This is a genomic window from Enterococcus sp. M190262 (genome assembly GCF_005843965.1).
Taxonomy (GTDB): domain Bacteria; phylum Bacillota; class Bacilli; order Lactobacillales; family Enterococcaceae; genus Enterococcus_D; species Enterococcus_D gallinarum.
This window is the reverse complement of the sequence record NZ_CP040461.1, coordinates 3,101,715-3,217,057: the sequence shown is the minus strand read 5'-3', so window position 1 is coordinate 3,217,057 and position 115,343 is coordinate 3,101,715. Positions and strand designations below refer to the sequence as shown.

Annotated in this window: 106 protein-coding genes and 1 pseudogene (2 of these 107 cut by a window edge); 76 read left to right on the top strand and 31 right to left on the bottom strand. The window is 39.8% G+C overall.

Annotated features, from left to right (window positions below; translation table 11 throughout):
• Both FE005_RS15185 and FE005_RS15180 read right to left on the bottom strand, forming a co-directional pair.
• Positions 1 to 769, bottom strand: partial view of an L-lactate dehydrogenase gene (locus tag FE005_RS15185; protein WP_138372140.1) — the 5' portion only. Its footprint begins 164 nt before the window's first position; only the first 769 of its 933 coding nucleotides appear in the window; its start codon is at positions 767 to 769; its stop codon lies beyond the left edge, outside the window.
• A 159-nt stretch (positions 770 to 928) separates the two neighbouring features.
• Complete coding sequence (locus tag FE005_RS15180; RefSeq protein WP_175413565.1) at positions 929 to 2,398, bottom strand: helix-turn-helix domain-containing protein; 1,470 nt, start codon at positions 2,396 to 2,398, stop codon at positions 929 to 931.
• A 731-nt stretch (positions 2,399 to 3,129) separates the two neighbouring features.
• Between FE005_RS15180 and FE005_RS15175 the strand changes: the two genes are divergently transcribed.
• The 35 genes from FE005_RS15175 (at position 3,130) to FE005_RS15005 (ending at position 37,394) form a co-directional block, all read left to right on the top strand.
• Positions 3,130 to 3,993: a hypothetical protein gene (locus FE005_RS15175; RefSeq protein ID WP_138372139.1), complete on the top strand. Its 864-nt coding sequence runs from the start codon at positions 3,130 to 3,132 to the stop codon at positions 3,991 to 3,993.
• 27 nt (positions 3,994 to 4,020) lie between these two features.
• Entirely contained in the window at positions 4,021 to 4,953 is a 933-nt protein-coding gene (locus tag FE005_RS15170; RefSeq protein WP_029486612.1) for an LCP family protein, read from the top strand.
• A gap of 15 nt (positions 4,954 to 4,968) precedes the next feature.
• On the top strand, positions 4,969 to 5,748 hold the full coding sequence (locus FE005_RS15165) for a YveK family protein (RefSeq protein WP_138372138.1): 780 nt from the start codon (positions 4,969 to 4,971) through the stop codon (positions 5,746 to 5,748).
• A gap of 11 nt (positions 5,749 to 5,759) precedes the next feature.
• The gene (locus FE005_RS15160; protein WP_138372137.1) at positions 5,760 to 6,464 is read left to right on the top strand and encodes a CpsD/CapB family tyrosine-protein kinase; all 705 of its coding nucleotides are present in this window, start codon (positions 5,760 to 5,762) and stop codon (positions 6,462 to 6,464) included.
• Positions 6,465 to 6,484: 20 nt separating this feature from the next.
• Positions 6,485 to 7,249 carry a tyrosine-protein phosphatase gene (locus FE005_RS15155; protein WP_138372136.1) on the top strand — a complete coding sequence of 255 codons (765 nt, stop codon included), beginning with the start codon at positions 6,485 to 6,487 and terminating at the stop codon, positions 7,247 to 7,249.
• Positions 7,250 to 7,261: 12 nt separating this feature from the next.
• Positions 7,262 to 9,079, top strand: coding sequence for a nucleoside-diphosphate sugar epimerase/dehydratase (locus FE005_RS15150; protein ID WP_138372135.1), 1,818 nt, complete (start codon positions 7,262 to 7,264; stop codon positions 9,077 to 9,079).
• A gap of 11 nt (positions 9,080 to 9,090) precedes the next feature.
• Positions 9,091 to 9,705, top strand: a complete 615-nt coding sequence (locus FE005_RS15145; RefSeq protein ID WP_138372134.1) for a sugar transferase — start codon at positions 9,091 to 9,093, stop codon at positions 9,703 to 9,705.
• Complete coding sequence (locus FE005_RS15140) at positions 9,702 to 10,568, top strand: NAD-dependent epimerase/dehydratase family protein (RefSeq protein WP_138372133.1); 867 nt, start codon at positions 9,702 to 9,704, stop codon at positions 10,566 to 10,568. Before FE005_RS15145 ends, FE005_RS15140 begins: the two co-directional genes overlap by 4 nt.
• Positions 10,565 to 11,791 carry a glycosyltransferase family 4 protein gene (locus FE005_RS15135; protein ID WP_138372132.1) on the top strand — a complete coding sequence of 409 codons (1,227 nt, stop codon included), beginning with the start codon at positions 10,565 to 10,567 and terminating at the stop codon, positions 11,789 to 11,791. Before FE005_RS15140 ends, FE005_RS15135 begins: the two co-directional genes overlap by 4 nt.
• Positions 11,791 to 12,813, top strand: a complete 1,023-nt coding sequence (locus FE005_RS15130) for a polysaccharide biosynthesis protein (protein WP_138372131.1) — start codon at positions 11,791 to 11,793, stop codon at positions 12,811 to 12,813. The genes FE005_RS15135 and FE005_RS15130 overlap by 1 nt, the downstream gene beginning before the upstream one ends.
• On the top strand, positions 12,810 to 13,919 hold the full coding sequence (locus FE005_RS15125) for a capsular polysaccharide biosynthesis protein CapF (RefSeq protein WP_138372230.1): 1,110 nt from the start codon (positions 12,810 to 12,812) through the stop codon (positions 13,917 to 13,919). The genes FE005_RS15130 and FE005_RS15125 overlap by 4 nt, the downstream gene beginning before the upstream one ends.
• 2 nt (positions 13,920 to 13,921) lie before the next feature.
• Entirely contained in the window at positions 13,922 to 15,046 is a 1,125-nt protein-coding gene (gene wecB, locus FE005_RS15120) for a non-hydrolyzing UDP-N-acetylglucosamine 2-epimerase (RefSeq protein WP_138372130.1), read from the top strand.
• On the top strand, positions 15,043 to 16,236 hold the full coding sequence (locus FE005_RS15115) for a glycosyltransferase (protein ID WP_138372129.1): 1,194 nt from the start codon (positions 15,043 to 15,045) through the stop codon (positions 16,234 to 16,236). Before wecB ends, FE005_RS15115 begins: the two co-directional genes overlap by 4 nt.
• On the top strand, positions 16,229 to 17,188 hold the full coding sequence (locus FE005_RS15110) for a polysaccharide pyruvyl transferase family protein (RefSeq protein WP_138372128.1): 960 nt from the start codon (positions 16,229 to 16,231) through the stop codon (positions 17,186 to 17,188). Before FE005_RS15115 ends, FE005_RS15110 begins: the two co-directional genes overlap by 8 nt.
• Before the next feature lie 346 nt (positions 17,189 to 17,534).
• Entirely contained in the window at positions 17,535 to 18,563 is a 1,029-nt protein-coding gene (locus FE005_RS15105) for a hypothetical protein (protein ID WP_142434520.1), read from the top strand.
• Positions 18,556 to 19,737, top strand: coding sequence for a glycosyltransferase family 4 protein (locus FE005_RS15100; protein ID WP_138372126.1), 1,182 nt, complete (start codon positions 18,556 to 18,558; stop codon positions 19,735 to 19,737). The genes FE005_RS15105 and FE005_RS15100 overlap by 8 nt, the downstream gene beginning before the upstream one ends.
• Entirely contained in the window at positions 19,730 to 21,241 is a 1,512-nt protein-coding gene (locus FE005_RS15095; protein WP_138372125.1) for a hypothetical protein, read from the top strand. Before FE005_RS15100 ends, FE005_RS15095 begins: the two co-directional genes overlap by 8 nt.
• 1,623 nt (positions 21,242 to 22,864) lie before the next feature.
• Positions 22,865 to 23,626 (top strand): PTS sugar transporter subunit IIC, encoded by a 762-nt coding sequence (locus FE005_RS15090; RefSeq protein WP_138372124.1) that lies wholly within the window; start codon positions 22,865 to 22,867, stop codon positions 23,624 to 23,626.
• The gene (locus FE005_RS15085; protein WP_138372123.1) at positions 23,627 to 24,484 is read left to right on the top strand and encodes a PTS system mannose/fructose/sorbose family transporter subunit IID; all 858 of its coding nucleotides are present in this window, start codon (positions 23,627 to 23,629) and stop codon (positions 24,482 to 24,484) included. It begins immediately after the preceding gene.
• A 21-nt stretch (positions 24,485 to 24,505) separates the two neighbouring features.
• Positions 24,506 to 24,976 (top strand): PTS sugar transporter subunit IIB, encoded by a 471-nt coding sequence (locus FE005_RS15080; RefSeq protein ID WP_138372122.1) that lies wholly within the window; start codon positions 24,506 to 24,508, stop codon positions 24,974 to 24,976.
• 12 nt (positions 24,977 to 24,988) lie between these two features.
• Positions 24,989 to 25,978: a D-isomer specific 2-hydroxyacid dehydrogenase family protein gene (locus FE005_RS15075; protein ID WP_138372121.1), complete on the top strand. Its 990-nt coding sequence runs from the start codon at positions 24,989 to 24,991 to the stop codon at positions 25,976 to 25,978.
• Positions 25,975 to 26,376 (top strand): PTS sugar transporter subunit IIA, encoded by a 402-nt coding sequence (locus FE005_RS15070; RefSeq protein ID WP_138372120.1) that lies wholly within the window; start codon positions 25,975 to 25,977, stop codon positions 26,374 to 26,376. The genes FE005_RS15075 and FE005_RS15070 overlap by 4 nt, the downstream gene beginning before the upstream one ends.
• A gap of 19 nt (positions 26,377 to 26,395) precedes the next feature.
• A complete protein-coding gene (locus tag FE005_RS15065; RefSeq protein ID WP_138372229.1) occupies positions 26,396 to 26,668 on the top strand; it encodes a UxaA family hydrolase in 273 nt (90 codons plus the stop codon).
• Positions 26,668 to 27,843, top strand: a complete 1,176-nt coding sequence (locus tag FE005_RS15060) for a UxaA family hydrolase (RefSeq protein ID WP_138372119.1) — start codon at positions 26,668 to 26,670, stop codon at positions 27,841 to 27,843. Before FE005_RS15065 ends, FE005_RS15060 begins: the two co-directional genes overlap by 1 nt.
• A gap of 496 nt (positions 27,844 to 28,339) precedes the next feature.
• A complete protein-coding gene (locus tag FE005_RS15055) occupies positions 28,340 to 29,182 on the top strand; it encodes an acyltransferase domain-containing protein (protein WP_138372118.1) in 843 nt (280 codons plus the stop codon).
• A 315-nt stretch (positions 29,183 to 29,497) separates the two neighbouring features.
• Positions 29,498 to 29,959 (top strand): hypothetical protein, encoded by a 462-nt coding sequence (locus FE005_RS15050; RefSeq protein WP_034704255.1) that lies wholly within the window; start codon positions 29,498 to 29,500, stop codon positions 29,957 to 29,959.
• A 4-nt stretch (positions 29,960 to 29,963) separates the two neighbouring features.
• Complete coding sequence (locus FE005_RS15045) at positions 29,964 to 30,680, top strand: GntR family transcriptional regulator (RefSeq protein WP_034704258.1); 717 nt, start codon at positions 29,964 to 29,966, stop codon at positions 30,678 to 30,680.
• Between the two features lie 134 nt (positions 30,681 to 30,814).
• Entirely contained in the window at positions 30,815 to 31,234 is a 420-nt protein-coding gene (locus tag FE005_RS15040; RefSeq protein WP_138372116.1) for a PTS sugar transporter subunit IIA, read from the top strand.
• A 14-nt stretch (positions 31,235 to 31,248) separates the two neighbouring features.
• Positions 31,249 to 31,719, top strand: coding sequence for a PTS sugar transporter subunit IIB (locus FE005_RS15035; protein WP_138372115.1), 471 nt, complete (start codon positions 31,249 to 31,251; stop codon positions 31,717 to 31,719).
• A gap of 18 nt (positions 31,720 to 31,737) precedes the next feature.
• Positions 31,738 to 32,520 (top strand): PTS sugar transporter subunit IIC, encoded by a 783-nt coding sequence (locus FE005_RS15030; RefSeq protein ID WP_034704263.1) that lies wholly within the window; start codon positions 31,738 to 31,740, stop codon positions 32,518 to 32,520.
• On the top strand, positions 32,510 to 33,319 hold the full coding sequence (locus FE005_RS15025) for a PTS system mannose/fructose/sorbose family transporter subunit IID (protein ID WP_003126076.1): 810 nt from the start codon (positions 32,510 to 32,512) through the stop codon (positions 33,317 to 33,319). The genes FE005_RS15030 and FE005_RS15025 overlap by 11 nt, the downstream gene beginning before the upstream one ends.
• A gap of 16 nt (positions 33,320 to 33,335) precedes the next feature.
• Positions 33,336 to 34,337, top strand: coding sequence for an SIS domain-containing protein (locus FE005_RS15020; protein ID WP_138372114.1), 1,002 nt, complete (start codon positions 33,336 to 33,338; stop codon positions 34,335 to 34,337).
• Between the two features lie 2 nt (positions 34,338 to 34,339).
• Positions 34,340 to 35,068, top strand: a complete 729-nt coding sequence (locus FE005_RS15015) for a hypothetical protein (protein WP_138372113.1) — start codon at positions 34,340 to 34,342, stop codon at positions 35,066 to 35,068.
• Between the two features lie 45 nt (positions 35,069 to 35,113).
• Positions 35,114 to 35,755: an HAD family phosphatase gene (locus tag FE005_RS15010; RefSeq protein ID WP_254696989.1), complete on the top strand. Its 642-nt coding sequence runs from the start codon at positions 35,114 to 35,116 to the stop codon at positions 35,753 to 35,755.
• A 274-nt stretch (positions 35,756 to 36,029) separates the two neighbouring features.
• Positions 36,030 to 37,394 (top strand): peptidoglycan DD-metalloendopeptidase family protein, encoded by a 1,365-nt coding sequence (locus tag FE005_RS15005; protein WP_138372111.1) that lies wholly within the window; start codon positions 36,030 to 36,032, stop codon positions 37,392 to 37,394.
• 221 nt (positions 37,395 to 37,615) lie between these two features.
• On the opposite strand, the gene FE005_RS17155 is transcribed toward FE005_RS15005, so the two are convergent.
• Together FE005_RS17155 and FE005_RS15000 are read right to left on the bottom strand one after the other, a co-directional pair.
• Complete coding sequence (locus tag FE005_RS17155) at positions 37,616 to 37,747, bottom strand: hypothetical protein (RefSeq protein ID WP_255200713.1); 132 nt, start codon at positions 37,745 to 37,747, stop codon at positions 37,616 to 37,618.
• A 228-nt stretch (positions 37,748 to 37,975) separates the two neighbouring features.
• Positions 37,976 to 38,752 (bottom strand): hypothetical protein, encoded by a 777-nt coding sequence (locus FE005_RS15000; RefSeq protein WP_138372110.1) that lies wholly within the window; start codon positions 38,750 to 38,752, stop codon positions 37,976 to 37,978.
• A gap of 168 nt (positions 38,753 to 38,920) precedes the next feature.
• Here FE005_RS15000 and FE005_RS14995 point away from each other — a divergent pair, with 168 nt between their 5' ends.
• The 3 genes from FE005_RS14995 (at position 38,921) to FE005_RS14985 (ending at position 41,557) form a co-directional block, all read left to right on the top strand.
• Positions 38,921 to 39,406: a sigma-70 family RNA polymerase sigma factor gene (locus FE005_RS14995; protein WP_254696988.1), complete on the top strand. Its 486-nt coding sequence runs from the start codon at positions 38,921 to 38,923 to the stop codon at positions 39,404 to 39,406.
• A gap of 535 nt (positions 39,407 to 39,941) precedes the next feature.
• The gene (locus FE005_RS14990) at positions 39,942 to 40,763 is read left to right on the top strand and encodes an ABC transporter ATP-binding protein (RefSeq protein ID WP_138372108.1); all 822 of its coding nucleotides are present in this window, start codon (positions 39,942 to 39,944) and stop codon (positions 40,761 to 40,763) included.
• Positions 40,760 to 41,557, top strand: a complete 798-nt coding sequence (locus tag FE005_RS14985) for an ABC transporter permease subunit (protein WP_138372107.1) — start codon at positions 40,760 to 40,762, stop codon at positions 41,555 to 41,557. Before FE005_RS14990 ends, FE005_RS14985 begins: the two co-directional genes overlap by 4 nt.
• A gap of 90 nt (positions 41,558 to 41,647) precedes the next feature.
• Here FE005_RS14985 and add read toward each other — a convergent pair whose 3' ends face one another.
• Positions 41,648 to 42,670 carry an adenosine deaminase gene (gene add / locus FE005_RS14980; protein ID WP_138372106.1) on the bottom strand — a complete coding sequence of 341 codons (1,023 nt, stop codon included), beginning with the start codon at positions 42,668 to 42,670 and terminating at the stop codon, positions 41,648 to 41,650.
• 337 nt (positions 42,671 to 43,007) lie between these two features.
• Between add and FE005_RS14975 the strand changes: the two genes are divergently transcribed.
• The 5 genes and pseudogenes from FE005_RS14975 to FE005_RS14950 all read left to right on the top strand — a co-directional run bounded on the left by FE005_RS14975 (position 43,008) and on the right by FE005_RS14950 (position 53,643).
• Complete coding sequence (locus tag FE005_RS14975; RefSeq protein ID WP_138372105.1) at positions 43,008 to 43,514, top strand: hypothetical protein; 507 nt, start codon at positions 43,008 to 43,010, stop codon at positions 43,512 to 43,514.
• On the top strand, positions 43,498 to 44,844 hold the full coding sequence (gene celB / locus FE005_RS14970; RefSeq protein ID WP_138372104.1) for a PTS cellobiose transporter subunit IIC: 1,347 nt from the start codon (positions 43,498 to 43,500) through the stop codon (positions 44,842 to 44,844). The genes FE005_RS14975 and celB overlap by 17 nt, the downstream gene beginning before the upstream one ends.
• Positions 44,845 to 44,997: 153 nt before the next feature.
• On the top strand, positions 44,998 to 45,729 hold the full coding sequence (locus tag FE005_RS14965) for a GntR family transcriptional regulator (RefSeq protein ID WP_138372103.1): 732 nt from the start codon (positions 44,998 to 45,000) through the stop codon (positions 45,727 to 45,729).
• A gap of 698 nt (positions 45,730 to 46,427) precedes the next feature.
• Positions 46,428 to 52,685, top strand: a complete 6,258-nt coding sequence (locus FE005_RS14960; protein ID WP_254696987.1) for an Ig-like domain-containing protein — start codon at positions 46,428 to 46,430, stop codon at positions 52,683 to 52,685.
• Positions 52,686 to 53,021: 336 nt separating this feature from the next.
• Positions 53,022 to 53,643: pseudogene (locus FE005_RS14950) on the top strand (demethylmenaquinone methyltransferase).
• A gap of 173 nt (positions 53,644 to 53,816) precedes the next feature.
• Here the strand turns inward: FE005_RS14950 and FE005_RS14945 are convergent.
• The 5 genes from FE005_RS14945 to FE005_RS14925 form a co-directional block, all read right to left on the bottom strand.
• A complete protein-coding gene (locus tag FE005_RS14945) occupies positions 53,817 to 55,625 on the bottom strand; it encodes an FtsX-like permease family protein (RefSeq protein WP_138372101.1) in 1,809 nt (602 codons plus the stop codon).
• A gap of 12 nt (positions 55,626 to 55,637) precedes the next feature.
• Positions 55,638 to 56,390 carry an ABC transporter ATP-binding protein gene (locus FE005_RS14940; protein WP_138372100.1) on the bottom strand — a complete coding sequence of 251 codons (753 nt, stop codon included), beginning with the start codon at positions 56,388 to 56,390 and terminating at the stop codon, positions 55,638 to 55,640.
• A 7-nt stretch (positions 56,391 to 56,397) separates the two neighbouring features.
• On the bottom strand, positions 56,398 to 56,763 hold the full coding sequence (locus tag FE005_RS14935; RefSeq protein WP_138372099.1) for a YxeA family protein: 366 nt from the start codon (positions 56,761 to 56,763) through the stop codon (positions 56,398 to 56,400).
• A gap of 242 nt (positions 56,764 to 57,005) precedes the next feature.
• Positions 57,006 to 57,353, bottom strand: coding sequence for a hypothetical protein (locus FE005_RS14930; RefSeq protein WP_138372098.1), 348 nt, complete (start codon positions 57,351 to 57,353; stop codon positions 57,006 to 57,008).
• Complete coding sequence (locus tag FE005_RS14925) at positions 57,350 to 58,651, bottom strand: DUF1576 domain-containing protein (RefSeq protein WP_138372097.1); 1,302 nt, start codon at positions 58,649 to 58,651, stop codon at positions 57,350 to 57,352. The genes FE005_RS14930 and FE005_RS14925 overlap by 4 nt, the downstream gene beginning before the upstream one ends.
• A 508-nt stretch (positions 58,652 to 59,159) precedes the next feature.
• Between FE005_RS14925 and FE005_RS14920 the strand changes: the two genes are divergently transcribed.
• Positions 59,160 to 60,947, top strand: a complete 1,788-nt coding sequence (locus FE005_RS14920) for an oligopeptide ABC transporter substrate-binding protein (protein ID WP_138372096.1) — start codon at positions 59,160 to 59,162, stop codon at positions 60,945 to 60,947.
• A gap of 234 nt (positions 60,948 to 61,181) precedes the next feature.
• Here FE005_RS14920 and FE005_RS14915 read toward each other — a convergent pair whose 3' ends face one another.
• Positions 61,182 to 62,357, bottom strand: a complete 1,176-nt coding sequence (locus FE005_RS14915) for an AraC family transcriptional regulator (protein ID WP_138372095.1) — start codon at positions 62,355 to 62,357, stop codon at positions 61,182 to 61,184.
• Positions 62,358 to 62,543: 186 nt separating this feature from the next.
• Between FE005_RS14915 and FE005_RS14910 the strand changes: the two genes are divergently transcribed.
• The 7 genes from FE005_RS14910 to FE005_RS14880 all read left to right on the top strand — a co-directional run bounded on the left by FE005_RS14910 (position 62,544) and on the right by FE005_RS14880 (position 72,146).
• Positions 62,544 to 64,745: a glycoside hydrolase family 3 N-terminal domain-containing protein gene (locus FE005_RS14910; protein WP_138372228.1), complete on the top strand. Its 2,202-nt coding sequence runs from the start codon at positions 62,544 to 62,546 to the stop codon at positions 64,743 to 64,745.
• Positions 64,746 to 64,764: 19 nt separating this feature from the next.
• The gene (locus FE005_RS14905) at positions 64,765 to 66,111 is read left to right on the top strand and encodes a PTS sugar transporter subunit IIC (RefSeq protein WP_138372094.1); all 1,347 of its coding nucleotides are present in this window, start codon (positions 64,765 to 64,767) and stop codon (positions 66,109 to 66,111) included.
• Positions 66,112 to 66,149: 38 nt separating this feature from the next.
• Positions 66,150 to 67,031: an ROK family protein gene (locus tag FE005_RS14900; RefSeq protein WP_138372093.1), complete on the top strand. Its 882-nt coding sequence runs from the start codon at positions 66,150 to 66,152 to the stop codon at positions 67,029 to 67,031.
• A 4-nt stretch (positions 67,032 to 67,035) separates the two neighbouring features.
• Positions 67,036 to 68,400, top strand: a complete 1,365-nt coding sequence (locus tag FE005_RS14895) for a glycoside hydrolase family 1 protein (protein WP_138372092.1) — start codon at positions 67,036 to 67,038, stop codon at positions 68,398 to 68,400.
• 3 nt (positions 68,401 to 68,403) lie between these two features.
• A complete protein-coding gene (locus FE005_RS14890; RefSeq protein WP_138372091.1) occupies positions 68,404 to 69,384 on the top strand; it encodes an alpha/beta hydrolase in 981 nt (326 codons plus the stop codon).
• Entirely contained in the window at positions 69,381 to 71,081 is a 1,701-nt protein-coding gene (locus tag FE005_RS14885; protein ID WP_138372090.1) for a DUF4091 domain-containing protein, read from the top strand. The genes FE005_RS14890 and FE005_RS14885 overlap by 4 nt, the downstream gene beginning before the upstream one ends.
• A 177-nt stretch (positions 71,082 to 71,258) precedes the next feature.
• Complete coding sequence (locus tag FE005_RS14880) at positions 71,259 to 72,146, top strand: SDR family oxidoreductase (RefSeq protein ID WP_003126107.1); 888 nt, start codon at positions 71,259 to 71,261, stop codon at positions 72,144 to 72,146.
• Between the two features lie 136 nt (positions 72,147 to 72,282).
• On the opposite strand, the gene FE005_RS14875 is transcribed toward FE005_RS14880, so the two are convergent.
• A complete protein-coding gene (locus FE005_RS14875; RefSeq protein ID WP_103299607.1) occupies positions 72,283 to 73,803 on the bottom strand; it encodes a helix-turn-helix domain-containing protein in 1,521 nt (506 codons plus the stop codon).
• A gap of 216 nt (positions 73,804 to 74,019) precedes the next feature.
• Here FE005_RS14875 and FE005_RS14870 point away from each other — a divergent pair, with 216 nt between their 5' ends.
• Genes FE005_RS14870 through FE005_RS14860 form a run of 3 tightly spaced genes read left to right on the top strand, consistent with a single transcriptional unit; the run spans position 74,020 to position 77,800 of the window.
• Positions 74,020 to 74,595, top strand: a complete 576-nt coding sequence (locus FE005_RS14870; RefSeq protein ID WP_081131666.1) for a WxL domain-containing protein — start codon at positions 74,020 to 74,022, stop codon at positions 74,593 to 74,595.
• A gap of 14 nt (positions 74,596 to 74,609) precedes the next feature.
• Positions 74,610 to 75,632, top strand: a complete 1,023-nt coding sequence (locus tag FE005_RS14865; RefSeq protein WP_103299609.1) for a DUF916 and DUF3324 domain-containing protein — start codon at positions 74,610 to 74,612, stop codon at positions 75,630 to 75,632.
• Between the two features lie 5 nt (positions 75,633 to 75,637).
• Complete coding sequence (locus FE005_RS14860) at positions 75,638 to 77,800, top strand: L-type lectin-domain containing protein (RefSeq protein WP_175413562.1); 2,163 nt, start codon at positions 75,638 to 75,640, stop codon at positions 77,798 to 77,800.
• Positions 77,801 to 77,871: 71 nt separating this feature from the next.
• Here the strand turns inward: FE005_RS14860 and FE005_RS14855 are convergent, their stop codons facing one another.
• Positions 77,872 to 78,048, bottom strand: coding sequence for a hypothetical protein (locus FE005_RS14855; RefSeq protein ID WP_005471055.1), 177 nt, complete (start codon positions 78,046 to 78,048; stop codon positions 77,872 to 77,874).
• Positions 78,049 to 78,381: 333 nt separating this feature from the next.
• Between FE005_RS14855 and FE005_RS14850 the strand changes: the two genes are divergently transcribed.
• The 3 genes from FE005_RS14850 to FE005_RS14840 all read left to right on the top strand — a co-directional run bounded on the left by FE005_RS14850 (position 78,382) and on the right by FE005_RS14840 (position 81,587).
• Positions 78,382 to 80,214: a heavy metal translocating P-type ATPase gene (locus FE005_RS14850; protein ID WP_138372088.1), complete on the top strand. Its 1,833-nt coding sequence runs from the start codon at positions 78,382 to 78,384 to the stop codon at positions 80,212 to 80,214.
• A 356-nt stretch (positions 80,215 to 80,570) separates the two neighbouring features.
• A complete protein-coding gene (locus FE005_RS14845) occupies positions 80,571 to 80,960 on the top strand; it encodes a hypothetical protein (RefSeq protein WP_003126117.1) in 390 nt (129 codons plus the stop codon).
• A gap of 249 nt (positions 80,961 to 81,209) precedes the next feature.
• A complete protein-coding gene (locus tag FE005_RS14840) occupies positions 81,210 to 81,587 on the top strand; it encodes a hypothetical protein (RefSeq protein WP_021149994.1) in 378 nt (125 codons plus the stop codon).
• A gap of 109 nt (positions 81,588 to 81,696) precedes the next feature.
• Here FE005_RS14840 and FE005_RS14835 read toward each other — a convergent pair whose 3' ends face one another.
• Both FE005_RS14835 and FE005_RS14830 read right to left on the bottom strand, forming a co-directional pair.
• A complete protein-coding gene (locus FE005_RS14835; RefSeq protein ID WP_003126119.1) occupies positions 81,697 to 82,128 on the bottom strand; it encodes a MarR family winged helix-turn-helix transcriptional regulator in 432 nt (143 codons plus the stop codon).
• A gap of 57 nt (positions 82,129 to 82,185) precedes the next feature.
• Positions 82,186 to 82,596: an Ohr family peroxiredoxin gene (locus tag FE005_RS14830; protein ID WP_138372087.1), complete on the bottom strand. Its 411-nt coding sequence runs from the start codon at positions 82,594 to 82,596 to the stop codon at positions 82,186 to 82,188.
• 234 nt (positions 82,597 to 82,830) lie between these two features.
• On the opposite strand from FE005_RS14830, the gene FE005_RS14825 reads away from it, so the two are divergent.
• Positions 82,831 to 83,043, top strand: coding sequence for a hypothetical protein (locus tag FE005_RS14825; RefSeq protein ID WP_060814083.1), 213 nt, complete (start codon positions 82,831 to 82,833; stop codon positions 83,041 to 83,043).
• Positions 83,040 to 83,996 carry an SPFH domain-containing protein gene (locus FE005_RS14820; protein WP_060814082.1) on the top strand — a complete coding sequence of 319 codons (957 nt, stop codon included), beginning with the start codon at positions 83,040 to 83,042 and terminating at the stop codon, positions 83,994 to 83,996. Before FE005_RS14825 ends, FE005_RS14820 begins: the two co-directional genes overlap by 4 nt.
• Positions 83,997 to 84,142: 146 nt before the next feature.
• On the opposite strand, the gene mprF is transcribed toward FE005_RS14820, so the two are convergent.
• Entirely contained in the window at positions 84,143 to 86,689 is a 2,547-nt protein-coding gene (mprF, locus tag FE005_RS14815) for a bifunctional lysylphosphatidylglycerol flippase/synthetase MprF (protein WP_138372086.1), read from the bottom strand.
• A gap of 1 nt (position 86,690) precedes the next feature.
• Positions 86,691 to 87,416: an alpha/beta fold hydrolase gene (locus FE005_RS14810; RefSeq protein WP_003126124.1), complete on the bottom strand. Its 726-nt coding sequence runs from the start codon at positions 87,414 to 87,416 to the stop codon at positions 86,691 to 86,693.
• A gap of 706 nt (positions 87,417 to 88,122) precedes the next feature.
• Here FE005_RS14810 and FE005_RS14805 point away from each other — a divergent pair.
• Both FE005_RS14805 and FE005_RS16880 read left to right on the top strand, forming a co-directional pair.
• Complete coding sequence (locus FE005_RS14805; RefSeq protein ID WP_021149989.1) at positions 88,123 to 88,992, top strand: cation diffusion facilitator family transporter; 870 nt, start codon at positions 88,123 to 88,125, stop codon at positions 88,990 to 88,992.
• Positions 88,993 to 89,144: 152 nt separating this feature from the next.
• Positions 89,145 to 89,309, top strand: a complete 165-nt coding sequence (locus FE005_RS16880; RefSeq protein ID WP_003126127.1) for a hypothetical protein — start codon at positions 89,145 to 89,147, stop codon at positions 89,307 to 89,309.
• Positions 89,310 to 89,562: 253 nt separating this feature from the next.
• On the opposite strand, the gene FE005_RS14800 is transcribed toward FE005_RS16880, so the two are convergent.
• Entirely contained in the window at positions 89,563 to 89,883 is a 321-nt protein-coding gene (locus FE005_RS14800) for a multidrug efflux SMR transporter (protein ID WP_138372085.1), read from the bottom strand.
• Between the two features lie 439 nt (positions 89,884 to 90,322).
• Between FE005_RS14800 and FE005_RS14795 the strand changes: the two genes are divergently transcribed.
• The 8 genes from FE005_RS14795 to FE005_RS14760 all read left to right on the top strand — a co-directional run bounded on the left by FE005_RS14795 (position 90,323) and on the right by FE005_RS14760 (position 97,839).
• The gene (locus FE005_RS14795; RefSeq protein WP_081131658.1) at positions 90,323 to 90,814 is read left to right on the top strand and encodes a GNAT family N-acetyltransferase; all 492 of its coding nucleotides are present in this window, start codon (positions 90,323 to 90,325) and stop codon (positions 90,812 to 90,814) included.
• A 135-nt stretch (positions 90,815 to 90,949) separates the two neighbouring features.
• On the top strand, positions 90,950 to 92,248 hold the full coding sequence (locus FE005_RS14790; RefSeq protein ID WP_138372084.1) for a PTS sugar transporter subunit IIC: 1,299 nt from the start codon (positions 90,950 to 90,952) through the stop codon (positions 92,246 to 92,248).
• Positions 92,249 to 92,519: 271 nt separating this feature from the next.
• Positions 92,520 to 92,771, top strand: a complete 252-nt coding sequence (locus FE005_RS14785) for a hypothetical protein (RefSeq protein ID WP_230320987.1) — start codon at positions 92,520 to 92,522, stop codon at positions 92,769 to 92,771.
• Positions 92,768 to 93,862 carry a DUF871 domain-containing protein gene (locus tag FE005_RS14780; protein ID WP_138372082.1) on the top strand — a complete coding sequence of 365 codons (1,095 nt, stop codon included), beginning with the start codon at positions 92,768 to 92,770 and terminating at the stop codon, positions 93,860 to 93,862. Before FE005_RS14785 ends, FE005_RS14780 begins: the two co-directional genes overlap by 4 nt.
• 1 nt (position 93,863) lies before the next feature.
• On the top strand, positions 93,864 to 94,979 hold the full coding sequence (locus FE005_RS14775; RefSeq protein WP_103299626.1) for an amidohydrolase/deacetylase family metallohydrolase: 1,116 nt from the start codon (positions 93,864 to 93,866) through the stop codon (positions 94,977 to 94,979).
• Positions 94,960 to 96,072, top strand: a complete 1,113-nt coding sequence (locus FE005_RS14770; RefSeq protein ID WP_103299628.1) for a DgaE family pyridoxal phosphate-dependent ammonia lyase — start codon at positions 94,960 to 94,962, stop codon at positions 96,070 to 96,072. The genes FE005_RS14775 and FE005_RS14770 overlap by 20 nt, the downstream gene beginning before the upstream one ends.
• Positions 96,069 to 96,809, top strand: a complete 741-nt coding sequence (locus tag FE005_RS14765) for a KDGP aldolase family protein (RefSeq protein WP_138372081.1) — start codon at positions 96,069 to 96,071, stop codon at positions 96,807 to 96,809. Before FE005_RS14770 ends, FE005_RS14765 begins: the two co-directional genes overlap by 4 nt.
• A 16-nt stretch (positions 96,810 to 96,825) precedes the next feature.
• Positions 96,826 to 97,839, top strand: a complete 1,014-nt coding sequence (locus FE005_RS14760; RefSeq protein ID WP_138372080.1) for a sugar kinase — start codon at positions 96,826 to 96,828, stop codon at positions 97,837 to 97,839.
• 194 nt (positions 97,840 to 98,033) lie between these two features.
• Here FE005_RS14760 and FE005_RS14755 read toward each other — a convergent pair whose 3' ends face one another.
• From FE005_RS14755 to FE005_RS14725, 7 genes are all read right to left on the bottom strand, one after another.
• Positions 98,034 to 98,612 carry a TMEM175 family protein gene (locus FE005_RS14755; protein WP_081131650.1) on the bottom strand — a complete coding sequence of 193 codons (579 nt, stop codon included), beginning with the start codon at positions 98,610 to 98,612 and terminating at the stop codon, positions 98,034 to 98,036.
• Positions 98,613 to 98,813: 201 nt separating this feature from the next.
• Positions 98,814 to 99,062: a hypothetical protein gene (locus tag FE005_RS14750; RefSeq protein ID WP_005471087.1), complete on the bottom strand. Its 249-nt coding sequence runs from the start codon at positions 99,060 to 99,062 to the stop codon at positions 98,814 to 98,816.
• Positions 99,063 to 99,108: 46 nt separating this feature from the next.
• Positions 99,109 to 99,657: a TetR/AcrR family transcriptional regulator gene (locus FE005_RS14745; protein ID WP_005471088.1), complete on the bottom strand. Its 549-nt coding sequence runs from the start codon at positions 99,655 to 99,657 to the stop codon at positions 99,109 to 99,111.
• Positions 99,647 to 100,537, bottom strand: coding sequence for a phytoene/squalene synthase family protein (locus tag FE005_RS14740; protein WP_138372079.1), 891 nt, complete (start codon positions 100,535 to 100,537; stop codon positions 99,647 to 99,649). Before FE005_RS14740 ends, FE005_RS14745 begins: the two co-directional genes overlap by 11 nt.
• On the bottom strand, positions 100,527 to 102,014 hold the full coding sequence (locus FE005_RS14735; protein ID WP_138372078.1) for an NAD(P)/FAD-dependent oxidoreductase: 1,488 nt from the start codon (positions 102,012 to 102,014) through the stop codon (positions 100,527 to 100,529). Before FE005_RS14735 ends, FE005_RS14740 begins: the two co-directional genes overlap by 11 nt.
• A gap of 34 nt (positions 102,015 to 102,048) precedes the next feature.
• Positions 102,049 to 102,738, bottom strand: coding sequence for an ABC transporter ATP-binding protein (locus FE005_RS14730; RefSeq protein ID WP_138372077.1), 690 nt, complete (start codon positions 102,736 to 102,738; stop codon positions 102,049 to 102,051).
• A gap of 10 nt (positions 102,739 to 102,748) precedes the next feature.
• Positions 102,749 to 103,813, bottom strand: a complete 1,065-nt coding sequence (locus FE005_RS14725) for an ABC transporter permease (RefSeq protein ID WP_103299638.1) — start codon at positions 103,811 to 103,813, stop codon at positions 102,749 to 102,751.
• Positions 103,814 to 104,123: 310 nt separating this feature from the next.
• On the opposite strand from FE005_RS14725, the gene FE005_RS14720 reads away from it, so the two are divergent.
• Positions 104,124 to 104,570: a DUF305 domain-containing protein gene (locus tag FE005_RS14720; RefSeq protein ID WP_003126146.1), complete on the top strand. Its 447-nt coding sequence runs from the start codon at positions 104,124 to 104,126 to the stop codon at positions 104,568 to 104,570.
• A 22-nt stretch (positions 104,571 to 104,592) separates the two neighbouring features.
• On the opposite strand, the gene FE005_RS14715 is transcribed toward FE005_RS14720, so the two are convergent.
• Both FE005_RS14715 and FE005_RS14710 read right to left on the bottom strand, forming a co-directional pair.
• On the bottom strand, positions 104,593 to 105,234 hold the full coding sequence (locus FE005_RS14715; protein ID WP_138372076.1) for an HD domain-containing protein: 642 nt from the start codon (positions 105,232 to 105,234) through the stop codon (positions 104,593 to 104,595).
• A gap of 160 nt (positions 105,235 to 105,394) precedes the next feature.
• Positions 105,395 to 107,008: an ABC transporter ATP-binding protein gene (locus tag FE005_RS14710; protein ID WP_138372075.1), complete on the bottom strand. Its 1,614-nt coding sequence runs from the start codon at positions 107,006 to 107,008 to the stop codon at positions 105,395 to 105,397.
• A 101-nt stretch (positions 107,009 to 107,109) separates the two neighbouring features.
• On the opposite strand from FE005_RS14710, the gene FE005_RS14705 reads away from it, so the two are divergent.
• The 5 genes from FE005_RS14705 to FE005_RS14685 all read left to right on the top strand — a co-directional run bounded on the left by FE005_RS14705 (position 107,110) and on the right by FE005_RS14685 (position 110,955).
• Complete coding sequence (locus tag FE005_RS14705; RefSeq protein ID WP_103299642.1) at positions 107,110 to 108,012, top strand: Rgg/GadR/MutR family transcriptional regulator; 903 nt, start codon at positions 107,110 to 107,112, stop codon at positions 108,010 to 108,012.
• Between the two features lie 67 nt (positions 108,013 to 108,079).
• On the top strand, positions 108,080 to 109,060 hold the full coding sequence (locus FE005_RS14700) for an aldo/keto reductase (RefSeq protein WP_021149965.1): 981 nt from the start codon (positions 108,080 to 108,082) through the stop codon (positions 109,058 to 109,060).
• 42 nt (positions 109,061 to 109,102) lie between these two features.
• Complete coding sequence (locus FE005_RS14695; RefSeq protein ID WP_003126151.1) at positions 109,103 to 109,495, top strand: MerR family transcriptional regulator; 393 nt, start codon at positions 109,103 to 109,105, stop codon at positions 109,493 to 109,495.
• A 145-nt stretch (positions 109,496 to 109,640) separates the two neighbouring features.
• On the top strand, positions 109,641 to 109,997 hold the full coding sequence (locus FE005_RS14690) for a hypothetical protein (RefSeq protein ID WP_138372074.1): 357 nt from the start codon (positions 109,641 to 109,643) through the stop codon (positions 109,995 to 109,997).
• A 316-nt stretch (positions 109,998 to 110,313) separates the two neighbouring features.
• Positions 110,314 to 110,955 carry a YitT family protein gene (locus FE005_RS14685; protein ID WP_138372073.1) on the top strand — a complete coding sequence of 214 codons (642 nt, stop codon included), beginning with the start codon at positions 110,314 to 110,316 and terminating at the stop codon, positions 110,953 to 110,955.
• A gap of 163 nt (positions 110,956 to 111,118) precedes the next feature.
• Here the strand turns inward: FE005_RS14685 and FE005_RS14680 are convergent, their stop codons facing one another.
• Genes FE005_RS14680 through FE005_RS14665 form a run of 4 tightly spaced genes read right to left on the bottom strand, consistent with a single transcriptional unit; the run spans position 111,119 to position 114,196 of the window.
• A complete protein-coding gene (locus FE005_RS14680) occupies positions 111,119 to 111,883 on the bottom strand; it encodes an ABC transporter permease subunit (RefSeq protein WP_003126156.1) in 765 nt (254 codons plus the stop codon).
• Positions 111,880 to 112,788: an ABC transporter ATP-binding protein gene (locus FE005_RS14675; protein ID WP_081131643.1), complete on the bottom strand. Its 909-nt coding sequence runs from the start codon at positions 112,786 to 112,788 to the stop codon at positions 111,880 to 111,882. Before FE005_RS14675 ends, FE005_RS14680 begins: the two co-directional genes overlap by 4 nt.
• Positions 112,785 to 113,006 (bottom strand): PLD nuclease N-terminal domain-containing protein, encoded by a 222-nt coding sequence (locus FE005_RS14670; protein ID WP_003126159.1) that lies wholly within the window; start codon positions 113,004 to 113,006, stop codon positions 112,785 to 112,787. Before FE005_RS14670 ends, FE005_RS14675 begins: the two co-directional genes overlap by 4 nt.
• Positions 113,003 to 114,196, bottom strand: coding sequence for a helix-turn-helix domain-containing protein (locus FE005_RS14665; protein ID WP_138372072.1), 1,194 nt, complete (start codon positions 114,194 to 114,196; stop codon positions 113,003 to 113,005). The genes FE005_RS14670 and FE005_RS14665 overlap by 4 nt, the downstream gene beginning before the upstream one ends.
• Before the next feature lie 184 nt (positions 114,197 to 114,380).
• Here FE005_RS14665 and FE005_RS14660 point away from each other — a divergent pair, with 184 nt between their 5' ends.
• On the top strand, positions 114,381 to 115,343 hold the 5' portion of the coding sequence (locus FE005_RS14660) for a glycerate kinase (RefSeq protein WP_138372071.1). 198 nt of this gene lie beyond the right edge of the window; the window shows 963 of its 1,161 coding nt (coding positions 1-963); its start codon is at positions 114,381 to 114,383; the stop codon falls past the right edge of the window.

Sequence of the window (115,343 nt, the reverse complement as noted above, 5' to 3'; positions counted from 1 at the left end):
CTAAGTGTACAGAAACCGGCAGTACTGCATGTTCATCTTTTAAAATACTGCGGGTGATCCTAGCCAGCGAGATTGCTATCCCATAATGTGTCGAACCTTTGGCAGCAATGATGTCATAAGCGGCATTTTTCACTTTTTCTGCAATCAGGCTGAGATCCTGCTCCGAAAAATTTGGGTGTTTTTCCAACCACTCGTGAACACTTAAGCCACCAATATTGCCATGGGACCAGACTGGAAATTGGGTGTCACCATGTTCCCCTAAGACGTAAATCTGAATATCCCGTGGATCAATGGTCAACTGCTCGCCAATCGCATTACGTAAGCGCGCACTATCGAGAGAAGTCCCAGAGCCAATCACTTTGTGAGAGGGAAAGCCAGTGATTTTTTTGACATAGTGAGTCAAAACATCTACTGGATTACTAGCAATCAAGAAGATCCCTTGAAAACCGCTAGCAATAACAGATTTCACGATCTTTTTCATGATCTGAGCATTCTTTTTCGTCAAATCCAGTCGTGTTTCATGGGGCAGCTGTGCTGCACCAGCGGTGATCACTACAAGATCTGCATCTCGACAATCCTCATAATCAGCAACATATAGTGTTTTGGGACCAACATATGCCAAGCCATGATTTAAATCCTGAATGTCACCCGCTGCTTTTGCCTTATCTAAATCAATAATACCAATTTCATTGCCAATTCCTTGAGCGACTAATGCAAAACTGTAACTCGAACCTACATCCCCATTTCCGATCAGAATGATTTTCTCCATGAAAGATCCTCCCAAATTTGATTCGACTTAAATACACCTAAACTGTACCAAAGAACCAGAAAAAAGAGTATTGATACGTTCTCAGGGGCGTTGTTGTCTTATGATTAGGGAAGCAATAGACGCTTAAGAGCACTTCCCCTGTCATAGTCGGAAGTGCTCTTAAGCATTCATATGAGGATTGAGACATTTGGCTAGCTTATTCCAGTCATTTTTGTCAGGGAAAGTTTTAAAAATCAAACAATCAATGTCATTAGCATAATCGGAAACATATTCTGTGTAATTTGTTACCACGAGATCAATGTGATTCATCATTAAATAATCAGGTGACAATTCATTTGAATCAGGAAAGAAAAAGTTTTTTGAGCTATGCAAGTAATGCATCGATTTGCTTTTTAAATACTGACAGAGAATATATGAGCCTTCAAATAAGAAAGCAACATTTTTTTTGGTATGCCAATAAAGCGATTTGATAGATTCCAAATAGATCGTCAGACTGGCGCTTAAATGGGATAAACTCTTTTTATTCCAAGTAGCAACAGCTAATGGATTTTCTGTGAGAAAATTCCGACATTTTTGATAAGACTCAGGAAACAAGCGCTGGGCATAAAGATTGACATCGGCAATATTATGATTCAACAAAGGGGAGAGCAACTGCTTGATTTTGGCTACGGTAAAGAAAGATTCGATCAAGATATGATCGCGGGAGGAATTTTTGGTTTCAGGAATACAGGTAGCTACAAAATCACTGGCCAGCTGAGTGATTTCTGCCCACTGATTGTATTTTTGGCAGAAGACTTCCTCACCAGCAACGTCACTAATCGAACGCCGGCTCCAAACCAACAGAAAGAGATAGAGAATCTCTTCTTGGGGTAGTCTTTGTTGGTAGTGTTCAAAGATATGCTGATTGATTTCCGCAAATTCTTTGAAATCTTCTTTAGTTGAAAACAATTTGCTGATTTTTTTTGGTAGTTTCACTGTGTGTCCCCCGCAATAGCGCTCAAGGGTTATGTACAAATAATAATTGAGCTCTCCAAATGAGCAGGCTTGCTTGTTGGTTCGCTGGCAGTCAGAAAAAGCTTTGACGGTGATGTCGTGAATCGCAATAGGGGGAAAGATCGTGTGTGCCGTGATTTCTGATTCATAATAAAAATCATGAAAAAATTTACGGATATCCATTTCATCGCCAATGAATGTGATCGGGTTATAGTCCAGCTGCAAGTGGTAGTCGCGAAGAACAGGTTGTACTTTTCTCAAGTAACGAAGAACCGTACTCTCAGAGATATGATATCTTTCTGCCCATTCTGAAGAACGCATTTCTTCATGCTGAAAAATACTCTCGACAATATGAAAAAGAATCTCGTCAGTAATCAGTGCTCGTTTCGCTGCGAGGTACTTCGCCGGGTTCAATACGGTGAAAATATAGCCCTTGTGGGACGAATCGATATGGAGGGCATCCTTGAAATGGGACTTCATGTCTGTGATATCAGTCACAATCGTTCGCGTTGTACTTGAGGAAGCCTTTGCCAGTGCACGAGTAGAGCAAAGCGGCTCTAACTCAAATAAGTCGAGAATGCGCATCCAACGGATCGTTGCAGTATTCGTAACGAATTTCATCTGAAGCTCTCTCACTGGTTTGCTCCTTTCATTTTCCAATTAAAGAATTGAATCTGTCTATAGCTATCTTAATGAAGTTAGAATCGCAATAACAAATCACGTATTTCATCAAACGGTGAAAAAATTGACATGAATTGCCAATAAACCATTCTTTTGCAGTCATTTATTGGCAAAAAAAACCAGATGAAAAAGAACAGACACCTACCCATTTCAAAGAATAGAATATTGAAAAATAATTTAGTTTATCAGAACAGATCAAAGCGAGCACTTAAAAATAGAAAATTAAATGAGTAAAAAATGGTTTTTTCAACTATTTAAATTATTTAATTACTAGATTGAAAAAAGACTTGAAAAAAAGTGCTCACACTCAAGATTCCTTTAAGAAACAAAATCGTGATTTTTCTCGCTGTTCATGATGTTGCGCTTTTTACAAGGGAAACACCCTAATGAATGGCTAACGAAAGATGAAAAAGAGAATGAAATTCTTTTAATGGAAAAATTGATCGTCAGAAATTAAATAACAAAATATATAGTTTTTAATGTTTTTTTATATAAAAGAAATCGCTGTTTTATTCAAGTTAAATCACAATTTTTGCAAAAACATTGTTCTTAATGATGTAAAAACTTGGTAAATTACCTTTATTTAATTTCAATTTTCTCTTATAATTAACTAGAATTGAGCAAATTTGCTTTTCTTGATTGAAAAGATAAATTTATAAAGCACAAATAATTTAGGGAGTGTGTTCATGGGAAAGCCGTTACTTAAGACTTTGACCGTTGTGGCAGTCGGTGTTGGATCCGTTGCCATCTGTTTGGTTGGATATCGCCAGAACAATCAGCGACAATACCAGCAGCGGGTAGAATATGCGCAAACTGCGATCGCCAGTGAGACCGACAGTATTGCATCATTGAAGAAGGAGGTCGCAAGCCTTTATCTCAATGAGGATCGAACATTCTTAAAAGCGGGCATCACCGCTGATGATATCAGCCAGCTCGTCGGAAAGTTGTCCATGATCAAAGTATCTGGTGAAGAATACGGCATCGAAGAGAATGCATTGCCGGCAGATGCAAAAAAGATCCAAAAGCAGAAACAAGCCATTGACGATGAATTGAAGGATATCGAAGCAAAGCAAAAAATCCAAGAAGCAACCGATAAGCTCTTCACGAAAGGCGTCTCCAACTGGCAGAAAGCCGAAAATGACGTCATCATCAAAAAAGATCTGAAAGAGACTGACGTTGGCAGCATTCGTGAAAACTTGAATTTTTTTGAGGATGACAAATGGACAGCGTTAGTGAAAGAATACCTTGGTTTTGCAGATGCTCAACTTGATCGCGTGACAAAACTGCAAAAAGAATTTGATCGTATGCTTAAAGACGATAAAGTGACGGATGCAGTGACCTACGAGAACTACTTATCAGCCGTTGACAGCATCAGCAAAATTCGCAATAAAGACTTGAAAGAAAAATATACCAAGCTTGCAGAAACCGTTGCTTCACAAATGGGCTATGTTGGTTACTACAGCAATACAACAGATACGGCAACGACTGATGATGGCTATTCAGATAGTATGACGGATAGTTCAGAAACAGATTCAGAATCCTATTACTGATAGGAAGAGCCAACTGGAGGAATAATTATGTCAAAAGGAAAAAAGATTTTTTTGATTATTTTTGGAATCGTTGCTGTACTCGTGATCGGTGTGGTAGGAATCGGCGCCAAGTTATACATGGATCTATCTGGTTCGATCCAAAAGACCTATGAATCAGTGGAGCGTTCACAAGATGAAAAGAAACGGGAAAATCCTGTTGATTTAAAAAAACAAGAGTCCTTTTCAGTTCTATTGATGGGGATCGATACTGGGGACTTGGGACGTGTCGATCAAGGCCGTTCAGATACGATGATGGTAGCGACGGTTAGTCCAGAAGATCAACAAACAACGATCGTTAGTATTGCTCGGGATACTTATGTGGACATTGTCGGTCATGGTACGAAAGACAAAATCAATCATGCCTATGCATTTGGTGGTCCTGCAATGTCGATGGATACCGTGCAAAAATATTTAGATATTCCCGTTGATCATTACATCTCAATCAATATGGCCGGTCTGAAAGAATTGGTGGATGCCGTGGGAGGCATTGAGGTCAATAACGACCTGACTTTTAGTCAAGACAATTATGATTTCACGATTGGAAAGATCACTCTAGATGGCGATCAAGCATTGGCGTATTCCCGAATGCGGCATGAAGATCCCAATGGCGATTATGGCCGTCAAGAACGACAACGCAAAATCGTTGAGGGAATTGCTAAGAAAGTGTTGAGCTTTGATGGCGTCAGCAAATACCAAGATATCTTGAGTGCTGTCGAAAGCAATATGAAGACAGATATGAGTTTTGATAATATGCGGACGATTGCATTGGATTATCGGGATGCTTTCAAAACGATCAAACAAGATCAACTTAAAGGGGAAGGCTTCATGCAAGATGGCATTTCCTACCAACGGGTTAGTGAGGAAGAACTGAATCGAGTTCAAACAGAACTGAAAGAACAATTAAATCTAGAGAATGAATAAGAAAGTGGAGAAGAAATGGAAGAAACAATTAGCTTAAAAGAGATATTTGAAGTCTTGCGAAAACACTTGGCTTCAATCATTATTGCCATGTTTGCCGGCTTGGCACTTGCAGGAATTGCAACCTTCTTTGTGATCACACCAAAGTATAGTTCACAAGCCCAATTGATCGTGACACTGCCGCAATCGGAAACCGCAAATGTCAATGATGTCAATACCAATCTGCAAATGATCAATACGTATAAAGACATGATTGTGAGTGACTTAGTATTGAACGAAGTCAAAGATCGTCTGGAATCAGAAAGCAATGTCAAAATGACGGCTGGAGAAATCAAAGACGCGATTTCAGTCAATCAGTCTCAAAATTCCCAAATGTTTTCGATTCAAGCAACCAACCCGAATGCTGTGACCGCACAAAAAATTGCTAACACCACAGCACTAGTCTTTCAGGAAAACGCCAAAGATGTTATGAATGTGGACAAAATTTCCATCATTTCAAGTGCTGTTGCCAGCACATCACCGGTATCGCCAAATAATAAATTAAATTTAGCTATTGGATTAGTGCTGGGGCTGATGGTCGGTGTCGGGCTTGCCTTCTTATTAGAATTATTAGATCGTACAGTCAAAGACGATAAATTTGTTACCGAAACGATTGGTTATACAGTGTTAGGTACGGTGCCGCAAATGTCGCAAAAAGAGTTAAGTGCGACGATCCAAAAGAAACCAACAAGACCGATTTTAAAGAAGCCAACGAATGAAAAAACGACGGAATCTCGTCGCAGCCGTTCAAGAGTATAGGAGGAAAAGACATGGCAAAACAGCAAGAACGTAAAGGGACCCAGACCCATGCAGTAAGTTTGATCACGTTAGTGGATCCTTCTTCTCCTATTTCAGAACAATATCGGACGATTCGAACCAATATTCAATTTGCATCTTCAGCGGATCAACAAATAAAAACTATAGTAGTCACTTCTTCTGGGCCAGGCGAAGGCAAGTCGACCACTTCAGCTAACTTAGCAGTGGTCTTTGCAAGATCAGGTCAACGAGTATTGTTGGTGGATGCAGATATGCGAAAACCTACCGTCCACAAAACATTTAATCTACTAAATAATGTGGGCGTTAGTACAGTTTTGAGCACTTCAACGAATCTAGCTGAGGCAGCTCAACAAACAGTAATTGATAATCTCTCCATCTTGCCAAGTGGTCCTAAACCACCGAATCCTTCAGAACTATTGGGATCGGCTAGAATGAATCAAGTGATGGCAGAAGCAAAGAAACTCTATGATATCGTGATTTTTGATATGCCGCCCGTCGTGGCAGTAACAGATGCCCAAATCATGGCTTCTAAAGCGGATGGGACGATTCTTGTTGTACGAGAAAATGTTTCCCGCAAGGAATCATTAACAAAAGCGAAAGAATTATTGAACATGGTGCAAGCACGGGTATTAGGTGTGGTCTACAACGGGGCAGAAAACAGCAAAGATGCTGGATATTACTATTATTACGGCAATTAATGAACTAGGAGACGAGCGAAATGATTGATTTACATTGTCATATTTTACCGGGGATCGATGATGGTGCCGAAACGATGGAAGCAAGTATTGCGATGGCAGAGAAAGCCATCAGCCAAGGAATCACTCACATTCTGTGTACACCGCATCATAATAACGGGAAATATCACAATCCAAAATCTGACGTTATTTCGTTGGTCTCTTCTTTGCAATCAGAACTAGACCAGCGAAATTTACCTTTGACGGTTTTGGAAGGACAAGAGGTACGGATAACAGGAGATTTAATTGAGGATATTCGTAACGATGATATTCTATTTACGGATCTGGACGATACGTATATTTTGATAGAATTTCCTACCATGGAAGTACCAACATATTCCGAACAAGTCTTATTTGAAATAAAGAGCCTTGGCAAAACACCAGTCATCGTACATCCAGAGCGAAATGCCTATTTTAGAAAAGATCCGAATAATTTGCTTCCATTCCTAGACATGGGATGCTTAGCACAATTGACAGCTCCAAGCTATATGGGAGTCTTTGGGAAAGAGATTCAAAAAACAGCGAAAATAATGGTTGAACACAATTTGGTTCAGATGGTAGCGTCAGATGCTCATGGAGTCAGTAAACGAACTTTTTATATGAAGGAAGCGTATGAGCAGATCGCCAAAGATTTTGAACCAAACAAAGTAACTTTAATGCAACAAGTGGCGAAAGATTTGATAAATGGGGATCAAATCGATTATCCAGAATACACAACAATAAAAAAGAAAAAGTTTGGGTTATTTTAGGGGGCTTTTGGGGTGTTTGAATTAACAAGAAGAAGAAAAATAGCCACGTTGGTTATAGTAGATAGCATATTATTGGTTTTTGCCAATATTGCTTCGTATTATTTTATGAAACCATTTGTTTTGATTCCGATGGATTTTATGCAAATTTCAATTGTTCTTTCAATTGTCTTATACTGGCTATTTGGCTGGATTTTTCGCGTCTTTTCCAGAATTAATCGTTACACGAATCTGCGAGAAATGATCGCTATCTTTTTAGCGTTGACATTAAGTTCAATTACAACGATTCTTCTTCTTTTCTTCAGTAAAGAAAACTATAGTATGCGTCTAGTGGTCTCCACTTACTTTCTTTCGATGTTCTTTATCATTGCTAGTCGATTAGTTTGGCGCTTGTACATCGAAAAGAAAAACAGTCGTTGCATACCTAGTGAAGAAGTAAAGAACACCTTGATTCTAGGAGCAGGCGAGGGTGGCCGAATTCTCTATAATAGCTTGTTAGGATCAAAGACTGCCGGGGATATCAATGTCGTTGGGTTCATTGATGATGATCCCAATAAAAGACATACCTATCTTTCTGGTAAGAAAGTGCTTGGCTCTATCAAAGACTTGCCAGAACTAGTTGATAAGTATGAAATTGCTATGATAACTATCGCGATTCCTTCGCTTTCCCGCAAAAAACTGCGTGAAATCTTTGAATTGATCGAGCCATTACATGTGAAAGTAAATAGTATGCCGTCAATGGAAGAAGTCGCTTCAGGAAAAATCAATCTCTCTCGCTTAAAAGAAATCGATGTGGTTGACTTATTAGGGCGAGATGAAGTTCAGTTGGATATTGATGCCATTAAAGATCAAATCACAGGAAAAACGATCCTCGTGACAGGCGCCGGGGGATCAATCGGTTCAGAAATTTGTCGTCAAGTCATCCGTTTCAATCCCCGAAGACTATTGCTGTTAGGTCATGGAGAAAACTCGATTTACTTGATTGATCGCGAATTAAGAAACAATTATCAAGAAAATATAACAGAAATCGTGCCTATTATCGCAGACATCCAAGACCGTAAGAAAATCTTTACAATCATGGAACATTATCAACCAGAAATTGTCTACCATGCCGCGGCCCATAAACATGTGCCATTGATGGAGTACAATCCAAGAGAAGCAGTTAAAAACAACGTCTACGGAACTAAAAATGTCGCTGAAGCGGCTAAAGCAGCTAAAGTCAAAAACTTTGTCATGGTTTCCACAGACAAAGCAAACAACCCGCCGAATGTCATGGGAGCGACGAAACGCATCGCCGAAATGATTGTTACTGGATTAAATGAAGCAGGATGTACAAAATTTTCAGCTGTCCGTTTTGGGAACGTGTTAGGTTCTCGAGGGAGTGTAATTCCCGTGTTTCGGGAACAAATCGCAAATGGCGGACCAATCACCATCACCGATTTTCGCATGACGCGCTATTTTATGACCATTCCAGAAGCCAGCCGATTGGTGATTCAATCAGGGGCTTTGGCCAAAGGTGGAGAAATCTTTATTCTAGATATGAGTGAGCCAGTCAAAATCATTGAATTGGCAAAAAATATGATTCGATTGAGCGGGTATAGCGAAGATGAAATAGAGATTATTGAAACCGGGATTCGTCCCGGGGAAAAACTCTACGAAGAACTGCTATTAGATAAAGAACGAAACGATGAAGCTGTGTTTGAAAAAATTTTTGTTGGCAATATTACTGGTTATTCAATAGCAGAAGTCATGGAATTTGTTGAACAATTATCTGATGATGACAAACAGCTAGCAAAAGATGTTGTTGCTTTTGCCAATGCTTCAAATAAATAGGAGTGGATCAAGTGTACAAAGATAGGGTAAAGCGAGGGATTGACTTTTTGCTGTCCTTAGTGGGGATAATCATTCTTGCCCCAATTTTTTTGATCTTGTGTCTAGCAATCAAAGTAGATTCAAAAGGTCAAATTATTTTCAAACAAAAACGAGTAGGCAAAGACAAACGTCATTTTAATATCTACAAGTTTCGCACAATGAAAGTTGATACCCCCAAAGAAATGCCCACTCATTTATTGGAAAATCCAGATTTTTTTATTACAAAAGTTGGGAAATTCTTGCGAAAAACAAGTCTAGACGAACTGCCGCAGCTTTTTAATATCCTAAAGGGTGATATGGCAGTGATTGGTCCACGGCCGGCATTATGGAATCAATACGATTTGATTGAAGAACGTGATAAATATGGGGCAAATGACATTCGTCCAGGATTGACTGGACTGGCTCAAATCAGTGGACGTGATGAGTTAGAGATACAGGAAAAAGCTAAACTTGATGGGCATTATACAGAACACATTAGTTTTGGAATGGATGTTAGATGTTTCTTTGGAACGATTATCTCTGTATTTAAAAGTGATGGTGTCGTCGAAGGTGGTACCGGAACGATAAAGAAGGAGGATGTGGAATGAAACGAATTCTCATCACCGGAGAAAATAGTTATATTGGCACCTCTTTCGTGGAATGGACGGAACAACATAAATACGAGTATTCTTTTGAAACAATTAGTGTCAGAGATACTTATTGGAAAAAGAAAGACTTTTCGAATTACGACTGTATAGTACATTTAGCGGCAATTGTACATGTGAGAGAAAAAAATCAAGAACTTTACTATAAGATAAATCGAGATTTGGCGGTTGAGGTGGCTGAAAAAGCTTGTCACGAAAAGGTGAAGCAATTCATTTTTTTTAGTACGATGTCGGTTTTTGGCGTAGATGAGGGAGCTATCGGAATCAATACAGAGAAGAATCCTAGAACCGCATATGGAAAATCCAAACTTGAAGCAGAAATCGCTCTACAAAACTTGGAAAATGATGAATTTAAAGTAGCAATAATAAGGCCACCAATGATATATGGAGCCGGATGTACTGGCAACTATCAAAAATTATCAAGTTTAGTAAAAAAAATATTATTTTTTCCTAAAATAGATAATAAAAGAAGCATGCTTTACATTGAAAATCTGCATAGCTTTTTAAAAATAATAATAGATAATGAACTAGAGGGAATTTATCACCCTCAAAATAAACAATTTGTGAATACTTCAGAATTAGTCCGCGAAATAGCTAGAGTTCATAATAGAAAAATTACGTTAATTCCAGGATTCCAAAATGTCATAAAGTTTTTCTCTCTTAAGTCAAGGCTAATACAAAAAGTTTTTGGTTCTTTATATTATGATTCGACAATGTTAGGGTATCCAGATTCTTCATATAGAGATATAAATTTTTCCTATCAAGAAAAGGATTTTGTCTGTAGCATTGAGGAGAGTGAAAAGTGAGAAAAGATGTACTATTTATGTGTCAGTTTTTTTATCCAGAGTATGTGTCATCTGCACTATTGCCATACCAAACAGCAATTGGCTTAAGAAATTCTGGATTAACTATTGATATAATGTGTGGATACCCTAAAGAATATATGGGAAAAGAAAAGATCATTCTCAAAAAAGAAGTTGTAGAGGGGATGACTATTTTCAGAAAGAAATATCTTCAACTGGGGAGGAAAAATTTTCTTAGTCGCTTGATAAACTATTTTTCATTCACCGCTACCATGATTCTGAATATAATGAAATGTAGGAATTACAAGGTAATTATTGTTTATTCAAATCCACCAATATTACCCTTGGTTGCAATCGTTGCAAAAAAACTATTTCAATGCAAAATTATTTTCGTTGCATATGATCTTTATCCTGAAATTGCGGAACGAACAAATGCAATTCAAGAAAGTAGTTTGATTTCAAAGGTTATGAGAAAAATTAATTCTAAGCTATATCCCAACGCGGCACAAGTTGTTGCATTATCAAATGACATGAAAAATTTTATAGTTTCTGAAAGAAAGGTTGAATCTGATAGGGTTTCAGTTATACAAAATTGGGCAACAGAAAACTTTCAGGTTACAAGTATTAAGTCGAGAGAATTTTCAGCACTCAGAGAAAAATATCAGATTATTGTCTCCTATTTTGGGAATATGGGAACAGCACAAGATATAGAAACTATTATTGATGTGATTTCAAACCCACTTATTCCAAAAAACAAAATTGCTTTTCTTTTTGCAGGGCATGGAAATAAACAAGAAGAAATAAAAAATGTGATTAACAATTTTAGACTGGAAAATTGTTATTTGTATGATTATCTGAGTGGCAATGATTTTAACGATGCGTTGAATATTACTAATTTTTTCATTGTTTCGCTTGAAAAAGATTTAGCGGGTCTAGCAGTTCCCAGCAAGACATATAGCTATTATCAAGCAGAAAAGCCTGTTATTGCCATCATGAATACAGATACAGATATTTCAAAAGAAATTTGTGAAAATAACGCAGGGATATCTGTCAAAAATGGTGAGTCTGAGAAATTAGTCAATTGGCTTTTGCTTCTCTTAAAAGATAAAAATCAGATTTTACAAATGGAAATAAATATGAAAAGTTTAGTTACCCAAAGTTATAGTAGAGATATTCAAATTGAAAAATACAGAAATATGATCTTTAAAGTACTGGAGGAAAAATAATGTTCAAAAATAAGGTTTTATTAATAACGGGTGGAACAGGCTCTTTTGGAAATGCTGTAATGAAGAGATTTCTAGATTCCGATATAAAAGAGATCCGTATATTTTCACGTGACGAAAAAAAGCAAGATGATATGCGTAAGAGATACAATAATGATAAATTAAAATTTTATATTGGTGATGTAAGGGATATAAATAGCGTGAAAAACGCAATGTATAATGTTGATTATATATTCCATGCGGCTGCTTTAAAACAAGTTCCTTCATGTGAGTTTTTTCCTATGGAAGCTGTCAAAACGAATGTTATGGGGACAGACAATGTTGTGACTGCAGCTGTTGAAATGGGAGTCAAAAAAGTTATTTGCCTTTCAACAGATAAAGCGGCCTATCCTATCAACGCTATGGGAATTTCAAAAGCAATGATGGAAAAGGTTTTTGTTGCCAAAGCGAAAACTGTTTCTGACGATAATACTATGATTTGTGGTACCCGTTATGGCAATGTTATGGCATCTAGAGGTTCTGTTATTCCTTTGTTTATTGAACAAATCAAATCCGGTAAGCCATTAACTGTGACAGACCCAGGTATGACAAGATTTTTAATGAGCTTAGAAGAAGCAGTTGAACTTGTCGTATTTGCTTTTGAAAATGCAAAAGCAGGGGATATCATGGTTCAAAAATCGCCAGCTTCTACCGTTGGAGATCTAGCACAAGCAGTGAAAGAACTATTTCATGCAGATAATGAAATTCATATCATTGGTACTAGACACGGTGAAAAGCGATATGAAACTTTACTTACAAAAGAAGAATATCTTGTGGCAAAAGATATGGGCAACTTCTATCGTGTCCCTGCTGATACACGTGATTTGAACTATGACAAGTATTTTGTGGAAGGAAGTACAGAATTAACTCAAGAAGGGGAATATAATTCAGATAATACACAACGTCTTTCAGTAGAACAAATCAAAGAAAAGCTATTAGAGCTAGAGTATGTTCAAGAAGAGTTGAAAGAGTGGAGAAAACAATGAGAATTTTAGTGACAGGCGCAAATGGCTTTGTTGGTAAAAATTTGGTGGCTGAATTGAAGAATAAAGGTTATTCTGACATTTTTGGCTATGATATTGATACGCCAGATTACTTACTAGACGAGTATTGCTTAAAAGCTGATTTTGTTTTTCATTTGGCCGGAGTTAATCGTCCTAAAGATGATTCAGAATTCATGGAAGGAAATTTTGGATTCACATCTCTCCTATTAGATAAGTTAAAAGAGTATAACAATACTTGTCCAGTAATGATTTCTTCTTCCATTCAGGCCGCGTTAGATAACTCTTATGGGAAAAGTAAGAAAGCAGGAGAAGATTTATTGCTTTCTTATCAAGAAGATACAGGAGCTAAGGTATATGTCTATCGCTTTGCTAATCTATATGGTAAGTGGTCAAAGCCAAATTATAATACAGTTGTTGCCACATTTTGCTACAAAATTGCTCGAGACGAGGAAGTCACTGTAAACGATGAAACAGCTAAAATTGAATTATGCTATATTGACGACGTTGTTAAAGAATTGCTTCAATGCTTGGAAGGAAATCCAACTTCAAAAGAAGGCTACTGTGTTGTTCCAGAAACTGATACAATCACTGTAGGTATATTACGGGATCTCATTGTATCTTTTAAAGATAGTCGTCAGAATTTATCTGTTCCTAATTTGAGTAATCGAATTGAGAAAAATTTATATAGCACATACTTAAGCTTTCTTCCTGAAAATGATTTTTCTTATCCGTTAAAAATGAATATAGACGATAGAGGATCGTTTACTGAATTCTTACGGACAGAAGATCGAGGTCAAGTTTCTGTCAATATTTCTAAACCAGGAATCACTAAAGGAGATCATTGGCATCATACCAAAAATGAGAAATTCCTGGTTGTAAGTGGTGAAGGAGTAATTCGGTTTAGAAAAATTGATTCTGAAGAAGTTATTGAGTATTTTGTATCCGGAGAAAAATTAGAGGTAGTGGATATTCCCGTAGGTTATACCCATAACATTGAAAATTTAGGTTCCTCAGACATGGTCACGATTATGTGGGTAAATGAACCGTTTGATTCTCAAAATCCGGATACCTATTATATGGAGGTTTGAATATGAAGAAATTGAAGGTAATGACAGTTGTTGGAACTCGTCCAGAGATTATCCGATTATCGGCTGTAATCAATCGTTTAGAAAATTCTGAAGCTATCGACCATATATTGGTTCATACAGGACAAAACTATGATTATGAGTTAAATGAAGTGTTTTTTGAAGACTTTAATTTGAAAAAGCCAGATTACTTTTTGAATGCTGCAACGGGTACTGCTATTGAAACCGTAGGGAATATTTTAATTAAAATTGATCCAATTCTTGATACAGTAAAACCAGATGCCTTTTTAGTACTTGGAGATACAAATAGTTGTTTGTGTGCTATTGCAGCTAAAAGAAGACATATTCCTATTTTCCATATGGAAGCAGGAAATCGTTGCTTTGATCAGCGTGTCCCTGAAGAGACAAATCGTAAGATCGTTGATCATACGGCAGATATCAATTTAACTTATAGTGATATTGCTCGAGAATATTTACTAAGAGAAGGACTCCCAGCAGATCGTATCATTAAAACTGGTAGCCCAATGTTTGAAGTATTGAATTCAAGAAAAGAAGATATCGAAAACTCAATGATTTTAGATGAATTATCTCTAGTACAAGATGAATATTTTTTGGTTTCAGCACATAGAGAAGAGAATATCAGTTCAGAAGAAAACTTTTCTAATTTAGTTGAATCATTAAATACTATCGCTGAGAGATATCAATATCCAATAATTATCAGTACACATCCGCGTACGATGAAAATGATTCAACAAAAAGGAATTCAGTTTCATTCCTTGGTTCAAACGATGAAACCAATGGGATTCAATGATTATAATAAACTACAAATGAATGCAAAAGCAGTTTTAAGTGATAGTGGAACTATCAGTGAAGAGTCGTCGATTCTTAATTTCAAAGCGTTAAATATTCGTCAAGCTCATGAACGTCCAGAGGCTATGGAAGAAGCATCAGTGATGATGGTCGGACTAGCTAGCGATCGTATACTGCAAGGACTTAGTGTATTGGAAACACAGGAAAAAGATACATTAAGAAAAGTTTCAGACTACTCTATGGCAAATGTATCAGAGAAAGTACTTCGGATTATTTTATCATATACTGATTATGTGAATCGTGTGGTGTGGACTAAATGAAAATTTTGCTGATTAATACAGTTGCTTCATCTGGAAGTACTGGTAAAATTTGCATGGATTTATATAATTCTTTAGAGCAAGATGGACATGAAGTTTGCATTGCTTATGGGAGAAATGATCTTTCAGAAAATTTTAAGCAGTATAAAATAGAATCTAAAGCTGGTGTATATAAGCATGTTTTTGAAAGCAGAGTTTTTGATAATAGTGGTCTAGCATCAAAAAAATCTACAAAAAAATTTGTGAATTTTATAAAAGAATACAATCCAGATATTATTCATTTGCATAATTTACATGGATATTATATTAATTTTCCAATTTTATTTAATTTTATAAAAAAGAATCATTACAAAACTATCTGGACTTTACATGACTGCTGGCCATTTTCTCCTCATAGTGCGTTCTTTGACTTTAATGATGAAAACTATATCACTGTCTCAAGAAGGGAGTTAAAAGAATATCCGAAAACTTGGGGATTGAACAGAAGTGATAGAAACTTTGAATTGAAAAAAAAATATTTTTCAAATTTGAAAAATTTGTATTTAGTTACACCATCACATTGGTTAGCAGATGGTGTAAAAAAAAGCTTTCTAAAAACTTACCCATTAAAAATTATAAATAATGGAGTGGACCGGAGTATATTTTATAAAGGTAAAAATAGTACAAATAATGAAAAAAAAGTGATTCTAGGAGTTGCAAATATCTGGGATGATAGAAAAGGATTAAACTTTTTCGTTAATCTGTCAAAAAAAATTGATGATAGCTATAAAGTAGTATTGGTCGGAAAAACAAGCAAAAAAGATAAGAGTACTCTGAAAAAATGTGAAAATATTGAGTTAATAGAACAAACTGAAAATCAAGAAAGTCTAGCAAATATTTATAGAAAAGCCTATGTTTTTATTAATCCTACATTAAATGATAATTTTCCAACTACTAATTTAGAAGCACTTTCATGCGGTATTCCCATAATAACTTATGATACAGGGGGGAGTTCTGAAGTCATAACAGAAACTACAGGTATTGTGGTGAAAGAAAAAAATACTGAAGCCCTCTTGCGAGGCATAAAGACTATTGAAAAAAAATACGAAGTGGGCGACTTTGCAAGATTAGGGGAAAACCAATATCATTATTCTAAAGAAATGATGTTTGATGAATATCTAAATTTATACAGAAAGGTTTCAGTCGATGAATAAAATATTACTTCATAATCCTGGAATAGGAACGTTAAATATTGGAGATCAGATAATCTCAGACTCAGCAAAAAAACAATTATCTAGCTTACTTAAACAAAGTTTTGTTTCTGAAATATCAACCCATATGCCTAATTCATACTACTATATGAGATTATTTAGAGATATGGATTTTAGTTTTGTATTAGGAAGTAATTTATTAAAAAGTACAAAATTTGGTTTTAAACGTCAATGGGATGTTAAGCTGAGTCAATTTTATTTAAATCCTGCAATATTAGTGGGAGTAGGTTGGTGGCAATATGGCAATAAACCTAATCTATATACAAAGATGTTATATAAAAAAAGGCTAAGCAGTCAATTTTTGCATAGTGTTAGAGATGAATATACGTTAAAAATTCTTAAAGATATGGGAATAAAAAATGTCGTTAATACATCTTGTGCGACGATGTGGGGATTTACGGAAGAATATAATTATAGAATTCCTCAATATAAATCTAATAATGTTGTATTTACATTGACAGATTATAACAAGAACGAGGTTTTAGATAAGCAACTAATAGATTTGTTAATAAATAATTATAGAAACGTCTATTTTTGGCCTCAAGGAACTGGAGATTTGAATTATATCATTTCTTTAATGGGAGATGAAATAGATAGAATAGAATTTATTGAACCGAATTTAAACTCATATGATAACATTCTGAAACAACAGGATATAGATTTTATCGGAACAAGACTTCATGGTGGAATAAGAGCGTTACAGAATGAGAGAAGAACATTGATACTTAGTGTAGACAATAGAGCAGAAGAAAAGAAAAAAGATTTTAATTTACCCGTAGTTTCAAGAAATAGCATAGGAGAGATTCAAAACTTTATAGAAAATAAGTTCATTACTCAAATAACCACGCCTCAAAAAGATATTTTACTATGGAAAAATCAATTTGGGGTGAAATAATATGATAAATATATTGGCCAATATTTTTGTTTGCATACTTATGATTCCCTTCTTAGTATACGTATTAGTTAAAAAAGTAATAAAAAATATACCTAGATTATTATACTCACAAAATGTAATCAATTATTTTGTGATATATTGGATTATAGCTTTTTTATTTTTCCTCTATGGACCAATAAGGTATCCTAAATTTAATATAACGATTGTTACATTTCTTTTTATTATGTATGTGTTTGCTATAAAAATTGGTAGTTACTTTGGACAAATAATCAATGTTAAAAAGAACCACAAATCATCATTTTATAATTATGATTTGTGGAAATCATTAATTAATTGGGGTCTTTTTTTGGGAATTGTGTTATCTGTACTGTCGATGTTAACTAGATCCAATTTTACTAGTTTTAGTCAAATGTTCAATAATCTTTTGCTTGGTTTTTCTGATCCGAGCCAAGGTTACTCACAGAATCTTTCTAACGACTATGGTGGAGGTGCTATTACACAAATTTCTACCATTATGTCTCCAATAGTTCATATGAGTTTTGTATTAGCAATATTTTTTTGGGGGAAACTCAAGTTTTTGCAAAAATGGATAGTGTTTTTGTATATATTTGTTGAGTCTGGGCAATCCATAATTAAAGGAACAAATTTTGGGTTATTTAAAATTGCTATGATTTTAGTTACTGTTTTATTAATCAATAAAAATATGAAGTTGACTAATAGTCAAAAAAAATCTTTTATTGCAAGATTCGCACCATTAATAATTTTCTTTGTAATATTTTATTTCTTTTTCTCGATTTCTTCAAGAATGAATTACCAAGCAGTACCTGGTACAATTTTTAATTTATCAGTTGATTTGAACAACTTTTTTATAAAATATTTACCAGTCGGAATTTCTATACCGTTACTATTAGGGATATCTTACCTGTCCCAAGGATTTTATGGATTCCAAATAGCAACGACCCATGATTTTACTACAACATACTTTTTTGGATCAGGTCGATTTTTACTTTCTATTCCAGAAAGACTTTTTGGTATAGATTTGTGGGAAAGAACTTTTCAAAGTAAAATGGAGGCAGTATGGGATTCAAGAGTCAATTGGCACACAGCATTTACTTGGATTGCAAATGATATTAGTTTCTTAGGAGTGGCTATCTATTTGGTTATTATTGGGCTGATGTTTATGTTAATTTTTAATGATGTCAGAAAAAACCAAAATCCCTTAGCAATAGTAGTTCTTCCGATATATATTATAATGCTTGTTTTTATGCCTTTGAATAACGTTGTATTTGATAACCCATTATTATTTATGCCATTTTTTGTTTTGAACTCTCTATGGATTTTAGATAAGATATTTTTTAAGGAGATAAATGATTGAAATGAAAATCTTGTTTATTGTTAGAAAGTATTTTCCGGATATATCTGCATCTGGAAACTTAATTAAGCCATTGGCTGAAGCGATGACTTCTAATTCTACTATTGATGTACTTTGTTTGGGAGAAAGTAATAAAAGAGAGACTATTAATGAAATTGATGTAATAAGAATACGTGCAAAAAAAAAGAAACAATTAAGAATTGTAAATAAAATTAATAGGAATCTAGGGATTAATTACTACGATAAATCAGTATATATGTCGATACTTGAAGTGTTGAACAGTTCATTGAAAAATAGTTATGATAAATTCATAGCGATAACGTATGAGGAAGCATTGGCACTTAGAGATTCTGATATCGACCAAGAAAAAAAATGTATGTTTCTGCTTGAGAAAATCCCCTATGTTAATGGATTTAAAAAAAGGTTTTTCAAAAAAAAAATTATTGATAATCAAACAAATTTTTTCAATAGTTTCAGTAAAATATTTTGTTTAAATGATGTAGTTGAGGAATTGGCATCCTATATACCGCAAGATATCATAAATAAAATAGTATCACTTAGACATCCAATGATAAGAGAATATAATACAAACCTTGTTAAAGATGATAATAATGAAGATAATCAAACTATCAGGTTTTTATATGGTGGGGGGTTAGATAGAAAACAAAGAAATCCGGAAAAAGTTATACAACTTATGAGTGGTGTAGCAAGCAGAGAGAATATTCTATTTACTATATTTTCTTACGGAAATTATCAAGAGAGGTTGAAAGCACTTGAAAAGTCCAACTTTTTTTTACAAGTATATCCGCCTATCGATTCAGAACAATTCAAATCTGAGATGATTAAATCAGACTTCTTAATTTCAATAGGGAACAAAGAGAGTGATATTATCCCAAGTAAAATTTTTGATTACATATCTTCCCAAAGACCAATTGTTCATTTCGCTCAGAGTAAAGATGATAAGTATTTTAAAATACTTAAGGAATATCCGTATGCGCTTATTTTAAATTTGTATAAATTAGATAAATCTGAAAGTGAATTGTTAACTTTTGTTGAGAAATATAAAGATAAAAAAATCCCATCAGAATTTATTAAAAATACATTCAAATATTATACTCCAGAATATGTTGGTGAAAAGATATTTATAAGTTTATTAGAGGGAAAATTTGATGAATAAAACAAGGAAAAGCTTATTAAATGCTATCACATCAGTATTGTTATCACTAATTAATGGATTGACCAGTATTATAGTCATACAAAAAATTATTGAGATATATGGTTCTGACTTCAATGGGTTAAATTCTACTGTTAATCAATTAATTAATATGTTGCTAGTTGTAGAGGGAGGATTTACACTAGCAATAAGTGTTTCTTTATTTGCTCCTTTAACTAATGATGATTTTGACTTAATAAATAGAATACTGTCTGCAAGTGAAAAGATTTTCAAAAAAATAGGATGGTTATTCCTTTTACTGGGTACTATTGTGACAATAATAGCTTCAATTTTAATAAAATCAAATTTACCATATACTATCATCTTTTTATCATTTTACATGATGGTAGTTTCTACATTCATAAATTTATATTTTTCGACAAAGTATAGAATAGTTTTGCAAACTGATCTCAAAGAATATATTATTAACTTATTTCAGGCTTTTTTTCTTGTTATCTCACAACTAATAATATTATTTGTAATCAGTATTGAAGCTAATATGTTGTATATTCGATTCGTTATGATGATGAGTGCTGTTATGACAAGTGTGTCCATTATTATTTATGTCAAAAGAAGATATTCCCAGCTGAGTTTTTCAGAGATTCCAGATTTTGAAGGGATAAAAGGAACAAAAGATGTTTTTGTACAGAAAATAACCAGTGTTTTATACGGGGCTTTTCCTATGATCTTTATTTCCATGACAGTGGGGACTAAATTCGCAAGCGTATACATTGTTTACAATAATATTTTCTCTTTGGTTAAGAGTATAATTTATTCTGTGGTAAATGCACCTAGGATTGGATTTGGTCGTATAATCTCAGAGAAAGATAAGAAATATGTTTATAAAGTTTTTAGCTTATACGAATTTAGTATTCTAACTATACTAATGTATGCCTTATTGTGTTTAGCAGTTTTGATTCGTCCTTTTATGAATTTATATACTAGAAATATGGCTGATCAAAATTATAATAATCAAGTGCTTATAATAATTATGATACTTGTCATGTTTTTCGAAGTTATTCATATTCCAAGTGGAAACATAATTAATATGGCTGGAAAGTTTAAAATAGGTAAAAGAATTCAAACAATTGCTGCAATTTGTTTGATTGGGATGATGTTAGTTTTCAATATATTTTATGGATTTTATGGAATTTTATTTGCTATTTTATGTACTGCTATTTTATTGGCTGTACTTGAAATTGGATATATTTATAAAGTATTTTTTCAAATGCCTCTTAAAGCTTTTCTTACACCAGTTTTAAAGATGACTTTATTTTGTTTTTTTGTTTTTTATTTTCAAAACAACATATGTTCTTTCGAAATAAATAATTTTTTTAACTTATTTTGTTATGGATTATTAGTTGCACTTATAAATGGAGGATTGCTACTCTTGTATATTTTTATTTTCGAGAAAAACAAATTTTTGTCTATTTTAGCATATACAAAGGGTGTATTTAATAAAAAATAATTACTAAGTTTTTATGTTTGAAATTCAAGATTCAAAATAAAACGATATGAGAAGTTCATTTTTAGGTCATTCTAATCAAGAAGATAATTCTTTTGAAAATAAAGATATTAAATAAATAAGCTATCAAAGTTTTAAAGATAATTAAGGTTGTTAGAAAATTCCTATAAGAAGACAGTAGTTATCACAAAAGTTAGACTTTTATGGAGTGGATAAATCCACTTCTTTTTTATGATGAAATTAAATGTTAAAATACTATTTGATTGTCTTTATTATACCCAGATTACACTCTGTTAGTTCAATTGTTTCTGAGTATTAATTAATGTGATAAAAGATGTATTAATATATAGTCAGCTTTAACATGTTAAAACTTCATTAGCTCTTCCCAAATAGATTCTTTCTCTAAAAGACTGAAAAATATTTTATAAGTAATTTATCTAAACTATTTCCTTTACGAGATATACTTTGAAAATTTTTAGGTTTCTTTAATATATGAATGTAAATTTTGATTTAGTAGACCTAGCTTTAAACTGATTAAAAAAGTTTAAGCTTTTTTTACCTAGATTACTTTTCTTAATTTTCCATTAAGGCTAATAAAAATTTAGGAAAAAATTCGTTGCTATATTTGTTGCGCTTTTTTTAGCAGATATCGGAATAGAAATTTTTTTTGAAAGTTACAGTTTTTTGTGATAGAACTTTATCACAATATTGTTTAATATGACTTTGCAATGAATCCAGCTTTTTGGGTGAAAACAATCATAATCTATATGACTTTTACGAACTCTCAAGATATTGCTTTCGGTATTTTGGACTAAAAGTTAACGATCAGAGTATTACTACTAATACAGGTTAATTTAAGAAATTTCACTGGCTTGATATAGCTTCATAGCATCAAATTTATACTAAGCAGAATATTTTTGACATCTATGTTTTCTGAAATGGTCTTCTTCAACAATTTATTGGGTATTAATTAGCCTTGTATCTCATCTGTATATTTAATATCGTGCTTTTGGATAGATATAATTAGCAGTTTCTGTCTTGAAAAATTCTTAATCGACTTTCATTTTAAAATTAAATCTATATTAGATACCCCGTATCTTCTTTTTCTTTCCTCTAAAAATCCCCTCAAAAAAAATCAACGAAAACGTATGTTCCCTCTTGCCAAAAGGTAACGCTTTCTATATGATGAAATGGAATAGAAACCAAATAAAAAAAGGCACTTTCTACGGGTGTTGGCGCACCTGTAGAAAGCCCTGATCAGTCACCAAGTTTACAGAGCTGACCAATCAAGTTGCCATAGTTGTTTCCCGAAGGAACCAACGTGTTTATTTTACCGAAAGTTGATAGCGATTACTAGTCGCTTTGTACAATTTTTTGAAATTTTCACGTTTTTTCTGAGGTTTATTTCGCTATGCAAAGGCATTGGATACGCTGGTCTGATGCCTTTTTTGTTTTTTCTTGATCGAGTGGTTTTCATGGAAATAGGACGCTGTTTCGTTATTGCAAGCTGCTTTTGTTGGCGGATCAAGTAATGCTTTCATCCTAGGTAAAAAGTAGAATTTGGTTTCTATTCGCCTTTCATTTTTCACTGTTGGTATTGATAGAATTAGAAACGGAGGAAAACATATGTCAGTGATCCAGGCGTTGATCATCTCAATTTGGGTGGCGTTGATTCAAGCCCGCTTCTTCGGGTATGCAGGTTTGAACTTGCGGTTTAGTCCGCTTATGACGAGTTTATTTGTCGGTGTCGTTCTGGGAGATGTTGCCCAAGGGGTAACGGTTGGTGCAGCTATCCAATTGATTTCTATGGGTCAGATTGCGCCAGGCGGGCAGATGGCAACAGAACCGGCTGTCTCGGGAACTGTTGCTACAGCAGTCGCTATCTTAGGCAATCTAGAGCCGACAGCGGCAGTAGCGATCGCGATTCCCGTCGGAATTCTTGGGAGTTATTTATATACATTAAAAATTATCGTGAATTCTTTTGTGACCAAATACATTGATCGAGTGGTCAATAATCTGGAGGACAAGAAATTTACTTTTGCAATCGGTCTGCTGCCAACCCTTTTGACGATGCTGACTCATGTACCGGTATTATTTATCGCTTTATATTTCGGGGCAGATTCGATAGCGAGTGTCGTGACACAATTAGAAGGCACAGTCGTCTTTCATATTCTAGATGTGGTAGCCAGTGCATTACCGGCTGTTGGTATTGCCATTCTGATTCGGATCATTGGTCAAAAGACCGACATGTTCTTTTTCTTCCTGGCATTCTTCTTAACGATTATTTTGAAAGATTTAGGGATCACCATGGTTACTTGGGCGGTCATGGGTATTGTGACTGCTGGTATTTACACCATGATTATGATCAATGCAAAGGAGGCAGCCTAGATGAATGTAGAGAACACAACGACTGAAAACAATGGACTGTCAAAGAAGGAACTGAACCAGATTTGGAATCGCTGGTACTGGATGAACGAAATCCCTCGCACCTATGAGCGACAAGTAGCACCGGCGTTGATGTATGCATTGACGCCTCTGCTCAAAAAAATCTATAAAGATCCTGAAGACTTGCGGGATGCCTACAATCGGCACTTGACCTTTTGGAATACTGATGCGATCTGGGGCGGCAGTACCATTTCTGGGGTTACTGCATCTCTGGAAGAACAGCGAGCCAAAGAGTTGACAGAAACAGGTTCTGAGCAGACCGTTTCAACAGAATTGATCGAAGCAACGAAAGTCGGATTGATGGGACCAATGGCAGGGATCGGGGATTCCATTAATAATGGCACGTTGCAGTATCTATTGATTGCGATTGCACTGCCTTGGGCTGCAGATGGTTTATGGTTCGGTGCGGTTATTCCCTGGATCGTCTTTTCTGTTGTAACGTATCTCTATGGCCGTGCATTTGTCCACTTTAGTTATCGGTTAGGGAGGCAAGCGGCTCGAGAACTGATTGCCGGAACAAGAGCCAATTTAATCATGAAAGCGTTGACGATTCTTGGTATGTTCATGATGGGAGTGACGGCGGCACGGTTTGTGACGATTCAATCTTCATTATCTTTTGTCCTGTCAGAAAGAGAATTTGCTTTACAGAGTATTCTGGACTCTATCTTGCCAGGCATCTTACCACTTTCACTGATCATGGGCTTGTACTTCTACTTTGAAAAGAAGGGTCTGAATGTACTAAAAGGGATGTTATTGCTGACTGTTATCGTTGGATTGCTGGCAGCGATCGGAATTTTATAAATCAGAAAGAGGGTGTCACAAATGGGGAAAATTACTTTTGCTCGAGTAGATAGTCGCTTGATTCATGGCCAGATCGTGACAAAGTGGGCCAAGTCTTCGGGTGCGAATACGATTTATATTATCGATGACGCGGTGCGTTCCGATGATTTTTCGATGGATATTTATATGGCTTCAGGAAAACGTTACGGTTTTCAAGTGAAGGTATACAGCATAGCGGAAGCGCTGGCAGCTTGGGAAGCCAATCAGTTCGGTGCAGATAAAGTATTTGCTTTGTTCAAAACGGTAGCAACAGCGATCAAGTGTTTGGAGTTGGGGTTACCGTTACCTTGTTTGAATCTAGGCGGCACGCCAAAAAAACAAGCAGCAGAATTCTTTATCAAAAATGTTGCCCTAACTGAGACAGAGTTGGAACAATTGCAGCAGTTGTCAGCTGACAAAGACATTAAGATTTATGCGCAAACGGTTCCCGAAGCAGCAAAGAAATCAATTTAGGAGGAAGCCGCGATGAATAAAATTGCAGTAGTCAATTCAAAAAGTTTTGGTAAGTTTTTTCCAGAACATATCCAGCGACTGCAGGCATTCGGTGAAGTGGATTTTCATTTTTTTGAGCCAACGATTAATGGAGATCAATTGGCTAAGGCACTTAGTGACTATCAGTGCATTATCGCTAGTGTCACACCAACTTTTGATCGTACGTTTTTTCAGAATACACCAAAGCTTGGGCTGCTTTGCCGTCATGGTCTAGGGGTCGATAATGTAGACCTTAGTGCTGCAACAGAAAATCAGGTACTGGTGACTAAAGTCTTAGGACCAATCGAACGGCAAGCGGTAGCAGAACATGCGATTGCTTTGTTAATGAACGAACTTCGTAAGATCAATAAAGGGCAGCGGCTGATCAAAAATGATGAGTGGCACTTGCGGTCGAGCTGCAATAGTTTTGAACTCAAGCACGCAACGGTCGGTGTGATCGGCTATGGCAATATCGGCTCCCAGGTTGGCCAGATTCTGCATGAAGGCTTTGGTGCTGAAGTGCTAGTCTATGATCCTTATAAGTCTGCTGAAGACATTCACAAAGCAAAAGGAAAAAAAGTATCTTTGCCGGAATTATTGTCAGAAGCGGATGTCATCACACTTCACTGCAATCTTTCAGATGAAAACCAGCGGATGCTTTCTGATGCAGCTTTTGATCAAATGAAGCAGCATGTCTTGCTGATCAATACTGCACGTGGGGAATTGGTGGATGAAGCAGCTTTGATCCGTGCGTTGGCTAGAAAAGAAATTTCCGGTTATGCTGCCGATGTCTTTTGTCAGGAACCGTTAGATCCTGCGCATCCATTACTGGCTTTTGAAAATGTCACATTGACCCCTCATATCGGTGCGTATACTTCTGAGAGTTTAGCAGGAATGGGGGAACATGTCGTAACGAATATTGAGCGCTTTTTTGCGCACTTAGAACCCTTTGATCTGGTGAATGAAAGGAGTTGGTCGGTATGATTGGTATGCAAATTATTTCTCATGGCGAACTCAGCCAAGGGATCGTTCATTCGTTACAAATGATCATTGGTGAGACACAGCAGATGGCGTTCGACACACTTGCTGAAAATGAAGAGGTCGACAGTTTCCGTCAAAAAATTTTAGATCAAAGTCGCAAGCTGGATAGGGGGCATGGGGTCTTGGTATTTGTCGATATGTTTGGAGCAACGCCTTACAACTGTGCTTACTATAATTCACAATTTTTTGACCCTAACCATTATCAGATCGTTGCTGGGTTCAATCTACCATTAGTGATTGAAGCAATCATGCAACGTGACCAGATGACTTTGCCGCAATTAGTCGCACATTTGCGTCAGGCAGCGATCGACACGATTGTCTTTCAAGACAAACATGAGTGAAGAGAAAGTGAGGCAATTTATGTATACGGCATTAATGATGCGTCCCCAGGACAATGTTGCAATGGTTTTGCAACCAACACCGGCGGAATCATCCGTGAAGATTGTTAATCAAGCGACCTTAAATGAATTCCTGATTGTCCAGTCTATTGACAGCTACCATAAATTTTCTGTAAAAGATATTGAATCTGGCGAAGAGATTATCAAATCTGGCGAAGTGATAGGGATTGCTACAGCAGTGATTACCAAAGGTGAACATGTGCATACACATAATGTGAGGAGCATCAGAGTCTAATGAAACCAATAATGGGTTATAAACGATCCGATGGGCAATATGGAATCCGCAACAAAATTTTAGTCATTGCGACAGTGGGCTGTGCCAATGAAACTGCACGCCGTCTGGCTGAACGAATTGCCGGCACGGTCTTTATCCCAGCTGGGAAAGGCTGTGGTCAAATTGGAGATGCAGTAGAAATCACCAAACGAACGTTGACGGGATTTGTCTTAAATCCCAATGTCTATGGGGCAGTCTTTGTCGGGTTAGGCTGTGAGACGATTCAGCCTTACGAAATGGTGGCTCGGGTTCAGAAGGTATCAGACAAACCGGTCTACTCTTTTAGCATCCAGGAAGAAGGCGGGACAACAAAAACAATCGCGACAGTCGTTCCTTTATTAGAAAGACTGGTAGGCGCGGCTGCCCGGATTGTGAGGGAACCCGTTGAACTATCTGCTCTTACTTTAGCGACCAATTGTGGCGGCAGTGATGCAACCAGTGGGTTATCCGTCAATCCTGCTTTGGGAGTTGCGACAGAACTTTTGGTAGCTGCAGGCGGTCGATCGATCTTAGGAGAAACGACAGAATTGATCGGTACAGAGCATATCTTGATCCGTCGTGCCAAAAACCAACAAGTCAAACGGGATATTCAGACTATCATTGGCGGTCTCGAAAAACAATTTGAACGTCTCCAAGTAGATATTCGAGGAGCAAATCCTTCACCTGGTAATCAAAAAGGTGGTTTGACGACACTTGAAGAAAAATCGTTAGGCGCAATCATGAAAGCAGGACACGCCACGATCAATCAAGTCGTCAAATATGGAGAGATCGCCACTGAAAAAGGGGTGATCATCATGGACACTCCAGGATACGACATTGAATCTGTAACGGGGATGGTGGCTGGCGGCGCCCAGATCTGTGTCTTTACAACGGGGAGAGGCACGCCCATTGGAAATCCCATCGTACCAATGATCAAGATTACCGGTAATCATGATACGTATCAACGAATGACTGAACATATGGATCTTGAGTTATCTGCGATCATTACTGGCAAGATGTCCATCAAAGAAGGCGGCGAAAGGATCCTTTCGGAAATGATCGAAGTAGCAAATGGAAAACGAACTGCAGCGGAGAAACTAGGCTTTCAGGAGCTAGCAATTTATCGGAACAATGAAGTCTGGGGCTGTGATTTATAAAATAGACCTAACTATATACCGTTAAACATCCTATCTAGGTGATTTAGCAGTTGCTATTAAGTCGATCGTACTTTTGAAAAACTGTCACTTTCAGCAATCGTCATTACTGCAATAAAAAAGAAATATCAAGAAAGTACAATCAAGAAAGTACAATCAAGAAAGAACTGTTATCGAAAAACGATGTAGCGCCCTCTAAAAGTTAGCTGTTTCAGCTATCCTATGGAGGGTGCTCTCTTACGAATATATTCTTGAAGGAATGTGTAAGAGTGCCTTTTCGGATAGAGGACGGATTTCTTCGTGAAAAAATGCCTAGAGAGGAGGCACAAATGAGTCTATCTTCTTTGAAGCAATAATGGGTTAGGATTTTAATATAAACCGGTATATTTTAGTATCATTTAAGCGCTAGACTTTTTATAATTAGATGAAGCGATTACAAGCAAAGTTTGATGTCATAGATCAATAAGAAGAATTCAAGGTTGATAATAGGAGGAACAACATGTTAGCGAACAGTGAGCCATTGGAGCAATTGATGGGTTTAATAGAAATGCCCGTTTTAGTCCAAGAGAAAGTGAACGCAGCTTTAGAAGAGCTGCAAGAACAGGAGGTCATTACGAGTATACATAAATTGATCGATCCAGCAGCATCCGCAGCAGAAGCCAAACGATTATCACAACTGTACAAAGAGGAGTCAATGAAAGAATTGGCAATCCATTTGTATGCAGCAACCATCAGTTGGAAACATCTCTATCAGCCACTGCAAATTCCTCATGAGGTTTATTTGACTACGATGAAGGCATTCACTCGTTTCTTAAATGAAACGAAACAAGTCAGCAATCAGGATATCTTTGATCGCGGATTTTGGACATGGCGATATTTGTGCGGACTAGAGTTTAGAATCGATCAGCTGGAATTTGAAATGATCGCCGCTGATCATAAGGGTCAAGCACCACAACTTGAAGGTCAAACCTATCTTTCTCTTCACATCCCTTCAGATGCAAAACTGGTTCATGAGCAAGTCCAAGAAAATTATCAGTCAGCCAGAATGTTTTTTGAAACCTACTTTCCTGCATACGCTTCAGCACCAATTGTGACGGATACTTGGCTGCTTTCGCCCAAGTTGAAAGAATGGCTGCCAGCAACTTCCAACCTCGTTTTGTTTGGAAATGACTACGAACTGCTGTTGACAGAACCAGAAAAAAATGACAGCGTACTCTGGCTCTTCAATACTATTTCTAACGATGTCAGCAAGTATCCCGAAAACACCACCTTACAAAAAGCAGCGAAGGCATGGCTGTTAGCAGGGAATGCGATTGGATCGGCTATAGGACGATTGAAATAGTTTTTTCGAAGCAGAAGGACGGCGATTATCGCTAAAGTGGATACGAGTGTTACAGGGAAACTGAGTATGATCGTGTTCGTTTGATAGTTGCAGTGAAAGAAGAGACATAACAGGAGTTTCCTGGAGAACTAAAAAAGCAAAGACCTGGAAATCAGAAAGAGATTCCAGGTCTTTTCTGCTAAGTAAAGGTATACCAGACACATTTATTCTGTGTCGGAATGGCGTCATTAGAAGACTATCTTTTAAAAAAAATAATTATTCAGTATAATAGAACCGAAGTACGTAGCACTAATGCGTAAGGAAAAGGAAAAGTCAATGAGAATAAAGAAAAAAATCAGAGAATATCATACACCGTTCGCAAGAGTCGCTGATAAAAGACTGGAATTAACGTTATCATCAGAGACGATTGCAGAAAAGAAAAATTTTTATAATGTGTTGTTTAACGACGACCGTATCGGCGACGTTATGCAGCGGGAGTTTCTTTTGCAGGAAGGCAAGAAACCTGTTGCTTTGCTGAAATCGTGGATACCAGTCGATTATTTGGTAGAAAGAAAAAATGCTGATGTAGAATTATTAGTAGACCAGTCAAAAGGGGTATCTAGTATTAGAAAAGAGATTGCCCTGTCATGGCCGAATGAAATCGAGGCACAGCAACTGCAGATCATTGGAGACAGTCAAGTGCTGATTGAAAAAACCTTTTTTTTGGATCAAGATAAAACGATCATCCGCTACGAAGAAGAAATCTCTGATCCAGATGCGTATTTGTTTGAGGAGTGAGACAATGGGAAAGTTTTTGTACTTAGAAGCCAAAAGAAAAATTGTTGAGATGATTCAAGGCGGCGACTTTGGTTCAAATGATAAGATCCTGAGTGAGCGTGAATTGGCAGATATCTTAGGGTATAGTCGGATGACAGTTAAAAAAGCCATTGGTTCCCTGGTAGAAGATGGTGTTCTTTATAAAAAGCGGGGCGCGGGAACTTTTCTATCCAATGAGGGACATTCCAATCGTTTTGAGGTTGGAGACGAGTCGCCGCTATCTTTGACACAGGGGATTCGAATCAAAGGAATGGAGTCTAGCAGTTTTGTTGAATCCTTCAAACTGGTTTACGATGATCCAGAGCTGATGGCTGTCTTTCCAGAATACTTTGAGTTTTTTGAATTGATCCGGGTGCGGGAGGCTAATGAAGACAAAGTATCCTTGCAAATTGCTTATTTCCCTTTTCGTTTATTTAAAGATGCTCATCGCTATGATTTTGGTAGTTTTTCACTCTATGACTATATGGAATACAAAAATAAGCGACCTGTCAAATTCAAGAAACAGTTTTATGCTAGCCGAGTGGAAGACGAAAAACAGTTCAGCAAAATCAATATGCGGCCTGGAGAATACGTCTTATGTATTGAATATTATGGCTATACTGATCAGAATGAGTTGGTGGAATATACAAAATCTTTTTTTAATCCAGAAAAAATAACCTTCAATGTAGAGACCGACTATTAAGTGGTTCTAAAATTGGTTGCTAAAAAAGACCTATTCAAGAAATTGGTCTTTTTTTTGTTGTTTTTCTATCGAAGGGGTTCTATTATCTAGTTGTAAGTAATTGGGAAACGATTACAGATGAAAGGAGAAGACACATGAAAATTGTTTTGGCGAGTCATTCTAATTTAGCACAAGGCATGAAAGATACGGCTGAATTTATTATGGGGAAGCAAGAAAATCTATCTGCGATCACCGCCTATGTTGATGAGAAGGTTGACTTTTCGGCACAGCTTACAGCGTTGATCTCAGAAATGGCAGAGGAACCAATCATATTTATCAGTGATCTGCTTGGAGGGAGCGTCAACCGTGTGATCACTGAAACAATTGCAGGAAAAGAGAACCAATTTCTAATTGCAGGGATGAATTTGCCATTGGTATTAGAAATTGTTTCAATGAGTTTTTCTGCAGAACCAGCAAAGATTAAGGAACAACTCCAGCAAGTGATTGTAACCGCTACAAGTGGGATCAAATTGATAGAAGTAAATCCAGATCAACCAGATGAAGACGAATTTTAAGGGAGAGAGTCAACATGATCAAAATGACAAGAATTGATTACCGTTTATTACATGGACAAGTAGCATTTGCGTGGACAAAAAATTTGTCTGCCAATGCGATTTTGATTGCAAATGACAACGTAGTGAACGACTCATTTAGAAAGCAAACATTGAATTTGGCAAAACCTAATGATACGAAATTGATATTTAAAAGCATTGACGATTCAATTGCTGCGATTAAAAGCGGTGTCACAGATAAATACAATGTGTTCATCGTTGTAGAAAATGTTCATGATGCCTACCGATTGGCAAAAGGAACTCCGGAAATCAACAAAATCAATTTAGGATTATCCGCAAAGCGTGACGATAGCAAGAACATTGCGAAAGCAGTCTATGTCACATATGAGGAAATCAAAGAACTAACGGAACTGGAAAATTCCGGCATCGAAATCTTAGTTAAACAAGCACCAAATGATGCCAATATAGAATTCAGATCGTTAGTTTAGCCGAAGGGAGTAAGGATGATGATTGTTCAAACGATTGGTATTTTTATTATTGCACTAATAGCAAATATGCAGGATTTTCTAGGTTCTTCCTTCATTGGCCGTCCCTTAGTCACGGGATTATTTGTTGGGTTATTATTTGGGGACGTGACCCAAGGCTTGATCATGGGTGCGACTTTAGAGTTGGCCTTTCTAGGTTTGATGGGGGTCGGCGCCACTGTGCCGCCGGATGAAATTATCGGCGGAATCTTGGCTACCGCACTTGTTTTAAAAAATGGTTATGGTGTCGATGTGGCATTGACACTTGTCTTGCCGATCGCAGCCTTAGGATTAGCCATCAAAAACATTTTATATGTTGTGATCTTTCCGGCAATGACTCATAAAGCTGATCACTTGATTGAAGAAGGCAAGATCAAAGAAGCGGCCAATATGCATTTATGGGCATCTTTCACTCGGATTGGATTGATGACAGTCGTGACTACTGTTGCCTATGTAATCGGCAGCGGTACAGTCGATAAAATTTTGAAATTAATACCACAAGCTTTTATTGATGGGATGAATATTGCTACCAATATTCTGCCTGCTGTCGGATTTGCTATGTTGATCAATATGACTTTCTCTAAAAAAGTGGCACCCTTCTTTTTCTTAGGTTTCGTTTGTGCCGCATACTTGAAATTAGATATGATCGCAACTGCAATGATTGGCGCTATTTTTGCAGGGATCATGTACATCATTTTTGATGCGATCCAAAAAAACAAAGGGCAAGTGATGACGGATGGGGAGGAACAATACGATGACTTCTAAAAAAATCGCAAAGAAAGATTTGATGGGCGTCTTTTGGCGGTCAATGCCGATGGAAGCTTCATTCAACTATGAACGGATGATGAGCTTAGCGTTTGCCTATACGATGGGCGGCGTGATTCAAAAACTTTATCCAGACAAAGATGATCAGAAAAAAGCAATGAAAAGACACATGGAATTCTTTAACTGTACATCAGCGACTTCTCCATTCATTGCAGGTGTTGCTGCTTCAATGGAAGAAAAGAAAGCAAATGATCCTTCTTTTGATGAATCTTCTATCAATGCCATGAAAGCTGGATTAATGGGCCCTATCTCAGGTATCGGTGATTCGATCTTCTGGGGAAGTTTGCGGATCATTGCCAGCGGTATCGGGATTTCATTAGCGAAACAAGGAAGTATTCTTGGTCCGATTTTGTTTCTGCTCGTATTTAACATCCCGAATGTTCTCGTTCGTTATTTCGGTACCATGTGGGGCTATAAAGCCGGGGTTTCTTTTATTGACAAGATGTCAAGCGGATTGATGGATAATATCACTTATGCAATCAATATTCTGGGAAATACCGTAATCGGTGGGATGGTCGCTTCAATGGTGATCATCAATATCCCAGTGAAATTGACCAGCGGTAAAGATGCGCAAACGATCCAAGGATTGCTAGACTCGATGATGCCAGCCTTATTGCCGTTACTGATCACATTCCTATTCTGCCGTTTGTTGAAAAAGGATGTCAAAGTCTTCTATATCTTATTGGCAATTCTAGCTGTAAGTATTTTAGGGGCGGTATTCGGATTTTTAGCGGTATAAAAAAGGAGAGAAACTCATGCCATTTGTAAAAGAACAATTTATTAGCAACTATTCTCAAGTGATCGATCAATTAGATGCGGTGAAAGAAACAGCTGACGAAATGAAGCAGCAGAAATTTACTAAGATCTTCTTGATGGGTTGTGGGGGAACGTTCACCAAATTTGTCGGATTAAGACCACTATTGTTTGAAAAATTATCTGTGCCATTTTTGATTGTCAGCCCGGAAGAGTTGCTAAGCCTTTATTTTGATCAAATCGATGATCAAACATTGATTATTGCTGGTACAAAGACGGGTTCTACGCAAGAGATTCTTGATACACTTGGGAAAGTGCATCAAGTTTATCCTGAAACAACGATTTATGGGTTTATCGGTGATGATGACACACTTTTGGATGGAGCAGATATTCTTGATTACCGGACGAGCTCTGTTGATACAGATGTCCATTTGGTTCTGTTCGGCTGGTTCATTGAGTGCTATACTCAAATGGATCAAGACAAACTGGTTAAGATGCGAAAAGAAATTCTCCAACTTGGCACATTTGTCGGAGAAGCCATCGCTGGGGCCAAAGAATTCGCGCAACAACTGATTGCGACTGTCGATGTGGCGAAACCACAAATGTGGGTGACATCTGGACGTTTATGGGGAGAAGTTTGTTGCTTCTGTAACTATATTTTGGAAGAGATTCAATGGATCCAAGCACAGCCGATCCATTCTTCTGAATTTTTCCATGGTCCATTCGAAATGGTGGCCGAGGATTACCAAATCAACTTGATTATGAACGCTGATTCTAATCGTGACCAAGATCAACGGGTGGAACGCTTTATTGCTTCTCACTCTGCGCAAGCTAAAACGGTTGATTTAAATGAGTTTGGGCTGGATCGTTTTTCAAAAGAAACACAGAAATTTTTGATGCCGTGGTTTTTGAATCACTTCTTTGATCTATTATTGACTGTCTATACAGAAAAAACTGGAAAGAGTGCTAAAACACGCAGATATTATCGGAAAGTAGCGTATTAAAAATGAAACAAGAACTGTTCGAATTTCTTTGCTTGTATTTTCCTCGGATTTTTACTCAGAAGCATAAAAAAGCTTTTCGGCAATGGCTCGGTAAGTATTTAACTGAAGCTACAAATTGTCAGCAATCAGGAGACTACTTCTTCAGAGAAAATGCTACTTACACATTGATCATTGATATCTCGACACCAGAATGGTTTCCTTGGGGGAAAGACCATCTAACAAGAGAAAGTCGGTTACGCTATATCAAAGTTTTGGGGATGATAAAAATAGCTTTGATTTTAGCCGGGGCCCTAGGTATCTTTGCGGTCACAAAAATGATTGGTGAGCAGCAGTGGTTATGGTCCAGTGCGATGGGGTTGGTAGTAGGCGGAGTATTGCTTTTAGGATTTGGCCTGCCGCACCGTTACAATTTTTCTAAATTAGCGACGCTGGCAACGGTGATCAATCAATTCATTCAAGACGAGCATTCCAATTTGTTCATTGTCGATTCAGAGATTCAGCTGTATGCTTCAGTATCATCACAAATAACGACAAAGACGATCAGTTCAGTAGATGATTTATACATTGGGGAACAATCTGGATACCATCAAGAGGCTACCGGGCAAAAACACTATTTTAGTTTTACGAAAGTAGCTGGAACGACTTTTATCCCTAACAAGCAGCGGCAAAAGTCGGATGTACCGCCCAAGACGTTCTATGAAGATTTCGCTGCGTTTCGGGAAGTAGATTGAAATGAAACCTAAGATCCAATTCTAAAAGATTCAATGGGGGAGCACATGGTAAAGGGAATTATTTTTGATTTTGATGGTACACTTGTGGATACCGAGGAAGTTGCTTATCAAGCAGTAAAGCAATATCTTCGTGACACCTACCAGGTAACCTATACAAGGAGAGATTACCAAAAAAGTATTGGTTCAGCAGACGGGGTGTTTTATCAACACTTAGAAAAATCTCTAGGGAAGCCCGTCGATGTAGAAGCCATTGAAGCATGTTTTACTCAAGCACAGAAAACGAAGTATCCTGAGGTACCATTGCGGGAAGGCATTGCAGAAGTTATCCAGTATGGCAAAAAGAACCAGTTGAAGCTAGCGATCGTCTCTAATTCAAGGAAAGCAGAATTGATGCATTTCTTTGCTCATCATCAAGAGTTGATGTCTGTTTTTGATCTTATCCTCACCCGGGATGATGTGAAGGAAGGCAAGCCAGCTCCTGAGGGATATCAGAAATGTCTTGCACAGTTGGCATTGTCAGAAGAAGAAGTTATTGCACTGGAGGATAGTCCAACCGGGGTGACGGCCGCTTTAAGTGCGGGCTTGAAAGTATTGGCTTATCCCAATGCTTTTACCGCCGGAATGGTTTTTCCTGAAGAAGCGATGGTAGTAGCTGCAGCTGATTTGGCAGCTAGGCGATTCATCTGATTTTGTCGAACGTCAAATGAAACTCCAACGAAGGTAGATGAATGTTCAATGATTGAGCATTCATCTACCTTTTTTTTGCAAAAAATTCTTATCTGTTTTTTCCTCATGAAAAGAATCAAAAAGCAATTTACGATTCATGCTGGAATCTAACAAATTGATTGCAACGAGATGTCAGAATTTTGCATCCAGATGTTTTTCCTGTGATTCTGCCCAAAAGCAGCAAAATATTCGGTATGCTAGTAGAAATGAAAAGTAGGATTCAAAAGGAGATAGCATGAAAAAACTGGAAAAATTGATAGTCGCAAGCTCATTGGTGTGGATAGGTTTCCCATTGGTTGCAAACGCAGAGGATGTGGATCGTCTCATTCAGCAACAAACCCAGCGAATCAATGAAATCAAAGGGCAATCTGCTTCAATAGAAGCGTTCAAACAAAAGACGGAAGCGGAGATCCAGCAACTTGAATCTGAAATGGATTCGATTTTAGCGTCAAAGGCCAGCACAGAGCAAAAGGTCAACAAAATCGCAAGTGACATCAAGGAGTTGGAAGAAAAAATCGCTAAACGGAAAGAAACTTTGGCGAATCAAGCACGAGAGATCCAAGTTTCAGAACCTTCGAATGCCATGATGACGACATTGCTTGATGCGGAATCACTGGGTGAAGCAATCCAACGAGCGATTGCATCTGTTACCATCATGAATGCTAGCAATAGTATCGTTGAGCAACAACAAAAAGATATCGAGACAAGTATCAAGCTCGAAAAAGAACTAGAAGAAAAACTATCCGAAATTGAAACTCACGCGAGCGAGCTGCAACAAAAGCAAAAAGAGCTTGCAGATGTGCGATTGAATCAGGACGTGGCATTAGCCGACTTACGACTGTCTCTGAATCAAGAAGAGAGCAAGAAATCTGACTTGGAAGCAGATAAAGCGGCTGCTGAAAAGAAACGGGAAGAAACATTGAAACAATTAGCGGCAGAAGAAGCGTTAGCAGCCGAAGCCAAGAAACAAGCCCAAGCGGAGGAAAAAAAAGCTCATGAACAAGTTGAAAAAGAGGTAGTCGCTGAGACAGCAGCTTCTCAAGAAAAAGAATCCGCAAATGAAACTGGTTCAGAAGCAACGACATCAGCGAATGCTTCTGAACCAATCAAAGAAGAGACCAGCATTGAAGAAACAAGCAACAAAGAGACCAATCCCGAAACTAATTCAGAAACACCGGGACTTGCCAGCGGGAAACAAACCAGCGGTTGGTCTTTACCGGTCGATTCTGTCCATATCTCGAGTCGCTTTGGTTACCGTACAGATCCAACCGGTTCTTCCGGCAACCAGCATAATGGGATCGACTTTACCGGCAGCAGTGGAACACCGATTTATGCGATTCAAGGTGGGAAAGTGGTGGAAGCTGGTTATGGTCCATCCACAGGAAACTATGTGATCATAAAGCATCCGAACGGCATTTATAGTTATTACATGCACTTCAACACATTGCCTGCTGTTAGCAGTGGGCAAAGTGTCACAGCACGCCAATACCTTGGTGGAATGGGAACAACTGGCAATTCGACTGGTGTCCATTTGCACTTGGGTATGGCGACAGGACTATGGTCAGGCTTCTTCGATCCTGCCTCTGAATTAGGTCTCTAAATAAAAAAGCAGCGGCTCTTTGTAGTAAACCAAAAAGTTGGACCAAACATTCAACTTTTGAGGTTCCACTATTGCTGCTGCTTTTTATTCTGGGTCTTGGTTTCTTTTTGTTCTTTTCGAGAAAAGAGATGATTCGGGCATGGTATTAATCACCTGCCAATGGGATCAGTTGACATGCAGTCGATTGCGGATCTTGCTTGAAAGACATATTAGCTGATGATCTATTCTGATAAACCTTCTAACAACGCCAGCCATCGCTCAGCGAGCTGCTCACTGCTGCAAGACACGGTAAATGATTCTTTCCCTGTCATTTCGACATAGATCTCCGTTTCTGAAATTTTAACGATACGCATAGTAGTTTTCCTCCTTCGCAGCATTCCGCCACTATTTTCTCAAAACTATTTTCTCAAAACTATTTTCTCAAAGCACTATTTTCTTAAACTAGTGCTTTTTTGTTTCTCAAAAATAAAATACGCGAAAAGATCAAAAAATTTTTTTCTTTTGCATTTTCTTTTAAATTATCTGCAATTGCCCCTTTTTGGAACAAATGCGTGGTAAGAGTAAAATTTGACCAAATGCACTCATTTTTGTCGCATTTTTTGTTGGCTTTCTTCTGCATAGAGATCTTGATAAATCAGACTAAAACTTCCTCTTTTGCCGGGGAGATCGTGAAAATGAAGCTCCCCTAGTAAATGATTGGTGAGAGGAGAAAAAGAAAGGTCCAGAAATTCAGTGAGACTAGTATTCGCCCGAGGCAGTTGATAGCTATGTTCCCGTTTGATAATGCCATGAGCAAGAAAACTGATCAGCATGGTTTGCTTTAGACGACGGGATTCAACCGAGCTGGGAAAAGAGAACTGATTGTGCAGTTCTATGAACAGTTGCGGTCCAGCAGCGGACAACGTCATGATTTTTCCAGGATTGACCCAAATGGTGTCTTTTTTGGTGGCGTTTGTTAGTGGTAGCAAGCTGTATTCGCTAGTTGCACAAGGAATCTTGTATTGACGTTTGATATTCGATTGACTGAATAAATGGTACAGTGTATCTTTGAAAAGCGCGTACTCATAAAAATGGAAATGGAGAAGAATCTGTTTGATGATAGGAAATGGCGGCTGTGGAAGCAGAGAGCAATAGTCTTGATAAATGATCAAAGAATGCGTGAGATCATCACGAACAAAAGGCAGGATGGCAAAGATCTCTTTCTCGAAGTCGATTGTCATGGTTGGGCGAATCAAAGCATCCAGTTCATGGCAAGTGGTCAGATCACTTAGATTTAGGAATCGTTTACATTTTGGCTCAAAGGACAGACGATAAGGATCAAGTTTATTCAAACTTGAAGGGGAGTAGCATCTCTTCATAGAAAAACTCCTTCATTTTAGATACTTCAACTATAAAATTGTCTGACAATTTTTGCAATAAAAAGTGCATATTTCGAATGAATTGTTACTTTTTGACGAAAATAGCATCCTTCGCTTTTTGCTATGGTTAATGTACCCGCGGGAACACCAAGCAAATGGAGGAAACCAATGATAAAATGGCACACACTGATGGCTTCGTATGAACGCCTCTTTTACAAGGTGTTGATTCGGGCGGGCATTTTTCCCAGTCATCCAGATTTTGAAGATTATTTGCAAGAGTTGCGCCTCTTGCTATTTGAACGCGCACGAAGCTACCCAGAAGAAGGAATCTTCCGTCACGAAAATGATGTCAATTACCTTTTTGGCTTTTTGCTGTGGCGCGTGATCGATATACAGCGAAAAAGTAATTGTCAAAACCAACTCATTCAACCCATCGCATCCGAGTTGGAAGAAACAATCGATTTGACTGAAGAGATCGATAATCATCTGCTGCTGATGCAGTTCTGGGCATTTCTGAAACCGAAGGAACGGCAAATGTGGCTGGATTGGGTCAATCAGGTGGGGTCAAAACAATCTCGCTATTATTATCGCCAGAAGTTGAGAGCCCGTTGGCAGCAATTTATTCACGAGGAGACGACAAGCAGTAAAAACTAGCTGGTCTGTTCAGTCAGAAGAAATGTGAGCGACACGGACAGAAGCTTTCTTGCCCGTTCCTCTTGTCACACACATCTTCTTTCTGTAGACTGAGGGTAGGAACGAAAGGCACCTTTTGTTTAAACTGATCTCACATTATCGACAGGTAATGACAGTTTTTCTTGGTACTTGATAAACTCCTTTTATGTTAGACCATAACTGGTGCCTTGGGTTCTAATTTATTGAGAATGATTATTTTGCTTTTGTCAATTTATACGAGCAGCGGTCCCCGAATAAGAGGGCGGCTGCTTTTTGTGGTCAGTTTGCGATTTAAAAAACAGCTTTTTTTGGCGAGCTTTTTTTGAGATGCGGCAGATATTTTGATAGTCAAACGCAGCAACATGGTCTATACTTTGGCTATCATCATACGAAATGTATGGCAAAGACCAAACAACTTGACTGATCACTTGCAAAGCGGCAGTATCAAAAAGTGAGTAGATCGAAGCAGCAAATGATTTGCTAGTGGATAGGTGTTGGTCAATAGGAGGAATGTACGATGGGGAAAATTGATATTTCCAATCTCACACGAGATTATGGCAATGGCAAAGGAATTTTTGACCTGTCATTTTCTGTGGAAGCAGGAGCGTTTGGATTTCTGGGGCCCAATGGCGCGGGAAAGACCACGACGATCCGTCACCTAATGGGGTTCATTAAACCTCAAAGCGGCAGTTGTTCAATCAATGGGCTGGATTGTTGGCAACAACGGGAACAAATCCAAAGAAATTTAGGCTACATTCCTGGCGAAATGACTTTTTTTGATGAAATGACCGGAAGCGAATTTATTAAATTCATCGCAAAGTATCGAGGAAATGCTGAGAACGGACGGGCCAAAGAATTACTTGATCGGTTTGAATTAGATCCGAACGGCAAGATCAAGAAAATGAGTAAAGGGATGAAACAAAAAATCGGCATCGTTGTGGCTTTCATGCACGATCCGGAGATTCTGATTTTGGATGAGCCAACTAGTGGATTGGATCCTTTGATGCAGTCACGTTTTATTGATTTGATTACGGAAGAAAAAAAGCGGGGCAAAACCATCCTTATGTCTAGCCACATGTTCGAAGAAGTTGAGCGGACCTGTGATCGAATAGGTATCATTCGTGCCGGAAAATTAGTTGCGTTGGATTCTACCGATACACTAAGAGAAAAACATGTGCGTCGTTATACCGTCACTTTGCCGAATGAACAGCAGGCGGTAGATTTTGCAGCTGATTTTAATGGGAAAATCGATGCAGCATATCCTTGTCAGGTTCAAGTCAGTACGAGTCAAACATTGGAACAAATCTTTATGGATTATTATGGAGGTGAAGAGAAATGATCAATTTCACCCTTTACAAACGAGAATTACGCCGCAGCTTGTTGACCCTGGTGATTTTTGGTGCCGTCATGACTCTCTACATCTCGATTATTGTCAGTATGTACAATCCAGAAATGATGCAGTCCCTTGAAGAGATGCGCAAAATGCTGCCGGAGTTGATGTCAGCCGTCGGTATGAAAGCCGGTGCCACGTCATTACTGGGGTTCATGTCTTCTTATCTTTACGGGTTTATATTGATTATTTTTCCAATGGTATTTTCGATTCTTCGGGGGAATGCATTGATTGCCAAATATGTGGACAGCAACGCGATGGTGGCACTGCTGGCAGCACCCATCAAACGGAGAACGATTGTCATGACCCAGATGTCGGTTCTTTTAACCGGAATTGTCTTTTTGATTATCTATGGCACTGCTTTAGAGATCATTTGCGGATTACAATTCAAAGGGGAACTCGATATGTCCAAACTGTTGCTGCTGAATGGTGGATTGCTTTGTTTGCAGCTGTTTATCGCAGGGATATCTTTTTTAGCATCTTGTGTTTTTAATGATTCAAAATACAGCATTGCTGTCGGTGGTGGGTTACCAGCATTGATGTATGTCTTACAGATGCTTGCCAACACCGGCGGAAATGCCGAAAAAGTCAAGTATTTCACTTTCTTTACATTGTTTGATCCGGATGCTTTGATCGCAGGAGATCGTAGTGGTCTCATTGGCATCTTTGTACTGCTGATCGGCGCATGTATCTTGTTTGCGGCATCAAACATGGTTTTTTGCAGGAAAGATTTGCATATTTAAAGACCATGCCAACAAACAATCACTCCAATCCTGTATTTGGAGTGATTGTTTGTTTTAATCTTGTGCAACTTTGCCTGCATAAGAATTACATTAATTGCTTTTCTCCGCAACAAAAGCATCGACTTCCGCTAGATACAACTTCTTCTCTTCTTCTGGTAGCCAAGCAATTTCAAAGGCATTTCTGACCAATTGAATGATTTGTTCCTCTGTTAGCTGATAATTTTTGCTCAATGCATAAAGGTCATCAGAAAGATAGCTTTGGAAATAAGCTGGATCATCGGAATTGATCGTTACTTTGATGCCTTTTGCCAATAGTTCAATGATTTCTTTTCCTTTCATATCATCCACGACAAAGCTGTTGGAGACAGGGCAACAAGTCAATCCGATTTGGTGCGCCTGCACATAATCGACTAACTGTTCATCTTCTACGATATTTGTTCCATGATCGATTCGTTCCACTTGGATCTCTTCAATGGCTTGACGAATGTGTTCGATTGAATCTTCTTGATCAATGTCGCAATGCATCGTCAAATGAAACCCAGCGGCTTTTGCTTTTTCAAAAACTTTTTTGAACTTCAGTGGTGGATTGCCTTTTTCATCCGAATCAAGTCCGATTCCCAAGATCTTATCCTTAAAAGGCAGCGCTTGTTCAAAAGTTTCTTCTGCCGATTCAGCAGAAAAGTCCCGTAAGAAACACATAACTAAGGCACTTCGTACACCAAGTTGTTCACTTTCTTGAGTCGCTCGATAATAGCCGTTGATGACGGTTTCAAAAGAAATACCGCGAGAGGTATGGGCTTGCGGATCAAAAAAAACTTCAGCATAAGTTATGTGATGTTCAGCAGCCTTCTTGAAATAAGCCATTGCCAATTCATAAAAATCTTCCTCTGTTTGGAGGACATTCATCGCTGGATAATAAATGTTCAAAAAAGAAGGCAATGAGTCGAACTGATAACTTGCTTCCACTTCTTCGATCGTTGTTTGACCAATATCAATTTGATTTTTTTGTGCCAATCGTAATTTCAAATCAGGTTCCAACGTTCCTTCTAAATGCAGATGTAGTTCAGCTTTGGGGATTTCTTTGATAAATTCATAGGTTACTTCTTTTAACATAATTTTCGTCTTTCTCCTTTTTTATTAAGTATTTTACACTTTAACCCTTTTTTTATCTCCAAAAAACGAACATCTTGTTGAACAGACATTCCTTTTATTCATTTTTAACATAAAATCCCCGTTTTCACAAGTTCAACATATTGTTGTGAGATAGCTGAATAGTCCCAAAAAAAGCTGGTATGAAATTAGCCGAGCTTTCTAAGAAAATTATTTTTTTCAACCAAACATCAAAAAGTAATCGCTTGCATGATTTTTGATTTGTGCTAAAATTAACTTGTTCGAACAAGTTTGATTTTCACGATTCGCAAAAATAATTAGAGAGGAGTGGATCATAGCTATGAGAGAACAAAGCCATTCGTCCAGTGCCAATGAGTACGCACAAAAAAATAGAAACTTTAATCGTTATCTGATCTTTCGTTACATGACGGCAATTTTTTTCTTTATCAATCTTTATTGGGCGTTGCTTAGTCTGGCAAATTGGACGTTGATGGGACTAGTACCAGTCTGTTTGCTTTTTGTTGATGGCGTCATCATCTTTGAACAAACACAGAAATATTGGCAACCATCCAACCGCCTGCATCGGACTAAATTGGGCTATTGGATTCAAGCAGGGGTCAATAGTGCTGGCATCGTTTTTATTTTGCTGGGGTGGCAAGATCGCTTTTTTCCTTTATTAGCTTCCGCCGGCAGAACGCTTTTACTGGTTAGTCTGACTCTGGGACTGATTTGTTGTGTGTATATCGAGCGAAAAATTTGGTTGATCGAAAAAAATCGGGATAGTTATTTGACCTATCTGCGAGCATTTGAGAATAAAGGAGGAAACACAAATGAATTCAGAAAATAGTAAAATGTTTACCTTTCTAGATAAGTATTTAATGGGACCAATGGGGCGGATCTCGCAATTCCGCATCGTCCGTGGAGTGATGGCAGCCGGGATGGCTTCTATTCCATTTACGATCGTTGGTTCGATGTTCTTGATTATTAGCGTCTTACCGCAAAGTTTTCCAGCTTTAGCATCGATTTGGGCGGCTTCTTTTGATAAGATCCAAAGTTTGTATATGCTAGGAAATACTGCAACGATGGGGATCTTGGCCTTGTATTTCTGTATCGTTTTTGGTTATGAATATACGAAGATCCAAGCGCAAGAAGAAAAAATTTCGTTAAGTCCTGTAAACGGGGCGTTATTGTCAATGATGGCATTCTTCATGTGTCTCCCTCAATTAGTATTTGAAGGTGGGGTAGCGACTCTTGTGACCATTATTTCCGATGATCAAAAAATCATTGATGGCTGGGAAATGGCGGGAGGAGTGACTCGTTTAGGAACCACTGGTATTTTTACTGCAATTATTATGGCTATTATTGCAGTGAAGATTTACGCGTTTTGTGTTAAGAGAAATATCTACATCAAAATGCCTGATACTGTACCAACTGGTGTTTCAAGTTCATTTACCGCGTTGATTCCAACGGCGCTGATTGCGTTATTCGTCATTGTGATCAACGGAGCTTTAGTAGCTTTGGGGACCGATATTTTCAAAGTCATTGCGATTCCTTTCAGTTTTGTTTCACAGTTGACGAGCACATGGGCTGGATTGCTGGTCATCTATTTCTTGATGCATGCATTGTGGATCGTTGGGATCCACGGAGCAACGATCGTGACATCATTCTTGACGCCTATCGTTCTTTCCAACATGGTTGAAAACCAAAGCGGTGCAAATATTGCTTTTGCTGGTGAATTCAATAATAGTTTTGTGACAATTGGTGGTTCGGGAGCAACATTGGGCATGGTTATCTTCATCGCGTTTTTTGCTAAATCGGCACAACTAAGTGCATTAGGTAAAGCCGCGATCGTCCCGTCATTCTTTAACATTAATGAACCCATTTTATTTGGGATGCCTGTTGTGTATAACCCCTATACGGCAATTCCTTTCTTTTTGGCACCAATGGCTTCTATGTCGGTGGCATATTTTGCAATCAATTTAGGGTTTGTCAAACCACCGATTGCTCAAGTCGCTTGGCCAACCCCAATTGGTCTTTCAGGGTTTATCGGTTCAGGTGGCGATTGGCGCGCATTTGTCCTTGCGCTAATTTGCGCCTTGGTTGCTTTTCTTATTTGGTTCCCATTCATCAAAATGTATGACGGCAAACTATTTGCAGAAGAACAAGGAAAAGCTTAGACGACAGTGTAAGTTTGAATCAACAGAACCCAGCTAAACATGTCTTAGCTGGGTTTTCTTTTGTCTTCATGATATTAAAGAAATAAAGATTCCCACTAAGGCAATAGCTTTTGCGGTAAAATAGGAGTAGTACAACATTGGGGGAGAAGTGAAATGACAAAACAATGGACGATCGATTTATTAGCTGCAGATTTAATCGCACGAATCGAAAAAAAGGATTTAGCTGATCGCAACGGAAAGTTGCCTAGCGAGAAAGAATTGATGGAACACTATCAAGTCTCTCGGTATTCCTTAAGGCAAGCACTAAGCAGATTGAGTAAACGCGGCTATATTTACCAAATTCAAGGCAGAGGCTCCTATGTACACGATCAATTGACGCAAGAGCAGAAAGCAGTCCAAAGTGATCTTGGGTTTACCGAAGATCTTGCCAGAGAAGGGAAACTGATTCAAACCGTTCAAGCAACCCAACGGTTAGTCTCCCAAACTGAGATCGATTTTTCGCCAAGCCACCAACGATTTTCTGAGGATCAGCATTTTATAGAAGTCGAACGATTTCGCACACTAGATGATCAGCCTTATCTAATTGAGAAGTCCTATTATCTAGCAGATATCGTTGGCCAGATTCCTGATTCTGCTATCTATGGTTCCATGTTTGAATACTTTGCACAGGAAAAGGGATTGACCGTCAGTTTCATCGACAAATTTATCCGCTGTGAATTACTGACTGCTAAACAAGCGGCTTTTTTTGGCATGGACGCAGGGAGCCCTAGTTTGATTGTACGAGATGACAGTTACCTGAGAGAAGGGGACTTGATGGCCTTCTCAAAAATCTTCTATGACTATCGAGAAGCAACGCTGTTTATGCACAAGAAATTACAAGATTGATCCTTTAGAAGCAACTTATAAAAAGGCCTAAGCCACCAGAAATCATTCACGATTTCAGGCGGCTTATTTGTTTGGCAACGGTTTTTGAAGGGGAAAGTAGTGAAAATCCTCGTTTTTAAGTTTTTTTTCTGTTTTTTTAAAATGATTTTAAAAAAACAAAATACTGTTCAGAAAATAATTCTGATTTCACTTTTTGACAAAAGAAATACAAGAAGAAAAATTGAAAGCGTATTCTTAAAGTGTTGAAATAATTCTAATTTTTGTTAATAAAAAGAAATAATATCAAAATAAACTCTTTATAATGAGTTTTTTTGCAAAATGGAGCCCCAGGTAATAAATAATTAATAATAAATATAAAAATAAAAGGTTTTCGTTATTTTATTTATAACAGGATGTTTTTTTAATTATTCGTGGTGTTAATAATTTGTTGTATAAAAATAAAAATGCTAGAATTTGCTTAAATAATTAATTTTTTTAGTTATTTAATCATAAAAAGACGCTGAAATCGTTCTGATATTTTGAAATATTTAGTTGCGTTTTTTTCGAGTATTTGAATGGGTGTTTTTTTATTTTTGCAAACGTTTTTTGTTTGTGATCTTTTTCTACGGATATGTGATCATAGCGAACATCAAAAAACGAATGCCAAAGTTGTTTGGTCACTCTTGTTGGTTGTATTTATTTGAATAGGAGGAGTAAGAATGAAGGGCAATGACTATAAAAAAATAATGAATTCAAGGAGAAAAAGACGCGCATTAAACAAAAAATCGCTACTGGCGAATTTAACAGTCAGCGGGATGCTACTGACTAGTTCTGTGGTTGTTCCCACCACATTGTTGTGGGCACCAAGGACAGCAGAAGCATCATTGGTTTCTGCTGAGATTTTTAGCAACGTTCAAGCATCAAATGATTCTGGAACAAGTGCTTCAGCGCCATATTCAAATCCTGGAGATACCAACCCAATCAACTTTACCATCAGTGGATCGGATGCGGTGGCTCTTGATGTTTTAAATGGCGATAAAGTAGCGATCATTGGTGTGCCAAAAGGATTGACTGGTTTTGTACAACCAAATGGCAATACCCGGGTTTCAACAAATGTCACTTTGCAACTTGGAGATATTGCCGCTATCCAAACACTGATTGGGACGATTACTCCCGCTATTGACACATTGGCAGCGACAGTGGATGCACTGGTAAATCAGAATTTGGCAGATGCACTAGAAATTCCTAGAACGATTGGCGGTTTACCAAATCCTCTGTATGCAGCAGCTTCCATCGTTGATATCAGTCAAGTAGTATCCGTTAATCTAGATGAAATTTATGAACAATTGGATTTATTAAACCAGTTAGGACAATTCGGGCAAGCTGATTTTGAAGTGCCTGCTGGTTTGACAGACAATGAACGCGCCTTGATCGCCAATGTGGATGACGGTATATTTGTCGTGGTCAATCAACGAATCCAGTCCATTTTGGAGAACTTGAAACAGGCGCAAATCCAAGTGAGTATCTTGGACGGAGCAAGTAATATTCCGGGAATTGGCTCATTGATCGACGGCGTGAACGCACTTGTCCAAGAAACAGTCAACACAGCGAAAGACACCCTGAATGTTACTGTTGATGCTGCACAAGCTGTCTTGAATGGAACGACAGATCTTGCTGATCAGATCGCAGCGGCCTCTGTATTAGGTCAAACGACAGTTGTGATGCCGACGATGGTGACAATACCGACAACTTCAGAGCTGATTGCAAATGGTGTGACGAATCCGTCGAATCCATACGAAGCTCGATTTGCAGGTACTTTTTCTCAATCTAATCTACTCACACTTGATTTATTTACTGATGAGGATGGTAATAATTCCATCTGGTTAGCAGCAGAACCTGCAGCAGAACAAACCGAAACACCAACTATCAATCCTGTTGCGGCTGGTGATACCACTATCAGCGGAACAGCAGAACCAGATTCAACGGTAACAGTGACTATCGGAAATGAGCAGCCAATCACAGCAGTGGCGGATGACCAAGGCAACTGGACAGCCGAGGTGCCAGAAGTCTCTCAAGGGGAAACAGTGACCGCAGTGGCAGAAGCAGATGGCAAAGATCCAAGCGAGCCAGTGACAGTGAGTGTCGCAGGTTTGACCGTTGCAGCACCTACAGCCTCCATCAGTGGCAATGAAACAGACGGCTATCCGGTCATTGGGAAAGCAACGCCGAATGCAGCGATTGAGATCACGAACGCTCAAGGAGACGTTGTCGGCAGTGGAACGACTGACAGCGACGGCAACTATCGCATCGTAATTGCCCCCGATCGAGTCGCCCCAGAAGAAAACTTGAATGTCAAAGCAATCGTGACGGCTGGTGGTCAAGACTACACTAGTCCAGAAACAGCAATCACTGTTCCAATCGATGATACGGCGGAACAAACAACTGTGCCGACGATTGATCCAGTGACGGCTGGTGATACTACGATCAACGGAACAACGGAACCTGGAGCAGCCGTGTCGGTTTCGGTAAGTGGGGAAGAACCAGTCACAGCAGTTGCAGATGATCAAGGAAATTGGACAGTTGATGTGTCAGAAGTGACTGAAGGAGAGACAATCACCGTCATAGCCACAGCTAATGGAAAGACACCAAGTGCGCCAGTAAACGTGAGTGTTGGCGGTTTGACCGTTGCGGCACCGACTGCTACGATTAGCGGCAATGAAACAGACGGCTATCCAGTAGTCGGAACAACGGTTGCTGATGCAGCAATTGAAATCACCAATGCCCAAGGAGACGTTGTCGGCAGCGGCACTGCGGATGGGGCTGGCAACTATCGGATCGTAGTTGCGCCAGATCAAGTCGCCCCAGAAGAAAACTTGAATGTTACAGCGGTTGTGACAGCCGGAGGGCAAGATTACCGTAGTGGAGCAACACCAGTTGTTGTGCCAGTAGATAGTCAAGAAAACCAAACTGAAACGCCGTCGGTCGACCCGGTGAATGCTGGGGATCAAACGATCAGCGGTACAGCTGAACCGAATGCCAATGTAGTGGTAACTGTCAGTGGAGAAGAGCCAGTGACGGTCGTTGCGGATGACCAAGGGGATTGGACCGCAAATGTAACGGAAGTTACCGAAGGCGAAACAGTGACTGTGGTAGCTACTGCTGGTGATAAAGAGCCAAGTACACCCGTCAGTGTCATCGTCAGCGGAATAAGTGTTTCTGCACCAACTGCATCAATTACTGGTAACCAGAGAGATGGTTATCCTGTAGCTGGTCGAACAACTGCGAATGCAGGCATTGAAATCACCAATGCCCAAGGAGAAGTCGTAGGTAGTGGTACTGCAGATGACGATGGCAACTACCGTATTGAGATCGCGGCAGATCAAGTCACACCAGAAGAGAACTTGAATGTCACAGCAGTCGTCTCTGCTGGCGGGAATGATTATCGCAGTGCTTCGGCTACAGTAGTCGTGCCGGCAGATAATCGTGAAAATCAAACGGAGACACCAACGATCGAGCCAGTGACGGCAGGGGATACAGCCATTAGTGGAACTGCTGAGCCAGATGCAACGGTCACAGTGACGGTGAATGGGGAAGATCCAGTGTCAGTCGTCGCAGATGGTCAAGGAAATTGGACGGCGGATGTACCGGAAGTTTCTGAAGGCGATACAGTCACGGTGGTAGCAGAAGTGGCTGGAAAAGATCCAAGTATTCCAATCAGTGTAACTGCTAACGGTTTGACTGTTTCAGCACCGACTGCCTCAATCAGCGGCAATGAGACTGATGGTTATCCAGTTGTCGGCAAAGCAACCGCTGATGCAACAATTGAGATCACAAATTCGCAAGGAGAAGTCGTTGGCACTGGTATCGCCGATGGAGAAGGCAATTACCGAATCGTGATCGCGCCAGATCAAGTGGCTCCAGAAGAAAGTTTGAATGTGACAGCGATCGTGACTGCTGGCGGGCAAGATTACCGTAGCGGAACAACGACAGTTGTTGTGCCAACCGATAATCGTGAAAATCAAACAGCAATACCAACGATTGATCCTGTTAGTGCCGGTGATACGACAGTCAGCGGAACGGCAGAACCCGGTTCAACAGTAACTATTACAGTCACCGGAGAAACTCCAATCACTGTCGAAGCAGATGATCAAGGAAATTGGACGACGGATGTGCCCGAGGTTTCCGAAGGTGATACGGTAACCGTTGTGGCAGAAACGGAGGGGAAAGATCCAAGCGCACCGATCAGTGTCACGGTTGGAGGAATCACTGTTGCTGCACCAACCGCGTCAATTAGCGGCAATGAGAGCGATGGTTACCCAGTGACTGGTAAAGCAGCAGCGAATACAACCATTGAAATCACCAATGCGCAAGGGGATGTCGTAGCTACTGACACCACTGATGGCGAGGGCAATTACCGGATCGTGATCGCGCCAGATCAAGTAGATCCAGAAGAAAACTTAAACGTGACGGCAGTCGTAACCGCTGGCGGAAAAGACTATCGCAGTGGGGCAACACCAATTACCGTGCCTTTAGCAAACCAAACGACCACACCAACGATTGATCCCGTCACAGCCGGTGATGAGACAATCAGCGGAACGGCAGAACCAGGTTCAACCGTCACTATCACCAATGGCGACAAAGATCCCGTCGTCGTTGAAGCAGATGATCAAGGAAATTGGACTGTTGACATCCCAGAAGTTTCCGAAGGGGACACCATAACAGTCGTGGCAGAAACCGATGGGAAAGATCCAAGTGCACCAATCACAGTAACGGTGGATGGGTTAAATGTTGCAGCACCGACTGCATCGATCAGCGGAAACGAACTTGCTGGTTATCCAGTAGTTGGTAAAGCAGCAGCAAATGCAACGATTGAAATCACCAACGCTCAAGGAGATGTGGTAGGGACTGGCACTACTGATGGCGACGGCAATTACCGAATCGTGATCGCGCCAGATCAAGTAGATCCAGAAGAAAACTTGAACGTCGCAGCGATCGTAACTGCTGGTGGAAAAGACTACCGCAGCGCCAACACGCCGATCACTGTACCAGAAGACAGCCAAACAGGAATTCCAACGATTGATCCTGTAACAGCTGGTGATGAAACTGTAAGTGGAACGGCAGAACCAGGTTCAACCGTCACCATCACCAATGGCGACAAAGATCCCGTCGTCGTTAAAGTGGATGACCAAGGCAATTGGACTGCTGATATTCCAGAAGTTTCCGAAGGGGATACCATAACCGTTGTGGCAGAAACCGATGGCAAGGATCCGAGTGCACCAATTACGGTGACGGTGGATGGACTGACGGTTACCGCACCAACCGCATCCATCAGCGGCAATGAGCTTGACGGTTATCCAGTTGTTGGTAAAGCAGCACCTGATGCCACAGTTGAAATTACTAACGCGCAAGGGGATGTAGTAGGGACTGGCACTACTGACGGAGAAGGCAATTACCGGATCCTGATCGCGCCAGATCAAGTAGATCCAGAAGAAACTCTGAATGTCGCAGCGATCGTAACAGCTGGCGGCAAAGACTATCGCAGCGGTAACACCCCGATCACTGTGCCAAAAGAGAATCAAACAACGAGTCCAACAGTTGATCCCGTCACAGCCGGAGACGATACAATCACTGGAACAGCAGAACCAGGTTCCACTGTCACCATCACAAATGGCGACAAAGATCCTGTGGTCGTTGAAGCAGATGAGGAAGGCAACTGGACCGCTGAAGTACCAGAAGTTTCGGAGGGCGACACTATAACTGTCGTGGCAGAAACCGATGGCAAGGATCCAAGTGCACCAATCACAGTGACGGTGGATGGGTTGACAGTGGATGCACCAACCGCAGCGATCAACGGCAATCAGACCGATGGCTATCCAGTTGTTGGGGAAACAGTGGCTAATGCAGTGATTGAAATCACTAATGAACAAGGCGAAGTGGTGGGTACCGGCACAGCCGATGAAGAAGGCAATTACCGAATCGTGATTGCGCCAGATCAAGTGGACCCAGCAGAAAACTTGAATGTCGCAGCGATTGTGACCGCTGGTGGCAAAGACTACCGCAGTGGCAATACACCAATCACAGTACCTATGGAAAAAACGGCTACGCCACTCATTGATCCAGCGATTGCCGGGGACGAAACAGTCAGCGGAACCGCAGAGCCAGGTTCTTCAGTCATTCTGACCATCAATGAAGCAGCTCCAGTGATGGCGCGAATTCTAGGTGGGATGAATACCACCCGTGCCTTTGCCGCACCACTTGAATTAAGAGCGGATGAAGCTGGCAATTGGCGTATCAATGTAGCCGAGCTATCGGAAGGAGATGTGTTGACGGCTACTGCACAAACTGATGGGAAATATGTCAGTGATCCGATGAGTATCGTCGTTAGTCCCGTGACGGTTGCCGCACCTACTGCAACCATCAGCGGCAATGAATCATCTGGGTATCCGGTTACGGGGAAAGCTGATCCAAATGTAACCATTGAAATCACTAATGCTCAAGGAGAAGTGGTGGGCACTGGTACGACAGACAGTGAAGGCAATTACCGGATCGTAGTAGCAGCCAATCGCGTCGAGCCAAAAGATAATTTGTATGTTGTTGCTAGTGTCGTTGCTGGTGGCAAAGAATACCGCAGTGCAGCTGCTACAGTAACAGTTCCGGTTGCTGGAGTTGGCGGCGGCAATACTGGCGGTGGTAATACTGGCAGTGGCAATACTGGTGGCGGCAACGCTGGCGGTGGTAATAACAATGGTGGCAATGCCGGAGGAAATAATATCGGTAATGGCAATAACGGTGGAATCAATATCATCGGCAATGGGAACATCAGCGGTGGCAACAACATCAATCGTAACAATAGTGGGGGCAAATACTTGCCGCAAACTGGCAGTGAAAGTAATTGGTTTGCATCAATGATCGGTGCTGCACTGGTTGCGATCGGTGGTCTTGGTTTCTTCAAATCAAGAAAGAAAAAAAATCAGTAACTGGTGAAACTAGACCAAAGCAAATAATTGCTGATCCATAAGAGAAGGCTTTTGCGATGTGTCCATGTCGCAGGAGCCTTTTTCAGAAATGTTCCTAAATCTATATAGCCTTTCTGCTGCGTTACCAACAATTCTACGAATGGTTAATGGTTGTAGAGACACGAAGTCTGAGAGCGAAAAGAATAGAGACGTTAGTAGAAAATAGGCAGATTTAAACAGGAATTTTTTCTTTTTTGACTATCCATGCTACACTAAATTTTGTAGTAAATGGAAAAAGCTTTCAATCGTTTGGTTACGCAGGTTGCGTGATTGGAAGGCAAAAGGATGGTGTAGAGGTTGATAGGCGACAAAGGCAAGGAAGCACGTGTCCATCACGTTTTTGAGCGTGTTGCGGAGAACTATGACCAGATGAATACCGTGATTTCTTTTCAACAACATAAACGCTGGCGAAAAGATACGATGAAACGGATGCAAGTCCAAGCAGGTAATGATATCCTTGATGTCTGCTGCGGCAAAGAAAAAAGCAGCGGAGCAAAAGACAAAGATCGAATGGATGCAAGGAAATGCAATGGCACTTCCTTTTGTAGACAATACGTTTGATGCTGTGACGATCGGGTTTGGTCTGAGAAATGTTCCTGATCTTGTAACCGTTCTAAAAGAAATGCAGCGGGTCGTAAAACCTGGCGGAAAAGTGGTTTGTCTGGAAACATCACAGCCCACTTTAATTGGTTGGCGGCATCTGTATTATGCGTATTTCCGATTCATTATGCCGCTGTTAGGAAAACTGTTTGCTAAAAGTTACCAAGAATATTCTTGGTTGCAAGAGTCAGCTAGAAGTTTTCCTGGCAAAGAAGAATTAGCTCGCTACTTTCAATCAGCAGGACTGACTAATATAGTTGTCAAAAGCTATAGTGGAGGTACTGTAGCCATGCATCTTGGATATAAATCAACCAACTGAATCCAATAAAAAAGCATGCGTTGACATAGAAGCTGTTAAAGGGATATTGCTGAGAAAATCAGCTCATTTTCGAAAACAAAGACAAGTGTTTCAGATCAAAATAAAAACCAACGTCAGTTTCACTTGACATTGGTTTTTTTGCTGTCTATTCACTGTGTTCATTTTGGGAGTTCTTATTGTTTTCCGGTATTTTTTAAAACAATATTGGTGTAGAGCCATACCGTTAAAAGATAGTAGATCGCATAAAGGGCAACAAAAATCGTAAATGGTATCCAGATCTGATCATAAGGATCACTCAACAGCATTTTGAACATTTGCAGACCGAATAAAACATGGACGATTCCTAATAGTCCTGGGACTAAGAAAAGAACGCCGATCTCTTTGCGAATGGACTTTTTCAAGAGTGCATTACGGGTACCGATTTTTCTAAGCATGGTATAACGCAGGATATCACTGTTAGCTCCTGAAAGTATTTTGAACATCAAACAGCTAGCTAACATCGTTAAAAAGGCAATCCCTAGGAAGAAGCCCATAAATTCAAAACCTGAGAAAACACCATTGAAAATGTCATAGGCATCTGCTCGCTGCATAAAATTGCTTTCTCCAGCTAAGGAGGGGTTGTTTTTTTGATCCAGCTTAGCAAGTGCCGTTAATTGAGGTAAGACAGCTTCAAAGTCTTTGACTTGAATCACTTGTAAGGTCGTTTCTGGGGCAGTCACTTGTTCAAAAGCACTAGCAGAAAGCAGTTTGATTTCTTTCCCTCGCTGTTCTGGCAATTCAAAACTGCGCAGTTGATCTTGTTCCGCTACGTCAGCGGCAATCGCTTGGCCACTTAATGATCGATAACTATTTCTCTGACTAAGATCTCCCTGTTCTGTAACGATCAAAGGATCTTTGTCAAATTCTTCTTGAATGTAATAAACGGCTGTGTCATCTTCTTTTTGTCGATAGCTGACATTCAATGTTGGGTGTAAATCCGCGATTTTTTGTTGGTCGACAGTTTGGGCATTATTCAGAACCAAGTCATAAGAGGTCATCGCTTTGGCCATTTTGGGGATTTCATTTCTGAAACCAAGACCAACGGTTAATGCGCCCAGTGCTAGTGCGAACAGCATCGATACTAACGAGAGCATCTGTGTATAGTCACGGATACGGAAGTTTAACTGAGACAAAGTGAAATTATTCAATTTTTTCAGTGCGATGGCATCTGATTTCTTTAATAATGTCAAAATTAATACGATCACAGAGCGAAAAACTAGATAGGTTCCTAAAACGATCGTGACTAAGGCAATCGCAATACCAATTAGTTGAAATTTCATTAGATCGCCCATAACATAATAACCGATTCCAAGAAAGACGATCCCCAAGAGAGTTTGAATCAATAAGAATGGGAATTTTTGCTTGATTTGTGCAGGAGTGCTAGTTTCTCTCAATAAATCCAAGATGGCTTTTTTGGCAATGGCCGCGGCATTGACGATTGCTGCGATCAGAAAGAGAATGGCAAAAAAGACCAGTGTGATCACAAGTGCTTTTACATTGAATGGCGAAAAATGAGTAATCTTTATATTTAACTGTTGTACTAAAAGATCATTGACAATTTTCGTCAATCCGATGCCTGCTAAAGCACCAGTAATAGTTGCGATAATCCCTACAAAAAATGTTTCAATGAAGATCATTTGGGCGATTTTCCGGCCTTTTGCTCCTAACATCATAAACATAGCATAATCTTTCTGCCGCATCGACATTAGGAAAGAATTGGCATAGAGAATGTAGGCAAATGTAATGATTCCTAGCAAGACCGTTCCAAAGTGAAAAATAATGACAACGACACCGATCGTTGAATTATTTTTTAAGAATTCTTCATTACTAGCCATTGATTGAAACATATAAAAGATGGCAGAAGCCATAACTAGACCAGAAAATAAGACGATATAGTCTTTTAAGCGGCCTTTGATACCAGTAAGTGATAATTTCCAAAGCATGTCATTATCCTCCTACTGTTCCAGATTTCCTAAGATGACTAAGATCTGACGATAGAAGTCTTCTTGGGATTGATTATTTCGTTTGATTTCTTGATGGATCTTACCATCTTTGATAAATAAGATTCGCTTGCAGTAACTTGCTGATAAAGGATCATGTGTTACGAGTAAGATCGATACTTGGTCATTTTTGTTTAAATCATCCATCATATCTAATAAGTCTTTCGCGCTTTTTGAATCTAATGCACCTGTTGGTTCATCTCCAAATAAAATCGTTGGTTCGGTGATCAATGCTCGTGCAGCGGCTACCCGCTGCTTTTGACCACCAGAGATCTCGGAAGGATATTTGTCCAAGATTTGACTGATGGATAAGCGTTGCGCAATTTGCTGAACGAGCTGTTTGATCTTCTTAGGTCGCACGCCTTGTAAGGAGAGAGGCACAGCGATGTTTTCGGAAGCCGTTAGATTTTCTAGTAGATTGAAATCTTGGAAGATAAAGCCGATTTCTCTACTGCGGAAGTCTGCCAATGCATCACCGCGTAATTTGGTGATATCTTTTTCGTTGATGCGGATGTTTCCGGAAGATGGATGGTCCAATGTGGATAAAATATTCAATAATGTTGATTTACCAGAACCCGAAGCACCCATAATACCAATAAACTCGCCTTTATCGATTGCAAAGCTGATCCCTTTTAGGGCTTCGGTTTTTTTCTCATTGTTTTTGCCGTAAACTTTCGTTAATTCATTTGCTTCAATAATTTTTGCCATTTGTTCATCACCGTTCACTTTCTAATTGGTTCAACGCTTTTTCAGGAATCTCATTTTTTTGTACTTCTTCATAGGAAGTCACGCCCTTGTTTTGATTCCAGGTAATTTTTAAGTAAGCATCTTTTTTCAAAGGACGATCTTTCATCGCTAAGAATTCAAGATTTTTCTTCTTTGCGTCTTTGTCATAACCAGGTAGTTCATATTTGTATTCGATCACTTGATTGCCTCGATCGTCTTCGGTATCGATCTTTTCGCCATCGGTCGTGATCTGAACATAGTAAGTTTGACCGCCCATGATGACTTTCTCAGCAATTTGCAGCCCGGCAAACAAAACGATTACTAGGATACCCAGGCCGATCCAAAATTTTTTCATCTATTTTCACTTCCTTTAGTTTGTAAAGTCTAAAGAGAATTATAGCTGGCGTAAAAACAATTGTAGTGTGAAAAACCTATCAATAAACTTTCATTTTTGTCATGAAAGCAATAGCATGGTTCCATCCTATGTGATGAGAGCTGTTAGCTGCAAGTTTAACTTTTCAACGCATTATTTGTATCAAGAGATCAGTGAAAACGAAAGACCATGGAGTCTCCTTCAACAAAGAGATTCCATGGCCTTTAGTATTTTTTTCGAAACAAAGTGATGATCAAGTGGTCATTCTCGTAACTGATCGTTGCTTCATCAATCAACAAGCCTAATAAATAAAAGTCTTTTTCTTCATGAATCGATTGGTGTCCGCCTAGAAGTTCAATGTAATAACTTTCTAGTGCAATGTCTCGGGGCGTATTCAACATCTCCGCAAATAAGGCTAAATCACTAGGTTCTTCTGGACAAGTCCCAGCAATAATGGCTCGAAATCCTGTCTTTTCGAAGGACATCTCAGTAGTAATATGGAGGCAGTCAAGGGAAAGAAAGTAGGTGACCACTTCATCCACGATCCGCCGTGCTTGTTCCTTTTCTATCATTGGTTCATCCGCCTTTTGATTTGGTTGATCTCATCTAACAAAGGTACCATAGCTGCCGCCACAAAGCCACTGGAAAAACCATTATTGTAAAGATTCAACCCGCCATGTAAGTAGGTAATATTAGTTACTAAAGCCGCATGGGCTATCCCGGCAAAAACTCCTGCAATTGGTCCATAATAACCGCTGATCGGTGCTAAACTTGTTCCAAAAATCGCAGTCAACAGCAGCTGGAAAGTCGAAACCTCGGTGGTAAAGCCTATACGTGTCGCGAGAACGACGCCAATCAAAACCGGCAGACTGTTTTTCCAATGATTTCCAAAAGCACTGAAACCCATCACTGTCAGAACAGCCCCTAACAATGGGCCAGAAAGTTCTCCTCCCAAGAAGTAGATGAATAGGATCAACAGTATTCCCATGATCGCCATATTCATGAGTGTGACGCCTAATGCAAAAATGGTAACAAAGTCTGTCACCAGTTTACCAGATACATCAAAGAGTTGAGCCAATCCATGAAAAGAACGATGATTCAATAAATAGCCGGTAAAAAAAAGCAGACCGCATAAGCCGATCAAAAAGAAAAGCAAAAATTGATTGTATTCAGTTGTTAAGTGTGATGGGGTGGTGATATCTCCTCCGAAGAGACGGATAAAACTTGTAAAGAACATCGTCACGATACCAGCGGCAAAGCCAATATTATATAAGGAAAACCCTTGATGAAAGTGCAAAAACTGTGCTGCTAGCGGCGGCAATAGAATGCCTAAGATCATTCCTGTGGCATATCCTAGCATGATACCAATCCATAATGACAAGCCCATCCCAAATGCTAAATAACTAATAACTGGAGAGGCTGCGCTTCCAAATAAAGCAACCAGTGAATAATGTCCAAAAGGTTTCTTCTGGATATGTGCATAGAGATAGACGCCTAATGGAATTGGAATCGAGTTGAATAAGTTTTTGCCAAAAAAAGAAAATCCGGAAATGGTAAAAAAAGCAGCGATCATCGGTCCAGTGACACTATTTCCTTCGGTTTTCGTGGATAGGACACTTATCAATGTTAATACACCGCTATTTATAAAAGCGCTACCTAAATTACCGATGGCAAAGTAGTCCGAGACGAGATTACTAGGAGAAGTCAAGATTCGCAACGATCCGTCCCATAGATCACTCATGGGTGTGCTGAGTAAACCGATAGCAATCAAAAGGATGCTGTAAGCAATCAGTAATCGTTGTGTCAACAATTGCGAAATCGGTGCAAAAGACTTATTCGTTGTTTGATAAAAGATTTTTTTATGTGCCATAAATCCTCCTTTTTTTTATGTTAGCATAGATTGATTTATTACGGGATACCTTAAATTGTTGAAAAAAGTTTTTTTGTTGTTTTTTTAGATTGAGATAAGAATGGGTTATCAAAAGACTACACATTTGTACCTTTGATAGAAGACGAGATAGATTTGGCTCGAATATGAAAAAAGAGAAACTGCGTTATCAAGAAATCCAAAAAGTTAATGAATGGCAAAACTAATTATGAATGAATAGCAACGCTTCCTTCAATCAAAAATTTCAGCGGTCGCTGAAAATAATGACGTATATAAAATGAGGGAACTTGCTATAATTAACACCAATCTCTCTTTATTTTTTAATTTAAGCGCAGTGAGAGAGCAGGCGTATTGGTCAGCAGAGATAGTCGCCTTCTTGACCGGTTGGATTTTGTTTTTGTATAGCTAAATAAAGTTTAAGAATCAACCTGGAAGTTAGAAGGAAAAACAAATCAGTGGACCATTATCGGGTAAGACTAAGGAGGAAGTTATGAAAAAATATCGGTTTGGCTTGATTACACTTATGTCAGTCTTTGTTCTAGGCGCATGCGGCCAGGAAAATAACAAAACAGACTCGACAGGGGCACAGAGAACAGAGGATACAACAGCAAACAATGTAGAAAATATGCCACTAGAAGTTAAAAATGATGGTGATCCTATCGAAGGAGAAACCCTAGATGTGGCAGTTGTGATGGATACACAGTTTCAAGGATTGTTTCAATGGAAGTTCTATCAAGATACCTATGATCGGCATTTTATGTCCCCTAGTCATGAATACTTATTTTTAAATGATGATGACTTTAAGATTGTGGACGGGGGACCTGCTGATTTAGAATTGGACCAAGAAAATAAAATTGCCACCATTACACTGAGAGACAACTTGAAATGGTCGGATGGAGAAGAAGTAACAGCGGAAGATGTGATCTTTGCTTATGAAGTGATTGGCCACGCAGATTATACAGGGATTCGTTATGATAATGACTTTACAAATGTGATTGGTATGGAAGAATACCACGCAGGAGAAGCAGATACCATCTCTGGAATCACCGCTGTCAGTGATAAAGTTGTTCAAATCGAATACAAAGAAGTTCACCCGGGAATGATGCAATCAGGCGGAGGCGTCTGGATGTCTGCATTAGCGAAACATGCCTTTGAAGGAATTGAAATCAAAGACATGGAATCAAGCGATCCGGTTCGGAAAAATCCCATTGGTTTTGGTCCGTATGTGATGAGCAATATCGTGGCCGGTGAAACAGTAGAATATGTTCCCAACGAATACTATTATGGGGAAAAACCAACTTTAGATAAGATCGTTCTCCGAGGTGTACCGTCTGCTTCCATCAATGAGGCACTGAATGCCAAGCAATATGATTTAGCCCTGTCGATGCCAACTGATACTTTTGATTCTTACAAAAATACTGATGGGTACCAAATGCTTGGTCGTTTACAGCAGTCTTACACTTATCTTGGTTTTAAACTTGGAACATGGGATGCTGAGAACAAAACGGTTGCTTATGATCCTGATTCTAAAATGGCGAACAAAGCATTGCGTCAAGCAATGGGTTATGCAGTAGACAACGATGCAATCGGTGAACGTTTCTATCATGGATTGCGCACAAACGCCACCACATTGATCCCGCCAGTTTTCGGTTCTTTGCATAACGAAGAAATCAAAGGGTATACGTTAGATTTGGATAAAGCCAATCAGCTACTTGATGATGCTGGCTATATCGATACCGATGGAGATGGTTTCCGTGAAGATCCAGACGGTAATAAACTAACGATCAATTTTGCTTCTATGTCTGGCGGAGAAACTGCTCAACCATTAGCCGATTATTATGTACAACAGTGGAACGAGATCGGTTTGGATGTTCAGTTTTCGACTGGACGCTTGATTGATTTTCAAGCATTTTATGACAAATTGGAAAATGATGATCCAGACATTGATGTTTTCATGGGTGCTTGGAACACCGGATCTGACCCTTCGCCAACAGGATTGTGGGGACCAAATTCGCCGTTCAATTATACGCGGTATCAGTCAGAAAAAAATACTGAGTTGCTAGCTGCCATCGACTCGAATGCTTCGTTTGACGAGGACAAACGGAAAGAGGCTTTTGATGCCTGGCAAGAATACGCATTTGAAGAAGCCTTTGCGATTCCAACGTTGTTCCGGAGTGAGATCTTGCCGGTCTCTGACCGTGTAACGAATTTCTCATGGGCCTATGATGTCGATCATAATCCATGGGCGGCGATTGGTGTGACGGATAGCTCACGATAATCCAGGTGATAGAGTAAAATAAGCAGCAAGAATTTCAATATAAATCAATACCCGAAGGACTAAGTGGAAGCGTTCTGGCAAAGTCAGAGCATTTTGTCGCACACTGCAAGTGTGTGATACTTCCACTAAGACCTTCGGGACTTTTTGGCTATTATTCTACCTAACGCCATGAAAAGTGTTTAGGATTATCAACGTCAGGAAAGATTCCTATTATTTGTTTTGATTTTAGTGTGATTAACTCAAAGCATGAGCATAATGAATATTTTTAAACTCTTTTGGGGTTGTCCCAGTGATTTTCTTAAAAGTTTGAATGAAGTGGCTTTGACTGGAGAAAGCCAATAAAGTGCTGATTTTTTCATAAGAATGATCCGTAAATAAGAGTAGATGTTTGGCTTCAGCAATTTTCTTTTCTTGAATATAGCTATGGATCGTTTTGTTCATTTCTTTTTTGAATTGACCGCAAAGATGGGTCTTATGCTTTTGAGTAATATCCGCTAAATCATCGATGGTGATTTTTTCATAGAGGTGGCCATCGACATAGTTGACAATTGTTTTGACTAGCAATGATTTCTGAGCTAAAGGATAACTGTGCAATAGCTCCATAAAACGATAGGTGGCTTCTTTGATATAACGCAGGCATTCGTCTGCCGAGTGGATGTAGATCAATCCTTGGATCAATGAATCAGACAATCCGAATGCTTGATTGACAGGAACACCTTCATCAATACTCATGCGGGTGACCACAGCCACAAAAGCGGAAAATTTTAATTTCAAACCCTCCAGTTCAAAAGGAGATAAAGAGACACTATAGGTTTCTTTCATCTTATTGAAGACCCAGGCAACTTTTTCTGGTTCATTCCGCTTGATGTAGTCAAGATAGCGTAACTCAAAATGATAGGAATCAAAGGTTGATTCATGAACACGCCGATCGTAGAGGTTGGCTTCTAAATTGAAATCAGTCTGAATCGATCGATTACCTGGCTCTGTTTGGTAATGCCAGCGCAATTGTTCCTGAACTAAAGGCTGATTCGCAAACAAGGTATGTACTAATTGAATGTATTCTTCAAATGAATACTTGTCTTCTTTCGAGTAGTGAATGTTGTAATGGTATTCGTGCCCTAGAAACACACAGGAGTTTTCTGGTGTCCCGATCACACCACAAGGACCAATCATTAAGTAACAGGGTTTGCCTTCCAATTGAAATTGAAAACACCCTAGCATATATTTCCCAAAATGGTAAAGTGTCACGGATTGTCCGTCAGCTGCTTCTAAATAGTGGCTGATGGGCTTTTTTGTCTGCCAAGAACTTTCCGGGTGCAGCAAGCCACCTTCTTCGTCTAATAACATCATGGGAATCAAGTATTTACGGTAAAGAAGATCCATGGCTGTTTTGATACTTTCGACATTCATGTGTTGAACTCCTTTTTGATGCCTTGATTGCTGGGAATCATTTTAGCCCTGCGCATACCCCAAGTATAAGCCAAATTTTTTGAGAAGCAACGAATTTTTTGCTATGAACGCTAATTATTTAGTATAAAAACCAATGAATTCTTTTTATAATACATTATGTTAAAACGCTTACAGAAAGGAAACAACATGGACATAAAAGAATTAAGAAAGCTATTCTTGCAATTATCCCCCGCAGAAAAAGTGGCCCAGACGATCCAACTTAACGGAAGTTTACTTATAGAAAACGATGTAATGGATACAGGTCCGATGCAAGATCTGGGTTTACCAGAAGAGTTGAACTTTTACGAGATTGGTTCGATTTATAATGTAAACGATTTTGCAAAATTAAAACAATTGCAAGAAGAAACAATGAAGAACAGTAAGCACAAAATCCCTTTACTATTCATGTCAGATGTGATCTACGGATTTCGGACGATCTTTCCAATTCCTTTAGCACAAGCTGGATCATATGATTTTGATTTGATTCAACAAGCCGCTGAAATGACAGCAAAAGAAAGTTATTTTAACGGCTTGCATGTCATTTTCTCACCAATGTTGGACTTATCTCGTGATCCACGATGGGGTCGAGTGATGGAATCGCCAGGAGAAGATGTGTATACCGCGAAACAATTTGCCAAGAGTGTTGTGACTGGCTACCAAGGAGATTGTAGCAAGGGTGTCCCTGAGAATCATGTCGCAGCTTGTATCAAACATTTTGCAGCTTACGGTGCTCCAGAAGGTGGTCGAGAATATAACACTGTCGATATGTCCAACCAGCGTCTGTTCAATGAATATTTGCAGCCATATCAAGCAGCGATCGAGGCACAAACGATGTTAGTCATGACAGCTTTCAATGTGTTGAACGGCGAACCGTCAACTGGTAGCAAGTGGTTAAATCGAGAAATTTTGCGGGAACGCTTTGACTTTGATGGCGTTCTTGTCTCAGATCACGCGGCAATCAAAGAACTAGTTCCACACGGCTATGCTGCGGATGACAGAGAAGCAGCCAAAAAAGGATTGGAAGCAGGCGTCGATTTTGATATGATGACTTCGGTCTACGCCACACATCTACCGGAATTAATCAAAGAGCCTGCCTTCGCAGAATTATTGGATGAAGCGGTTTGGCGCATTTTGGAACTAAAAAATAAATTGGGACTTTTTGAAGATCCTTACCGAGGCTTGCATAGTGAGCAAACTGGTAAAATCTTAACAGAAGCAGCCAAAACTTTAGCAGTCAAGCTCGTTGAAAAAAGCAGCGTACTGCTGAAAAACAATGGCAGTCTTCCTTTGCAAAAAGACCAAAAAATCGCTGTGATCGGACCTTATGGAGAAAGCCGATTGACTTTAGGCTTCTGGGCATCCGTCAGTGGAAAACCGCAAGATGCTGTTCCGTTAAAAGAAGGATTATTGAAGAACTTATCCACCGAGCAAGTTCAATTTGCTCGTGGCTACAATTTGTTTGACTCTTATGACGGGTTTGGTCCCCTAAAAGCTGGGATTGAGCTGCTGAATGGTCCGATCGAGCCAGCTGATCAATTGTTGACAGAAGCCGTGACAGCCGCAGAAGCAGCCGATGTGATCGTCTTGACGTTTGGCGAACAGTTTTTAGAAAGCGGGGAAGGCGCTTCTCGAGCGAATCTGCACCTGCCGGAAAAACAAGTTCGCTTAATCAAAGCGCTGAAGGAAACAGGCAAACCAATCGTTGGTGTACTATACACAGGGCGCCCGCTGGTCTTGACAAATGTGGAACCACTGTTCGATAGTTTGTTACTCGTTTGGTATCCCGGAATCATGGGGGGCATCGGTATCGCAAATCTATTGACAGGAAAAGCAAATCCATCTGCACGGTTAACAATGACTTTCCCAAGAAGTGAAGGGCAGATCCCGATTTATGGGGCACAGCTTTCGACAGGGCGTCCTTTAAAAGCGGCTAATCCAACAGATCGCTTTATCTCTAAATATCGGGACGAGTCGAATGACCCATTGTTTGCGTTTGGTGAAGGGCTTAGCTATAGCTCGTTCCAAGGAAAATGGCTGGACAGTGAGGTCAATGATCAAACCATCACATTACAATGTCAAGTTTTGAATGAATCGGCTCTCAGGGCCGACACAGTCGTTCATATTTATTTGAACCAACGACCAGCAACGATCGTACGCCCCATAAAACAATTGGTGGCTAGTGCATTTGTTTCGTTGGGACCACTGGAAGAACGTTCCTTAAACATCGAACTATCGCTGGCAGATCTTGCCTTTTATGATAATCAAGGACAAAAACATATTACTAAAGGAAACTATCAGCTCGTTTTAGCGATTGATGGAAAAGAAGAGTCACTAACTGTGACAGTATAAGAGAAGGAGTGTAAAAAACATGGAAAAATTAGAAGCAATTTTAAGTAGCAGATTATTGCCATTGTCTCAAAAGCTACAACAAAATAAAGTGTTAGCTGCATTGATGGAAGGGTTTATTCGTACCAGTCCGATTACGTTGGGGATCGCCTTCATTACGATCGTCGGGAACTTCCCAATTCCTGGTTGGACAGACTACTTAACGAAAATCGGTATTTTTCAACATGTCGAAGCCATCACTAATGGTGCTACTGGCGTCTTTGCATTGTATGTTGTCTACAGCTTAGCGTATTCATATGCCAAACAGTTAGGTTCAAATGAACGGAACTCAGCGATAATTTCATTAGCCAGCTTTATCATGCTGATGCCTCAAACGATTGCTACAACTGTGATGCAAGATGGTCAAGCCGTAGAACAAACGATTGGCGCATTGAAATTGGACTTCTTAGGAGGCCAAGGACTCTTTATTGGTATGTTGACGGCATTATTGGTTACTCGTTTCTATGCCTTTCTTTCTAAGAAAAACATCATGATCAAATTGCCAGACAGTGTACCGCCAATGGTGACACAATCTTTGGCTCCAGTCTTCGTCGTTACGATCATCTTTGTTCTCGTCTTTATCATTCGCGTATTATTTGGCTTAACGGCGTCTGGATCAATCTTCCAATTCTTTATTGATGTGGTGAACGCGCCGTTGAATTCATTGGTCGCTAGTCCACTGTCTATCATCATTATCATGGAAGTTTTGGCGGTGCTATGGTTCTTCGGTATCCACAATGCTGTGTTACAAGGACCTCTTGGGGCAATCAGTATGACAATGGTCGTTTCAAATATTGCGGCATACCAACAAGGACAAGAACTTCCTTATCTCGTTCCATCAGTTATCTACATGGGCATGTATGCGGCTGGGTTCATGGGCTTTGTCACATTCTTCATGATACGCAGCAAATCAGCAAAAATGAAACAATTAGGTAAATTATCCTTTATCCCATCGATTTTCAATATTACTGAACCAATCATGTTTGGAATGCCGATTATTTTGAATCCGATATTCTTTATTCCACAAGTATTTACTCAACTGATCGCTGGTTTTGTGACATGGGGACTAACTACAACGATTTTGCCGATCAATTTGAATCCAACAATGAGCTTATTGCCATGGACGACACCAACATTTATTAAAATGCCATTCTCAGGTGGCGTCAACTACACGATCTTGATGGTGATCTGTATGTTGATTGGTATCGTTATGTGGTATCCATTCTTGAAAATTGCGGACAAGAAAGAATACGAATTAGAACTTGAATCAGAAAAGATGAAAGCACAAGAAACAGAAGCAGAAATGATTGCAGAAGAAATTCAAGCATAATCAAGTTTGCTTAAGCGTAATCAAAGGAAGTGGGAAGAATGAGTCATTTAAGTATCGATATCGGCGGTACGAAAATCAAATCAGGATTGGTCCAGCAAGATATCGTCACAGAAAAGAACAATTTCCCAACACCTCAGTCTCTCGAAGAATTTTCTGAGTTGCTGGAAACAATCGTCACCAGTTATTCAGAGAGCCACTCATTTAAAAAAATCGCTTTTTCAGTACCAGGTTCGGTCAACGAATCCGGTACTGTCTTCTTTGGTGGCGCATTGCCTTATCTAAATGAAGTCAACTTAGGTCAGCTAATTGGAAACCTCGATCTTACGGAAGATTACCAAGTATCCGTCGAGAACGATGCCAAGGCAGCCACATTAGGAGAAATGACTTGGGGGCATTTACAAAATGTATCCAATGGAGCAGCGATTATTTTAGGGACCGGCGTGGGTGTTGGACTGTGTATCAATGGTCAGCTTTACAAAGGGAGTCACTATCAAGCAGGAGAAGTCAGCTTTATGATCCGAGACCGGCGCATTACAGGTCCAGATTCATTTGTTGGTGTCGGGCTCTCCGCTGTTGGATTGATTCAAAAATTAGCGGAAGCATTACAAGTCTCAAACGATGGACCGACTGTGTTTCAAACATTGACGGACTCTGATAACCAAATGGCAAAGGATCTCTTTCTTGGCTATTGCCAAGAGGTCGCCGTTCTCTGCTTTGACATCCAATGCCTTTTGGATATCGACAAAATCGTGATTGGCGGCGGGATCAGCCAACAGCCGAAACTAATTGAAACTATCCAAAGCTGCTATCAGCGGCTACTAAAAGCAGCACCAATCATTGAACAAACATTACGACCAATCAACATCGAAGCGGCCAAGTTTCAGGCAGATGCAAATTTGATTGGCGCGGTAAAGGGGTAAATGTATGAGTAAATTTCCAAATGATTTTTTATGGGGGGCATCAACCAGTGCCTATCAAGTAGAAGGGGCTTGGGATACAGATGGAAAAGGTCCTTCTGTCCAAGATGTCAAAGAGATTCCTGCTGGAACCACAGATTTTAAAGTGGCTTCGGATCATTATCATCGCTATGAAGAAGATGTCAAATTGTTCAAAGAACTAGGCATGAAAGCCTACCGTTTTTCTATTTCATGGAGTCGTGTCATGCCAAATGGCGTCGTTAATCCAGAAGGTTTGGCATTCTATCAGAAATTGATCGATTTACTGCTTGAAAACGAGATTCAGCCGGTCGTCACAGTGTTCCATTTTGACTTGCCGGTTTATATCGCTGAACAAGGGGGGTGGGAAAATCGGGAAACGATTCAGGCCTTTGCAGACTACTGCCAAGTGCTGTTTGAACACTTTGGTGACAAAGTACCATTGTGGCAAACCATCAATGAACAAAATGTGATGGCATTAGCTGGTTCTGTCATCGGTACAAGCCAAAAGAGTATGAAAGAAAAATTCCAAGAAAACCATCATATGCTGGTGGCACAAGCGTTAGTCACGAAGCAATTCCATGCCGGAAACTTTACCGGAAAGATTGGACCAGCACCAAATATTGCCAGTGTATATCCGGCTTCGGACAAACCTGAAGATCAAATGGCCGCATTATACATGAGCGCATTAAGAAATTGGCTATTCTTAGATGTGGCTGTTTTTGGGAAATACAATCACAATGCTTGTCACTTATTGGAAACCATTGGTGCCGCACCAGAAGTTACAACAGAAGATCGAGAAATCCTTCTTGACGGCACTTGTGACTATATTGCATTGAATTACTACAACACGATGACCGTCAGCAGTTATTATCAGAAAGAAAATAAAATCGATCAGCAATCAGGCTTTGGAATTCCAGGATTCTTCCAAGCAGTTGAAAATAAAAATCTGCCCATGACAGAATTTGGCTGGCCCATTGACCCAGAAGGGTTCCGTTTCACATTGAATGAAGTTTATTCTCGCTATCGGTTGCCGATTTTGATCACCGAAAACGGTATCGGAGCCAAAGACGTTTTAACAGAAGATGGACAGGTGCACGATCAATACCGCATTGATTTTCTGCAGCAGCATATTGCTCAAATGGAATTAGCCGTCAAAGATGGCGTCGAAGTGATTGGGTATTGTCCTTGGAGTGCGATCGATTTGATCAGTACCCATGAAGGCATCACAAAACGTTATGGCTTTATTTATGTCAATCGCACAGAAGATGATTTGTTGGATTTAGCCCGAGTGAAAAAAGATAGTTTTTACTGGTACCAACAAGTGATTGCACAAAATGGATTAGGAGAGTAAGTTATGTACATCCAAGAATACTCTTTCGATGAAGCAGCAGGGGCAGGATTAACCGTCTACCTTCATGAAGAAAAGCCTGAGTTTGCCCGTGTCGGCAAACGACCATTCATTTTAGTGATTCCCGGAGGAGGCTATTCCTTTTGTAGCGAACGGGAAGCGGAACCCATTGCATTGAATTTTCTTGCTCAAGGCTACCATGCGGGGGTGCTTCGTTATCATGTCGGGGAGTTTCGCAGTTTTGACACTTCCTTACAAGATGCGCAAGAAGCACTAGCTAAAATCACCGAATTGAGTGATGGAGCATGGCCTTCGATCGATGCAGAGAAAATCGCCGTGATTGGTTTTTCTGCCGGTGGTCATCTGGCAGCTGCATTATCAACGCTTTCTGAGAGAAAACCGAGTCTTTGTATTTTAGGTTATCCTGCGATCTTACAATCTTTTGCAAAAGTTATGCAGATCAAAGCCCCGTCATTAGAAACTTGTGTGACGCCAGAAACGCCGCCTACTTTTGTCTTTTCGACGTTTGAAGACAATGTGGTACCAATTGAGAATTCACTTTTATATCTGCGGGCGTTGGAAGAAAATGATGTGCCTTTCGAAACGCATCTTTTTCAAAAAGGCAAACACGGTCTTTCATTGGCAACGGAGCGTTTCGGTAATCGAGAAGAAATGGTCGATCCCCGTTTTGGACGCTGGTTTAACGAGTGCGTGGAATGGATGGAGATCAACTGGGCGGAATCATCGACAGGTGAAATGCCAGCTGCGCTTGTTGAATGGCCCATTGCAGCCTTGATCAAAGAACCGAAAAATCGCGCCTTATTAGTCAACAGTTTTCCAAGTTGGCAAGAGAAGAGTACCTTCAAAATCGTAAAAAACTTCAGTTTGCAACAGTTGACTGCCATCATTCCGGAACGTTTCTCACAAGCACAATGTGATCAGTTAGTTGCGCAGCTGGTGGATCCAAGGAGAGGAGAAATAGAATGAAAGCCTGGCTCGTTCATGAAAGTTATAAAGCAGCCACGACACCTTTTGCTGAGGTGCCAGCTGAACTATCAACGGTGAAAGGGTGCAAAAATAGTTTTGCCGCTTGTCAACTGTTACTGCATGATGGCAAGCGAAACCACTTTGTTTTAGGACGTGAATTTGCGATCCCTGACGAAATCGAGATCCCTATGTACCGGATCGAAATTACTAGCGAATTGCCGGTTACGAGTCAATTTGTCGGCTATTATACTGGACAGCAGGAAATCGATTTTGCAGATAAATTGCTGGATCAAACAGCCAAAACCTATCCAGGAGATCGGATGGCTACAGTTTATTTAGAATTCCCATTGGATCAGTCCATTGCAGCAGGCAGCTATCCAGTGGAGATCGCTATTTACCGCGCCCAATTGGCCGGCGCTGATTCACTTGTTTTAAGCAAAAAAATCACGGTGGAAGTTTCCGCATTTGAATTTCCGGCAGATTACCGCGATGGCTTTAACTTAGATGTTTGGCAACAGCCATCGATTCTTGCGCGAACTTATGATGTACCGCTATGGAGTGAACAACACTTCTGTCTGTTAGAGGAAATGGCAGCAAGTTTGGCCAAAATCGGTCAAAAGGCGATTACTGTGATTGCCGGTGAAATTCCCTGGAAAGGTTGGTTTAATTATATCGTCAAAGACTATCCTGCGAATCTCTATGAGTATTCAATGATCAACGTCAATAAGACAGATTCAGGGGCTATCACCTGTGATTTTTCTGTCTTGGATCGGTATTTGAATTGTTTCTTTCAAGCAGGGATTGATCAAGAGATCGATGTTTTTGGTCTGTTAGGTGTTTGGCAGCCGCCTTTCTTCCCGGTAGTGCCTATTGATTATCCGGAGGCATTAGTGGTTCGTTACTTAGATGAAGCGACTGGCAAAATGATGTTTATTCAGCAGAAAGCAGATTTGCAAAACTACATTAGACAAGTTTTTGCCCACTTTAAAGAGCTGGGTGTCTGGAAAAAAGTCCGGATCATTTCCGATGAACCAAAAAAACATCAGATCAACCTGTTCAAAGAGTCGCTTGCTGAATTAAAAGCAATCGATGAGACGCTGCAAGTCAAAGTCGCTTTTGACAAAGAGGATGTCTTGACGGAACTTTTGCCATTGGTTGATTATCCAGTGACTTCTTATTACTGTACCTGCAATCATTACCAAGAGTTGAGTCAAAGTCATTCAGGAAAAACCCAGTATTATGTCTGCAATTACCCAGACAAGCCGAATACATTCCTCCATAGTCCATTACTTGAAACTCGCGTTCAAGGGGTCTTGGCCCACCATTTTAAAACCAATGGGCTTTTACGCTGGGCTTATAATTGTTGGCCGGAAAACGCGCGGGAAGATATTCGCTACAATACGAGTTCGCTGCCGATCGGCGATATGTGCTTGATCTATCCAGCTTACTCGGGACATTTGGCACTGTCGCTACGCTACAAACAGTTACAGCGGGGAATCGAAGATTTCTATCTAGTCAAACAAGCTGAAAGACAGCAGCCAGAACAGACAGCAGACTTACTGGATACTTTTTTGACAAATCCCAATAGTCAAGAATGGATGGTAGATAGTCACCAAAGTCAGCCAGATCTGTTCCTACAAACAGCATCTGATTATGAGGCTCTCCGTGACGCGCTATTAACAATAATCGCAAAATAAATCAAAGGACCGCGAATCCTTAAGGATTCGTGGTCCTTTTTTTCAAAAATTGCAAGAAAAACGCATTTTTCCATGAAGTGAGCGTTTCGTTTTTCATTTCATGAACATTCCTCTACACTTTTAAGTAAGGTCATGGTTCTACATGACGAGCATGAAAAAAATAAGGAGGAAATGAACATGTCAAAAAAAATCAATGATCCATTAACGAAGTACTATAACGGCACATTTGAAAAGCAGGAACAGGAAGCACCAGCGGTCCAAGGAAAAATGCAGCCAGTACCAGATTGTGGTGAAACTAGCTACAATGGTTCAGGACGATTAGCAGGCCGCAAAGCATTAGTCACAGGCGGGGATTCAGGCATCGGTCGTGCAGCAGCCATTGCCTTTGCTAAAGAAGGCGCGGATGTGGCTATCAACTACTTGCCTTTTGAAGAAGAAGATGCCCAAGAAGTGAAGACTATCATCGAAGAAGCAGGTCAAAAAGCTGTATTGATTCCTGGCGATTTGAAAGACGAATCTTTTGCGCGTCAGTTGGTTCATGATGCAGCGAAAGCGTTGGATGGTTTAGATATTTTGGTCTTGAATGCAGGTATGCAACAAGCGGTCAAAGATATTAAAGATTTGACCACCCAACAAATCACGGACACATTTACAACGAATATCATCTCCATGTATTGGACAGTTCAAGAAGCCCTGGATTATTTACCGGCTGGCGGCAGTATCATTACCACTACTTCCATCCAAAGTGCAGAACCTAGTGCTCATCTGTTAGACTATGCAGCAACCAAAGGAGCGATCACTTCATTTAGTAAAGGATTGGCAGCACAATTGAGTTCAAAAGGTATTCGCGTGAATACTGTAGCACCAGGACCAATCTGGACACCACTACAAATTTCAGGAGGACAACCACAATCAGCGATCCCTGAGTTTGGACAAAAAGAATTATTAAAACGGGCTGGCCAACCCGTTGAATTAGCGCCAGTTTATGTTTTCTTAGCGTCAGATGAAGCCAGCTATGTCACAGGACAAGTCTATAGTGTAACAGGCGGAAGCTTCTTTGCTTAAAACCCGTTGTTAAAAAACGCTTACGACAATAAAAAATGCGAAGTAAGAAATACAGAGGCCTTGCATTGCTTTAGCAAGGAACCCATCTGATATTTCAGCTTCGCTTTTTTTATGGAATCATGATAAAAAATTTGTTTCAACAAGAGGATTTGCAAGTTAGGGCAAACATTTTTTTGGTAATTACTTGATTGATTTTTGCAAACAAAGATTCCCATTCATACATATTAAGTATATCTGAGAGTAGCAGAAGCTTTTCCGTTATCGCTACTTCTTCGTAATTGTCGGTAATAATCAAGTCCGCCCCTTCGATATCTTTAGTGAATGAGACCGACTTCTCTGAGTAGATGGATCGGATACGGGCTTCTATCAGCATTTTGGTTCGATATTGAATCGTTGTTCGAATGTAAATCCGAATAGTTGGACTTTCATGCATGGTGGTTTCCAGATAGAGTAGTTGGGCAAGATAGCGCAATTGTTTACGGTGAAAGAATTCTTTGTCTAAATCATTGTTTGGAAAGGTATTGACATGTTCTGTTAACAAGTGAGCAATTGCTGCATAAGTTTGACTATTGTTGTCAATCGAACTTTCATCGGGCAAGTTATAGTCTAAATTCCAAACTTTCAGCAAATCAACATCGATAAAAATCGATAGATTAAAAAATAAGAGACAACTGTTTAGAAGCTGGTCAAATGAATCTTGCTTCATAGTCGGCACAAATTTTTGTCGCCAATCTTCGATCATATCAATAAAAAAATGAACGAGAGGCTTTTTTGATTGGTAAACCAGCGCAATACTCTCTTGAATCTTTTGGCGATCAACAACTGCAGGAAGGAAAATATGCAAAAAGAAATTTAAATACAAGTATTCGGCTTGAGCGATCCGTTTATCTAAATTAGTTTTGGAGAAAAAGAACGAATCGAGAACTTCCATCGGCAAAAAGGAGTAAAAGTTCAAGAGTGCTTGAGCTTTTTTCTCGATTTCAGGCAAATATTTCTTTTGAGAAAGTCGGATGGTAATTGTTTTCCAAAAGGCAAACAATTTATTTTTAGTCAACTGATCTAAGAGAGTAGCATCAAAAAAGCTGTTGAATTGCTCGAATTCTGTTATATATTGATCAGATAAAAGCTGAAACTCGGTTGGTGCACTTTGCGTAAGAAAACTATAAATAAAGATGCGGATATCCAACTCTCTTCCAGCAAGTTCGACAATATTTTCTTCATTGGAATAGATTGAGAGGTGAAATTTCTTTAATATTAGACTGACTTTTTTTATCAGACGATACATGTGAGATTGGCTAACGTGAAGATCCGAACATAACTGGGACATTGAAGAATCTGTATGCCCAATAAGGTACTGAACCAGTTGATATTGTGGAGAACTGAGCAAGTAATGATAGACCAGCTGTGAATAAGAAGGTTCGGCACTATCTCCATTTCTTTCGATACAATATTGGTTGTAGGAATTTTTGGCGAGACAAAGGTTGACGGACAGATATTTCAAGTCTTCATTCAAAAAGTAGATATGTTTTTGCAAGCTTTTGATGGGGATTTTCAATACTCTTGATAATTTTAATAAGCTGATTCCATTGGTGTTACATACTGCTTTGAATATATCAAGCTTTTTTTCCTCTGCGGGAGAAATGAACTCTCGGTACATCAGTATTCTCCTTTTTTGCTCCATTTTTACGCAAAATATGAAGCCTATTTGTAAGGTTTTGTGATCTGTTTTTTTGGTATTTTTGATTATACTAAGTACAAATGAGAAGTCAATGTGAGGCGATGAAGAAACAATCATTTTTTTGTGGTTGAAAAAATGAAAGTATTGCCAGAAAATTGGCATCTTGTTTAATAAACAAAAAAGAAGGAATGACTTATGAAAAAAATGGTGTTGGCATTAGGTATTTTAGGAATAAGTAGTTTAGGGGTCCCAGTGACTGGTTTAGCTGCGGAAGCAAATCCATCTACTTCAATGACCAGTGAAGCATCACTAACCATCAATCCAGGGATTTTGTCCCTTGATAGTGTTTCAAATTTTGATTTTGGTACTGGGAATATCGCAGATTTCGCTCAACAAGAGAAAGTGATCACCACGGTATCAAATGAAACGTCATCTGTTTCTGATTTTCGTGGTCCAAACACAGTTGGTTGGCAATTAACAGCAAAATTATCAAAAATCTCGAATGCCGATCAAAAAGAATTAGCAAATGCAAAGATTACACTAAAAGGTACCGAAACAGCAGGAGATGCAGCTTTATCAGCAAATGCTGAATTGGTTGCTGGAGCTACCGATCCTACTTCAGTAGCAACCGCAGATGGCGCAACTGGGTTAGCAATCAATACCTTTGATTTTTCGACCACAACGTTGACCGTTCCCCAACAAAATGTTTATGGTGGTGACTATACAGGAACGATTACGTGGACATTATCTAATTCTTATCAAGCACAGTAATAGGATGGATGACAATGAGAAGACTTCTTCAGAATGCAGTATGGATCTTTTTATTTATCAGCTTTGTTTATTTTCCTGTGACTCGTGGTTATGCTGAGACCACCAGATTTACTGTTATACCAGAACTTCCCCAAAATCAAGCAAGTGAAGCAACTTATTTCGATTTGCTGGTAAATAAAGAGACTGTTCAGGAATTGATTATCGCCGTACACAATACGAGTTCCGAAGAGATAACGATCACCGCTGATGCACTGAATAGTTATTCTGCTTCCACTGGAATCATCAGTTATCAACGAAAGAAAACGGCCGAAGACTATGGAGGTAAGTCTTTTACTAGCTTTGTTTCAAACCCCATTCAAGAAGTACGCCTAAAATCTGGTGAGGAACGAAAGGTGATTTTTACACTTGATTTAAAGGAAACAGTGTTTGACGGAGAAATCTTAGGGGCTTTTTTGTTCGAAGAAGTCAAACCTCAAGAAACTGCTCACGAAGCTGATGCAAGTTTGGAATCAAACTATCAGTTGCAGTTAGGGGTACGAATGCGTCAAAGTCTACAAGAGCTGCCAAAGCCAGATTTAAAACTAGTTGAAACTAAAGCAGTCGAAAAAAATGGCAAGCCAACTTTAAAAAGCAGTATCAGTAATATTCGTCCCGTCGCATTTGGGAATATTTCTGTGAATACGACGATACGTGATAAGAATCAAGCTATTGTCGGTGGCTTTAAGTCAGAAAATTTTCAATTCGCACAAAACTCTGTCTTAGATCTCTATAGTGAATTTGAACAAGAAGAACTCAAACCGGGCACTTATACGATTCGCATCGAATTATCCTCTCAGCGAGGCACATGGGTTTTTGATGATAAGGTCGTTATCGATCGTCAAGCAGCAAAAGCTGTCAACCGAACTACGATAAATGCAGCGGCTATCGCTCAAAGAAATTTTCTGTTCTATCTATTGATTGCTATAATCATTCTATTGATTGCAATCATCCTTTTCTTGTTAGTGAAGCGGCGTAAAAACTCCGATGAAAGTGAGTGAGAAGAATGAAAAAAATGCTAAAATCTTTTTGTTTATCGCTTCTTTTTATAGGAACTTTTTGGCTGTTGCAAGGACAGCAAACAGTCTTTGCGGCGGTCACTGCGCCGGACTTTGCTACTTTACCAATTAATCAAGTAATGATCTCTACTGCAGGTAAAGCAGGTTCATTGCAAGGTGTAGAAGGGCATAACTACGTTCAAATCAATGACACAACCATAAATTCTAGCGGGGCAGTTTGGTTCAACAATCCGATTTCTTTCACACGAGATTTCCATTTGGAAATGGCTTTCTATATTGAGAATACGGCTAATGATAGCGATGGACTGGCTTTTGTGATGCAAAGTAGCGGGCCTCAAGCACTAGCTTCAGAAGCTGGTTCAACAATTGGAGTTTGGTCGAATATTTCTGGAACAGACCCACTTAGTCAAGGCGCAATCGCAAATAGTATCGCAATTGAATTTGATACATATTACAACAATAATGGCGGTATCCTTGCTACTGATCGGATGATGGATCGTGATGTGACAACAAAGGGACACCATATTGCTTGGTCTTACCCTGGTTCCGATGCTTCTTATACGACAGACGGCTGGCTGATGGTGGATAAAGTCTTAAATCACTATAACACGGTTGGCGTTACGGACATTTCCGATGGAAATTGGCATACCTTTATCGTGGAATACAATGAATCTACGCAACAGTTTCATTATGCTGTTCCAGATTTTAATGTAGATGTATCGATTCCTGTCGATGATACTTTTAAAAACAATCTTAATTTAACAAATTCGGCGCCAGTTTATTTTGGTTTTACCGGTGCCAATGGCGGATTTGCCCAAAACAAAGCAGTCGCTTTCGTCGATGTTCAAGGTCTAGTCGAAATTGATATGCGAACGGGCGTCTTCCAAAGAGAGCCAGATCAGTTTATGCTGGACACGGGAACAGTAATGGATAAACCAATTGAAGTGGATGCAAGTAAAGAGATTACTTATGCAACCTATATTGATTTTAAACAAACAAGCGATCTATCAAGTTTGAATCCAGGGATTAAACTCAAACTTACACTTCCAGATAATGTATCCGTGAAAGATACTGTCTATTTTGGTAAACCAGAAGATACCATGATCAACGGTTTTCCTGATGGGGGGTCCCCAATCGAATATATAAGAGAGACAGGACAAATAAGTGTAGTATTGCCGAAATTGGAAAAAGGGAATGTCTATATTGTTCATTTTAGGGTCAAGTATAGTGGGACCCCTATAGATGCGAATATTGATGAAGTAATACCAGTTGAGACTACCTTTAGTGGAAATGCTTTTATATCCAGTTTTACTTCAGGAGGAGCCGCTACCCATTTTTATACGGTAAAAGGCAAACTCCCACCAACATTGACCAGCGGACAAGCCACAATGTCAGAAGCGCAGAAAACTGCGCCGATCCTTCGACAAAATCGAAATGCCTATACTGACATCTCTGTGGAAGATAGTAATTCTACGCAGGCGCAATTATTTATAAGTGATTTATTTTCACAAGAGAAGGAATTACAGGAAGAAGACTTTACTCTAAAAACAGTTCTTGAACGAACAGATTTGTCAGATCCCTTTCACTACACTTTAGAGTCAGAGACGAGTGATCTTTCCCCAGGGACTACCTATTATTTTGCAACATATGTCGTTGACACAGAAGGCAATTCATCAGCAATCCATTACTTTGCCATTGATTTTCGAGGAATCGTCGAATTAAAATCAGTCCCAGAATCTTTCAAAGGAACAACAGTCACAATCAACGAGTTGGCTCGAGCAATGGATTCTAATGGCTTGGTATCAATAAAAGTTCCAATTGCAACAACCAGCAAGCCTCTCGCAATCAGCAATACGAGTGAAGGTACATGGAAATTATCGGGACAAACCACCCCATTTATGAATAGTGGCGCCTCATTGGCTGATGAAGTCCAACTAGTTCTATACGATTCTACTGATAATTCATTGTTTTGCACCATTACTTCAGATAAAAAAGTACTTTTTGAGCAGACGCCTAGCGATAAAGATCTCTCTCTCGATTTAAGTCAGTATAATTGTTATTTACGGTTTGCCCCTAAGATAGAGACCCTTTCCCCAGGAACCTATCAAGGAAAAGTCAATTGGCAGTTAGACAGCACGATCACAGACTAATGCACGTTGGTCAGAAAGACAGACAAAAAAACGCCATTTCGGCGTTTTTTTGTCTGTCTAAGGATAAGAACTCAGCTTTCCCGATCTTTGACTACTTTTAGTACTAAAGAAAGGGCAGCCAAGGCAAAACTGCCATACTTGACAAATTTCTCAAGTGACTCGATTTTTTGTTTTTTGCTTTGTTTGCAAGCAGCACATTTCGTTTCAGCGCCATCTAGTTTTTTCCCGCACCTACAGTGTTTTTTCATTTGATCCGTCTCCTTTGCAATTTTATCGATGTTTCATCAATCTCTTACTATCAATTATACATGGACAACGGGTTTATGTCCGAGATAACGCTGTTCTCCTCTCAAAGCAATCAGTGACCGCTGATAGCCTATTTTCTTGGGTATGAATGATTCGGGAGATTTGACGTGCTACCTTAAAACACCAGCAGTGGGTTTATCTACAATGAGGCGGATGAACTTTGAAAACGGCTTGAAAGCCTGCTACGTTAACGATTCTCTTTCTCATTTAACGGTTTTTTGTTTCATTTCGTTCCTGCAAGTGGTACGCTTTTGGTGAAAGGTGAGGTGGATAAAATGAATCGTTTAAGTAAATTTTTGATTGCCATCGGCGTAGGAGCTGCGGCGTTGATCGCTGAATTTGGCTTTGATCGACCTCCCATTGCTTTTGGTTTGATCGCGATCATCGGCGGATTGACAGCGTTGACGATGTTGATCGACATGATCCAAACATTGCGTTCAGGAAAATATGGCGTGGATCTGTTAGCGATCACAGCCATTGTTGCTACACTTGCTGTTGGCGAATATTGGGCCAGTTTGATGGTTTTGATCATGCTGACAGGCGGCGATAGTTTGGAAGAATACGCCAGCAAACAAGCCAGCCGAGAACTTCGGCAACTGTTGCAACGTTCTCCACAGACCGCCCATCGGCTAAATGATAAAAAAGATGTTCCGGTTGAAGAACTAGCTATTGGTGATCTGGTCATCGTCCGCCCGGGAGAAATCGTTCCCGTCGACGGCTGTGTCACTGAAGGAAATACCCTTGTCGATGAATCATCCTTGACTGGTGAGTCACGACCTGTAGAGAAAAATCCTGGTGATGAATTGATGTCTGGCTCAGTCAATGGGGAAACTGCGATTACTTTTGAAGTGACGAAAAAAGCAGCAGATAGCCAATATCAAATTCTTGTTCGTTTAGTCAAAGAATCTGAAGCAAAACCTGCGCGCTTTGTTCGTTTAGCGGATCAGTATGCCGTACCATTTACGTTGGCAGCCTATGTGATTGCGGGGATTGCTTGGTTTGTATCAAAAGATCCTGTCCGCTTTGCGGAAGTCCTAGTAGTGGCGTCACCTTGTCCATTAATCTTGGCAGCACCAGTAGCTTTAGTAGCAGGCATGAGTCGCTCAAGCCGCAATGGGATTGTCATGAAAAACGGCACCACGATCGAAAAATTAGCCAAAGCAAAAACGATCGCTTTTGACAAAACAGGCACATTGACAGAGGGAAAGTTGCACGTTGAAAAAATAACTGTGACTGCTGATCAACTATCGGTCGAAGAGCTTTTGCGCATTGCGGCTAGTGCTGAGCAGGATTCCACTCATATTCTCGCCCGCTCTCTGGTTGCTTCTGCTATGGAACGAAAGCTGACTTTGCTGCCAGTCACCAACTTGAAAGAAGTGGTAGGGCAAGGGATCGAAGCAACAGTTGCTGGACACAAGATCAAAATCGGTAAACCTGAATTTGTTGGAGCAGTTGGTGTAGATGAAGCTAAAACCAATGTTTGTGTTGGGAAAGATGACCAATGGATAGGAACGATCTTTTTTGAAGATACATTACGCAAGGAAGCCAAACAAACGGTTGAGCAGTTGCGTCATCAAGGATTGAAAAAGACGATCATGTTGACAGGTGACCAAGCATTCGTTGCTCGGAAGATCGCAGCTGAATCAGGGATCGAAACCGTTCTAGCAGACTGCTTGCCGGCAAAAAAAATTGCCGTTATAAAAGAAACAGAACCAGCTGAACGCCCGATCATCATGGTGGGGGATGGGGTCAATGATGCCCCAGCTTTAGCAGCAGCTGATATAGGCATTGCTATGGGAGCCCATGGTACTAGTGCTGCAACAGAAGCAGCAGATGCGGTAATACTACAAGATGATCTCAGCAAGGTCTCTCAAGCCGTACAGATTTCTCAAGACACGATGAGAATCGCCCGCCAATCCGTGTTGCTAGGAATCTTCATTTGTATCGTTTTAATGTTGATTGCCAGCACGGGTGTGATCCCAGCGTTGTTTGGCGCTTTGTTACAAGAAGTGATCGATACAGTATCCATTCTATCTGCACTTCGTGCTAAGAATGATCATTCTACTAGCACAGCATCATCTCTTTCAGTCAATCATCAGGCACATTAATAGGTGCAGGTCCGTGACTAAGAGCAAACAAACCCGATAACTGTGATTTTTGTGATAGCAGATGCAAGACACTTAGATTATCTGGCTATGTTTGCCTTATAAGTTACGGGCCTTTTTGATTCTTAAAGCAGGTCCGTAAAAATCCTCCTTTTTTTTAATAATACTACCGTTATATATAACAAATTTTTCTTAGCTAAAATCATTGTTTTGTTGAGTATAATTCAGCTTCACTCATACTTTGTGATGTTATTCTCATTTTTTTCTTCGTTATTCCCTCAAAATGAGAATAATTTTAGCCGATTTTATGATATATATATACGTAGGAAGTTTCAGTAGATTGACTGTGAACTGTCCGCATGAAAGGATTGATAATTCGCGTGATTGATTTAATGCTCTATAAAGAAACAGCCGACTATTTGGAGAAAGTGATCGATAAAGAGGTGCTTGACCTTGTGGAAGTAGAGTACCCTAAGGTATATACTTACATCCACCAATTGATTGATTCTTTCAAATGTGCTGTCCAACAAATAGATGGTTCAAATTTTTGGGAACTTTTTCCAGAAATACTTGGGTATGATTCACGGTTTGTTTTATTGAACTCATTGATTCTAGTAAGAGATGAATTCTTGACAGAAGAAGAAATCATCCAAATGATCGAAACCGATTATACTCATTTAAATAAAGAATCTTGCGGTTATTCTTTGAAAGATCAGGAACATGAAAGCCTTATCTTCAATATCAAATAAATGATTTCCTAAAATCGCAAGGAGCAGCCGACCAGCATCAGTGGTCGGCTGTTTATTTGTTTAAATTTACGCTTCATTTATTCAATAATCTTAAAAATATTTTGAAAAAATGGTAAATATAGATTATCATTGATGTATGAATAAAGAATAACTGAAAAATCTTTTCAATTCAGCGTTACAGTTAGACTGGATTCAGGAAATTAGCTATATAACATTGTTCATGGAATGAGCAAAGAGAAAGGGGCATATATGGATTATTTGAATTTTTCAAAAAAAGAGTGGGAGATTCTGATTTGTTTTTGGAATGCTCAGGAACCACTATGTTGCAGTGATTTTAGTGAGCGTTTTAACTTGAATCGCAACACTTCGTTATCAGTCATCAGAAAATTAGTCAATAAAGGCATACTGGAAGTTGCGAGCATCAAAATGAGCGGTTCGGTTTTAGCACGTCGTTTTCAACCCAAAGTGACTGAATTAGAAGTACTGCAGTCGATTCTTAATCAAGATCAGATTTTTGCTATGCTTCAGGTGGCGATTGGTCGTCTCGAAGAAAAGCAGTTAGCGATGTTAATGGACAAAATTACTGCCAAAAAACAAGAGCTTTCAATGCCAAAAGACCATCAGTGATCTTGCTTGTCCAAAGAGAGCCAACAAAAAAAGATCTGACTTATGGACTGCGCTTAAGAAGTTAGTTTTTCGGCTAACGTTTCGAGCAATCCGGTAAGTCGAATCTTTTTTAGCTAGTTTTCTGAAACTGATGCAGCATTTTTGTCGTCAAGCGATGCAAATCAGCTAGTTCTGTAGGAGACAATGGCAGGAAGTCTTTGACTTTACTGGGAATATTCACCGCAGAATCATGGAGCAGCTGCCCTTTTCCTGTCAATGACACATTTAAAGAACGTTCGTCCTCTTGATTGCGAGTTCTTGAAAGATAACCTTTCATTTCGAGTTTCTTTAAAACCGGAGTCAAAGTTCCAGAGTCCAGACACAGAGAATCGCCCAATTCTTTTACTGTCAATGTTCCTTGCTCCCATAAGACGAGCATCACGAGATATTGCGTATAGGTCAAGTCCAGAGGGTCCAGTAATCCTTTATAATGCTTGATAATTTCTTTCGAAGCGGCGTATAGAGGAAAACATAGTTGGTTTTCAAGTGCTAAGTCATTCATGTCCTCACTCCTTTTTATACTGACGCTTCTTATCATAGCTTTTTTGTATCGGAAAGTCTACTCACTAACAGCTTTGACGGTTACTTCAATATTGCCGACTGTTGCTTTTGAATAAGGACATACGGTATGAGCAATTTCTAGTAATTCTTGTGTTTCATCTAATGAAAGACCTTCTATAAATCCCTCAATCTCTACTCCTAGAACAAAACTACTTTCATTTTCGGCATAAAGTGAAACTTGTGCACTTACGGTTGATGCGCCCTCAATTCCTTTCCTTTGCTTTACAAGTTCAAGAGCACTGTTGAAACAAGCACTAAAACCAGCGGCAAAAAGTTGTTCTGGGTTAGTGGCATTTTCGACCCGTTTACCAGGTGCTGCGATGGATAATTCGAAGGAATGATCAGGACTATGAACTTCTCCTGAACGGCCACCTGTGTTGATCATCTTTGTAGAATACATTTTTTTCATCTAACTTCACTCCTGTTTTTTTGATTTTGTACAATTAGATTGTACGCAATTTAATTGTGGAAAGCAATTAAGTTGCTTGCAAAAGCAGGTTTTTTTATTTTTACTTGTTTTTACATTAAATTGAAAGTAAAAGTTTAAATAATTACTGTGTAGCAAGGCAAAACATGATATGATGATAGCACAGAATCTAAGGATAGTTGGTTAGTGAAGAGGGTGACTAAAATCGTAGAATATATGGAAAACCGCGCAGTCGGGAAATATTTTCGTTCCGCGACAGATCATTATGCCGGATTCATTCGAATCTTTGGTACGTATACTGAATATCGGGTTGTTGCCGGTATTCCAGCAGAGAATGTGATGCTGGAGATCATCGGCGTTGAAAATGGGATCTTGCTGACACAAGTGAACAATACATTATTTGAAAATGGAAGAGGGTATATTCAATGATCATCGTACAAATTATCTTAATCGTTCTTGTCATAGCGATCGTGATTTGGCTGTTGGCAAGCACTGCTGTTATCGTTCGACAAGGTGAAGTAAAAGTAGTTGAGAGTTTTGGGAAGTATGTTAAGACACTTGAACCAGGTCTACACTTTTTAGTCCCTATTTTATATACAGTCAGAGAACGAGTATCACTTAAACAGATTCCTTTAGAAATTGAACCACAAAGTGCTATCACGAAGGATAATGTTATCGTTCAAATTGATGAAGCCATCAAATACCATGTCACAGATGTCCGGGCGTTTGTTTATGATAATGAAAACTCGGTCGTTTCTATGATCCAAGATGCGCAATCCAATTTGCGAGGAATCATTGGGAAAATGGATCTAAATGAAGTTCTCAACGGAACAGAAGAAATCAACGTGGCGTTGTTTACTTCCATTAAAGATATCACAGCGGGGTATGGGTTGGCGATCGACCGAATCAATATTGGTGAGATCAAAGTTTCGCAAGAAATCATTGAATCAATGAACAAACTGATCACTGCTTCACGGGATAAAGAATCCATGATCACACGGGCACAAGGGGAGAAATCTTCTGCTGTCTTAAGTGCGGAAGCCAAAGCTTCTCAAATGACGATCGATGCCCAAGCCAGAGCGGAACAAACTCAGATTGATGCGGAAGCTCGTGCTAAACGTGTACGGATCGATGCAGACGCCGAAGCAGAACGAATTGCTAAAATTACTGAAGCAGAACGTAAACGGATCTTAGCCATCAATGAAGCAATCAAAGAAAGTCAATTAGACGAACGTTCACTCTCTTACTTGGGCATTGAAGCCTTTAAAGATATTGTCAACAGTAAGACGAATACAGTCATTCTACCATCAAACATGACAGAATTAGGCAATATTCCAGTTGTGAAACAACTCTGGGAACAAACAGACAAAACCAGCGAATAACAAACTAACTGAATCAACCAACATAAATGAGCTCCACCCATTGTTTGATAAACATGGGTGGAGCTCGTTTTTGATTTGTTGAACAATAGATTGATTACTGGATAGTTGTTGTCTTATTGGTACTTGTGGCGCAGTTTTTTTTTATCCTAAAGAGAAGAAGCAGTAATCGTTCGATTGTCTACTATCAACAATGCGATCATCACATAACCGATCCAACTATCTCTGGAATAGAGAATATAACGAGGAGACCAATAAGCTGCATACTTGCTCTTGTAATCCCGCAATCCCTCAAAGGAATAAAAGTGAGAACCAAAGTTATAGATCAAATAGGCGATCCGTTCTTGAATGAAACTGCTTCTGAACGTCCCTACATTCGCCAGCGGGGCCATCCCTAAGTCGAACTGTTCGAATCCTTGGTTTTTAAAATAATCAAAGAGATTGATGAACAAAAAGTCCATTGTGCCATTAGGTGCTTTTTCAGGATCATGACGCATTAAGTCGATTGACCCACAACCTGTCTGATAAGTAGGCATAAAAGAAGCAAATGCCACAATTTCTTGCTGTTGGTTCTTGACGACAGCGATTGGGGCGGTGCTCAAGTAATCTTCAGAGAAAAATCCTAATGAGAAACCTTTCTCTTTGCGACCATCTAGCCAGCGATCAGAAATATCTCGTAGCTTAGCAAATGTTTCCGCATTGTACGGTGGTTGTAGGACATCGAAAGTAAAGCCTTCTTTATTGATTTTGTTGTTTAATGCCCGTTGACCCTTCATTTTTTTGCCAGACAAGGTGAAATTCTGTAGGTCCACGAAGGCTTTCTCACCGAATTTGATGAAGTCATAGCCGAATTCATGAAGCAGCATGACCATTTCTTCACTGCTTTCATAGAAGACAGGCAAATAATTCCACTGATCCATTTCTGTGATAAAGGCTTCTAGTGCAGCAGCAAAATCCTCTTGCTTACCAGCTGGGTCCCCCATGACCAAACATTTATTGTTATAGGTCGTAAACTGGAAAAAGACGGTAGGATCGGTCTCGTTCGGATAGAAATAGACTTCTTTATCTTTCAAAAAGACAAGATGGCTATCACTAGTACCACCGTAGGTCTCTAAAAGAGTCAAGATTTTTTCATTCTCAGGTCTCTGTCCAATTTGATGTTTGGGTCCCATTAAATAGCGTGAGAAAAGCAAGACCGCGATAGCGACGATCATGATAGCCAGAAAGCCTTGCAACCATAACTTTTCAGAAGGAAACAAAAGAAAATCAATGGAACGATGGGCGGGATGACGATTTAAATGGGGCATGTTATAGACCCCAATAATCACATAAAAGACAGTCAAAGATCCCATCAAAAGGCCATCGATCGTCAGCCATTCCCAAGAATAAACCAGTTGCTTACGAAATAGTTCACTTTTGGAAAGGACCATAATCGCCAATAAGAAGAGCAAGAAACACATGGTTGAAAAGCGGAAACCGGCTAAGACCGCATAGCCGATCGTTGCTGCAATCAACAGCAATGTTGGAAAATAAGCGCGCGAAACACGAGCTGAAACCCCACGACCAGCAATGATGAAAAGATAGCCTAAGAAAATACTTGGGTATTGCATGACAAAATTCAACCGTATCGGATTAAGATGGGCTAACCATTGAATGTGGTCAAATGCTTCCGGAATCGTTGCTGACAAAACCAGCATCGTACCAGTCAAATAGAGCAACAGTACTTCAATCTTATGGAATACTTCTAAAAGCAATCCTTTAGGAATACCAGAAAAGCGTGTGTTGAGCGTTACACTGACATTTTTAGAGAACAAAAGCACCCCAATCAAAAACGGAATGATGTAATAGAATAGCCGGAATAGCAGAAGCCACGCTACGACGCTTTCTCGGGGAATATTCAATGAACCCATTCCCATGATCATCATGACATCAAAGGTTCCTAATTCTCCGGGAATCATTGATACGATCCCTATCACAGATGCAGCAATAAATAATGGCAGTATTTGAAAAATATCCACAGAGATCCCCATCAGCATACCGGTGGTGATAAAGGCCGTAAATACCCCTACCCATTCCAATAATGAAACCAAAATCAGTTGACCGCGGTCAGAAGGGGTCAGACCGCCTAAATAGCCATTCTTCTTCGACAAACTTAAGACATAGACCACTGGAAAGTACAAACTTCCTCCCAATAGCCAAATCCAATATTGCTCCAGATAATCAGTTGTTGGCCCAAAGACGACGAACCCTAATGCCAGTAATGATAAAAGCGATAACCCAGACATCAGATAAATAAAAATTTTCGAAATTGCTTGAGCAACATCTTTGCCATTTTTTTCTTTGCCATAGAATTCGGAGCGAAGACCAATGCTGATAAAACCGCCGAATCCTACAAGATTATTCATGGTATTGATGATCCAGCTTGTTTCACTTAAATAACGGGCAGAAAGCTTTTGTCCTAAGAGCCGATTTAAGATAATGTCATAACCAATCATTGGCGCAATACAAAGCAAACTAATCAAAAGCATCAATGCAACACGCCAAACCGCTAATTCGGAAAACAGTGTCGTCAATTGATCGACGGAAATCGTCTTGCTTAAGGAAAGCAATTCACCTAAAACGATCACTGCTACAGCGATCAAAAAGAGTCCTTTGAACAAGGAGAGATGGTTACGAATCCATGTAAAAAGTTTCATTTTATTGTCCCACCTTATCTAAGAAAGAAAGAACTTTCTGATTGAATATATTTGGATTTTTGCGAGCAAAACTATGTCCTTGTCCCTTTACTACCATGAAATTGGCATTCGGAATATGATTGGCTAGATAAAATGAATGAGACAATTTGATTGAATCTCTTTTTCCTACCAAAATCAGTGTTGGGACAGTAATTTTTTTTAAATCGGTGGCTGATAAACCGATGTTACGAAAGAGTAGTGCAAGAATCGGTAAAAAACCACGCATGCCTTTATCGAAAGGCGCGCAAAGCCAAACGACTGCATATTGGATCAGACTGCCGATCCGTGCAAACAGCCGAACCCCTTTAGGATCCGTATTGCCGGAATTTAAAATCAGACAACTCACTAATTCCGGATATTTAAAACAAAACACCATAGCTAAATTTGCGCCATCACTAAATCCTAGAAGAGCTACCTTTGACAGGTGTTCTTTTTGAATAATGGCATACAAGTCATCAGCCATCAAGAAAAAATCAATTTTTTTGCGGGTATTCGTTGATTTGCCATGCCCACGGCTGTCTATCAAGTACAGCTGATGTTTCTGACTTAATTCAGCTATCTGATTAGCAAAGTAAGCACTGCTCCCGCCATTGCCATGCAATAAGAATAATGGCTTGCCTTTTCCAATTTTCTCATAGTAAAGGACCGAGCCATCTTGCATTTTGGCATAACACTTTTCAGATTCCATTTTTTCACCTACTTTCTTTGAGTATACCTTGAAGCCCGCGATTGATAAAATCAAATGGTGATTTTTCACTAGAAATAATCATCGTTTATTCATTTTTGTCTTAGAAAACTGCTATCTTATTATATTAAGAAATCAGACAGATGCTGCTCTTTAGATTCATTTCTAGCCATATCTTAGGAGATCACTTCGAAATGGAACAGAAAACTTTGCCAAAATAGAAAATTTTCACATTTTCCCCCGTATTTTTCCCTCTTATTTCTTTAGAAGGAAACTATAGAAGAGAACTATAGAAGAAAACCATAGAAGAAAACCATAGAAGAAAACCATAGAAGAAAACCATAGAAGAAAACCATAGAAGAAAACCATAGAAGAAAACCATAGAAGAAAACCATAGAAGAGAACTATAGAAGAGAACTACGCAAAGCAGCAAGGATACCCCATAGTGTCTCCCATTCAGTGACAATGGTTTTCATTAAACGGGGGGAACAATGAATGATTTAAAGCTTGTTTAACATGTCTAAAGGAAATCAACAAGGTGCCTTCTGATTTTTTTATTTCATTCAGTTTGACCTGCAAGATGCATTCGTGGCGCAGAAAGCAAATGTTTGTTATTCCTAAAAGATTATATCTCTCCAATAATTACTGCAAAGTTTCAGGAATTCAGTTATTATTTTCAAGTTGTTATCTTGATGCTGGAGGGAAATAAATGAGAGAGACTAGATATGAAGAATTGAAGCGAGCAGAAAAGGGCGCTCTGCTTAGTATCATCGCCTATCTATTGATTTCATTCGTTAAATTATTGATCGGTAAAATAGCTGGGTCGGAAGCTTTATGGGCAGATGGTTTAAATAATGCCACCGATATAATCGCTTCAGTGGCTGTTTTGATAGGTCTACGCTTAGCTCAAAAACCGGCTGATGAAGAACATAAGTATGGACATTGGAAAGCAGAGAATGTAGCAAGTTTGATTACGTCATTGATCATGCTTGCTGTAGGGCTGCAAGTACTTTATTCCTCTGTCTGGTCCTTGATCCAAGGGGAGACAGAAAGTCCTGATATGCTTGCGGCAATTATAGGTGTGGTCTCGGCTATTCTCATGTATGGTGTGTATACCTTTAATCGAAGATTGGCTGCACAAGTAAAAAGTTCCGCACTGCTTGCTGCTGCCAAAGACAATCGCAGCGATGCTTGGACCAGTATCGGAACCGCCATTGCCATTTTTGCCGCTTCTTTTGGCTGGGGGTGGCTTGATAGTCTAACAGCGATCGTTGTCGCTGTTCTGATCCTAAAAACGGCCATTGATATTTTTAAAGAAAGTGCCTTCTCATTGTCAGATGGTTTTGATCAAACATTGGTCAACGAGTACGAACAAGTCGTAGCCGATTTTCCGGAAGTAAAATCTGTCAAGAGTATTCGCGGCAGAATGTATGGCGCAAATGTGTTTCTTGATATTGTTATTACGATGGACAAATATTTGACAGTCGAAAAAAGTCATGCAGTAGCTGATGCCATTGAAGCATTGCTGTCTGATCGTTTCAATGTCTATGATACAGATATTCATATTGAACCAGATTAATCGCCAATTTATTTTTAAGGGTCATTTTGTGTTGTGTAAGTTAAAAAAAACAGTGTAAACACCACGTTTCTAGCATGTAAACATCCCGTTGCTTCTTTTTTTATTGAAAGAATGGCAAACTATTCTTATCAGAAAAAGAAAGTAGGGATCGTATGGAGACGATAAATATCACTGACCTTCAAGCAAAGAAAATTAATGAAGTGGGACAACCTGTCCTTTTAGAAATTTGTAAAAATTATATTTTATCAGTAGAAGATAGACAGATATTAGCTCTTCTTCAGAAACAAATTACAGAAAAAAAAGCTGAACTCGTTTGAGATTCAACTCGTTTTAGTCAAGTACAAAAAGAAAAGCAGCAGTTTGATCCATCAATGATCAAGCTGCTGCTTTTTTAGCCTTTGAGAAAAGAAAGAATGAAGGTAATCCAACTTTTCTTTTGTCAGAGAATATCAGTAGTTTGATGATATCCTAGAGGAAAGCAAAAGTAGAAATAAGAAAGATTTCGGTAGAAAGAAGTGATTCGATTTTTATAAAAGTCTTTTAAAAGACTTTAAAAAAACCTTTTTGAGGTTAGTGACCGCTAGTCATTTTAATGCCTACAATACTGATCAATAATAATCCAACAAAAAGCCAAGTGGCTGGGTTTATCTTGTCATGGAACAATACCACACCAATGATGACTGAACCCACCGCACCGATCCCAGTCCAGATAGGATAGGATAAACTCATTGGCAGTTGTTTGATTGCTTGCGACAAAAAGAAAAAACTGGCGATCATACCAATAATGGTGTAAATCGTAAAATTGATTTTTGTAAATCCTTCACTCCATTTCATCGTTGTGGACCAGAATACTTCCAGTATGCCAGCTAATAATAGTTCGAGCCAAGCCATTCTATTTCCCTCCTTTTTGATTATTTAGAAAACAAAAAGAGGAAGACCATTCCTTCTAAGACCTACTGGAATGATCGTCCTCTTTTAACTACCCGGTGGCAGTCTCTATTTTCTTGTAACCAGTATAGCACACTCGGATTTTTTTGGGGAATGAAAAAAACTTATCGAAAAAATGAGGGGTAGCACTTTCGGATAAAAATTGAAAGAAAGAGAAACTGTTCCAGAAAATGAGCTGGTCCTGTTTCTCGTCATCGCATCTAATTTTTCCTAACAAACTTGATGCGATCAGCAGAACTTTCTGATGGTGCTAAATCTTTCTTTCAATTGCGGATAGACAACATTATCAATAGTTAAGACAAAGAAAGACTTTTCTATTTATTTAAAAAACATTCCGATATAATAAAGATATGTAGGGATACATCTTTGAAAGGAGTCCACCATGAAAATTACATTTCAACCAGTCCGATCTTTAGAGGAGATTCAAGAATTAGAGCTTGTCGTTAAGGAGATTTGGTCAGAAGTCTTTACACCTATCATCGGGTCTGCTCAAGTCAGCTATATGCTAGAAACTTATCAATCTCCAGAAACGATCCAACAAGAAATCAAAGAAGGCGCCGCTTATTTTATTCTTCGATTAGAAGATGAGATTATTGGCTACACAGCTTACGAAGAAGAGGCAGACCGTCTGTATTTGAGTAAACTTTATTTAACACCTGCTATGCGAGGAAAAGGCGTCTCCAGCAAAGTATTTGATTGGGTTGAATCTTTAGCCGCTGGCAAAACACTCTTTTTGAACGTCAATAAAGGCAATCAACAAGCGATTGCCGTCTACGAACACCGGGGTTTTGTCCGGGTCGGGGAACGAAAGGTTGATATCGGTCAAGGTTTTGTAATGGATGACTATATCTACGAAAAAACATTCAAACAATGAAAGACATAAGCTTTTTTCCATCGCTCAGTTTGTGGGAAGAAAGCTTATTTCCTATTAAAAAAACGTTTACACACCTTTTTAACTGTGTTATATTGTCCTTGTAAAGATTATAATGTTATAATTAGGAGGGCTAAAATGAATGGATTTTTAGGGTTTATTGAACAAAAGTTAATGCCAGTGGCAAATAAGGTAGGTATGCAGCGACATATGGTGGCCATACGTAAAGGAATCATTGCCACATTACCATTGACGATCGTCGGTTCCTTTTTCACGATATTATTGAATTTTCCTATTGAGTCAGTTGCAGCATTTATTGAACCATATCGTGAAGTTCTAGACATTCCGTTTCGCTATACAGTTGGTCTGCTTGCACTTTATGCGACCTTTGGTATCGCATCTTCATTGGCAAAAAGTTACAAACTAGACTCATTGACAGCAGGTATTTTGGCAACAATGTCCTTTTTGATCACGGCAGCACCACCAATTCGGGTTCTTGAATCGGTAGAAGGTGTGATCGATGCTGGACGTTTCATCAATGTTGCTAACCTTGGTTCTGGATCACTATTTGGTGCAATTGTCACAGCTATTTTGTCAGTGGAAATCTATCGCTTCTTTATTGTCAAAAATATCACGATCAAAATGCCTGATGGTGTACCGCCTGAAGTGACCAATTCCTTCATGGCATTGATTCCCGGGGGAGCGATTCTTGTTTTGTTTTGGGTCATTCGTCATATCATCGGTTTTGATATCAATGGCTTCTTAAGTAACCTTTTGATGCCGCTGAAAGATGTTTTAGCAGGAAACAGTTTGTTTGGCGGCTTATTGACAGTTTTCTTGATTTGTTTCTTCTGGGTTCTTGGAATTCATGGACCAGCAATCATGGGTCCGGTGATCCGTCCTTTCTGGGATATCTCGATTGCAGAAAATATGGAAGTTTTTCAATCATCCGGCAATGCGCATGAATTACCAAACATCTTTACAGAACAATTTCTGCAATGGTTTGTTTGGATTGGTGGGGCAGGAACGACGCTTGCGCTGGTTGTCTTGTTTTTATTCTCAAAATCAAACTATTTGAAACAATTAGGACGTCTTTCGATTTTGCCAGGTATTTTCAATATCAATGAACCGGTCATCTTTGGGGCTCCGATTGTGATGAATCCGATTCTTGGGATTCCGTTTCTTGTAGCACCTTTGATTACAACGACAATTTCTTACTTTGCTACGACGACAGGGATCGTTCCAATGATGGCTGCCCGTCTAGGATTTGCCATTCCAGCACCCATTGCTGCTTGGATGAGTACAAATTGGAGTGTTGCCGCTGGAATCTTAGTTGTGGTGAACTTTTTGATTACATTGGCGATCTATTACCCATTCTTTAAAGTCTTTGAAAAGCAACAATTAGAACGTGAAGAAGAACAAGCGACTCAAGAATGAAGGGTCTCTTTATCAAGAAGTCAAACGAGACGATGGGATAGGAGCAAAGAACGATCCATAAATGACAACCAAATGAGCTCTCTGGGAAATACCGAGTTCTTCTAGGTGAACAGAAACAATTCTACGGGATCATCCCAGTAAACACCTCAATCCCAGAGTGCTTTCTAGATGGTTCTTTTGAGTGAAGCAATTAGGGTTCATTTGTTGCTTAAACAGTGGTTCATGCGCGAGGATCTGCGTTTGATGATCGAAAGGAGACTAAGTGCATAAAATGATGCTGATGTATACATGTTTATTATTTATCGGATTACAAATTTGGCTAACCAGACATGGAGCATTTATCCAGCAGATTCGCTTCCGCACACTGATAGCCGGATCCTTATTAGTATTAGTCATTGCCGTTATGCTATTTGGCAGGACAACGATTGCCCCGGTGATCTTGACAACACTGACTGTTGGTTGTAGTACGTTGCTGATCACAAAATTTTCTCAAATTGGTGCGCAGAAGGAGTGGACAAAATGAAAAGACAACTAGGAATCTCTATTTATCCAGACCACAGCAGTAATGACGAAGACAAAGCTTATTTAGAATTGGCTCAACGCTATGGATTTAGTCGAATTTTTATGAGCATGTTAGAAGTGACAGAAGGGAAAGAAATTGTTCGCAAGAAATTCTCAGAATTATTAAGATTTGCCAAATCACTTGGCTACGAAACGATTTTGGATGTTGCACCGGCAATTTTTGAAGAGCTGGAAATTTCTTATGATGATTTGACGTTTTTCCACGAATTGGGTGCGGATGGCATCCGCTTGGATTTAGGTTTTGACGGCAGCAAAGAAGCAATGCTGACTTATAATCCGTTTGGATTGGCGATCGAGCTAAATATGAGCAACGACGTCGCTTATTTAGACAATATTTTGACGTATCAAGCAAACTTGCCTTTCTTATATGGCTGTCACAATTTTTATCCTCAGGAAGGCACCGCATTACCGTATGAGTTCTTCGAAAAATGCAGCCAGCGTTTTAAAACCAAAGGAATTCGAACTGCCGCTTTTATCACTTCACAGTCTGGAACGATCGGTCCATGGGATATCAATGACGGATTACCGACATTAGAGATGCATCGGCATTTACCTGTAGAGATCGCAGCAAAACATCTCTTTGCAACAGGATTGATCGATGATGTAATCATTGGGAATGCCTATGCCTCAGAAGCAGAACTTGCAGCACTTGGCGCAATCAATCGTTACCAAACAGAATTTTCGGTGACTTTTACACCGGAGAGCACTTCATGCGAACGAAAGATCGTTCTGAAAGAGCAGCATTACCGTCGAGGGGACATTACTGATCGGATGATTCGATCAACAGAAGTCCGAAAAAAATACAAGCAATTTGATAACCCAGCCCACGATAATCTGGAGGAATTCCAACCTGGAGATATTGTGATCGGCAACGATGATTTTGGCAAGTACAAAAACGAATTACAGGTGGTGTTGACCCCTCATTGCGATCCGCGAAAAAATAAAGTTGGATCAATTGTCGCAGAAGAACGGCTGTTGTTGTCGTATATTCATCCGTGGACCAAATTTAAATTTACCGAGAGGAATGATTAACATGTTGGATATGATTATCCGCCAGGCACGTACACTCAATGAAGAGATTTTCGATATCGGGATCCAGCAAGGGAAAATTTGCCAGATCGCAAAAACGATCGAAGAATCCGCACAAAAGGAGTGGACACTTCTTCCGAATCAGTATCTTTCGGCAGGCTGGATTGATGATCATGTCCATTGTTTTGAAGAAATGAGCTTGTACTATGATTATCCCGATCAGATCGGTGTGGCAAAAGGTGTAACGACAGTAATCGATGCGGGGACTACTGGCGCCGAAAATATTCATCGTTTCTACGAATTCGCACAAGCAGCCAAAACGAATGTCTTTGCGCTTGTCAATATTTCAAAATGGGGCATCGTCGAACAAGATGAATTAGCCGATCTTTCTAAGATCAAGGGGGATCTGATCACAAAGGCCCTAAATGAATTTCCTGACTTCATCGTGGGGTTAAAAGCGAGAATGAGCAGGACAGTGATTGGCGAAAATGGCATCACTCCATTGAAATTAGCCAAAAATATCCAAAAAGAACACCCAGGCCTACCATTGATGGTTCATATTGGTTCAGCACCACCAGATTTGGCTGACATTTTGTCTTGTTTAGAGAAAGGTGACGTTCTGACCCACTGTTTCAATGGCAAGGAAAATGGTATTTTAGATCGTCAGTCAAATACCATCAAATCGTTTGTTTTTGATGCTTATGGCAAAGGTGTTGCTTTTGATATTGGTCATGGTACAGATAGTTTCAATTTTTCGGTGGCAGAAAAAGCCTATGCCGCCAATTTGAAAGCTGCTTCTATCAGCACCGATATTTATATACGTAACCGTATGAAGGGTCCGGTATATGATTTGGCTACTACTATGGAGAAATTAGCCGTTGTCGGTTATAGTTGGCAAGAAATCATCGAGAAAGTAACATTGGCACCAGCTCGTCAGTTTCAACTAAAAGGAAAAGGTGCGATCGAAGAAGAAATGGATGCTGATTTCACGATCTTTGAATTCAAAGAAGCAGCCAAAGTACTGATTGATTCAAATGGGAACAAGCGAAGTATTGATCGACAGATCATTCCGTTAAAGACTATAATTGGAGGACAAGTATATGACATTGAATCTGACTAAACTTGGCTTGAAGCAAGTCATCAATGCTTCTGGTAAAATGACGATTCTCGGTGTTTCTAAAGTGAGCGAAGGTGTCTTAACAGCCCAACGCTTTGGTGGGGAACACTTTTTTGAGATGAGCGAGTTAGCAGTCAAAACAGGGGCCTATTTGGCCAAACTACTTCAAGTTGAAGATGCTCAAATCGTCTCTTCAGCTTCTGCTGGAATTGCTCAATCTGTGGCAGCAGTCATTGGACAAGGCTCATCATTCCATCTTTACCATCCTTATTCAGAAAAGATTCAGCGTCGAGAGATCATCTTGCCGAAGGGACACAATGTGGATTATGGCACACCTGTTGAAGTGATGGTTCAACAAGGTGGAGGCCAAGTTGTTGAGGCAGGCTATGCCAATATGTGCTCTGTTGACCATATTGCTCAGATGATCAGTCCCCAGACAGCTGCGATTCTCTATATCAAAAGTCATCATACAGTACAAAAAAGTATGCTTTCAGTAAAGGAAACAGCTCAAGTCGCAAAACAGTCGGGCATCCCTTTGATCGTGGATGCGGCAGCGGAAGAGGATCTTTTCAGGTACATCCAGGAGGGTGCCGATTTAGTGATCTACTCCGGAGCTAAGGCTTTGTCTGGGCCAAGTGCTGGTTTAGTGATCGGTCGTAAAGAACTAATAGAATGGGTGAGACTGCAATCCAAAGGCATCGGGCGTTCCATGAAGATCGGTAAAGAAAATATGATGGGGCTTACGCAAGCAGTAGAAGAGTATCTGGCTGAAGGAAGTGAGTCTGGCGCTTCCATGAAGCATCGTTTGGAACCCTTCGTCGCAGCACTCAATCAAATTACTGGCTTGTCTGCAGATATCGTCCAAGATGGTGCAGGGAGAGACATTTATCGCGCCCGGGTTCGGGTCCAAAATGGGCCATCGGCGATGGAAGTGATCCAGAAATTAAAGGTAGAAGAACCAGCCATCTATACGAGAGAATATCAAGCAAATCACGGCATTATTGAATTTGATATTCGGGCAGTCACAGAAACTGAAATGCATGTGATTGTCAATCGATTAAAAGAAATCATGAATCCGGAGGAACCAAAAGAATGAAAAAATCCCCGACTTATTTAGAAGATCGAATTTGTTTAAACGTTTTAGCTAACTCAGTGGAAAACGCCAAAGAATGTTTTGAAGCAGCCGAAGGGAAAATCTTATTAGGCGTTCTTTCCAAAAATTATTCCACGGATGAAGCAGCGATTGAAGACATGAAAAAATACCAAGCAGAAATAGAAAATGCATTATCAGTTGGTCTCGGTGCCGGTGATCCGAATCAGAGCGAGATGGTCTCTCGAATTTCTGCTGTGTTGCAGCCGCAACATGTCAATCAAGTATTCACGGGAGCTGCAACATCTCGGGCGTTGTTAGGACAAGAAGAAACTATTGTTAATGCATTAGTTTCTCCGACAGGCAAAGTCGGCTTTGTCAATATTGCCACTGGCCCGTTAAGTTCACAGGAAGAACCCACTGAGGTTCCTCTTGAAACGGCGATTGCATTACTCAAGGATATGGGCGCTAGTTCAATCAAATATTTCCCTATGAAAGGATTGGCGCACAAAGAAGAATATCAAGTGGTGGCAAAAGCTTGTGCAGCTCATGACTTTTATCTTGAACCGACCGGTGGGATTGATTTGGATAACTTTGCAGAAATCTTGCAGATTGCTGTGGATGCAGGAGTCAAGAAAATCATTCCTCACGTGTATAGCTCGATCATCGATCCAGAGACGGGCGATACCCGTCCGGAAGATGTGAGACGATTACTGAAGATGATGAAAGATTCATTGAAGTAAGAGTGAAGGAGGAATTGTGATGCGAATCGGTGCATACGGTGAAGTCATGCTGCGCTTGACACCACCTGAATATCGGACATTAGAACAAACCCATTCGCTGCGGATGGATTTTACAGGAACGGGCGTAAATATTTTAGGAAATCTGGCGCACTTCAATCTTTCAGCATCCTTATTGACGAAAGTACCAAAAAACCGTTTGGGTGATGCGGCCAAAGCGAATTTGCAAACTTATGGTATCAAGACAGAATTTATTGGTCAGGCACACAATCATATCGGCAGTTATTTTGCTGAAGTTGGTTTTGGCGCTCGCCCCACCTATGTGACGTATCAGAACCGCCGCGGTAGTTCATTTGGGGTTTCCGGACCTGCAACTTATCCCATCACTGAATATTTAGAAACGATCGATCTTTTGCATATTTGTGGTATTTCGTTGAGCTTGACCGAAGAAACGTGGCAAACCGCGATAACATTGGCAAAACAAGCTACTTTGAAGAACATCAAAGTTTGCTTCGATTTTAATTTTCGTCCCAGTCTGAATTTGGAAGAAGGACAGCGAGAAATCTTAAAAAAACGTTACGAAGCGATTCTGCCTTATTGTGATTTGGTATTTGGGTCTGTACGAGATTTGCACGGTCTTTTGGGATTTGGTGAGCAGCTGCCTATTGATGGACTAGAGGAACAGCAAATCGTTCAGGCCTTTATGGCGCAGTACGGGATTGAATGGTTTACAGGAACCAGACGGATAGCCAGTGAAGACAAACAGTTTATCAGCGGGATGATCTACACTAAAGAAGAAACTGTTGAAACTGCACCTCAATTGTTACAAGTGCTAGATCGAATCGGTGCAGGGGATGCATATGCAGCAGGTATTCTTTTAGGATATGCCGAGAAATGGCCACTAAAAAAAACCGCGGATTTTGCTATCACCAATGCTGTATTGGCCCATACGATGTTAGGAGATGTTCCCTTGATTACACGGGAACAAGTAGAGCAAGTGCTAAAGAATCCTGGGGTAGATTTATTTCGTTGAGTATTATTCGCTAGGATATACAAAGCACGCGTAAACAATAATAAATCATCCAACAAAGAGCGTTTGATGGCGAATCAGTGACTGCCGTCAAAAGGGCTCTTTGTTGGATGATTTTTGTTTTATTCGACAGGTAAGAAGACGAACAACAAGTGAATGGATTGTCGAGGGGGATATCAAGCAGTCGTTTTCATTGATTATTGATTCAGGTAGCGTTCGGCTTTCTTTTCGGGAATCACCCAAAGAAGTAGAACGAGACTATCGAGACTGATCACAAAAAGCGGATGAATCAACCAGCCAAGGAGCAATGCCACAATGTTGACAAAAAGAGTAAAGGTTAATTTCTGATAGCGTTGAAATAGTTTCCTAATGGTTGGATTATTTTGGCTTTCCCGGCTTAATGCTCGTCCTAACAAATAATAGCTAAAATCAGTCAAGAAAATCACAGCACCATAGAGCATTTGAGGAGCGAGGGACAGCGGGTATTGACTGACCCACGAAGTAACAAAAGGAAAAAGCGACAACGAGAGTATCAGCAAATGATTGGCCCATAATGTCCATCCATCAATATGTTCTGCAACTTGAAAGAGATGATGATGATTGTTCCAATAAATGGCCAGCATCACAAAACTGATCAAATAAATGATAAACTGATGTTCGATGCCTAGAAACGCTTGAAAGGTATCGTTTTTTGGTTGGTGAAGTTCTAAGACCAGCAAAGTCATCACGATAGCAATCACTGCATCTGTAAAGGCCTCGATTCGGTTCTTTGACATAACATGCTCCTTTCAGAATAGTAAATCAGTGTTAGTTTACGTCAATAGATACGATTCGTCTATCAAAGAGAATTGCAATAAAAAAAGGACAGTGATATAAGATCAAAGCTAACTCAAAAGGCAACGGTGAGTATGCCTTTGTGTCTGAAACTTCTCATTGCGAGAAGCATTAGCAGTATCTTATTTCATCGTCCTAATGGATTATTGTTTGACAGTGAATGTCAAATCAAATTGAGAAGGGTGGATGTAACGAAATTTTGGTCCTTGGCTATCGTCGATGATCAATTCGATCAATTCGCTGTTGATTTTTTTGACCTCAGTGATTTGATGCCCTTGGTCGTCACAAAGTTCAATCACCGCTTCTGGATAAATTGATTTGAGCTGATTGTATTTTGTGATAAAGGCGTTGACGATAGCAGCAGACGCAGTCAAGTCAGTATATTCTGGCATATTCTTCCTCCTTATTTAGTAATCAAGAATGAGTGGATGCGTTTGTCTAGTTAGACTCTTTATCTAAAACACCATATAAAAATAAATCAATGGCCTGATAGAGTTCAGTTTCTTTCTCTGCTGAATCTAAGTATGAAGCAATGAGAATAAACATTTGGCTGACAATAAACTGATAGGAAAGTTCGTTTCGTAATCGTAGTTCACTTGTTTGAAAAAGGCGAATAAATGGTTGCTGATAGTTTTCTTTCCAAATCAAGTAGAGTTTTCTGGCGGTTTCTTCAGAGACGGTATGTTTGATATCATCCATCATTAAGTAGAAATTGAAAGGGTGACGTTTTTGCAGAAATCGAGCCATCCGTTGCAGTTTCTCTGCTAAGGAGTCATTGGGATCATTAACGATCTGATATAAGTTTTCAGATACATCTATCGCTAACCGCGCAAGAACACCGTAATAAATATCTTCTTTTCTTTTGAAATGATAATACAAATTAGGCTGAGTAATGCCTAACAACTCCGCGATTTGTCTTGTTGAAGTTCCTTTATACCCTTGTTGCATGAACAACTGTTCAGCCACGTCTAAAATCTCATCTTGCATTATTTTCACTCCGGTTGGTTTTTATCTGCTGTTTTACAGAACGTAATAAAAAAGCTTTTCTTTGGATAGAGACAGCATTTTTTTTGAGAAAAACCTGGTAATTTTTCTCACGAATGACCGTCAATAGTTCGCGATAGATCAATAAAGCAGCCATAAGCGCTTCCTGGCAGTCTTCATCGATCTGAGGCATCATGGACAAGGCTTCATCGTACAGTTTTTCTGCTAGCAGAGCTTCAAACTCCCAAAGCTGGATAAAGGATTCAGTGACCTTTTTTTGTCTGAGGTGTTGAATGGTAATCTCAAACCGCTGCATCGTTTCTTTTGGTAAATAAATTCGATTCATCGCAAGATCTTCCCCAATATCCCGGAGAATATTCGTTCGCTGCATAGCTTCCCCTAGCTTCTTGGCCGGTTCTTGGATCTTGCCTGCCTGACTAGATAAAATCGGCAGCAACATCAACCCGACACTTCCAGCAACAAAGTAGCTGTAGCTACTCAAATCAGCCTCCGTTTCAGGTGGCTGAAAATTTAGATCCATCCTCTGTCCTGCGAGCATATCATAAAATGGCTGGAACTGTAAATCATATTTCGCAAAGACAACAGAAAGAGCCCGCCATAAAGGGGCATCCAGGACCTTTCCGCAAGCCATTTGTCGTAACCCGTGTTCTAGTTCATTTAATTTAACGATGTCTTGATAACGATCGATGGCATCGTCTGCTTGCCGACAAAAGGCATAGACGGCAAATACGGAACGTGCTTTTTCTGAGGGTAATTGCGAAAAAGCACTGTAGAAACTTTTCGAATGTTTTTTGATGATTTGCTCGCAATAAGCAAAGTCTTCCTTATATCGTTCAAAAAGCGTGCTTTCCTTATTGATCATCTTTTAGTAACTCCTCTACGGCAAGCTTTGCACTTTGCATCACGATTGGGACACCGGCTCCTGGGTGAGTGCTGCTGCCACAAAAATACAAACCTTCTGCGTAAGCAAACTTATTATGAGGACGATAGTAATTGCTTTGAGATAATGTCGGTTTCAATCCGAAAGTCGCCCCGTTATAAGCGTTGTAGTGGTCTTTGAAATCTTGTGGTGTATAGTAGGTTTCAAAAACGATATGCTCATCGATATCGTTGAAAATCGTTTTTTCTTTTAGCGTGTGGATAATTTTGTTGCGGTAATTCGTGATTGTATTAGGTTGCCAATCATTAAACTTGGACAGCTCGGGAACTGGCACCAACACATACAAGCCTTCGTGACCCTCGGGTGCTAGTGAGGCATCTTTCAATGTGGGACGATAGAGATAAAAGGAAGGATCTTCTGGCAAAACACCAGTCTCAAAAAGGTCATCGACATTTTTTTTGAAGTCTTCGGCAAAGTAGATGCTATGCAAGCCATTGGCTTCATATTTTTTATCCAGCCCTAGGTACAAGAGAAAACATGAACAAGAATAGGCCATTCGGCTGATTTTTTTATTGGTGTATTTGCCCCGATTTTTTTCATTAGGAATCAATTCTTGCATCGCATAAGGAAAATCAGCCGCACAGACAATCGCATCTGCTGAATGGATGTGCCCATTTAGACGAATCCCTGTTGCTCGCTTGTTTTCAATGATCAGTTCTTCGATCGGTGAGTCATAATGAATCACGCCGCCTAATTCTTCAAATAAGCGAGCCAGCGAAGTCGCTAATGTATACATACCGCCTTTGATGAAATAGACGCCATAGAACAACTCGATCATAGGGATGATCGTATAAAGAGAGGGCCCTTGATAGGGAGAAACCCCGATATACAATGTTTGAAAGGCTAGCGACTTGCGCAAGCGGTCATCTTTAACAAACTTTGAGATCGAAGTGTAGGCATCGTTGAATGTTTTCAATTTCATTCCTGCCCAAAGGGATTGAGGATTATAAAAATCCCAGAATCCTCGAAACGATTTAGTGATGAAAGCTTCTTTTGCAATCACGTAGCGTTTATAAATATCTGCCAGAAAGGCGAAATAACCTTGGGCATCTTCTTCAGAAATCCCTTCTAATGTTTTAGTGAGTTCAATCAGATCATTGGAAAAGGTGAGAGGTGCTTCATCAGCAAAGTAGAGCTGCAGCATAGGATCAACCTTTTCCATCGGGATATAGTCATCTGGATCGACACCGCATAGTTGAAAAATCTCGCGATAAATCTCCGGCATCATAACAATGGTCGGGCCGACATCAAATGTAAAACCAGCTTGCTTGATTTGGTTCATTTTGCCACCGGGCTGGATTTCTTTTTCGTATAGTGTGACCGCATAACCTGCTTGTTGCAATCTGACAGCGGCGGATAGTCCTGCGACACCGCCGCCGACAACGATAATTTTTTTCATGAGAACTCCTTATCAAATATTTCTTGGCTTCAGATTAATCGTGTTGTGTTTTTGTGTGTTCTTTTTCCTTTAAGACACCGTCTTCCATTACAAGCACCCGATCACAATAATCAGTTAGTCGGGTATCATGGGTCACCATAATCGTCGCTTTATTTTTTTCCTTTGTTTCTTGCGCAAGAATTTTGACTACTTCATAGGCTTTTTCGGAATCCAGACTGGCTGTTGGTTCATCCGCCAAAATAATTGTTGGGTCATGATACAAAGCTCTAGCGATCGCCACCCGTTGACGTTCCCCACCGGAGAGATCTTCAGGGTATTTGTTTTGCAATTTATCGATTCCTAATTGGGTAAATAAATCTTGGGCAGATTGGGTTTTATTCTCTTTGCTGACTTTGTCGACTAGTTTCAGTTGCTTTTTAACGGTCAAGAATGGGACAAGATTGGAAGCTTGAAGAATAAAACCGATCTCTTTGAATCGTAATTTGGCCCGATTTTTTTCTTTCTGTTCACTAAAAGGCTGATCGTTGATCAAAACTTCACCAGCTGTAGGTGCTTGTAATCCTCCCGCAATAGTTAAAAAAGTACTTTTACCTGAACCAGAGGGTCCAATGATGGCGACAAATTCTCCTTTTTCAACGGAAAAGTTTGTCTCTTTCAAAGCCTCAATCATCGTATCTCCATCTTTGAAGGTTTTCTTCACATCTTTAAATTCAATGGCACTCATTTTTATCCTCCTATCCAATAGCTTTCAATGGGTCAATCTTAACAATCGTTCTTACTGAGAAGAAAGCACCGACAATCGCAATCAAAATCATCAATACACTAATACCTGCAAAAAAGAGGCTGTTTACTTGAAAGGGCACAGCTTGCGGCAAGACCAACGCCGTTCCGATCGTCGCCGCTAATCCTACCAATACGCCCACCGTTGCTAAAAGGAAAGTTTGTGCGATGACAGAAAATGCGATGTAACGACTAGAAATTCCTTGTGCCTTCATGACACCAAAAATATCAGATTTCTGCATAGTCAAGACATAAATAAAGATCCCGATAACGATGGCAGCAATGACGATCAAGAAGCCGATCATAAACCCAAAGGTTAGCACTTGAGCACTATAACCAGGCAATTCATTGATGAAATCACTAATTTTGGTTGCTGTTAATTCATCCGGTACTTCTTCAACTGTTCCTCGCGTAACGATGGCATTGATGCGGGCTTTATCGCTGGTATCTTTTGTTTCAAAGCGAATTTCTTGATAGGCACCAATCGTCGTGTAGAGAACAGGTGCGACATTGAAGCGAGCATTTTCTGTAAAGCCGACGATCTTCAGTTTCTTTTCATTGCCGGCTAATTTGACGGTATCGCCGATCTTAATGTCGTATTCCTCTTTCAAACTGCTGTCAGCAACTGCCTCATCGTCGTTCGCGAAAAGTTCGCCTTCCGTGAGTTTAGGAGCCAAGAATTGATCTGGTTCGATCCCAAAAAAGCTGACATCAACTTTTTCACCACCGGAATCCTTGGTGATCACACCCGCAGTTTGAGCCAATACAGCTTTCTCATCTGCTTTGACTTCATCATAGAGATTACGAGGGATCATGGACATATTCAAATTGTTATTCGCTTCCTCGGCTAATAAAATCTCTGATGCCGACCATTTATCGACAGCAGTTCGGTTTTCTTGGGCAAGACCATAGGCTAGCCCCGTCAAGAAAAAAACTAAGTAAGCGATCAAAAACATGACACCGGTAACCAGTGCATACCGCAATTTAGAATGGCGGATTTCATTTATTGCTAAAAACATACAACTTCCTCCTAGAAATTTTATCAGGTGATAAAATCAAGTTACCACATTCTTATTCAGCTGCAAAATTTATTGCTTTGGCATGGATTCTTCCTTCCTGCAAAGATCTGACAGAAAAGCTGAAAAAAAGCCTAGGAAAAGCGATAGAACAAAAATCCTGATACCTGGCAATCCATAGAGGAATCAGGAAAAAACTTGCAAGAGTGAACAATGCTTCGTCTCCTAATCACAATTAAGCGTTTCGTTTGAGTAGGAACAATCAATCCTGATAGACTAATAGTGGATATTTTTATGGAAAGAGGAGATAGAAATGAAACAGTATGTGCGTTTTGGTGTGATGATTTTAGTATCGACGGTCGTGATGTTTGGGATGATGTACTTGAATGTTTTTCAATGGGATCATATCTTTTATAGTCAGACTCGATTATTTATGGCGTTGATGATGGGGGCCGTGATGGCGATGATCATGCTCTTATTTATGTGGAAAATGTACGAAAATAAGAAATGGAATCTAGCGATTTTAGCTGTCAGTGTACTCGTATTCTGTGGTTCACTTTTCATGGTGCGCTCCCAAACGGCTGTTGATGATGTGAAATGGATGAAAGCAATGATTCCTCATCATTCGATTGCCATTTTAACCAGTACCAATGCTGCCATCAAAGATCCTGAGGTCAAAGAACTAGCGGATGATATTATCCAAACTCAAAAAGAAGAAATTGAAAAGATGAAAGAAATGATCGAACGACTAGAAAAATGAAACAAAGCCGGATCTTGACGTCTTAGCTCAAGAAGTCGGCTTTTTTCATTCGTTGTTCATAGCAATCAGAAAAAGCGCTGTTAAATTTGATCGGATCTGTGAGCATTTCATGGATCTTTGCTAAGCCTGCGATATTTTTTGAATAGCCGAGCCAAAAGGTCAAGTGATGGTGGGGACCGTATTTTTGCTGAATGTATTCAAATGCCTCTTGGCAAAGATTATCAGGATCAGAAAGGCTCTTTCTTTCGATGGCAAAGTAAATCGTGCGTTCGAGAATCCGATAAAAATCAAGATCACGATCAGCTTCTGAAATGATTTTGCCATAGATGGATCGTGGCTCATAGGAGAGGGAAGCACGATGATCTTCGACGGCTTCTCCGATTATTTTACGCTGTTCTTTGGTAAAGTAATCCGCCAAAAAAGCATCTGATTCTACCATAGATCTTGAAGCGCGTTCATGATTTTTTCGTCCTTTTAATAGACCAAGATCATGAAAGACAGCAACAGTAGAGACAATGTCTAAGTCAACCGATAATGGGGCAGCGATTTCTATACTGTTTTCGAGCACTTGATAGACGTGCTCAGGGGAGTGACTGGTGTCTAATTGCTTGTATTGTGGGATGATTGTTGTTTCTAAATAATGCATTAGCTGTGGGTTGACCATCAAAAACCTCCATTGGCTCATTTCTTGTTTAGCAGACAAAAAGTCATCACAACAAAAGTCAATGCTTTATTAAGAATCAAAGCATTGATTTTTGTTGAATCAGCTACTTTCAGTTTAGCAAATACGACCTATTGATAAAAGAGTCATCGCGATCAATTTGCTAGGAGGGGGTAAGTGAGAGAACACCGTCTAACTTTTGGACGATTTCGTCTCGAAGGTGGTGGGTAATAAACAGGACGGTTTGCGGTTGTTGCAACAGTAATTTCTCGATCTTTTTAGCATTTTCTTGATCAAGATTAGAGGTTCCTTCATCAACTAACAAAATAGGTTTTTTCCATAGGAAGCCTCTAGCTAGTGCAAGACGCTGCAATTGTCCCCCTGAAAGATTACCGCCTGTTTCGGTAAGAACTGTGTCTAACTGCTCAGGTAGTTGTTCAATAACTGCAAAGAGTTCCGCTTTTTTTAGCGCTTGCTCGATTTCTTCATCGGAAAAAAATTGTCCTAATGTCAGATTCTCGCGAATCGATGCTTGATAGACAAAGGGACGTTGATCAATAACTGTCACATTGTCTTGCAATTCTTCTAAAGGGAATTCTTTTATTTCCGTTTCTCCCAAGCGGATCGATCCGCTATAGTCTTTGCGCCGTCCAGTCAACAAACTGAATAATGTTGACTTACCTGAGCCGCTTTCCCCCACGATGGCATACTTTTGTCCAGCTTTAAAAGTGGTTGAGAGATTGAACAACATTCGTTGCGGCTTTCCATCGGTCGTTTGATAACAATAAGAAGCTTGTGCCAACACAAGATCTTTTGCATCGTTTGTTTTTTTGCTGGGTAGCGAAATCTCATGCGCTGGCTTCTCATAAGCAAATGCATCGAATAAAGGGAATGTGCCTTGTATTTTTGACAGATAGGAACTGATATTTCCTAATGTATTAAAGATTGTCGAAGCAAGATTTCCTGTTGCTGTAATCGCTCCGATGGGAACGATTTGCAGAAATGCCAAGTAGCCAGTAAAACCTAAGACACTCAATTGACCAGTCACATTGCCAATTCCGCCAGTTACAGAGACAGCAGCCATCACTTGTGCTTGTTTTAGCTTTGCGGACTGGATTCTTTGTGCGGAACCCAAGAGTTTATTTTTAAGAAAATCAAGACGCTGGAAATTTAGGAAAGTATCAAATCCAGCTAACAGTTCGTTGGTTTTACTCAAAAAAGCTTCATTTGCCTGAGCAGTAGCGACAGCAGATTGTTTCATCTTTTTTTGGAAGATTTTCGGCAACAAAAGCAACAAACAGGACTGACCTAAGGTGAGCACGATCAATGACCAATGAAATTGGGCTAATGCGATAACGGCAAATAGTGAAGACAATACACCTTGCATGACCTGATAGATATTGGCGAAGCCATCTGTTTCGATCATGGTTATATCGTTACTCAATTTTGATGCATAGTTGCCTACGGTAACTTTGTGGAATGTCTGATAATCACTGTATCGTAGCCGAGTCAATAATTGATCTCGCAAATAAAGGGACATCTTCTGAGATGTATAGGCTGTATAACGGATTTGCAGATAAATAAACATCAGAAAACAACTATAGGCTAAGACCATCCCTACAACACCTTGGATAAATCCTTTTTGATCGAATTGGATGAGACTGTTTAGAACCTGCACATTTTGCAAGCTGGCTATCGTTTGTGAAAGTGCGACTCCTGCCATTAAAAGCAGGACGACCCCCTGATTTTTCCAATGTACCAATAACACCTTTTTCATTATTTTTTGCTCCTTTCTTATTACCTTTCTTGATACCTTTATTGTAAAAGGGTAAAGTAAAAGCGAAGGAATAATTACATATATGTAAAGAGGTGCTGTGAATGGACTATGGAGCGACATTTAAGAAACTGCGTTTAGAAAAAGGGATTACTTTGAAGGAAGCATGTCAGCAAGGGATATCAAGTGCACAACTTTCACGTTTTGAAAATGGAAAATCAATGTTGACGGTCGATCAGTTTTTTACATGCTTGCAAAATATCAATGTGACGATCGAGGAATTTCAATTTGTTGGGAAACAGACTTTTAAAGACCGTTTTGAAAAGTCTATCGAGCAGATGCAGGAGTATCTTAATACGAATCAAGAAGAGGCGGCTCGTTCGTTGGCACAACGTTTTTTTGCTGAAAGTCAGAGTCCGTATGATTGGCCGCAGTTTTTAGGCTGTTTCATTGAAGATGTACTCAATGCAGGAAATAATCGTCCATTCATTCATTCTCAAAAAGTACTCAGCTATCTCCAGCAAGTCAATAATTGGGGTGAGATGGAGTTGCGTTTGATCAGTATTTTTACCTTTGCATTGGACACAGAACAGATGGATCTATTACTGAAAAGCATTTTGAAAAAAGCCAAGCTGTACCAAAGTGTTCCGCAAACCAATGCCCTTTATTATGATCTGTTGGAGAACTTTTTTTCTAAATATGTGTTTCACCGCAATCTTCCAGCAGCCAGAAAGATCCAGAAACTGTATCGGCAGAGTCTGGACGAACGCACAATTTTATTGCGCCCCAGAATCACCTATATTTTTAACCAAGGAATTCTTTTTTATCTGGAAAAACAACCAGAACAGGGCAATGGATGCTTTGACCAAGCAATTTCTTTAGCGAGAATTTTTTATCAGAAGGAAACCGAACACTATTTTGAGAAGCGGGCCAAGAATTGGCGGGAAAATTATCAAGATACGAATTATCGTGAGCTGACGATCAATCTGAATTTTTTTAATTATTAAAAAGGGGTTGACTTGGAGTTCACTCGAAGGCGTATGCTAGAAGTATCAATCTTAAGGAGGAACGACAATGGATTATGTAAAATTTGGACATACTGGATTAGAAGTCTCCCCCCTTTGTTTAGGGGCAATGGGCTTTGGTGATCCGAAAAGCGGCTTTCATGAATGGGTATTGGAAGAAACGGAAAGTCGAGAAGTCATCAAAAAAGCCCTTGATCTAGGAATCAATTTTTTTGACACAGCGAATATCTATTCCTATGGTGCCAGCGAAGAAATATTGGGAAAAGCGCTGAATGATTTTGCCCCACGAGATGAAATCGTCGTCGCAACCAAGCTCTATTCTAAAATGAAAAAAGCCCCCAATAGCGGTGGGCTTTCACGCAAAGCGATCTTTTTTGAAATTGAACAAAGTTTAGAACGATTACAAATGGACTATGTAGACCTCTACATTATTCATCGCTGGGATTATACAACACCGATCGAAGAAACGATGGAAGCACTTCACGATTTAGTGAAAACAGGGAAAGTTCGCTATATCGGTGCCTCAGCAATGTACGCTTGGCAATTTGCCAAAGCACAGGCGGTTGCGGATAAACATGGCTGGACCAAATTTGTTTCCATGCAAAATCATTTGAATTTATTGTATCGAGAAGAAGAGCGGGAAATGCTCCCCCTTTGTGATGATCAAAAAATTGCGGTCACACCCTACAGTCCATTAGCTGCCGGTCGTTTGACTCGTGATTGGGATGCACAAACGAAACGTTTTGCGACAGATAAAACAGCACAATCAAAATATGATCAGACTAAAGAACAAGATCAATTGATCGTTCGCCGTGTGGCAGAGATTGCTGAGACACGTCAAGTCAAACGAGCACAAGTGGCCTTGGCATGGCTATTGCAAAAAGAATCAGTCGTGGCACCAATCATTGGGGCGACAAAAGAAAGTCATTTACTGGATGCTTTGCCAGCCATTGAGTTGAAGCTATCCACAGAAGAAGTTGCTTACTTAGAAGAACCTTATCTTCCGCATGCGGTTGTAGGCGCCAATTGATTTTACTAGAGAAATATCGTAGGAATAGCAGGAGGAATCTATGTGAATATCAAAAAAATAAGTGAACTTAGCGGTCTTTCTGCAGATACGATCCGCTACTATGAAAAGATTGCCCTTCTACCACCAGTCAAACGCAATGCTCATGGTGTTCGAGTCTTTGATGAAGAAGATCTCAAGTGGATCGAGTTTACCAGTAAGATGAGAAAAGCAGGACTTTCGATTGAGGCTTTGTCAACCTATTTGGCGTTATTTCGTGAAGGGAGTCAGACAGTTCCTCAAAGAAAACAATTGCTAGCAGAGCAAATCGCAGCGTTGCATGAACGAATTGCAACCATGACAGAAGCGGTAGAACGATTGGAATACAAATTGGAACATTATGATGACCACATCATTCCTGCTGAAGCTCGGTTACGCAAAGAAACGTTTACGAATTAATTTTGCAATTACACGCAATCCCTTTTAGGATACAGCCAAAATAGGAAAGGAATCGTTTGACAAAAGTAATGATTTTAGGTACCCAAGATCTTCTTCTGTTATCAGAAAACAATTATTAGCGAGAGACGAGACGCTTGTTTTGTACGTGCCAAAAAAGAATCAGACGACATTGCTTGATCCTCAACGAGAAAGCATGTTTCAAGGTGATTTACTAGATCTAGGCAGGATCTTGCGAGGAATGGTTGGTTGTGAAATCGTTTGCCTTTGTGAGATGCCTGAGCCACAAGTCACCTGGCGAATCATAGAAGCGATGAAACTACTTGACTTAACCCGAATCGTTTGCCTGGTGAAACCAGAGGAAAGCTTCCTGTCAGATCAAATCCCGGAAACAAAAACGACGCACAAGAAAGCTCGAAGCAGTCAAATGACATTATCTATTCGGATGATTGAAGAAGCGATGTGTGACTATACGATTTTGCATCTTCCTGCTTTTTTTGCATGAGTGTTCACCTGAATCTGATCTGCAAATGAGCAAGGACAATCAGATAAGAGAAGTCGAATTACAAGTAGCAGATCTACTTGCGCAAATCAGTGAGCAGCCAACCTTCTTGGCTAAGAGAACTTTGTTTATTTCGAATCATTTGTTATAAAAAAATCCGTTGAATTAAATAAAGGTTGTCGTTTTAGCGATTACCAGAAGAGTCAAATTTTTCATAGCGACATGAAAAATTTGACTCTTCTTTCTGCTGCTTTTTTTGTTAAAATGGCAGCAATATCAAGAAGATCGATAGATTGAAATACAGAAAGGAAACAGGTGGATGACTATCAAACGAATAGGCTTGATTTCATTAGGGGTGTTATGGATCTGTATTGCATTGAACTTCTTTCTTTTACCTCACAGCATTGCCTCGGCCGGGGTGGGCTCAATCGGGTATCTTATAGAAACAGGATTAGCCATTGATCGCCATCTGATTGTCTGGGGAATCAACTTGATTATGTTAGGACTAGCGTTTCTTTTTTTAGAGCGGAAAGTCTTTATCAATACCGTCTTCGGAAGCCTGTTGTTTCCTGTCATGTTAGCATGGATTCCTGAATGGATGGTTTGGGAATTTTACCCAGCCTCTTTGATTCTAGGAAGCTTCTTCTTTAGCTTAGGGATATTTTCCCTTTACTGTATCGGTGCATCCAATGGGGGAGTCACGATCCCACCGTTGATTTTTGAAAAATATTTCGGCATAAAAAAAGCAGTCGGGATCTTCTTGACCAATACAACGATCATTGTTTTGAACTTTCTGGTCTTTGGACTGAGAGAAGCGATCATTTCTGCTTGCTCGATCTATCTCATTGCTTTCTTTATGAGTATCTTGCTCAAAGGGCAGCGTCAATTTGTCAAAAGAAAGGAAGCAAAGGAGTCCACACTTGCATCCGCTCCTGTCAAAGAAAAAAGAACGGCTGGATGAGGGAACCTCTCTTCCATTCCCTTTGTTGATAATCGCGTTCGCGAAGAGAGATTGAGATTACTGTCGGGACTAAAAAATATCACTTATTCAAAATAACAGCCTCTCTGACATCAATTGTCAGAGAGGCTGTTATTTACTACTTCCCAGAAATAATCAAATTAGTCTATAGCTTTCTTTTTTGAAAAATCGAACGACTAATGATTAATGACAGAAACGATCCGACTACAGCTATCAGAACAGCTGGTAAGAAGTCCATCAGCTCTGAATTTCCTTGAATATAAGCAATTGTCTGGCTGGACAATGAATAAGGATTGATCTTTTGGAGAGATTCAAAGAGACTACCCAATACGCCAATACCATAAAAAGCAGCTAAAAAGAGTAAGACTTGGTAAACATTTTTAGCAAATGCGGAGCTTAACAGCAGTAAGCTGATTGACAATAGCCCAAATAACCAATAACTAAAACCCGCACTGATAAGATGATGGGTCAAAGAGTCATTGAAATAAATTCTTGTATAAAGAAGACAAATGAGAAAAGCGGCAGCATAGAAAAGTGTCCAAAGGAAATAAAGATAAAGTGTTTTTGCTAAAAGAATCGTTTGTCTTGGCAATCCCTTTGTGATTAGATTGATCAGAGTTCCTTGCTCAATTTCCGCACAAATCGTATCCGCAAAGAGTATCACAAAAACCAAGAGACCCAATGAACCGATATTGCCATAAAATTGCATCCACGAATCGACAGATGTCGGCGTGGAAACAGTGATTTGGATCCCATCTGTCACCATGGAAGAAAAGATATCCGGCATTATTTTTGCCAGAAAAGGCGAGAGCATGCCCACCATCAGAAAAATCACTCCACAAATGATGATCTTTTTATTCCGCCAGCCGCCTAATACTTCTTTTCTTAAAAAAACTGTTAGCTGCGTCATTTAACTACCTCCAAATAGATTTTTTCTAGCGAGGATTCATTTTTTTGGAAGAGTAAGGGGACCAATTCATTTTCAGCCATGAGTTGCAGCACTTTTTGGCCTTGTTGAAAAGTTTGATTTTCTGGAATAATCAGTTGATGTTTTTCCCTCGTCCAATTAATCGCCGCACCTTTCGCGAGCTGACAGAAATGCTCTGTTTCTTGTGAGCTGGCAAATTGAAGAAGATAATCTTCTTGGCGAAATTGTGTCTTTAATTCTTCCATTTCACCAAAGAGTTTGATCTTTCCCTGATGTAAAATCGCCACGTAATCCGAAATTTGTTCAACATCCGATAAAATATGTGAAGAAAAAAGAACTGTCGTTTCTTGTTTGATGGCAAGTAAAAGATCTAGAAAGGCTTTGCGTCCCAGCGGGTCCAGCGCAGAAGTCGGCTCATCACAAATCAATATTTCTGGTTTTGACAATAAAGCTTGTGCAAGACCCAGCCGTTGCCTCATCCCCCGTGAGTAGCTGCTGATTTTTTTGGTATTTTTTTCAAGGTTGACCAGCTGAAGAATCTCATCGATTCGGCTAGTCAGCTGTTTGCCAAGACCGCTTATTTTTCCGCAAAAATGCAGGTATTCTGTTGCGGTCATGAAAGAATAGAATTGGGGAACATCCGGTAAGTAGCCTATCTTACGGTTTGTTTGAGCATTTCCATAGACAACCGGCTCATCGCAGACCGTGATCTGCCCACTATCTGACTTTAGCAAGCCTAAAATCAGCTTCATCGTTGTTGTTTTACCAGCACCATTTTCCCCGACAAAGCCGACAACACTCCCTTTGGGAACGACAAAAGAAATGGCATCTAGAATTTTTCTTTCGCCAAAAGACTTAGATAATTGATTGATCTCAATGACGTTCATTCTTTTTCTCCTTTCCCAAAAGTGAAATACAAAATTGGTCCGATAATACTAATCAAACAAGAAACAAGTATCCATAACGTGCGGTTGCCGAATTTAAAGTGTTTCTGTTTAACGATATCTAAAACAGCAACAAGTATCAACCCGAATTGCAAAAGTGCTAATGGGATCAGAATGGGTAGATAGTCACCAATATTTTCTGGAATGCTCGTGGTCATCATCGTGTTTCCTCCTTTCCATGAGTGTCATCTGCAGTATGGGCGGCTACTGCTTGCAAGCGCTGGAATAATTCTGTAAATGATTGTTGATCTTTGAAGGGCTGCAATAGGGGTGATTCAAGAATCAGCCCTGTCAATTGTTTTTTTACCATATTAGAACTACGAGGCATCTGATTTCCAAGTTCCAACTCATCAATCCAACTTTCGATCTGATCAAAGTACGCATCACCATGAAGGAGATAAGGATCTTCTGTTTTTTCCAGCAATGAGACATAACGAGTCAAAGCGCAAAGCAAGCGGGCACTATTGCCTTGTACAGCAAAAGTGGTCAAACAGGCAGCCAAAAAATTGAGCATAATGACTGGATGTAGTCTGGATAAGTCAAATGTTTCACAAAAGGCCAGCCCTCGTTGGTAAGTTGCTTCCATAGCTTGGGGTTTTTTGGTCAGCAAAAGCGTGTAGTTAGTCAACAGACTGAGTAAAACTGTGACATATTGATAAATGGCACTTTGAAGAACAGTTTCTGCGGCTGAACCATCTGCCATTTGTTGGTGCGCAGCTGCAATCAAAGATTCCACTGGCAAGAAAACGGGTGTCTTATTTCCTAATACACCTAAAACGTCCTCTGCCTGACCAAGCATAAGCATTGAATAGGCTTCATAATAGCTAGCTTGTTGCAGGAGGTCAGCGGAACCGTTAGTTTTGACTAATTCAAATAATTTAACCGCCTCTTGTAAGTAATACTTTCGTTGATCCTCAACAGTTTTCTCATTATTTGGTACTTGTTCTGTCCTAGTAACTTGAGCTGGAATAGGCAACAGATCCCAATGATTCAGATAAAAAAGTCCCATCTGCAGCAGAAATGGATAGCAGGAATAATAACGGCGAATGAATCCTCTCAGCATAAGTAACACGTCATCAGCGGATTTAGTTTCAAACGAGTCTTTCAACAACTGGTAAATCCGCTTGATTTCTTGAGTTGTTAGCTGAGAATTGATCACTAAAAGATCATCGACGCTGCAATCAAAGAAAGCAGCCAAGAGTGGCAACAAGGTAATATCTGGATAAGATTGGCCCGTCTCCCATTTAGAAACCGAGGCCTTAGAAACACTCATAAAATCAGCTAGCTCTGTTTGAGTGATTTGTTTGTCCTTTCTTCTCTTGGCTATTTCCTGTCCAATTGGTAATTCCATGACGCACCTCCATTGAATTGGCTAGCTTTATTGTAGAACAGGAAAGAGAGGAGCACAATGGAGAACAAGTTAACTTTTGATTGATAAAGTTAACCATGGGTTGATAAAGAGTAGCAACACTCTTTTTTCTTGTTGTAAGACGTATTTCAGTGTTTAATGAAAGAAAACGAGGTGAGGGTTCGATATGAAAGTGATAGCAATGATTGACTCATTTAAAGGGAGTGCTACCTCGGAAGAATTAAATCAGGCAGCACTTAAAGGGTTTCCAGTCAAATGGGAAAAAGAATCAATCCCCATCGCAGATGGTGGAGAAGGAACAATGGCTGCGTTATTTGCTGCCTATGGAGGACAGTATAAATCCGTAACAAGTGTCGGTCCCCTAGGAGAAGAACGAGTAGTTTCGTATTTACTGACAACAATCAATCAAAAGCGAATAGCGATTATTGAATGTGCAGCAATCATCGGTATCCAATTACTTGATCCTTCAGATCAAACAACCAGACAGGCTAGTTCCTACGGGCTAGGTCTTTTGATCGCAGATGCAATCAATGAAAAAGTAACACAGATCTATGTAACGTTAGGTGGCAGTGCAACAACAGATGGCGGACTGGGTTTACTGGAAGCATTAGGTGCGGAACTAATGTATCAACCTGCGGAAGATGCGCGCAATCCTTTGTTGACCATAAATTATTTTTCGATAACAGCAGTGCAGAAACTGCTTTCTGGTATCGAACTGTTGGTTTTAGCAGATGTAACTAATCCTTATACTGGAGCTGAAGGATTTGCAACTACTTTCGGACCTCAGAAAGGTGCTTTACCTCAAACGGTACAGGTATTGGAGCAGCAAGCAAAAAAAGTAGCGTATTTCGTGCAGCAAGAATACCAAATTGATTTAAATGGGATCGCTGGAACGGGTGCTGCTGGAGGTATCGGCGGTGCGATGGTCTTACTAGGGGGACAGATCTGTCCTGGATTTATGACCATTGCGAAACTGTTGAAATTAGAGACTAGAATCAGTGATGCTACGTTGATCATCACCGGTGAAGGCCGTTTTGACCGTCAAACTGCAGCCGGAAAAGTGCCATTAGGTGTGGCCAAAATCGCACAGCCCCATGCTATTCCAGTTGTTGCATTGTGTGGGCAAAGG

What these genes read in the sequence shown, in the direction of transcription:
- FE005_RS15175 (WP_138372139.1), top strand. Translation starts at nt 3,130, where the DNA reads ATGGGAAAGCCGTTACTTAAGACTTTGACCGTTGTGGCAGTCGGTGTT.
- FE005_RS15170 (WP_029486612.1), top strand. Translation starts at nt 4,021, where the DNA reads ATGTCAAAAGGAAAAAAGATTTTTTTGATTATTTTTGGAATCGTTGCT.
- FE005_RS15165 (WP_138372138.1), top strand. Translation starts at nt 4,969, where the DNA reads ATGGAAGAAACAATTAGCTTAAAAGAGATATTTGAAGTCTTGCGAAAA.
- FE005_RS15160 (WP_138372137.1), top strand. Translation starts at nt 5,760, where the DNA reads ATGGCAAAACAGCAAGAACGTAAAGGGACCCAGACCCATGCAGTAAGT.
- FE005_RS15155 (WP_138372136.1), top strand. Translation starts at nt 6,485, where the DNA reads ATGATTGATTTACATTGTCATATTTTACCGGGGATCGATGATGGTGCC.
- FE005_RS15140 (WP_138372133.1), top strand. Translation starts at nt 9,702, where the DNA reads ATGAAACGAATTCTCATCACCGGAGAAAATAGTTATATTGGCACCTCT.
- FE005_RS15130 (WP_138372131.1), top strand. Translation starts at nt 11,791, where the DNA reads ATGTTCAAAAATAAGGTTTTATTAATAACGGGTGGAACAGGCTCTTTT.
- FE005_RS15125 (WP_138372230.1), top strand. Translation starts at nt 12,810, where the DNA reads ATGAGAATTTTAGTGACAGGCGCAAATGGCTTTGTTGGTAAAAATTTG.
- wecB (WP_138372130.1), top strand. Translation starts at nt 13,922, where the DNA reads ATGAAGAAATTGAAGGTAATGACAGTTGTTGGAACTCGTCCAGAGATT.
- FE005_RS15115 (WP_138372129.1), top strand. Translation starts at nt 15,043, where the DNA reads ATGAAAATTTTGCTGATTAATACAGTTGCTTCATCTGGAAGTACTGGT.
- FE005_RS15110 (WP_138372128.1), top strand. Translation starts at nt 16,229, where the DNA reads ATGAATAAAATATTACTTCATAATCCTGGAATAGGAACGTTAAATATT.
- FE005_RS15100 (WP_138372126.1), top strand. Translation starts at nt 18,556, where the DNA reads ATGATTGAAATGAAAATCTTGTTTATTGTTAGAAAGTATTTTCCGGAT.
- FE005_RS15095 (WP_138372125.1), top strand. Translation starts at nt 19,730, where the DNA reads ATGAATAAAACAAGGAAAAGCTTATTAAATGCTATCACATCAGTATTG.
- FE005_RS15090 (WP_138372124.1), top strand. Translation starts at nt 22,865, where the DNA reads ATGTCAGTGATCCAGGCGTTGATCATCTCAATTTGGGTGGCGTTGATT.
- FE005_RS15085 (WP_138372123.1), top strand. Translation starts at nt 23,627, where the DNA reads ATGAATGTAGAGAACACAACGACTGAAAACAATGGACTGTCAAAGAAG.
- FE005_RS15080 (WP_138372122.1), top strand. Translation starts at nt 24,506, where the DNA reads ATGGGGAAAATTACTTTTGCTCGAGTAGATAGTCGCTTGATTCATGGC.
- FE005_RS15075 (WP_138372121.1), top strand. Translation starts at nt 24,989, where the DNA reads ATGAATAAAATTGCAGTAGTCAATTCAAAAAGTTTTGGTAAGTTTTTT.
- FE005_RS15070 (WP_138372120.1), top strand. Translation starts at nt 25,975, where the DNA reads ATGATTGGTATGCAAATTATTTCTCATGGCGAACTCAGCCAAGGGATC.
- FE005_RS15065 (WP_138372229.1), top strand. Translation starts at nt 26,396, where the DNA reads ATGTATACGGCATTAATGATGCGTCCCCAGGACAATGTTGCAATGGTT.
- FE005_RS15060 (WP_138372119.1), top strand. Translation starts at nt 26,668, where the DNA reads ATGAAACCAATAATGGGTTATAAACGATCCGATGGGCAATATGGAATC.
- FE005_RS15055 (WP_138372118.1), top strand. Translation starts at nt 28,340, where the DNA reads ATGTTAGCGAACAGTGAGCCATTGGAGCAATTGATGGGTTTAATAGAA.
- FE005_RS15050 (WP_034704255.1), top strand. Translation starts at nt 29,498, where the DNA reads ATGAGAATAAAGAAAAAAATCAGAGAATATCATACACCGTTCGCAAGA.
- FE005_RS15045 (WP_034704258.1), top strand. Translation starts at nt 29,964, where the DNA reads ATGGGAAAGTTTTTGTACTTAGAAGCCAAAAGAAAAATTGTTGAGATG.
- FE005_RS15040 (WP_138372116.1), top strand. Translation starts at nt 30,815, where the DNA reads ATGAAAATTGTTTTGGCGAGTCATTCTAATTTAGCACAAGGCATGAAA.
- FE005_RS15035 (WP_138372115.1), top strand. Translation starts at nt 31,249, where the DNA reads ATGATCAAAATGACAAGAATTGATTACCGTTTATTACATGGACAAGTA.
- FE005_RS15030 (WP_034704263.1), top strand. Translation starts at nt 31,738, where the DNA reads ATGATTGTTCAAACGATTGGTATTTTTATTATTGCACTAATAGCAAAT.
- FE005_RS15025 (WP_003126076.1), top strand. Translation starts at nt 32,510, where the DNA reads ATGACTTCTAAAAAAATCGCAAAGAAAGATTTGATGGGCGTCTTTTGG.
- FE005_RS15020 (WP_138372114.1), top strand. Translation starts at nt 33,336, where the DNA reads ATGCCATTTGTAAAAGAACAATTTATTAGCAACTATTCTCAAGTGATC.
- FE005_RS15015 (WP_138372113.1), top strand. Translation starts at nt 34,340, where the DNA reads ATGAAACAAGAACTGTTCGAATTTCTTTGCTTGTATTTTCCTCGGATT.
- FE005_RS15010 (WP_254696989.1), top strand. Translation starts at nt 35,114, where the DNA reads ATGGTAAAGGGAATTATTTTTGATTTTGATGGTACACTTGTGGATACC.
- FE005_RS15005 (WP_138372111.1), top strand. Translation starts at nt 36,030, where the DNA reads ATGAAAAAACTGGAAAAATTGATAGTCGCAAGCTCATTGGTGTGGATA.
- FE005_RS17155 (WP_255200713.1), bottom strand. Translation starts at nt 37,747, where the DNA reads ATGCGTATCGTTAAAATTTCAGAAACGGAGATCTATGTCGAAATGACA.
- FE005_RS15000 (WP_138372110.1), bottom strand. Translation starts at nt 38,752, where the DNA reads ATGAAGAGATGCTACTCCCCTTCAAGTTTGAATAAACTTGATCCTTAT.
- FE005_RS14995 (WP_254696988.1), top strand. Translation starts at nt 38,921, where the DNA reads ATGATAAAATGGCACACACTGATGGCTTCGTATGAACGCCTCTTTTAC.
- FE005_RS14990 (WP_138372108.1), top strand. Translation starts at nt 39,942, where the DNA reads ATGGGGAAAATTGATATTTCCAATCTCACACGAGATTATGGCAATGGC.
- FE005_RS14985 (WP_138372107.1), top strand. Translation starts at nt 40,760, where the DNA reads ATGATCAATTTCACCCTTTACAAACGAGAATTACGCCGCAGCTTGTTG.
- add (WP_138372106.1), bottom strand. Translation starts at nt 42,670, where the DNA reads ATGTTAAAAGAAGTAACCTATGAATTTATCAAAGAAATCCCCAAAGCT.
- FE005_RS14975 (WP_138372105.1), top strand. Translation starts at nt 43,008, where the DNA reads ATGAGAGAACAAAGCCATTCGTCCAGTGCCAATGAGTACGCACAAAAA.
- celB (WP_138372104.1), top strand. Translation starts at nt 43,498, where the DNA reads ATGAATTCAGAAAATAGTAAAATGTTTACCTTTCTAGATAAGTATTTA.
- FE005_RS14965 (WP_138372103.1), top strand. Translation starts at nt 44,998, where the DNA reads ATGACAAAACAATGGACGATCGATTTATTAGCTGCAGATTTAATCGCA.
- FE005_RS14960 (WP_254696987.1), top strand. Translation starts at nt 46,428, where the DNA reads ATGAAGGGCAATGACTATAAAAAAATAATGAATTCAAGGAGAAAAAGA.
- FE005_RS14945 (WP_138372101.1), bottom strand. Translation starts at nt 55,625, where the DNA reads ATGCTTTGGAAATTATCACTTACTGGTATCAAAGGCCGCTTAAAAGAC.
- FE005_RS14940 (WP_138372100.1), bottom strand. Translation starts at nt 56,390, where the DNA reads ATGGCAAAAATTATTGAAGCAAATGAATTAACGAAAGTTTACGGCAAA.
- FE005_RS14935 (WP_138372099.1), bottom strand. Translation starts at nt 56,763, where the DNA reads ATGAAAAAATTTTGGATCGGCCTGGGTATCCTAGTAATCGTTTTGTTT.
- FE005_RS14930 (WP_138372098.1), bottom strand. Translation starts at nt 57,353, where the DNA reads ATGATAGAAAAGGAACAAGCACGGCGGATCGTGGATGAAGTGGTCACC.
- FE005_RS14925 (WP_138372097.1), bottom strand. Translation starts at nt 58,651, where the DNA reads ATGGCACATAAAAAAATCTTTTATCAAACAACGAATAAGTCTTTTGCA.
- FE005_RS14920 (WP_138372096.1), top strand. Translation starts at nt 59,160, where the DNA reads ATGAAAAAATATCGGTTTGGCTTGATTACACTTATGTCAGTCTTTGTT.
- FE005_RS14915 (WP_138372095.1), bottom strand. Translation starts at nt 62,357, where the DNA reads ATGAATGTCGAAAGTATCAAAACAGCCATGGATCTTCTTTACCGTAAA.
- FE005_RS14910 (WP_138372228.1), top strand. Translation starts at nt 62,544, where the DNA reads ATGGACATAAAAGAATTAAGAAAGCTATTCTTGCAATTATCCCCCGCA.
- FE005_RS14905 (WP_138372094.1), top strand. Translation starts at nt 64,765, where the DNA reads ATGGAAAAATTAGAAGCAATTTTAAGTAGCAGATTATTGCCATTGTCT.
- FE005_RS14900 (WP_138372093.1), top strand. Translation starts at nt 66,150, where the DNA reads ATGAGTCATTTAAGTATCGATATCGGCGGTACGAAAATCAAATCAGGA.
- FE005_RS14895 (WP_138372092.1), top strand. Translation starts at nt 67,036, where the DNA reads ATGAGTAAATTTCCAAATGATTTTTTATGGGGGGCATCAACCAGTGCC.
- FE005_RS14890 (WP_138372091.1), top strand. Translation starts at nt 68,404, where the DNA reads ATGTACATCCAAGAATACTCTTTCGATGAAGCAGCAGGGGCAGGATTA.
- FE005_RS14885 (WP_138372090.1), top strand. Translation starts at nt 69,381, where the DNA reads ATGAAAGCCTGGCTCGTTCATGAAAGTTATAAAGCAGCCACGACACCT.
- FE005_RS14880 (WP_003126107.1), top strand. Translation starts at nt 71,259, where the DNA reads ATGTCAAAAAAAATCAATGATCCATTAACGAAGTACTATAACGGCACA.
- FE005_RS14875 (WP_103299607.1), bottom strand. Translation starts at nt 73,803, where the DNA reads ATGTACCGAGAGTTCATTTCTCCCGCAGAGGAAAAAAAGCTTGATATA.
- FE005_RS14870 (WP_081131666.1), top strand. Translation starts at nt 74,020, where the DNA reads ATGAAAAAAATGGTGTTGGCATTAGGTATTTTAGGAATAAGTAGTTTA.
- FE005_RS14865 (WP_103299609.1), top strand. Translation starts at nt 74,610, where the DNA reads ATGAGAAGACTTCTTCAGAATGCAGTATGGATCTTTTTATTTATCAGC.
- FE005_RS14860 (WP_175413562.1), top strand. Translation starts at nt 75,638, where the DNA reads ATGAAAAAAATGCTAAAATCTTTTTGTTTATCGCTTCTTTTTATAGGA.
- FE005_RS14855 (WP_005471055.1), bottom strand. Translation starts at nt 78,048, where the DNA reads ATGAAAAAACACTGTAGGTGCGGGAAAAAACTAGATGGCGCTGAAACG.
- FE005_RS14850 (WP_138372088.1), top strand. Translation starts at nt 78,382, where the DNA reads ATGAATCGTTTAAGTAAATTTTTGATTGCCATCGGCGTAGGAGCTGCG.
- FE005_RS14845 (WP_003126117.1), top strand. Translation starts at nt 80,571, where the DNA reads ATGAAAGGATTGATAATTCGCGTGATTGATTTAATGCTCTATAAAGAA.
- FE005_RS14840 (WP_021149994.1), top strand. Translation starts at nt 81,210, where the DNA reads ATGGATTATTTGAATTTTTCAAAAAAAGAGTGGGAGATTCTGATTTGT.
- FE005_RS14835 (WP_003126119.1), bottom strand. Translation starts at nt 82,128, where the DNA reads ATGAATGACTTAGCACTTGAAAACCAACTATGTTTTCCTCTATACGCC.
- FE005_RS14830 (WP_138372087.1), bottom strand. Translation starts at nt 82,596, where the DNA reads ATGAAAAAAATGTATTCTACAAAGATGATCAACACAGGTGGCCGTTCA.
- FE005_RS14825 (WP_060814083.1), top strand. Translation starts at nt 82,831, where the DNA reads ATGGAAAACCGCGCAGTCGGGAAATATTTTCGTTCCGCGACAGATCAT.
- FE005_RS14820 (WP_060814082.1), top strand. Translation starts at nt 83,040, where the DNA reads ATGATCATCGTACAAATTATCTTAATCGTTCTTGTCATAGCGATCGTG.
- mprF (WP_138372086.1), bottom strand. Translation starts at nt 86,689, where the DNA reads ATGAAACTTTTTACATGGATTCGTAACCATCTCTCCTTGTTCAAAGGA.
- FE005_RS14810 (WP_003126124.1), bottom strand. Translation starts at nt 87,416, where the DNA reads ATGGAATCTGAAAAGTGTTATGCCAAAATGCAAGATGGCTCGGTCCTT.
- FE005_RS14805 (WP_021149989.1), top strand. Translation starts at nt 88,123, where the DNA reads ATGAGAGAGACTAGATATGAAGAATTGAAGCGAGCAGAAAAGGGCGCT.
- FE005_RS16880 (WP_003126127.1), top strand. Translation starts at nt 89,145, where the DNA reads ATGGAGACGATAAATATCACTGACCTTCAAGCAAAGAAAATTAATGAA.
- FE005_RS14800 (WP_138372085.1), bottom strand. Translation starts at nt 89,883, where the DNA reads ATGGCTTGGCTCGAACTATTATTAGCTGGCATACTGGAAGTATTCTGG.
- FE005_RS14795 (WP_081131658.1), top strand. Translation starts at nt 90,323, where the DNA reads ATGAAAATTACATTTCAACCAGTCCGATCTTTAGAGGAGATTCAAGAA.
- FE005_RS14790 (WP_138372084.1), top strand. Translation starts at nt 90,950, where the DNA reads ATGAATGGATTTTTAGGGTTTATTGAACAAAAGTTAATGCCAGTGGCA.
- FE005_RS14785 (WP_230320987.1), top strand. Translation starts at nt 92,520, where the DNA reads ATGATGCTGATGTATACATGTTTATTATTTATCGGATTACAAATTTGG.
- FE005_RS14780 (WP_138372082.1), top strand. Translation starts at nt 92,768, where the DNA reads ATGAAAAGACAACTAGGAATCTCTATTTATCCAGACCACAGCAGTAAT.
- FE005_RS14775 (WP_103299626.1), top strand. Translation starts at nt 93,864, where the DNA reads ATGTTGGATATGATTATCCGCCAGGCACGTACACTCAATGAAGAGATT.
- FE005_RS14770 (WP_103299628.1), top strand. Translation starts at nt 94,960, where the DNA reads ATGACATTGAATCTGACTAAACTTGGCTTGAAGCAAGTCATCAATGCT.
- FE005_RS14765 (WP_138372081.1), top strand. Translation starts at nt 96,069, where the DNA reads ATGAAAAAATCCCCGACTTATTTAGAAGATCGAATTTGTTTAAACGTT.
- FE005_RS14755 (WP_081131650.1), bottom strand. Translation starts at nt 98,612, where the DNA reads ATGTCAAAGAACCGAATCGAGGCCTTTACAGATGCAGTGATTGCTATC.
- FE005_RS14750 (WP_005471087.1), bottom strand. Translation starts at nt 99,062, where the DNA reads ATGCCAGAATATACTGACTTGACTGCGTCTGCTGCTATCGTCAACGCC.
- FE005_RS14745 (WP_005471088.1), bottom strand. Translation starts at nt 99,657, where the DNA reads ATGCAAGATGAGATTTTAGACGTGGCTGAACAGTTGTTCATGCAACAA.
- FE005_RS14740 (WP_138372079.1), bottom strand. Translation starts at nt 100,537, where the DNA reads ATGATCAATAAGGAAAGCACGCTTTTTGAACGATATAAGGAAGACTTT.
- FE005_RS14735 (WP_138372078.1), bottom strand. Translation starts at nt 102,014, where the DNA reads ATGAAAAAAATTATCGTTGTCGGCGGCGGTGTCGCAGGACTATCCGCC.
- FE005_RS14730 (WP_138372077.1), bottom strand. Translation starts at nt 102,738, where the DNA reads ATGAGTGCCATTGAATTTAAAGATGTGAAGAAAACCTTCAAAGATGGA.
- FE005_RS14725 (WP_103299638.1), bottom strand. Translation starts at nt 103,813, where the DNA reads ATGTTTTTAGCAATAAATGAAATCCGCCATTCTAAATTGCGGTATGCA.
- FE005_RS14720 (WP_003126146.1), top strand. Translation starts at nt 104,124, where the DNA reads ATGAAACAGTATGTGCGTTTTGGTGTGATGATTTTAGTATCGACGGTC.
- FE005_RS14715 (WP_138372076.1), bottom strand. Translation starts at nt 105,234, where the DNA reads ATGGTCAACCCACAGCTAATGCATTATTTAGAAACAACAATCATCCCA.
- FE005_RS14710 (WP_138372075.1), bottom strand. Translation starts at nt 107,008, where the DNA reads ATGAAAAAGGTGTTATTGGTACATTGGAAAAATCAGGGGGTCGTCCTG.
- FE005_RS14705 (WP_103299642.1), top strand. Translation starts at nt 107,110, where the DNA reads ATGGACTATGGAGCGACATTTAAGAAACTGCGTTTAGAAAAAGGGATT.
- FE005_RS14700 (WP_021149965.1), top strand. Translation starts at nt 108,080, where the DNA reads ATGGATTATGTAAAATTTGGACATACTGGATTAGAAGTCTCCCCCCTT.
- FE005_RS14685 (WP_138372073.1), top strand. Translation starts at nt 110,314, where the DNA reads ATGACTATCAAACGAATAGGCTTGATTTCATTAGGGGTGTTATGGATC.
- FE005_RS14680 (WP_003126156.1), bottom strand. Translation starts at nt 111,883, where the DNA reads ATGACGCAGCTAACAGTTTTTTTAAGAAAAGAAGTATTAGGCGGCTGG.
- FE005_RS14675 (WP_081131643.1), bottom strand. Translation starts at nt 112,788, where the DNA reads ATGAACGTCATTGAGATCAATCAATTATCTAAGTCTTTTGGCGAAAGA.
- FE005_RS14670 (WP_003126159.1), bottom strand. Translation starts at nt 113,006, where the DNA reads ATGATGACCACGAGCATTCCAGAAAATATTGGTGACTATCTACCCATT.
- FE005_RS14665 (WP_138372072.1), bottom strand. Translation starts at nt 114,196, where the DNA reads ATGGAATTACCAATTGGACAGGAAATAGCCAAGAGAAGAAAGGACAAA.